This window comes from Pseudomonas sp. (genome assembly GCF_051660785.1).
In the GTDB taxonomy this organism is placed as follows: domain Bacteria; phylum Pseudomonadota; class Gammaproteobacteria; order Pseudomonadales; family Pseudomonadaceae; genus Aquipseudomonas.
The window spans coordinates 1-109,957 of the sequence record NZ_JBOFQE010000008.1 but is presented as its reverse complement, the minus strand read 5'-3'; the positions used below and the strand labels follow the sequence as shown (position 1 = coordinate 109,957).

Annotated in this window: 85 protein-coding genes, 3 tRNA genes, 1 other RNA gene and 2 pseudogenes; 60 read left to right on the top strand and 31 right to left on the bottom strand. The window is 58.4% G+C overall.

Annotation, left to right across the window (positions count from 1 at the left end; all coding sequences use genetic code 11):
• The 4 genes from ACRC4F_RS02875 to ACRC4F_RS02860 form a co-directional block, all read left to right on the top strand.
• Positions 1 to 527: GntT/GntP/DsdX family permease (locus tag ACRC4F_RS02875; protein WP_438657993.1), on the top strand; the 527-nt coding region annotated here is incomplete at its 5' end.
• Positions 528 to 542: 15 nt separating this feature from the next.
• The gene (locus ACRC4F_RS02870) at positions 543 to 1,403 is read left to right on the top strand and encodes a MurR/RpiR family transcriptional regulator (protein WP_219096629.1); all 861 of its coding nucleotides are present in this window, start codon (positions 543 to 545) and stop codon (positions 1,401 to 1,403) included.
• Position 1,404: 1 nt separating this feature from the next.
• Complete coding sequence (locus ACRC4F_RS02865) at positions 1,405 to 2,862, top strand: N-acyl-D-amino-acid deacylase family protein (protein ID WP_438657992.1); 1,458 nt, start codon at positions 1,405 to 1,407, stop codon at positions 2,860 to 2,862.
• 120 nt (positions 2,863 to 2,982) lie between these two features.
• Positions 2,983 to 3,351: a glyoxalase superfamily protein gene (locus tag ACRC4F_RS02860; protein WP_438657991.1), complete on the top strand. Its 369-nt coding sequence runs from the start codon at positions 2,983 to 2,985 to the stop codon at positions 3,349 to 3,351.
• A 14-nt stretch (positions 3,352 to 3,365) separates the two neighbouring features.
• Here the strand turns inward: ACRC4F_RS02860 and ACRC4F_RS02855 are convergent, their stop codons facing one another.
• The 6 genes and pseudogenes from ACRC4F_RS02855 to ACRC4F_RS02830 form a co-directional block, all read right to left on the bottom strand.
• On the bottom strand, positions 3,366 to 6,158 hold the full coding sequence (locus tag ACRC4F_RS02855; protein ID WP_438657990.1) for an RHS repeat-associated core domain-containing protein: 2,793 nt from the start codon (positions 6,156 to 6,158) through the stop codon (positions 3,366 to 3,368).
• Complete coding sequence (locus ACRC4F_RS02850; RefSeq protein ID WP_438657989.1) at positions 6,155 to 10,672, bottom strand: SpvB/TcaC N-terminal domain-containing protein; 4,518 nt, start codon at positions 10,670 to 10,672, stop codon at positions 6,155 to 6,157. The genes ACRC4F_RS02855 and ACRC4F_RS02850 overlap by 4 nt, the downstream gene beginning before the upstream one ends.
• Entirely contained in the window at positions 10,669 to 14,496 is a 3,828-nt protein-coding gene (locus ACRC4F_RS02845) for a neuraminidase-like domain-containing protein (protein WP_438657988.1), read from the bottom strand. Before ACRC4F_RS02845 ends, ACRC4F_RS02850 begins: the two co-directional genes overlap by 4 nt.
• A gap of 26 nt (positions 14,497 to 14,522) precedes the next feature.
• Positions 14,523 to 17,876, bottom strand: a complete 3,354-nt coding sequence (locus ACRC4F_RS02840) for a Tc toxin subunit A (protein ID WP_438657987.1) — start codon at positions 17,874 to 17,876, stop codon at positions 14,523 to 14,525.
• A gap of 189 nt (positions 17,877 to 18,065) precedes the next feature.
• Positions 18,066 to 18,779: a methyl-accepting chemotaxis protein gene (locus tag ACRC4F_RS02835; RefSeq protein WP_438657996.1), complete on the bottom strand. Its 714-nt coding sequence runs from the start codon at positions 18,777 to 18,779 to the stop codon at positions 18,066 to 18,068.
• Positions 18,780 to 18,923: 144 nt separating this feature from the next.
• Positions 18,924 to 19,850: pseudogene (locus ACRC4F_RS02830) on the bottom strand (methyl-accepting chemotaxis protein); the annotation flags it as partial.
• 396 nt (positions 19,851 to 20,246) lie between these two features.
• On the opposite strand from ACRC4F_RS02830, the gene ACRC4F_RS02825 reads away from it, so the two are divergent.
• Entirely contained in the window at positions 20,247 to 20,918 is a 672-nt protein-coding gene (locus ACRC4F_RS02825; RefSeq protein WP_438657986.1) for a histidine phosphatase family protein, read from the top strand.
• Between the two features lie 47 nt (positions 20,919 to 20,965).
• Positions 20,966 to 21,796, top strand: a complete 831-nt coding sequence (locus ACRC4F_RS02820; RefSeq protein WP_438657985.1) for a phosphatase PAP2 family protein — start codon at positions 20,966 to 20,968, stop codon at positions 21,794 to 21,796.
• Here ACRC4F_RS02820 and ACRC4F_RS02815 read toward each other — a convergent pair.
• The 3 genes from ACRC4F_RS02815 to ACRC4F_RS02805 form a co-directional block, all read right to left on the bottom strand.
• Positions 21,747 to 23,186 (bottom strand): ArnT family glycosyltransferase, encoded by a 1,440-nt coding sequence (locus tag ACRC4F_RS02815; protein WP_438657984.1) that lies wholly within the window; start codon positions 23,184 to 23,186, stop codon positions 21,747 to 21,749. The two genes, ACRC4F_RS02820 and ACRC4F_RS02815, sit on opposite strands and share 50 nt — an antisense overlap.
• Before the next feature lie 84 nt (positions 23,187 to 23,270).
• Entirely contained in the window at positions 23,271 to 23,858 is a 588-nt protein-coding gene (gene rimJ / locus ACRC4F_RS02810; protein ID WP_438657983.1) for a ribosomal protein S5-alanine N-acetyltransferase, read from the bottom strand.
• Between the two features lie 210 nt (positions 23,859 to 24,068).
• Entirely contained in the window at positions 24,069 to 25,475 is a 1,407-nt protein-coding gene (locus ACRC4F_RS02805; RefSeq protein ID WP_438657982.1) for a DUF2252 domain-containing protein, read from the bottom strand.
• A 131-nt stretch (positions 25,476 to 25,606) separates the two neighbouring features.
• Between ACRC4F_RS02805 and ACRC4F_RS02800 the strand changes: the two genes are divergently transcribed.
• The 5 genes from ACRC4F_RS02800 (at position 25,607) to ACRC4F_RS02780 (ending at position 29,607) form a co-directional block, all read left to right on the top strand.
• Complete coding sequence (locus tag ACRC4F_RS02800; RefSeq protein ID WP_438657981.1) at positions 25,607 to 26,536, top strand: YeeE/YedE thiosulfate transporter family protein; 930 nt, start codon at positions 25,607 to 25,609, stop codon at positions 26,534 to 26,536.
• 58 nt (positions 26,537 to 26,594) lie between these two features.
• The gene (locus tag ACRC4F_RS02795; RefSeq protein WP_438657980.1) at positions 26,595 to 26,846 is read left to right on the top strand and encodes a helix-turn-helix transcriptional regulator; all 252 of its coding nucleotides are present in this window, start codon (positions 26,595 to 26,597) and stop codon (positions 26,844 to 26,846) included.
• Positions 26,843 to 28,042, top strand: coding sequence for a type II toxin-antitoxin system HipA family toxin (locus tag ACRC4F_RS02790; RefSeq protein ID WP_438657979.1), 1,200 nt, complete (start codon positions 26,843 to 26,845; stop codon positions 28,040 to 28,042). Before ACRC4F_RS02795 ends, ACRC4F_RS02790 begins: the two co-directional genes overlap by 4 nt.
• Before the next feature lie 100 nt (positions 28,043 to 28,142).
• Positions 28,143 to 28,718, top strand: coding sequence for a type IV toxin-antitoxin system AbiEi family antitoxin (gene abiEi / locus ACRC4F_RS02785; RefSeq protein WP_438657978.1), 576 nt, complete (start codon positions 28,143 to 28,145; stop codon positions 28,716 to 28,718).
• A complete protein-coding gene (locus tag ACRC4F_RS02780; protein WP_438657977.1) occupies positions 28,705 to 29,607 on the top strand; it encodes a nucleotidyl transferase AbiEii/AbiGii toxin family protein in 903 nt (300 codons plus the stop codon). Before abiEi ends, ACRC4F_RS02780 begins: the two co-directional genes overlap by 14 nt.
• Positions 29,608 to 29,657: 50 nt before the next feature.
• Here ACRC4F_RS02780 and ACRC4F_RS02775 read toward each other — a convergent pair whose 3' ends face one another.
• From ACRC4F_RS02775 to ACRC4F_RS02760, 4 genes are all read right to left on the bottom strand, one after another.
• Positions 29,658 to 29,912 carry a hypothetical protein gene (locus tag ACRC4F_RS02775; RefSeq protein ID WP_438657976.1) on the bottom strand — a complete coding sequence of 85 codons (255 nt, stop codon included), beginning with the start codon at positions 29,910 to 29,912 and terminating at the stop codon, positions 29,658 to 29,660.
• A 35-nt stretch (positions 29,913 to 29,947) separates the two neighbouring features.
• Positions 29,948 to 30,331 carry a DUF6124 family protein gene (locus tag ACRC4F_RS02770; RefSeq protein WP_438657975.1) on the bottom strand — a complete coding sequence of 128 codons (384 nt, stop codon included), beginning with the start codon at positions 30,329 to 30,331 and terminating at the stop codon, positions 29,948 to 29,950.
• A gap of 349 nt (positions 30,332 to 30,680) precedes the next feature.
• The gene (locus ACRC4F_RS02765; RefSeq protein ID WP_438657974.1) at positions 30,681 to 31,604 is read right to left on the bottom strand and encodes a hypothetical protein; all 924 of its coding nucleotides are present in this window, start codon (positions 31,602 to 31,604) and stop codon (positions 30,681 to 30,683) included.
• A 33-nt stretch (positions 31,605 to 31,637) separates the two neighbouring features.
• On the bottom strand, positions 31,638 to 32,099 hold the full coding sequence (locus ACRC4F_RS02760) for an isochorismatase family protein (protein ID WP_438657973.1): 462 nt from the start codon (positions 32,097 to 32,099) through the stop codon (positions 31,638 to 31,640).
• A gap of 247 nt (positions 32,100 to 32,346) precedes the next feature.
• Between ACRC4F_RS02760 and ACRC4F_RS02755 the strand changes: the two genes are divergently transcribed.
• From ACRC4F_RS02755 to ACRC4F_RS02710, 10 genes are all read left to right on the top strand, one after another.
• Positions 32,347 to 33,279, top strand: coding sequence for an NAD-dependent epimerase/dehydratase family protein (locus ACRC4F_RS02755; RefSeq protein ID WP_438657972.1), 933 nt, complete (start codon positions 32,347 to 32,349; stop codon positions 33,277 to 33,279).
• 62 nt (positions 33,280 to 33,341) lie between these two features.
• Entirely contained in the window at positions 33,342 to 36,155 is a 2,814-nt protein-coding gene (locus ACRC4F_RS02750) for an endo alpha-1,4 polygalactosaminidase (protein WP_438657971.1), read from the top strand.
• Complete coding sequence (locus tag ACRC4F_RS02745) at positions 36,133 to 39,726, top strand: tetratricopeptide repeat protein (RefSeq protein ID WP_438657970.1); 3,594 nt, start codon at positions 36,133 to 36,135, stop codon at positions 39,724 to 39,726. The genes ACRC4F_RS02750 and ACRC4F_RS02745 overlap by 23 nt, the downstream gene beginning before the upstream one ends.
• A gap of 28 nt (positions 39,727 to 39,754) precedes the next feature.
• On the top strand, positions 39,755 to 40,273 hold the full coding sequence (locus ACRC4F_RS02740; protein WP_438657969.1) for a penicillin-binding protein activator LpoB: 519 nt from the start codon (positions 39,755 to 39,757) through the stop codon (positions 40,271 to 40,273).
• Positions 40,274 to 40,278: 5 nt separating this feature from the next.
• Entirely contained in the window at positions 40,279 to 41,646 is a 1,368-nt protein-coding gene (locus ACRC4F_RS02735; RefSeq protein ID WP_438657968.1) for a PelD GGDEF domain-containing protein, read from the top strand.
• Positions 41,624 to 42,613 carry a HEAT repeat domain-containing protein gene (locus tag ACRC4F_RS02730; protein ID WP_438657967.1) on the top strand — a complete coding sequence of 330 codons (990 nt, stop codon included), beginning with the start codon at positions 41,624 to 41,626 and terminating at the stop codon, positions 42,611 to 42,613. Before ACRC4F_RS02735 ends, ACRC4F_RS02730 begins: the two co-directional genes overlap by 23 nt.
• Positions 42,610 to 44,124: a GT4 family glycosyltransferase PelF gene (gene pelF, locus ACRC4F_RS02725; protein ID WP_438657966.1), complete on the top strand. Its 1,515-nt coding sequence runs from the start codon at positions 42,610 to 42,612 to the stop codon at positions 44,122 to 44,124. The genes ACRC4F_RS02730 and pelF overlap by 4 nt, the downstream gene beginning before the upstream one ends.
• The gene (gene pelG / locus ACRC4F_RS02720) at positions 44,125 to 45,495 is read left to right on the top strand and encodes an exopolysaccharide Pel transporter PelG (protein WP_438657965.1); all 1,371 of its coding nucleotides are present in this window, start codon (positions 44,125 to 44,127) and stop codon (positions 45,493 to 45,495) included. It abuts the gene before it with no gap.
• A gap of 192 nt (positions 45,496 to 45,687) precedes the next feature.
• Positions 45,688 to 46,632, top strand: coding sequence for an enoyl-CoA hydratase/isomerase family protein (locus tag ACRC4F_RS02715; protein WP_438657964.1), 945 nt, complete (start codon positions 45,688 to 45,690; stop codon positions 46,630 to 46,632).
• A gap of 37 nt (positions 46,633 to 46,669) precedes the next feature.
• Positions 46,670 to 47,092: an organic hydroperoxide resistance protein gene (locus ACRC4F_RS02710; protein ID WP_438657963.1), complete on the top strand. Its 423-nt coding sequence runs from the start codon at positions 46,670 to 46,672 to the stop codon at positions 47,090 to 47,092.
• Positions 47,093 to 47,197: 105 nt separating this feature from the next.
• Here ACRC4F_RS02710 and ACRC4F_RS02705 read toward each other — a convergent pair whose 3' ends face one another.
• From ACRC4F_RS02705 to ACRC4F_RS02665, 9 genes are all read right to left on the bottom strand, one after another.
• Entirely contained in the window at positions 47,198 to 47,575 is a 378-nt protein-coding gene (locus ACRC4F_RS02705; RefSeq protein WP_438657962.1) for a DUF6124 family protein, read from the bottom strand.
• A 704-nt stretch (positions 47,576 to 48,279) separates the two neighbouring features.
• Positions 48,280 to 48,673: a transfer-messenger RNA gene (gene ssrA / locus ACRC4F_RS02700) on the bottom strand.
• 95 nt (positions 48,674 to 48,768) lie between these two features.
• On the bottom strand, positions 48,769 to 49,047 hold the full coding sequence (locus ACRC4F_RS02695; RefSeq protein ID WP_438657961.1) for a hypothetical protein: 279 nt from the start codon (positions 49,045 to 49,047) through the stop codon (positions 48,769 to 48,771).
• A 429-nt stretch (positions 49,048 to 49,476) separates the two neighbouring features.
• A complete protein-coding gene (locus tag ACRC4F_RS02690; RefSeq protein ID WP_438657960.1) occupies positions 49,477 to 49,755 on the bottom strand; it encodes a hypothetical protein in 279 nt (92 codons plus the stop codon).
• Positions 49,756 to 49,873: 118 nt separating this feature from the next.
• Entirely contained in the window at positions 49,874 to 52,693 is a 2,820-nt protein-coding gene (locus tag ACRC4F_RS02685) for an FAD-binding and (Fe-S)-binding domain-containing protein (RefSeq protein WP_438657959.1), read from the bottom strand.
• Positions 52,690 to 53,361 (bottom strand): LutC/YkgG family protein, encoded by a 672-nt coding sequence (locus ACRC4F_RS02680; protein ID WP_438657958.1) that lies wholly within the window; start codon positions 53,359 to 53,361, stop codon positions 52,690 to 52,692. Before ACRC4F_RS02680 ends, ACRC4F_RS02685 begins: the two co-directional genes overlap by 4 nt.
• Positions 53,361 to 54,815 carry a LutB/LldF family L-lactate oxidation iron-sulfur protein gene (locus tag ACRC4F_RS02675; protein ID WP_438657957.1) on the bottom strand — a complete coding sequence of 485 codons (1,455 nt, stop codon included), beginning with the start codon at positions 54,813 to 54,815 and terminating at the stop codon, positions 53,361 to 53,363. Before ACRC4F_RS02675 ends, ACRC4F_RS02680 begins: the two co-directional genes overlap by 1 nt.
• Positions 54,812 to 55,636, bottom strand: a complete 825-nt coding sequence (locus ACRC4F_RS02670; protein WP_438657956.1) for a (Fe-S)-binding protein — start codon at positions 55,634 to 55,636, stop codon at positions 54,812 to 54,814. Before ACRC4F_RS02670 ends, ACRC4F_RS02675 begins: the two co-directional genes overlap by 4 nt.
• 151 nt (positions 55,637 to 55,787) lie before the next feature.
• Positions 55,788 to 57,482: a lactate permease LctP family transporter gene (locus ACRC4F_RS02665; RefSeq protein WP_438657955.1), complete on the bottom strand. Its 1,695-nt coding sequence runs from the start codon at positions 57,480 to 57,482 to the stop codon at positions 55,788 to 55,790.
• Positions 57,483 to 57,744: 262 nt separating this feature from the next.
• On the opposite strand from ACRC4F_RS02665, the gene ACRC4F_RS02660 reads away from it, so the two are divergent.
• Entirely contained in the window at positions 57,745 to 58,512 is a 768-nt protein-coding gene (locus ACRC4F_RS02660; RefSeq protein WP_438657954.1) for a GntR family transcriptional regulator, read from the top strand.
• Positions 58,513 to 58,677: 165 nt separating this feature from the next.
• Here the strand turns inward: ACRC4F_RS02660 and smpB are convergent, their stop codons facing one another.
• Positions 58,678 to 59,160 carry an SsrA-binding protein SmpB gene (smpB, locus tag ACRC4F_RS02655; RefSeq protein WP_109627898.1) on the bottom strand — a complete coding sequence of 161 codons (483 nt, stop codon included), beginning with the start codon at positions 59,158 to 59,160 and terminating at the stop codon, positions 58,678 to 58,680.
• 118 nt (positions 59,161 to 59,278) lie between these two features.
• Here smpB and ACRC4F_RS02650 point away from each other — a divergent pair, with 118 nt between their 5' ends.
• The 3 genes from ACRC4F_RS02650 to ACRC4F_RS02640 are packed head-to-tail and all read left to right on the top strand — an operon-like array spanning position 59,279 to position 61,431.
• A complete protein-coding gene (locus ACRC4F_RS02650; RefSeq protein ID WP_438657953.1) occupies positions 59,279 to 60,682 on the top strand; it encodes a sodium-dependent transporter in 1,404 nt (467 codons plus the stop codon).
• Between the two features lie 7 nt (positions 60,683 to 60,689).
• Positions 60,690 to 61,124: a type II toxin-antitoxin system RatA family toxin gene (locus tag ACRC4F_RS02645; RefSeq protein ID WP_438657952.1), complete on the top strand. Its 435-nt coding sequence runs from the start codon at positions 60,690 to 60,692 to the stop codon at positions 61,122 to 61,124.
• Entirely contained in the window at positions 61,117 to 61,431 is a 315-nt protein-coding gene (locus ACRC4F_RS02640) for an RnfH family protein (RefSeq protein WP_438657951.1), read from the top strand. Before ACRC4F_RS02645 ends, ACRC4F_RS02640 begins: the two co-directional genes overlap by 8 nt.
• Before the next feature lie 61 nt (positions 61,432 to 61,492).
• Here the strand turns inward: ACRC4F_RS02640 and ACRC4F_RS02635 are convergent, their stop codons facing one another.
• Positions 61,493 to 62,020, bottom strand: coding sequence for an outer membrane protein assembly factor BamE (locus ACRC4F_RS02635; protein ID WP_438657950.1), 528 nt, complete (start codon positions 62,018 to 62,020; stop codon positions 61,493 to 61,495).
• 97 nt (positions 62,021 to 62,117) lie between these two features.
• Here ACRC4F_RS02635 and fur point away from each other — a divergent pair, with 97 nt between their 5' ends.
• Positions 62,118 to 62,522: a ferric iron uptake transcriptional regulator gene (fur, locus tag ACRC4F_RS02630; protein WP_003197684.1), complete on the top strand. Its 405-nt coding sequence runs from the start codon at positions 62,118 to 62,120 to the stop codon at positions 62,520 to 62,522.
• A 75-nt stretch (positions 62,523 to 62,597) separates the two neighbouring features.
• Here fur and recN read toward each other — a convergent pair whose 3' ends face one another.
• Positions 62,598 to 64,271 carry a DNA repair protein RecN gene (recN, locus tag ACRC4F_RS02625; RefSeq protein ID WP_438657949.1) on the bottom strand — a complete coding sequence of 558 codons (1,674 nt, stop codon included), beginning with the start codon at positions 64,269 to 64,271 and terminating at the stop codon, positions 62,598 to 62,600.
• 239 nt (positions 64,272 to 64,510) lie between these two features.
• Here recN and grpE point away from each other — a divergent pair, with 239 nt between their 5' ends.
• From grpE to ACRC4F_RS02585, 8 genes are all read left to right on the top strand, one after another.
• The gene (grpE, locus tag ACRC4F_RS02620; protein ID WP_438657948.1) at positions 64,511 to 65,077 is read left to right on the top strand and encodes a nucleotide exchange factor GrpE; all 567 of its coding nucleotides are present in this window, start codon (positions 64,511 to 64,513) and stop codon (positions 65,075 to 65,077) included.
• Between the two features lie 102 nt (positions 65,078 to 65,179).
• Positions 65,180 to 67,096, top strand: coding sequence for a molecular chaperone DnaK (dnaK, locus tag ACRC4F_RS02615; RefSeq protein WP_438657947.1), 1,917 nt, complete (start codon positions 65,180 to 65,182; stop codon positions 67,094 to 67,096).
• 297 nt (positions 67,097 to 67,393) lie between these two features.
• On the top strand, positions 67,394 to 68,518 hold the full coding sequence (gene dnaJ / locus ACRC4F_RS02610) for a molecular chaperone DnaJ (protein ID WP_438657946.1): 1,125 nt from the start codon (positions 67,394 to 67,396) through the stop codon (positions 68,516 to 68,518).
• A gap of 10 nt (positions 68,519 to 68,528) precedes the next feature.
• Positions 68,529 to 69,332 carry a 4-hydroxy-tetrahydrodipicolinate reductase gene (gene dapB / locus ACRC4F_RS02605; RefSeq protein ID WP_438657945.1) on the top strand — a complete coding sequence of 268 codons (804 nt, stop codon included), beginning with the start codon at positions 68,529 to 68,531 and terminating at the stop codon, positions 69,330 to 69,332.
• 258 nt (positions 69,333 to 69,590) lie between these two features.
• Positions 69,591 to 70,727, top strand: a complete 1,137-nt coding sequence (gene carA / locus ACRC4F_RS02600; RefSeq protein ID WP_438657944.1) for a glutamine-hydrolyzing carbamoyl-phosphate synthase small subunit — start codon at positions 69,591 to 69,593, stop codon at positions 70,725 to 70,727.
• A gap of 121 nt (positions 70,728 to 70,848) precedes the next feature.
• On the top strand, positions 70,849 to 74,070 hold the full coding sequence (gene carB, locus ACRC4F_RS02595) for a carbamoyl-phosphate synthase large subunit (protein ID WP_438657943.1): 3,222 nt from the start codon (positions 70,849 to 70,851) through the stop codon (positions 74,068 to 74,070).
• Positions 74,067 to 74,543: a transcription elongation factor GreA gene (gene greA, locus ACRC4F_RS02590; RefSeq protein WP_008029775.1), complete on the top strand. Its 477-nt coding sequence runs from the start codon at positions 74,067 to 74,069 to the stop codon at positions 74,541 to 74,543. The genes carB and greA overlap by 4 nt, the downstream gene beginning before the upstream one ends.
• Positions 74,544 to 74,571: 28 nt before the next feature.
• A complete protein-coding gene (locus ACRC4F_RS02585; protein WP_438657995.1) occupies positions 74,572 to 74,976 on the top strand; it encodes an MFS transporter in 405 nt (134 codons plus the stop codon).
• 9 nt (positions 74,977 to 74,985) lie between these two features.
• Here the strand turns inward: ACRC4F_RS02585 and ACRC4F_RS02580 are convergent, their stop codons facing one another.
• On the bottom strand, positions 74,986 to 75,294 hold the full coding sequence (locus tag ACRC4F_RS02580) for a YhbY family RNA-binding protein (protein ID WP_007942889.1): 309 nt from the start codon (positions 75,292 to 75,294) through the stop codon (positions 74,986 to 74,988).
• Positions 75,295 to 75,399: 105 nt separating this feature from the next.
• On the opposite strand from ACRC4F_RS02580, the gene rlmE reads away from it, so the two are divergent.
• The 15 genes from rlmE (at position 75,400) to pnp (ending at position 90,699) form a co-directional block, all read left to right on the top strand.
• Entirely contained in the window at positions 75,400 to 76,029 is a 630-nt protein-coding gene (gene rlmE / locus ACRC4F_RS02575) for a 23S rRNA (uridine(2552)-2'-O)-methyltransferase RlmE (protein WP_438657942.1), read from the top strand.
• Between the two features lie 202 nt (positions 76,030 to 76,231).
• The gene (ftsH, locus tag ACRC4F_RS02570; protein ID WP_438657941.1) at positions 76,232 to 78,142 is read left to right on the top strand and encodes an ATP-dependent zinc metalloprotease FtsH; all 1,911 of its coding nucleotides are present in this window, start codon (positions 76,232 to 76,234) and stop codon (positions 78,140 to 78,142) included.
• Between the two features lie 8 nt (positions 78,143 to 78,150).
• The gene (gene folP / locus ACRC4F_RS02565) at positions 78,151 to 79,002 is read left to right on the top strand and encodes a dihydropteroate synthase (RefSeq protein ID WP_438657940.1); all 852 of its coding nucleotides are present in this window, start codon (positions 78,151 to 78,153) and stop codon (positions 79,000 to 79,002) included.
• Positions 79,003 to 79,018: 16 nt separating this feature from the next.
• On the top strand, positions 79,019 to 80,356 hold the full coding sequence (gene glmM / locus ACRC4F_RS02560; protein ID WP_438657939.1) for a phosphoglucosamine mutase: 1,338 nt from the start codon (positions 79,019 to 79,021) through the stop codon (positions 80,354 to 80,356).
• 66 nt (positions 80,357 to 80,422) lie between these two features.
• A complete protein-coding gene (gene tpiA, locus ACRC4F_RS02555) occupies positions 80,423 to 81,178 on the top strand; it encodes a triose-phosphate isomerase (protein WP_438657938.1) in 756 nt (251 codons plus the stop codon).
• Positions 81,179 to 81,182: 4 nt separating this feature from the next.
• Entirely contained in the window at positions 81,183 to 81,566 is a 384-nt protein-coding gene (gene secG, locus ACRC4F_RS02550; RefSeq protein ID WP_017336473.1) for a preprotein translocase subunit SecG, read from the top strand.
• Between the two features lie 22 nt (positions 81,567 to 81,588).
• Positions 81,589 to 81,674 (top strand) — tRNA-Leu (locus ACRC4F_RS02545).
• A gap of 96 nt (positions 81,675 to 81,770) precedes the next feature.
• A tRNA-Met gene (locus ACRC4F_RS02540) sits at positions 81,771 to 81,847 on the top strand.
• A gap of 138 nt (positions 81,848 to 81,985) precedes the next feature.
• Positions 81,986 to 82,444, top strand: coding sequence for a ribosome maturation factor RimP (gene rimP / locus ACRC4F_RS02535; RefSeq protein WP_010463487.1), 459 nt, complete (start codon positions 81,986 to 81,988; stop codon positions 82,442 to 82,444).
• A 47-nt stretch (positions 82,445 to 82,491) separates the two neighbouring features.
• Positions 82,492 to 83,973, top strand: coding sequence for a transcription termination factor NusA (gene nusA / locus ACRC4F_RS02530; RefSeq protein WP_008024459.1), 1,482 nt, complete (start codon positions 82,492 to 82,494; stop codon positions 83,971 to 83,973).
• Between the two features lie 27 nt (positions 83,974 to 84,000).
• Entirely contained in the window at positions 84,001 to 86,529 is a 2,529-nt protein-coding gene (gene infB, locus ACRC4F_RS02525) for a translation initiation factor IF-2 (RefSeq protein WP_438657937.1), read from the top strand.
• Positions 86,530 to 86,688: 159 nt separating this feature from the next.
• Entirely contained in the window at positions 86,689 to 87,090 is a 402-nt protein-coding gene (gene rbfA / locus ACRC4F_RS02520) for a 30S ribosome-binding factor RbfA (protein WP_007942872.1), read from the top strand.
• A gap of 3 nt (positions 87,091 to 87,093) precedes the next feature.
• Complete coding sequence (truB, locus tag ACRC4F_RS02515) at positions 87,094 to 88,011, top strand: tRNA pseudouridine(55) synthase TruB (protein ID WP_438657936.1); 918 nt, start codon at positions 87,094 to 87,096, stop codon at positions 88,009 to 88,011.
• 117 nt (positions 88,012 to 88,128) lie between these two features.
• Positions 88,129 to 88,398 (top strand): 30S ribosomal protein S15, encoded by a 270-nt coding sequence (gene rpsO, locus ACRC4F_RS02510; protein ID WP_003176135.1) that lies wholly within the window; start codon positions 88,129 to 88,131, stop codon positions 88,396 to 88,398.
• 195 nt (positions 88,399 to 88,593) lie between these two features.
• Positions 88,594 to 90,699, top strand: a complete 2,106-nt coding sequence (gene pnp, locus ACRC4F_RS02505) for a polyribonucleotide nucleotidyltransferase (RefSeq protein WP_438657935.1) — start codon at positions 88,594 to 88,596, stop codon at positions 90,697 to 90,699.
• Between the two features lie 128 nt (positions 90,700 to 90,827).
• Here pnp and ACRC4F_RS02500 read toward each other — a convergent pair whose 3' ends face one another.
• The gene (locus ACRC4F_RS02500; RefSeq protein ID WP_438657934.1) at positions 90,828 to 91,922 is read right to left on the bottom strand and encodes an acyltransferase family protein; all 1,095 of its coding nucleotides are present in this window, start codon (positions 91,920 to 91,922) and stop codon (positions 90,828 to 90,830) included.
• A gap of 263 nt (positions 91,923 to 92,185) precedes the next feature.
• Here ACRC4F_RS02500 and ACRC4F_RS02495 point away from each other — a divergent pair.
• Positions 92,186 to 92,261: transfer RNA gene (locus ACRC4F_RS02495), tRNA-Thr, on the top strand.
• 95 nt (positions 92,262 to 92,356) lie between these two features.
• Complete coding sequence (locus ACRC4F_RS02490; RefSeq protein ID WP_438657933.1) at positions 92,357 to 93,559, top strand: acyltransferase family protein; 1,203 nt, start codon at positions 92,357 to 92,359, stop codon at positions 93,557 to 93,559.
• Between the two features lie 66 nt (positions 93,560 to 93,625).
• On the opposite strand, the gene ACRC4F_RS02485 is transcribed toward ACRC4F_RS02490, so the two are convergent.
• Entirely contained in the window at positions 93,626 to 94,534 is a 909-nt protein-coding gene (locus tag ACRC4F_RS02485; RefSeq protein ID WP_438657932.1) for a hypothetical protein, read from the bottom strand.
• Between the two features lie 315 nt (positions 94,535 to 94,849).
• On the opposite strand from ACRC4F_RS02485, the gene ACRC4F_RS02480 reads away from it, so the two are divergent.
• Positions 94,850 to 95,155: a DUF6388 family protein gene (locus tag ACRC4F_RS02480; protein WP_438657931.1), complete on the top strand. Its 306-nt coding sequence runs from the start codon at positions 94,850 to 94,852 to the stop codon at positions 95,153 to 95,155.
• A 40-nt stretch (positions 95,156 to 95,195) separates the two neighbouring features.
• Here the strand turns inward: ACRC4F_RS02480 and nadC are convergent, their stop codons facing one another.
• Positions 95,196 to 96,044, bottom strand: a complete 849-nt coding sequence (gene nadC / locus ACRC4F_RS02475) for a carboxylating nicotinate-nucleotide diphosphorylase (RefSeq protein ID WP_438657930.1) — start codon at positions 96,042 to 96,044, stop codon at positions 95,196 to 95,198.
• Positions 96,045 to 96,329: 285 nt separating this feature from the next.
• Between nadC and ACRC4F_RS02470 the strand changes: the two genes are divergently transcribed.
• The 5 genes and pseudogenes from ACRC4F_RS02470 (at position 96,330) to ACRC4F_RS02450 (ending at position 102,213) form a co-directional block, all read left to right on the top strand.
• Positions 96,330 to 98,525 carry a DUF1631 domain-containing protein gene (locus ACRC4F_RS02470; protein WP_438657929.1) on the top strand — a complete coding sequence of 732 codons (2,196 nt, stop codon included), beginning with the start codon at positions 96,330 to 96,332 and terminating at the stop codon, positions 98,523 to 98,525.
• A 64-nt stretch (positions 98,526 to 98,589) separates the two neighbouring features.
• Positions 98,590 to 99,165: a 1,6-anhydro-N-acetylmuramyl-L-alanine amidase AmpD gene (gene ampD / locus ACRC4F_RS02465; RefSeq protein WP_438657928.1), complete on the top strand. Its 576-nt coding sequence runs from the start codon at positions 98,590 to 98,592 to the stop codon at positions 99,163 to 99,165.
• Entirely contained in the window at positions 99,162 to 99,998 is an 837-nt protein-coding gene (gene ampE, locus ACRC4F_RS02460) for a regulatory signaling modulator protein AmpE (protein ID WP_438657927.1), read from the top strand. Before ampD ends, ampE begins: the two co-directional genes overlap by 4 nt.
• Positions 99,999 to 100,215: 217 nt before the next feature.
• A pseudogene (locus ACRC4F_RS02455) lies at positions 100,216 to 101,307 on the top strand (methyl-accepting chemotaxis protein); the annotation flags it as partial.
• Positions 101,284 to 102,213, top strand: coding sequence for a methyl-accepting chemotaxis protein (locus tag ACRC4F_RS02450; RefSeq protein WP_438657994.1), 930 nt, complete (start codon positions 101,284 to 101,286; stop codon positions 102,211 to 102,213). The pseudogene ACRC4F_RS02455 and the gene ACRC4F_RS02450, both read left to right, overlap by 24 nt.
• A gap of 29 nt (positions 102,214 to 102,242) precedes the next feature.
• Here ACRC4F_RS02450 and ACRC4F_RS02445 read toward each other — a convergent pair whose 3' ends face one another.
• Positions 102,243 to 103,019: a TatD family hydrolase gene (locus ACRC4F_RS02445; RefSeq protein ID WP_438657926.1), complete on the bottom strand. Its 777-nt coding sequence runs from the start codon at positions 103,017 to 103,019 to the stop codon at positions 102,243 to 102,245.
• A gap of 3 nt (positions 103,020 to 103,022) precedes the next feature.
• Entirely contained in the window at positions 103,023 to 104,018 is a 996-nt protein-coding gene (cra, locus tag ACRC4F_RS02440; protein WP_438657925.1) for a catabolite repressor/activator, read from the bottom strand.
• A gap of 291 nt (positions 104,019 to 104,309) precedes the next feature.
• On the opposite strand from cra, the gene ptsP reads away from it, so the two are divergent.
• Genes ptsP through ACRC4F_RS02425 form a run of 3 tightly spaced genes read left to right on the top strand, consistent with a single transcriptional unit; the run spans position 104,310 to position 109,863 of the window.
• Entirely contained in the window at positions 104,310 to 107,171 is a 2,862-nt protein-coding gene (gene ptsP / locus ACRC4F_RS02435) for a phosphoenolpyruvate--protein phosphotransferase (RefSeq protein WP_438657924.1), read from the top strand.
• Positions 107,171 to 108,112 (top strand): 1-phosphofructokinase, encoded by a 942-nt coding sequence (pfkB, locus tag ACRC4F_RS02430; RefSeq protein ID WP_438657923.1) that lies wholly within the window; start codon positions 107,171 to 107,173, stop codon positions 108,110 to 108,112. Before ptsP ends, pfkB begins: the two co-directional genes overlap by 1 nt.
• Before the next feature lie 11 nt (positions 108,113 to 108,123).
• Positions 108,124 to 109,863, top strand: coding sequence for a PTS fructose-like transporter subunit IIB (locus ACRC4F_RS02425; protein ID WP_438657922.1), 1,740 nt, complete (start codon positions 108,124 to 108,126; stop codon positions 109,861 to 109,863).
• The last annotated feature ends 94 nt before the right edge of the window (positions 109,864 to 109,957 follow it).

The window sequence follows — 109,957 nt, the reverse complement described above, 5'->3', positions numbered from 1 at the left end:
CGCTGCTGCTGGCGACGTTGCTGAGCTTCTGGACCCTCGGCATCGCTCAGGGCTTCAGCCGCGAATCGATTCTGAAATTCACCAACGAATGCCTGGCGCCGACTGCCAGCATCACCTTGCTGGTCGGCGCCGGCGGTGGCTTGAACCGGATTCTGGTGGACGCCGGCGTGACCACCCAGATCGTCAGCCTGGCCGATGAATTTCACCTGTCACCGCTGATCATGGGCTGGCTGTTTGCGGCGTTGATGCGCATCGCCACCGGCTCCGCCACCGTGGCCATGACCACGGCCTCGGGGATCGTGGCGCCGGTGGCCATCGGTCTGGGTTATCCGCATCCGGAATTGCTGGTACTGGCGACCGGTGCCGGGTCGGTTATCTTTTCCCACGTCAACGACGGCGGCTTCTGGTTGATCAAGGAATACTTCAACATGACCGTTGCCCAGACCTTCAAGACCTGGACCGTGCTCGAGACCATTATTTCGGTGGTGGCTTTTGCGCTGACCGTGGGTCTTTCTTACCTGATTTAACCGGAGCCGCCTGCCATGGACATCCTCTATCAGATCCGCGCCCGCCAGGATTCTTTCAGCGCCGGTGAAGGACGCATCGCGCGGCTGATGCTCGACGACGTCGGCTTTGCCTCCGCCGCCAGTCTCGATGAGTTGGCGCAGCGAGCGGAAGTCAGCACCGCCACGCTGTCGCGGTTCGCCCGCACCGTCGGCTGTCGCGACTTGCGCGATCTGCGCCTGCAACTGGCCCAGGCCAGCGGCGTCGGCAGCCGTTTCCTCGACCCGGCAGGGACACCTGACCAATCCGCGTTTTACGGACAAATCGTCGGCGATATCGAGTCGACCTTGCGCCAGCACTTGTCGGCGTTCGACGAGTCACGTTTCGCCGATGCGGTAAAACTGCTGGGCAAGGCGCGGATGATTCATGCATTCGGCATGGGCGGTTGCTCGACCTTGTGCAGCGATGAACTGCAAGTGCGGCTGGTGCGATTCGGCTACCCGATTGCGGCGTGCCACGACCCGGTGATGATGCGCGTCACCGCTGCCAGCCTCGATGCCGAGCGCGCTGTGATTGCCTGCTCGCTGACCGGCATCACCCCCGAACTCATCGAAGCCGTCGAACTGGCCCGCAACTACGGCGCACGGATTATCGCCATCACCCGCGCCGATTCGCCGCTGGCGCAATTGGCCGATGTGCTGCTGCCGCTGCAAGGCGTCGAGACCTCGTTCATCTACAAACCCACGGCGGCGCGCTACGGCATGCTGCTGGCCATCGACGTGCTTGCCACCGAGCTGGCGCTGGCCAATCCTGAAAACAATCAAGAACGTCTGCGGCGGATCAAGCTCGCCCTCGACGATTACCGCGGTGGCGACGATCACTTGCCGCTGGGAGACTGACATGAAGTACGACACGCTGATCCGTAACGCCCTGATCATCGACGGCAGCAACAGCCCGGGTTACTCCGCCGACGTGGCGATTCTGAACGGCCGCATCGAACGCATCGGTGACTTGCACGATGCCACCGGCAACGAAGAAATCGACGCCGCCGGCCGCGTGCTGGCGCCTGGTTTTATCGATGTGCACACCCACGACGATACGGTGGTGATTCGCCAGCCGCAGATGTTGCCCAAACTCAGCCAGGGCGTGACCACGGTGATTGTCGGCAACTGCGGGATCAGCGCGTCTCCGGTGAGTTTGCGCGGCGATCCGCCGGACCCGATGAACCTGCTCGGCACCTCGGCAGCCTTTGTTTATCCGACGTTCCGCGATTACCGTGCAGCGGTCGAAGCGGCGAACACCACGCTGAACGTCGCTGCACTGGTCGGCCACACCGCGTTGCGCAGCAACCACCTCGACGACCTGTTCCGCACCGCCAGGCCGGACGAAATCAGCGCGATGCGCGAGCAACTGCGCGAAAGCCTTGAAGCCGGCGCGTTGGGGTTATCCACCGGTCTCGCCTACGCCAGCGCGTTCTCGGCGTCCACCGATGAGGTGATGCAACTGACCGAAGAACTGACGGCGTTCGGCGCGGTGTACACCACCCATTTGCGCAGCGAATTCGAACCGGTGCTGGAGGCCATGGACGAGGCGTTCCAGATCGGCCGCCATGCGAAATCCCCGGTGATCATTTCCCACCTCAAATGCGCCGGCGCAGGTAACTGGGGGCGCAGTCCGCAACTGCTGGCCTCGCTTGAGGAGGCTGCGAAAACTCATCCGGTGGGCTGCGATTGTTATCCCTACGCGGCGAGTTCTTCGACACTGGACCTCAAGCAAGTCACCGACGCCCATCGCATCACCATCACCTGGTCCACGCCTCATCCGGAGTTGGGCGGTCGCGACCTGATGGACATCGCCGCTGAATGGAACGTGCCCCTGCTCGAAGCGGCTCGCCGCTTGCAACCGGCCGGCGCGGTGTACTACGGAATGGACGAGGCTGATGTACGAAGAATCCTCGCCCATCCGTTGTCGATGGTGGGGTCTGACGGATTGCCGGAAGATCCGTTCCCGCATCCGCGCCTGTGGGGCGCCTTCCCACGAGTGCTCGGGCATTTCAGTCGCGATGTGGGGTTATTTCCGCTGCACACCGCCGTACACAAAATGACCGGGCTGTCGGCGGCGCGCTTTGGCTTGAATCAACGGGGTGAAATCCGTGAAGGGCATTGGGCGGATCTGGTGTTGTTCGATCCGCTGACCATTCGCGACGTGGCGGACTTCAGTGATCCGCAACGGGCGGCGGAGGGGATTGAGGGGGTGTGGGTCAACGGTGTATTGAGTTACAGCGAAGGTCAGGCGAACGGCGAACGGGCAGGGCGGTTTCTGGCGCGGGAAGGGGATTTGCGTGACGGCTTTCAGTAAAGATTCCGAGGAGTCCGTCACAGTAGTGGCACATTGCAATTAAAGAAAGCTTTCACCAAGCCGAAGCGCTGACATGCAGCCCAACTACAATGGGTGTCTTTTCAGTCAGGGAGCAACCCAATGAGCTTTGGCAAAACCACCCCGATCCTGCGGATTTTCGACGAGACCAAGGCATTGGAGTTCTACGTCGACTTCCTGGGATTCACGGTCGACTGGCAGCATCGTTTTGAAGCCAATTTCCCGCTGTACCTGCAAGTCTCCCGGGGCGAATGCGTGCTGCACCTGTCCGAGCACCATGGCGACAGCACACCGGGTTCGGCCTTGCGGATCGAAACTGACGAGCTCGAGGCGTTCCAGCAGCAACTGCTGGCGAAGGACTATGCGTTTTCGCACCCGCAGATCCAGGCCATGCCCTGGGGAAGCCAGGACATGACCATCAGTGATCCGTTTGGTAACCGGTTGGTGTTTACCAATGCGATCTGCATGTAAAAAACAACAGCGCCTTACGGGTTGGCGGCGCGCTGGTAATGGGTTCTGGATGAGCGCATCGACTGCATATGCGCGGCGTAGTCAGTGCGTTCCAGTCGGCCGGTGGGGATGTTGATGTCCCTCGGGATCAAGGCATTGCAGTTCATGCAGGTGGGGAAATCGGTTGCCTGCTCAGTGTTCGAAACTCCTTTGAGCCGTTGAGTCATCACGAAGATGTCTTCAAGCCGGACGCTTGCACCCAACGGGCTGTTGAGCAACGCGTTTCTGCTCCGCACTTCCGCATGACGCCCGGGGGTGCCGGACTGGATGGGGAATAAATGCCCGGAGTGACCTAGATGGTCGCGGATGTCCCTGGCCAGCGCCGGATGCAGGGCTACGTCACTGCGATTAGCGTAATCGCGTTCAACTTGAGCCATGTAGATTTCCGGTTGGGTGACTTCAAAGATTCCCAAGTCTCCCGGCCCGCTTGTTGAGGGAAAGGGATTGCGGTAGAGGGCGATCCCGGGATAGGGCCTGTCCCCCAGCTGTTCAGGTAGGTTGAAATGCTCCCAGGACGAAAAGCTGCCGTCTACCGAAGTGACCGCTGCGTGTGCGGTGTATTCATTCAGTTTATTTTTCGTGTAGGTCCTGAATGATGGCTGAGTGGCCTCGACCCCGGCGATTTCCTTGGGTGTCAGAGGGTTTGTCCGATTGGGGAATTGAGCTTTCAGCGCGGCCAGCCTCTCGTCCTTTGCTGCTGCCAATAACCTGGGGGCATCGGTCATCGAAACGGTTTTTTCGGAAAAACGGTCGTAGTAGTCCAGCACGATGGGAACGTTGACCAGATCATCGCGCCCCAGCCCCCGCGAATCAGCAAATCGCACCGGGTTATTCCCGACCATGCAATACAGGTTCAACCCGTCGGCCGCGCCCGCCGGGTCCGGATTGATCCATCGTTGCAACCATGGCGCGTAATAGCGCTGGCCGTAGTAATACAGCCCGCTGGCATCACGCTCCTTGCCCGAGTAACGAAGGGTTCTGTATTTCGCCTCCAACACGTTACGTGCCGCTCTCCACGCCGTGCCGCCAAAGGGGTAATAACCTTCCTCGCTAAGGAGATTGCCTTCGGCATCCAGCTCCAGGATGTTGGACCCCAGGTGATCATCAAAACTGAAGCGCAATGCGTCATTGCGGATGGCGGACGGTGTTCCCAGGCTCCAGTGCAGGCATCGAACGCTGCAGTTCCCCGCCTGAACAGTGATGACCTCAAGTTTTTCCGCTGTGCTTTCCCGGATTTCCAGGCCAGGCAAGTAAAGTACGTCGTGGCAGTGGGTGAGTACGTGAGCCTTTTGGGTTTGTCGTTTGCGAACACGCTGGCCGTTGCCATCGTAGAGGTAGCTTTCCGTATCGGCTTGCTGCTCTGTACGCTCTACCAGGGTCACGCTTTGTAATCGGTTACGCGCGTTCCACAGCAGCGGCTGTGCGGTTTGCAAGGCTTGCAGATTACCGTTGGCATCGAAGCCGGTTGCGAAGTCGGGTTGTGGATCACCTGATTTCCAAGACAACCCACGATTGCTGTCGGGGGCGATGCGCATCTCGCGTGTGTAATTCTTGCCCACACGCTGATGTCGAAGCTTGATCAGGTTGGCGCGTTCATCGTAAGTGTAGAACTGTGTGAAATTGAGCAACCGGCTTCGGTCACTCGGGGTTGTGGCCCAGTCGGGAAGCGATGCGTGGATGTCTGCTCCGTCCTCTTCTCGCCCCGTCGCCTTGACCAGCTGGTACAGACTGTCATAGACATACGCGCTAACCGGTTTAACCAGTTGATTGGCATTGTGCTGCTCGGGTTTGCTGTGGTCTTCGACACTCAACACGTTGCCGACCGCGTCGTAGGCGTAATGCAGTTTCTGAAGAATGTGGGTGGTTGAGCGCGAAATGCGCCGTTGAATCATGCGGCCGTTTTCAGGCGTGTAATCCGCCGCGCTGGTGATCTTGTTTCCCAGCACTTGCGATTCAATTTGACCCTGGGCGTTATGGAGGACTTCGTCGAGAATGAGCCTCTGTAGAGTCGAGCCATGGAGTTGCAGGGTGACTTTCTCCAGCTGACCGGCGACATCGAACCAGAAGCGTTGCGTGTGCCCTTTGGCGTCTATTTGCTCGAGGACTTCGCCGGTCGGAGCGTAGCGCCAGACAGTGGTATGGCCGGTGCCGCTTTCGAGCAGCTCCTTGCGCCCGTCGAGATCTTCCGGCCAGTGGGCGGCTTGCTGATCTTTCAACAGATGGCGTGTCTGGTTAAGCAGCTTTCCCGTCAGGGCATACCCGGAAAAAAGCACGCTGCCCGCCGGATCATCGTGGCGGATCATCCGCCCACACCGGTTGGTTTTCGCATCGTCGGTCGAGCTGGCGGCATACGTGAAACGCTCGATGACCTGACGGGATTGCTCCGCGGATTCTTCGTGGATCGCTATTGGCCGCAATTGGTTGTCATAGTCGGTTTGCCAATGGCTACCGCGCGGGTCCCACATGTCCAGCACCTGGCCGGCTTCTCCAAAGAACGTCAGGCGCCAGCCGGCATCGATGCTGTCGACCAGAAGCGTGGCCCCTGACAGGCTGCTGACTTGCCTTGAGTCTGTGGTGGACAAGCCGACTGGGGCTGCGAGCGAGTAGTGCTCAACGGTCTGACCGCTGATGTCCTGCTGGAAACGCGTGATACGGGCTTCTGGCGTCTTGATCGCTTCATTGCACAAATAGCGGACTTCGCGCAGCGCAAGGCCACGGCCATCAATGACGTTCAGGGTCGGGGTGTGGCGATGAAGATTGACGCTCATTGCGCACCTCCGTGAGCCTGCGGGCCGGGTTGGGTGTCGTTCTCGTCTTCGACGATGGAATACCAGGGGTGCCAGGTGTGATGACGTTCGTCACCTTTGGCATTGATGACGCGAATGAGTCGACCCATGGGATCATGGAAATACTGATCGCAAAGGCCAGATTTGCGCAGGGATTCATCGTTGACGTAGCGGTGTCGGTCACTGAAATACGGCCGCCAGGTTCGCGTCACCAGGCCCTTGTTGTTGTATTCGATACGCTTGCTGACTCGCCAACGGAGGTCGACTGAGTGTTCCTGCGGTTTGTCGTCTACCCAATTCAATGTGCCGTCTTCGTTGACCGCTAACGCGGGTCCTGGCCCGACTTTCTGTTTGCTTTGCAACGACCGGCCAAAGCCATCCCGACACTCGACTCCGATGCGGATTTTTATGCTATCGACATCGTTGAGGTATCGATCTGCCTGCAATGTGGCGCAGTGGACCGGTTCGCGCTGCACGCTTTCGATCTGCGTCTGGAGTGCTTGTTCATAAGGTGTTTTATTGATGCCGTTACGAGCCAGACGCGCACGGGTGCTGGCGCGGATGTGCCCCCCTGGCAGCAGATCGCCCTTGGCAATTGCCACTTTGCACCAAGCCTGGTCCTGCTGTGTTGCGAGCGCAATGCGCCCCATCCAGCTGAACGCGTCGTAGAAGTAAGCGCTCGCGACTTGCTGTAATGCCTGGTCGGGGTTTTCGATAGCGAGGTCAGGTCGGCCGTGATAACGGCGGATATAAGTGGAGAGCGGCGCGAACCCGATCGTGCCATCGGCACTGCTTTTGTAATGGCTGATGGCGTGAAGCTGTCCGAATGCATCGTACGAAGCTTCCTGAACCACGTTGTTGGAGTCGGTGATGCGAGTGGATTGAAGTATTCGGTAATCAATATTGGAAGCTGTTGTCGTGCAGTTGTCCGGCAGTTTGATGCCGGTGGTCAGGCAGTCATAACGGTCATGGGTGAAGGTGGTTGATCCATGTTGCAGGCTCTGTTTAAAGCTCAGCGGTTTGAAAAAACCGTCCAGTTTTTTGTACGTGACGAAGCGGCGTCGTACCGACCACAGTTTGTCCTGCTTATCCCACTCGCTGTCGCTCGGCAAGGCGATGGGCATTTTCCTGTAGCCGGCGAGGTCCAGGCGTCGGGGCAAATCAAAAGATGGCGCCCGTGGCTTGAGTACGTCGTAAACACTCAACGCCAACTCATTGAGTTCGGCTGTTTCCGTGTGATCGAGCAACGCCTCTACACTGGCCTGGCCATCCGTCAAAGGACCACTGGCATCCGGATTCCTATAACGTTGTAACGACAGGCCGCTCAGGACCTGTCGGGTTTTCCATGCCGCCGAAGCACTCAGAATCAGCAGTGCCTCATGGTTGATGGCAGAAGGTGCAAGGCCTTCAGCCAGCGGCAATTTCGGCAGTTTCAGAGCATTTTTGCGTTGCAGATAGGGCAGGCCCAGCCGCCTGTGCTGCGCTGTGTCGATGTGAATGAATTGGGCTTTATGTTCGGTCAGGTAGTAGAACTGCTGGTCTTCGTCATGGGCGTCGACCCACCATTTTTTCTCCCAGACATCGGTGAAGGGGCAGGTATCGACCGCTGTCGTACGCCGGGCATAACTGATCTCCAGATAGTGGGTCAGGTAACCGTAGGCGTCCCAGCCCAGATTGACGGTGTGGGTACAGCGCGGATCTTCGGCGAAGCGCTCGTATTGATAGTGAATCGACTCCACGAGCACCGGGTGCAGGATCGAATACGGGCTGTGCCTGCCCTTACCCTTGAGTTCGTTGACCTTGTAACGATGTTGTTGCACCGAATATGGAAGCTTTGCCCTGTCGCCCTGATCCTGGCCGTAAACTTCTACCCGCAAGATACGTCCGTTCAGCGCCCGGGCGATTTCGCGCTGGCGGGCTTTCGACCCGCTATTGGCCGGAGCGTGCCGGTCGCTGCGCCGCCTCCGGCTTTCTTCAACGTCGTGGATGGTTTCTTTGAGCGGTACGGCTTTTTTGTCACTGTTATCTCGATCCTGGATCAAGGGATCGACTTCGTTGCCAACATGAAACCAGGTCTTGGTCAGTGTCGGTGCGGTCTGCGGATCGCTCATTTTATCGCCACCGTTGTCGGTTTGCACGAGCTGGCCGAAACCACGGAATTCGCGTTCGGTGCTGTCGTAGAAACCGCGCCGATACTTGAATGTCTGGGTCAGACGATTACCGGTGATTTCGTCGAATCGAATCTGCTTTTTGACCAGGAATAGCGGAAACGGCAAGCGTGGAACCGCCGGTTTGTTATGTTTGAGCGCTTGTTTTTTTTCGTCCAGCCACTCTTGTGCCGAGCTGCGGTAGCTGATGTTGCCGCTCGCGCCCATGTTGTTGTTGGTCGATTGCAGCAAATAGGGTTTGGTGCTGACGAAATCGCATCGCCAATGCCGTGGTGTTGCCCCGGGGGCGCTCAAAACCAGGCTGGAACAGCCGAGTCCTTGCAGGTCGGTGGCGTGGACCTGGCACAGCCGGTCATAGCTGAAACCCGCCGGCCAAGGCACGTCGATTGCCGGGCTCAGGCCATTGCCGCACAGGTTCATGAAAATGCGCGCGCAGTGGGATTCCAGATAAATAAGGTCTGCGCTTCCAGAACCGTCGAGGTCGGCCAGCAAAAGACGTGAGGCATCGAATGCTTCGAATGAAAAATCCAGTGTGGCGATCACCCGACCTTTACCAAAGCGTCCTCGCCCCAGGTTGGGCCAGCATTTCACCTCGTTATGGCGGATGCGGACCAGATGCTGTTGTCCGCTGCCCAGAAGATCGCTGAAGGCCGCCAATTCGCTTGATGAGTTGCCGGGCAGGGGCAGATCGTCCTCATCAGCCCCGCGATCTATTTCGGTTGCGGTGGCGAAGCCCGCGCCTTTCTGGTTGGCATACAGGCGAACACTGCGCGGGCCAAGCATCACCAGATCGTTGAGCCCGGCGCCCATCAGATTGGCCAGTTGCCCCTGAGGATGGAAGAACTCTGTCGGAACAGCGTCAAGCGCGGCAAAGTTCGACCAGGTGCCGTTGGGTTTCAACGTAAAGAAACCACTGAGCCCCGGCTGTGCCAGGACCCAGTTCGGGCGACCGTCCGAACTGAGGTTGCCGAGAAACTGTCGAGTGGGTTTGCGGCTGTCAGCTAACGGGAATTGCGGCAGATCGCCCAGCGCCCTGTATGTGACGCGATCCCCTCCCAGGTCATCTCGCACCGGTTGGCTGTACCGCCAGCTTTTGTCGGTACGGTGCAGCACTCCGGGCAGGCCTTCCCCCAGTAAGTCGAAGAATTGAAAGCGCTGTTGATGATTGAGTTCCGACAGCGCCTGGAACGGTTTGAAGCGCTGAACGTCAGGTTCAAGCGCAAAGTCGGTGTAGGTGAATTCGAGGGGCGGATGGAGCTCATCGGTGCTTTCGCTGTAAGCCTGGTCAAACGCTGCGCTCAGGCAGCTATAGGAATGAGGGCTGGTCTGATACTCGATCACGCTGCGGCGAACCAGCACCGGCTCGGGTCCCATTGATGTCTCATCGGGGAAGTGATGAAACATCAGAATCTGCCGGCATAAGCGTCGGGTTCGCAGCTCAAACCCAAAGGAAAAATCCGAGAAGGGATCGCTACGGGCCGGCGACGTTTTTGTGCTCCGATACGCGGGTTTTTCATCCAGTGCGGTGCTGCGCTCGCCGTAGTCGAAGCACACTTCGAAGTGCCAGCGTACATCCTGGAGTCCCCCGGCTTTGCATAAGTACAACTGAGCGTCAGCTTGAAAATTGCCATAACGAATTCGGTCGAGGTAACGCTGGGCGCGGCTGTCGGCAGGGTCCGGCAGCGAGGGCGGGTCCGCGTTGTACTCATAAACGATGTGCTCGCCATGAGGGTTCATGCTCTCTTCGAGCAACCACTCGCCCACGTGCGATAGTGCATCGGGATCTGCACGACGTGCCGATGGGGTTTTTCCAAACAGATGCTGGCTGCCGTCGGCGTTATGTATCAGCCAGTAGCCCGGTTCGTCCGTAGCGCTGGACCAATGCTCGATCAGGTTGAAGGCGGTTTCGATGCGCGGTCGATAGCGCACGACCGTGTGTTCGACCAGCCGAGTGCCGTCGCTGCAAAGCTTTTGGCTGGACTCGATGACGCCGGTGATCCGGTCCCGCACAGGCATAAGAACCTCGGCGTCGGGGCCGATGAATAAATCGTCACGGGTGTAGGCCGGAACGCCCGGCTGGGTGCGCCGTGAGACAAGCGGCAGCGAAAGTTTCCAACCCATACCGAACACCCCGTTGCCTTGGGCGCTGCTGTAGCGCAAGGCGAGCGTCGGGGCATATCCGCGACCGGGTGAAACGGCTAGCGGAATCTCGCAGGAAGCGGTCCCGCTGGAGCCGATTGCACCCAGGCCATCACCGATGCCTTGAATCGCCCCTCCACCTTTTGGCAAAGCAGGAGGGGAGACAGGGAGGGCGGCGTCTTCGCTCATTGCGCACCTCCGTTCGCCCTGGCCGTGTACTGCACATGCACGATGATATCGGTCAGGGATTCGAGCATGCTTTTCTGAGCGGCATGATTGGGGAATGACAACTGCCATCTCGATACCGCACCGGTGTACTCGAACGGCAGGTAACGTTCATCCTGAAAGCTCAAGGTGAACAGGCCGCTGTCGTCGATACCGGTCGACAGGGCAATTTGCTGATTGGCCCGCAAGCTGGTCATGAGCGTCTTGTCGGCGCCGGGCATCACGACTCCGCTGCTGGTCTGGGTCAGCGTGGCACGGATATCTTCATAAGGGCCGAGGAGGGCCGGCAGGGAGATACTGATGCTCTTGATCCGGCGCAGACAGTGCCCCGGGTAGTCGTTGTCATAAAGGGCTTGCGTCAATTCGAACTCGCATGAGCCGGTATCGATCAGGGTGGATTTGACTCCTTTGGTCGAGAGGTTGTTTGTACCGATGGAATCGTCCCAAGGCTTGTTGATCGAGGGCGCGGACGTATCCGTGACGCCTTTCCTGATTTCCCCCTTCGCATGGAGCTGTCGTAACGACACAGTCTTGCGGATTTCCAGCTCGCGTTCGTTGCCCAGAAGATAGGCACTTTTCATCTTCAGCAAACCCAACTTCATCCCTTCGCCCGGACCGAGCCCACGATAGGTGCTGTTCCAAGCCTGAGGTTGAAAAAACGGCTGCGCAGAGTAGTCGACCATTTCGTAGCGCCAACACCGTTCAGTGAGCTGGCACAGCGACAACGTTGCGTCATACACCTGGTAATAGAAACCGGACAATTGATAGGTGAACCATTGATACATCTGTGAGCTGGTAAAACGCTTGCTGAGGAAGTCATAAGAAGTCCTGGCTTGTCTCAGGGACGTTTGAGTCTGGCGTAACAGCAACAGGGAGGCGGTTTCCCGTTCGACCTCCAGGGCAAGCTGTGCATCGAACTGCTTGATTTCGAGCCGGGCTTGATCGCGGGCCAGGACCCACTCCTGATGGCGACGACGATAGTGTGCTGCACGTTCGAGCACCTCGCCGGTGCCATGAGCGGCGGCGGCCAATCCTTGCGCGCCTGCCATCACGGCAAAGGGCACCCCTTCGATACGATGTCCGCCGTCGGCCAGACCAAAAATGTTGGGGACTACTTTCAGTCCCTGAGCCACCACATGGGCTGCGTGTGCGCTTGCTTCGGCAATGCGTCCTGTCAGGTGCGCTGCAGCCGCGGCAATTTCTTCTGAATTGACCCCGTCATTGACCAGGCCGCTGTAGTAATCCAGCCGTGCTTGCACAATGGCTTTACTGGCTAACAGGGCTTCTTTGTTTTTCTGATCGATCTTTAACGCCTGGGTTTGCAAGTCAACGGCAATGTTCGCCAAATCCCAGATGTGATGTTGTTGAAGTTCCTGATAGTTGGCCTGCTCGCTGCGTTCGATGAATGACAATAACGTTGCGCCGAACTGAATCACTGTCTCTACCGCCAACATGGCGTGGGTATGCAGTGTGCTGAAGCGGTAAGGCGGGATTTCCGACCCCGGTCGCTCGTTTATTCCAGGTTCTGCGGCACGCTGGGGATTGGACGCGGGCCGGTTATCGGGTGTTACGGATGCTGCGAAAAGCGGGATCCTCATGGGCCTGCCGACAATGTCCAGATTGTGTCTGAGGTTGTGCAGACGGCTCTCCAGCTTTTCCCAGCGTGCGATCAGCACCGGGTTGAACGGCAAACGCAAATGGGGCGTATCGATCGTGTGCACCGAAAGCGCCGGAGCAAAGGGACGGATGCACATTTGAGGGGCTTGTTCGGGAGAGTCGGATTGGTGTTTTTTTTCTTTACCCAGTTTATTTTCAAACGCCCGAAGTTCCTCATTTTTCTCGGTACTGAAGTCTTTCAGTTTGACGGTGGTCCACAGGTCGGTTTGTTTGAGATCCGGGCGAGGCCCCATCAAATCCTGTGCGCGGATGTACCACAGCTTCGCTTCAGTCAGTCCGTCGGGAGTTAATGTGCGATAGGCCGCATCGCCACGATTGAGCAAGATATCGATGTAAAGCATGTACAAGGCTTTGCGAAAGTGCACCGGGTGACTGAGGGCAATTTGATGCGGGTCTTGTGGGCCCTGGATGGCGTAGGTGGTTTGACCAAGTGCTGGAATATCGGGATCTTGCAACACGACTGCGTTCCAGTACTCGGGATTTTTGTCTTTGACCGCTTTGCGCCCGGGGTTGAACAAGTAATGCAGCCAGCGTTCCGCTTCGCTGTATTGGCCTTCAACGTTGAAGCGATGTGCAATTACCCATGGAAGGTACAAGAACAACTCGACGAAGTAGCGGCCATAGGCTCCGTAGAAGTCCATCTTGTCTGGGGTTCCGGGTTTTTTGAGCACCGGTTCTTTCAGGGTTTGAGCATCCCAGCTCAGTAGCGAGTCCATGCTTGTTTCAGCGCGCTCGATCAAATGCTTGGCGAATGTGATGTTCAAGCGAATGGGGGCGCGTTTCTGTCGGGGTGGGTGGCTGTAATCGCTGAGATGGATGGCCGAGCGTCCGAAGTCAATAAACTCCGTAGTGCCTGAAACAGCGTCGTTCCATGTCTTTATTTCTGGAGCGGTTTCGGAGGCAGAGCTGGAGTACTTGGATTGAAAGGTCCTGTTACTTTGCCACCCTGTTGGCAATTCGGGAATGTTGCTGAGTTCAGCTATCTGTTCGGCTTTTGAGTCCTTGTCAATGTAGGTTGCCAACATGAACAGCGGCGCGATCTGCTCCGTTGATAAGCCGGTCTGGTAAACATATACACAGATGAACAACGAGTCCGGAGAGTGCGACTGATCCTGAATTGCAATGGTTTGTGTCCTTTCCCTGAGGGAGGTTGAGTTTAAGCTGTGTAGCTCGTCATTCAAGCCTTGCCCCTGCAGATAGGTCTGCGGCGCGCTCCAGCTTCCGTCGTATTTTTTGTAGCAAAGATGCAAACGGAACAGCGGGCGGTTTGGGTCTTTGTCGCTCTGTGTTGAATCGCTCGGCTTTGGCTTGTCTTGAAAGATGCATTCAGCCCAAATCACATAGAGGCGATTGTTGAACATGACCGGGCGAATGGTGTGTTCGATGGCGCTTTCGGAAATCGGCAGGTTGATACGCTCCCAGTCCGACCAGGCTTGTGGCTCGGGTGCATCGTATTTATTGGAAGAGCCCGGTATTGACGGGCGGCGCGACATGTCCAGCGACCGCCAGTAATACGTGCCGGCAGTGGGGGATTTGGCAATGAAGTAATAAGTACTATTGGCGAAATCTTCTCCGTCGATGTAGCCATTGATCGTGGTCAGATTGGCGACTTCTTCGAACCTTGAGAGATAGGCCAACACTGCTGTCTGAACGGACTCGGCAGAGACTTGATTCTGGTTGATGTCGTTTTCCAGTTGCTGAAAACTGGCGGTCCTGAGGTTGCGAAGGGTCGGGTCCAGATAAAGCGCCGGAAAATAATGCACGCGTTGATTGGCGGCCCAGGTCGAATAGTGATGCATCACCGTGCGCCAGGTCTCGACCTGATCTTTGGGGAATTGCGTGGTGTGATATCCCGGCTCCATGTTGTTCAGAATGCTGGTGATGTATTGCTGCAGGCTGGCAGTCGCACAGGCAACCAGGCTGGTGGGCACATCCTGGCTGACCAGCACATCGAGCAACCAGTAATGGTAGAGGTCACCGGCGGTTTTCAGATGCTCTGCGATGTTCAGTGACTTCAGTGTCGCGTCTTCCGGCACGATGTCTGAAAGGTAAAACGCGAGTTGAGCGTCACGCAGGCTTTCGGCGAGTTGCTTTTCAATAGAGGCAGACATGTTCATTCCTTGAGCATGTAGTGGAATCAGTGACTGGCAGCGATGACGGCTTCGCCGACTTTTTTCCAGGTATCGGGTTCGCTGTCGTTGTTCAGGGCTGTAGCGCCAAGCAGGGATGCCGCGCTCAGTCCCGTGGCTATGCAAGTTGCATGGCAGCGCATGAGCCAATCCAGGTCCTTCATGGTTTGAGCTTTTTTACTGTCCAGCCGGGCGGTTAACACAGTGACTTCGGTGGCATCCCAGTTCAGCAGTGTGGCCGCAGAGTTGTTGATTGCCGTAATGAGCACTGTTGAGTTGGCAAGCTCCAGATAACCCAGAAGACTTTCCTCGTGTTGATGGGTGATCATGAAATGGTTGAAGCGATCAAACAGGTACATGCTGTGCAGACTCAATTTCAGCTTGGAGTCTGAACTTCCCAGCCAGTCTGGATGCTTCAGAAACAGGTGCAGTGCCCTGTTGCTCAGGTTCAACTGAACGGTAGCTTCGGCATGACGCAAGACCGGATGGAGTGCGTCGGGAAGTTGGGTCAAGCGTTCATCATGCAGTGCTGCGGTCAGGATTTGGTAAACCGATGCTCCTGCCCATGACACCACGCCTTTGGCGCAATTCATGGGTAGTTGGCAGATGTTCTGCAGAAACTTTTCTACCGTATGCAGCTGTCGTTCATGGGCCAGCAATAACAAGTCGTAGAGTTTCTTTTTGGTTTGCTGCTGTATCCGGGCGTTTTTATCGGGGTCCTTGTCCAGTACCTGCGCATTGATGAGCTGGTCCAGAGCGGTATTCAGTTTTTGCGGCACATCGTCCTCGATAGCCGCTGCAAAGCTTATCAACAGCCCTTTATCGTCAAGCAGCGTTGCAGCCAACACCGTACGCCATGCGACATTTTCCGGAAGCGAGAGCTTTGCTATCTCTTGAGGCGTTACCGCGGCCGCTTTCGTATCGCGGCTCAGTTGGCCGAGGTGTTGCTGCAAACCCAGGAACCCGTGATCAGCGCTATTCCTTGGCTCCAGAAGGCGTTGCAGTTTGGTGATGCTGAAGACGGACTCATTGAGCCAACTCGTTAGCCAGTCCATTTGCATCAGCACATCAAATATCGATGCGTCGGCTTTGGTGTCTATGGTCACTTTGGTATCGGTGTAAATCATGGTTCTTTCACGATTTTTACGCTCGTACCGTATCGCCGTCGTAAGAGCCGATTTGCCGGCAGTTGCTGCCTCAAACGCACCGTTGATCAGTGTCATGGGCATGCCCGCTAAAGAAATTTCTTTTTTTGAGGCCGCGGTACCGATTTGGCTGATCGTGATGCTGGGTATCGCTTCGGAGTCGCCTGGAAACTGTACTAAAAGCTCATTGACGGTATCGGAATTGGCAAACCATGACGTAGTAGTTGTCAGTGTTGAGCCCGGGAGCAGCAGGGCGGGCCTTTCCGGGCCTGACGGGGTGGCCAGTTGATAATATGCAACCACCTCGAATTTTTCCTGTCCGCGCTCGGCAGTGATGCGCAGGGTACAAATGCCTGTGTTTCCATTTGTCAGGCATCTGGTAATGCTCTCCCCTCCCAGCCATTTCGCCAGCGTTGCGCATTCCGCGATCGAAATGCCGAATAGTCGGGCAATCCGCGCTTGCCGGTAGATTGAAGACAAGGTGCGCAAATCACATTTGAGCGAGCCAAGGAATTGCTCGGTGTTTTTGACGATATGCAATAAAGAATCCTCCGTCAGGGCAACACCCAGGCTGGCACTCAGGTGCTGGAGGATGGTGTGGGAGGTCGGGTCCGAGTTGTCAGCAGTGAAGGTGCGACCATCGAGTGCAAGCGGTTTATCGAACAACTGGGCCCGGTTGAATACCCGGTCGAATAACGAGGGAGCCTCTCTGTTGGAATAGGGCGTAACCTGGTGAAGCAATGCACCGAACTCTTCAGCGTCGATCGAGTACCGCCGGTTGAAATAGCGATAGATCCCCAAGACGCTGACTGTATGAGCGTCGAGTTGCATGGATGTATTGCGCGGTATCTGGGATTCGAATGCACTGACGATCAGACTGTCCAGATCGGCAAAAGGAATGTCGAGCCAGCGGTGCAGGCGGATCATTCGATTCAGGCGTTCGAGACGTCGGTCAGTCAACTGATCGATCCTCTTGGTACTTCCCTTTTTTGTATTCCCCTTTTTGTTGACGAGCTTCAAAGTGGCGCAGGCAGAGTGAGGGCCGTTGACATAGCGGGCGCCGTACGGCACCGGCGTTTTCGTCAAGTCACTGGTTGATTTTCGTGGCGCATGTTTGCCTAGCGCGAGCAGCATTTCCATTTGCTCGGCATTCAGCCCGGTACGCTCCAGAAAGGTGTTCAGGTTCCTCAGGCTGGAAGGCTTGCTGATGCCATAGTTTTTTTTCCAGTAAAGCGTTCTGGCGTCGAGTTCCATCTGTTCGAGAGACTTTAGATTGCCCGTTTCAGTCAGAAATTTTTCATTCAGTAATTCATCTGTCAGCACTTTCTGCTGTTGAGGGCCCAGGCCAGACATCAATTTCCGGGCGTCGGCAGAAGTAGCGCTCAGCACGTTGCCGTATTGATTATCGATGGTCTGTGTAAGAGGCAGATGAGTGCTGATCAGATAATTCAATTCTCCCAGCGATAGCCTCTTCGCGCTAAACCCCAGCAGGCATTGATGATGAAAAAATTCGTAGGGAAGCGCGAAGGGATAACACTTTTGCGCCAATACTTGATACGCCGATTTGCCCTCGTCAGTGGTGCCCTTTATCGCCTCCTGAATGTTCTCGTCCAGGATTTGATTGACGATCTTGAGCATGGGTTGTGCAGTGAAGGTGCTTTGGTGGTCGATCGATAGCTTTTCAAGATCTGGACGGCGCTGGTGCAGCGGGATTCGATTGGCTTTTTCAGCGGCCGATTCAGACGTACTGCTTTCCAGTTGTTTGGCGAACAGATACAGCGCCCTGAGGTAGGCAACGGGTGAGTCGATAGCGGCGATCGAATCGATTTTGCAGGCGTCGTTCCAGTTCTCCTGAAACAGATTGGTGTAGGTCGGACCCTGTTTGTCCACACCGCGAATACCGGGAGGGTGCCAGTGATGCTGTGGTCCCGGGGATGAGAGTTGCTGCTCCCGATACAAGTGGCTTATCTGCGCGGCGAAACACTTTGCGTTGTCGTAAAGTTTTCCAAGATCGATATCTTTGAAATTTTCCTTGGTGGTTCCATCCTTCTCAGTGATGAGATTGTGAAGCTTGAAGCGTTCGTTGAATTCGGCTTCGGTGAATCGAACAACATCGAAAACCGACGTCAGCTTCAATGTGGTTTTGAAATATGTTTGCAGTTTTTCGTCGGTGCTGCTGGTCTTGATCAGCGACTGAAGTAATGGAAAGTCGTCCATGCCGATAAGCTTCCTGTGAAGTGGAGCCATCGACTTTACTGCGGGAGGTGGATGCGCGCCGTCAGCGCTGCAACATGCGAAGAGGTGGAAACATCATCACCGAGTCGGCGACAGTTCCTGTCGAACTGTAGGACTTCGAGCCATTCCCCGTCGGCGTAAAGGCTGACGGGGGAGGGCTCACGCAGGGGGTTACACCTTGAAGTGACTGACCATCATCTGCAACTGGTTACCCAACCGCGCCAGCTCAACACTGGACGCAGCGGTTTCATCACTTGCGGCGGCGGTCTGTTCCGACACGTCGCGCACGTTGATGATGCTGCGGCTGATTTCTTCAGCCACGGCACTTTGTTGCTCGGCCGCGGCAGCGATCTGCTGGTTCATCGACTGGATGTTGGACACCGTGCGGGTGATGTTTTCCAGCGACACGCCCGCCTTGCGGGTCAGGGCGACGCTGCTGTCGGTCAAGGCGCGGCTGTTGTTCATCACGGTCGACACTTGTTGCGTGCCGTTCTGCAGACCGGCCACAAGGCCTTCGATTTCTTCGGTGGATTTCTGGGTGCGCTGGGCCAGGCCGCGGACTTCGTCGGCGACTACGGCAAAACCACGACCGGCTTCACCGGCACGGGCGGCTTCAATCGCTGCGTTGAGGGCCAGCAGGTTGGTCTGTTCGGCGACGGCCTTGATCACGTCCATGACGCTGCCGATCTTGTCGCTTTCCTGTTGCAGCACACTCATGGCTTCGGTGGAGCGCGCCACTTCGCTGGCCAGACGTTCGATCTGGGCGATGGCTTCGTTAACCACCTTGTCGCCTTCGCGAGCTTCGCCGTCTGCGGCGGCTGCGGCCTGGGAAGCTTCCTCGGCGTTGCGCGCGACTTCCTGCACGGTGGCGGTCATCTCGTGCATGGCGGTGGCCACCTGATCGGTCTCGATCTTCTGGCTGTTGACGCCGGCGCTGGTCTGCTCGGTGACGGCGGACAATTCTTCAGCGGCGCTGGCGATCTGGGTGACGCCGTCGCGGATGCCGCTGATCAAGTCACGCAGGGTCACGCCCATGCGCGCAATGCCTTGCTGCAACACGCCGAGTTCGTCGCGGCGGGTGACCTTGACGTCGTGGGACAGGTCGCCGCTGGCGATGCGTTCGACCACAGCCAGAGTGTCACGCAGCGGACCGGTGATCTGACGGGTGATAATCACGGCCGCAATGATGCCCACCAACAACGCCAGCAACGTGCTGATCAGCTGCAATGTGCGCGCCTGGGCGCTTTCGGCATCACGACGATCGAGCTGGATCTGATACAGCTGATCGCTCAGGGTCACAATGGCGGCGCCCTGATCGGTCATTTCCTTGCGCGCCTGTACGGCATCGGTGTTGGCCGCTTTATAAGCCTGCAAGGCGCTGCGGTAGTTGCCGAGCGCGGTCTCCAGCTGACGCAGGGCGTCTTGCTGAGTGTCGGCAAACTGCGCGTTGAGTGGTTTCAGGCTGGCAATCGCCGTATCCAGTTGGACGACGGCCTTTTGCTCGGTCTCGGTATTGGCGGTGGCGGTGTAGCCGCGTACTTCGTAGCGGGCCAGGATGAACGCTTCCTTGGCGGCGGTGACGGCCTGGAATTGTTCGAAACGCTGATCGCTCAGAGGCATCTGTTGCACGCGGGTGCTGATGGCGTCGATCAGCGTGCTGGCCGTTTCAGCATTGGCGGCCATGGTGTCGCGGGCGCTATTGCCAGTGCGGTAAGCGCTGCGCATTTTGTTCAGCGACGTCTTGTAGGCGTCGATGTAAGTGCCTTGCTCTTTGAGCAACTTGAGGTTTTCCGGGCTCTTGAACTTCGACAACAGCGATTGTTGCTGAGCGGAAAAGGCATCAAGGGTGGTCTGTACGTTCTGAGCGGCGGTTTCATCGCCGTTGGTCAGCATGTATTGCAGGCGCACCACACGCAGTTTGGTCAGGCCAGAGTTGAGCTGGGTGATGTCGCTCATCCAGTTACTGCGGTCAATCAACCCGCCCAGGCTCGTCCAGCCGGTCAGGGCCAGTACGCAGGTCAGTGCCAGGACCAGGCCGAACCCCAGGCCCAGTTTCATGTTCACGCTGATGTTGCCGAACCAGCTATTCATCAAATTCCTCCAGGAACGTTGCGCTTTCGATCGTCGGTTGGCTGGAAGATTGTTGTTTTTAGGTGCCAGCAAGGGTGTGTAGCAGGTCTGTATCGGCAGCAATCGCGAGAGCTGAAAGGATTTTGTCGGACAGATTCTGTAACAAGGTTTTTGTGGGCGGCTTAAGCTTTTTTTCACATGGGTTTCACTGGCTGCCGACGCGCGCCTCTCTACCCTCGTGGCATCGAATGACAATGATGCATGCGGGTGAGGCCGTTTGATGTGGAATTGAGACTGAATCTGTTCGGGATCAAACGCTCGATCAATCTGAGCGTTTTAACCCGTTATCGAAATACCGCGGTGGTGCTGGCCTCGGCGCTGCTGGTGATTCCATTGACCATTTGGCTGTTGCAGCCGGCCGCCGTGCCGGACCTGTCGCATGGCAATGTGGCGGGCGCGCGAGCATTGGCCAAGGGTTGGGCCAAAGGCGAGATCATCGTGCTGGTCCGCCATGTCGAGCGCTGTGATCACTCGAAAGCCGCGTGCCTGAGCGGCAACGATGGCATTACCGACCGTTCGCGCGGTGTCGCGGTGAGTGTCGGTGCGCAGTTCGAGCAATTGGGGCTGGAAAAGGCCGATATCTACAACAGCCCCATGATTCGTACGTCACAGACGGCCAGCTACATGTTCAACAAGGTCGGTGTGGGCGAGGACTGGCTGATCAGTTGCAGGGGCACGATGCTGCGTGATGCCCTGGCGCACAAAGTGGCGGGTCGCAATCTGATTCTGGTGACCCACAGTGAATGCATGGCGCAACTTGAAAAGGACCTCAAGTTGTCGACCTCCACGCTCGGTTACGGCGCTTCTCTATTTATCTCCGCCAAAGCCGCTAAAGCACCGCGCATGCTGGGTTTCATCGAAGCTTCCGACTGGCGCTCGGTGACCTCCGAATGAGTATTCCTTCTGGATCAGGACACACCCTGGCGAAGCGGTTTTATGGGATGAATTTCGGTATCCCGCTGGTCTGCGCGGCCGTGGTTTTCCTGATGTTCGACATGACCAACATCGACATAGCCTTGAGTAATCTTCTGTTTGATCCCGTCGCCCAGATCTTCCCACTCGACAAGGTGCACTTCTTCGAGAAACTCACCCATAAGTGGGCGCGCATCATTCCGAACTGGACCGCTGAAATCGCCTTGATCGGCGCCATGCTGTCGTTTGTCTGGCCGCTGACCAGCACGCAAAAGCATCCGCGTCTCGTGCGCTTTCTGGAGCGCAGCAAAGCGGCGACGGTGCTGCGATTTGCCCATGAGCATCGTCGGGATTTTCTGTTTGTGGTGTTCGCGTTTGCCATCTGCACCGGCGTGATCCATTTCCTCAAGGCGCACACCAGCGTGTACTGCCCGATTGAAACGACCCTCTACGGTGGGAAAATGCCGCGCATTGAATGGTACGAAAACTTCCAGCTATTCAAGGAAGCCGGTGCTGGCCGATGCTGGCCGGGCGGTCATGCTTCCGGTGGTTTCACCATGCTCGCGTTGTACTTCGTGGCTCGTCGCTACCGTTGGCGCTATGCCAAAGCGCTGATGTACGGTTCGTTGCTGCTCGGTTTTGTCTACGGCACGACGCGGGTTCTGCAAGGCTGGCACTACATGTCCCACACCTTCTGGGCCGGGATCTTCGTGTGGCTGACGTGTTTGCTGACGGCACTGGCGTTTTACGGGCGAGCGCGGCTGGAAATACCGGTTCTGCAAAAGGCTGAACTGCCGACCGCTGAACCGCTTACTGGTTTACAAAGTAGTAAGCCTGACGCCCCACCTTCATGGTCTTGAGGACTTTCAGCGGCGCGGCCGGTTCGGTTTCACCGGACATGACCGCCACGTTGGAAGGGGAGGCGGTCAGAAACTCATGCAGTTGCGCCTCGGTGTCCAGGCCCTTGAGCACTCGCTGGGTATAGAACACGCTGGCGCCGCCCACCCGTTCGTTGGCCTGGAACAAGGCGACGTGTTGCCCGTTGGCCTGCATCGTCTGAATCTGTTCGGTCAACGGCAGGAACGACAGTTTGCGATCGGCATGGGGCAGAGCCCATTGAGCGGCGGCCAGGTAGCTGCCGATCACCAACGCGAGGACGCCAATCGCCACGCCGCGTCGATGCCGTGCGATGCGCCCCCACACGTTTGAAACCCCTTCGCTTGCCTTCAGCCGGTGGAACAGAGCGCTCGCATACTCCGCAGCAATCACCGCCGCCGCTGGCGTCATCGACATGAGATACACCGTGCGCTTGCTCGACGCCAACGTCAGCATCACAAACTGCGCCATTATCCACAGCGTGAAAAACAGCAAATAACGATTGGCCATCAAACTTTTACGAAAGTGCCATAACCCCAGGTACACCAGAATATTCCACGGCAGGAACGCTTGGGGCAGCTTGGCCAGGTAGTAGTAGAACGGTTCGTAATGCCCGGCCTCGACAAAAGAACCGCTGAAGCGCCCGACGCTGTTGGTCAGCAGCACTTCACCCAGAGCCTGTGCGCCACCGCGCTGATACAGCACGGCGAGCCAGATCGTCAGCGGGATCAGTCCCGCAAGCGTCAGCAAGCCGGGTCGCAACCAGTCAGAGATGTTCAGGCGCTTGTCCATCAAGGTTTCGGCAAGCAGGTACGCGAAAATCACCACACCCGGCATCGCCAGGCCCAGCACGCCTTTGCTCAGAGTGGCGATGGCAATCCCCGAGGCAAACAGCAACGCGTTGCCGAACGTCGATTGTCGGTGTCCCTGAAAAAACGCCAGCAACGCCATGCTTACGCCAAGCGCGAGCAACGCATCTTCACCGACATCGCGCACGTTGCTCCAGTAACTGGCCATGGTTGCCAGAAAGATGCCCGCCATCCAGGCAGTCGCCCTGGGCCGGTTGAATCGGCGCAGCATCGCGTACAACAGCATCACGCTGAACAACCCGGCGAACGCCGAGGCCAGTCGCACTGCCCACGGCGAGCCACCGAATGCGCGGATGGCGCTGGCATCCAGCCATAAGCTCAAGGGCGGTTTTTCCAGAAACGGTTCGCCGAACAACCTTGGCGTCACCCAGTCGTTGTCCAGGTGCATTTGCATGGCGATTCCGGCCACCCGCGCCTCGGTGGAACCTTGCAGTTGATGATTGCCCAGGGCAAAGAAAAACAGCAGGGCGGCAAGCAGAAACAGTGAAGTGGCAGGACGCGACATAGACTTCTGGCTACCGAGGAGGTGGACCGGGAAGCTCAAGGATACGGCGCGAATACTTAATGAATTGTGAACGGCCTTGAAGTATTACGAGAGCCGTCTGGACCAGCGCTGCTCCGGGGCTTCAAAGCGATCATTGATTAACGCCGTCAACACATGATCCTGCCAGCGTCCGGCGATACTCAGGTAGGCCTTTGCGTAGCCTTCACGTTCAAATCCCAGACGTTCCAGCAACCGCGCGCTGCGTTCATTGCCGGGGATGTAATTAGCCATGATCCGGTGCAGTTTTTGCTCATCGAACATGTAGCCGATGCCCGCTTCCAGTGCTTCCTGCATCAAGCCCTGTCCTTGATGCGATTCGTCGATGTGATAACCGAGATAACACGCCTGAAACGCCCCGCGCGTGATACCGCTGAAGTTGCAGGCGCCGATCATCTGGCCGTTGTCGGGATCCAGCAACGCGAAATGCACCGCCAGCCCCGCCAGGAAAGCGCTGGCTTGCACTTCAAGGCGCGGACGGATGTTTTCAGGGCTGTGGTAATCGGTGGGGCGAATCGGCGACCACCGGGCGAGATGCCTCTGGTTGCGTCGGTAGAAGTCGCTTTCCAGCGCTGCCTGTTCAGGGGCGAGCACCGCCAGGGTCAAGCGTTTACAGGGTAGGGTCAGCAGCGACATTGAGCGCTCCGGATCGCGGGAGTGGAGCGCAAGAATTGCTCAGAAGGGAAGAAAACTCAAACAACGAGCGGTCTTTTCTACAGATAAAAAAAAGCCCGCGGGAGGGCGGGCAAACCGTAGTTTCTTGAATGAGCGAGCGCACTGTACCGATTGGCGAGGGTCGGTGGGGTGAAGAAAAATTCATGTGGATAATGGCCGTCGCGTTAGCGCTCAGGGCAAATGATCTGCCGCAAAGTCCGCCTCCGAGCGAGCCCGTAACCGGCCCTTGCGGCAGGCCTGCTGAAAGCGTTCGAAGTCGCGTTCATTCTGCGCGGCATAGTTTTTCGCATACTTGAACAATGCGTCGGTCATTGCATCGCTCTTGCCGAGGTAGCCGCTGATCTGCGCGGCCTGCCCTGACGATTTGGCATGTGCGCGGGCGAGGGCGCGACCACAGACGCGTCCATAGGCGGCGAAGGTGTCCGCATCGAAGGTCTCGAGTTCGGCCGAGATTTTCATGTCGCGCAACTGGCGCACGTAGAAGTGCCGACCGCCGGGGCCGGTGGTCCAGCCGAGAAACAGGTCACTGGCCGCCTGCATCAACCGTTGACCTTCAACCACCCGCTGACCGTCGTGCCGCACTTTTGATTTTGTCTTCACGTAATCGGCCAGCACTGAACGCCGTGCTTCCTTGAATTGCAGGAACAGCGGGAACTCCTGATCGTCAGTCAGCAGTGCCACCAGGCACCGAGTGCCGACGCTGCCCACGCCCACCACTTTGAAGGCCATGTCCTGAACATGAAACCGCGACATCAACGCTCGACGGTCAGCCTGCAGCGTACCTGGGTAATCGCGCATAAAGGCGTCGTAGATCGGCCGCCAATCCGAGAGCCGCAGCCAGTCATCGTCCTTATCCAGCAGCGTGTTTTTTTTGTGCAGATGGAAAATTTCCGGCAGGTCATCGCGAATAATCGGGCGCCCATGCGCGTCACGCTCGCTGATTTTCGGCAGCAGTTCGGCGTGGCTTCGACCCTTGGCTTTTTCGACGGCGCGTTCGATATGCTCAAGCGTTTTTTTGTTCGCCTGTTTGCGCAGGTCGTCGTAACGGATGGACTCGTACCAGGTTTCCAGAGAGCTTTGTTCGGCGCACTCAAGCATCGTTTCCTGATAGGCGCCGACGGCTTCGCGGCAAACCGTTTCTTCGACTGTTCCCCCATGACGCAGGTCGCGAGCGGCCACCACGATACTTGCCACCAGCCGTTTGACGTCCCACTCCCAAGGGCCGGGATGGACTTCGTCGAAGTCGTGGACGCTGAACAGCAGATTGCGTTCGGGCGTGGCGAAACCACCGAAGTTCATCAAGTGGCAATCGCCGCAGATTGGCGATGTCAGCCCCATGTGAGGCGTGGCGGCCAGATCGTGGGCCTGCAAAAGCGCGTTGCCGCGATAGAAGCTGAAGGGGGAAACGAGCATCCGGCCGTAGCGCAATTCGACCAGGGATTTGATCCGGCCCTCGCTCGACGCTTTGATCAGCGGGAGCGGGTCGCGGGTGGTTTTTCCCGTTGACGCTTGAGCATTGCGCGGGCAGTTCTTGCGAGCATCCTTGCCTTGCTTCAAGCGTTCTTTGAGGGTGGTCATGGCGGCTCGTTCGGTGGGGGCGTATGCGGATTCAGTGTAGAAGGCCTTAGCGGGTTTATCCGAAGTTTGGCAGTGACTGATCTATCCTTCAGGGACCTGTTCAATGTCGCGTTCCGGAAACGAGGATACCTGTGCTTTCCCTGCTGATTTCGCTGCTGCTGGCCTTCCTGATCGGTTGGGTGTCCCAGCGCATGGGCCTGTGCCTGGTCAATGCCACCGGGTTGTTGCTCAAGCGCCGGCCGACGCTGTTTGTGTCGCTCATCTCTTGCGGTCTGTTCGGCCTGTTACTGGCACCGTTTTACAGTTTGTTTGGTGTCAGTCAGCCGTTGTTCATTCCTGACGTCGGCTACGTTTCGCTGATCGGGGGCGGGTTGCTGTTCGGCGTCGCCTCGGTCCTCAACGACGGTTGCAGCGTCGGCACCCTGACCAAACTCGCCAGCGGCAACCTCGGCAAAGCCTTCACGATTGTGGGCTGGGTGCTGGGGATCGTTCTCTGGTATGACCTGAACATGCTGGCCGAACACAAAACCCTGCAAATGCCGACGATCTCCAGCCACCAATACTGGCTGACCATCGGTATCGTGCTGATGGCATTACTCTTCCTGATCCGCGTTCACGGCGACAAACACCTGGTGCTGTCCAGCATGCTCCTGGGCGTCTTGACCAGCGCCCTCTACACCTTCGAACCGCTGTGGACCCCGAGCGTGTTCTTTTACAACCTCTCGCAAATGTTCTGGGCCTCGGGCGACGACTCGCTGACCAACCAGCGCGTCGCGGTGTTCTTCATGCTCATGGTGGGGATGCTCAGCTACACGCTGCATCGACGGACGTTCAGCTATCAGCGGTTTGAATGGCGGACCGCGGGGAAGCATTTACTGGCGGGGGTGCTGATGGGGATTGGTGCGTCGATGATGCTGGGGGGAAATGATTCGCAGATTTTGCTGGTGTTTCCGACGATGACTTGGGTGGGCGCGACGCCGTTGGGGGCGATTGTGCTGGGGATATTGGTGGGGATTGGTTGGAAGCGGATGAGGGGGCGGATTCGTGAAGTCGGAATTTGAATTAGCTTAAATGTGCCGTATACATTACATTTTGGTTCAAATGTTGCGGTAACTACACATGGATTACGCTCTACTGATTTCCCGCCTCGGCAACCAAATACGCGAAAAGCGTATGAATCGTGGTCTGACGCAAGCTCAGCTTGCCGAGCTCGCAGGACTGACACGATACAAAATCATTGCCGTAGAGAAGGGGGCCCTTTCTGTAGGAATGATCGCCTATGCGCGAATTCTGGCGGCGCTGGATTGTGAATTAGCGGTCATTCCGGCGGCTATGCCGACGCTTGAAGAGCTTGGGGGGCTATTCGAATGAAAATGACTTCTCTTAAAGTCAGTACGCCAGAGGGGAGCAGCGGCAGCATCCTCACCAGCGCTGAGGATTTCCTGTTTCGCTATGACGAAGATGCATTGCCCCGCATGGCAATCAGTTTGTCGATGCCTGTACGCCCCGACGAGTTTCGCCGCCGAGACCTGCACCCGATTTTCCAGATGAACCTGCCGGAAGGTTATGTCCTGGAACAACTACGTAATCGCCTGGCTAAAACCGTTAACGTCGATCCGATGCTGTTGTTGGCACTGTCTGGTAGCAGTTCGCCAATCGGTCGGGTTCAGGTGCATTCCGAAGCGGTCGATTCTTTGCTTGCCGGACAGCAGTTTCCAGGGGAAAGGCTCGATGAGATTCTGACGTGGGACGGTACCGAAGATATCTTCTCTGACCTGCTCGATCGTTACATCCTGCGGGCGGGCATTTCGGGTGTTCAACCTAAAGTGCTAGTGCCTGAACAGCAGGAAACGGCCTTGCCGCGAGTCACCTCGAAAACCTCGGACTTGATCATCAAAAGTGGTCGAGAGGAGTTTCCGGGTCTGGCGGTCAACGAGTTCCTTTGCATGTCCATTGCCAAGGAAGCAGGCATTCCCGTTCCAGAGTTTTTCCTGTCTGATAATGCACAGCTGTTTGTCATGCGGCGCTTCGATCGAGATGATCAGCAAAACCCGATCGGTTTCGAAGACATGGCCGCGTTGATGGGGCTTTCGGCCGATCAGAAATACAGCAAAAGTTACGCGGCAATCGCCAAGGCGGTACGGCTTTTCTGCCCCGCTAAACATCAGCGATCTTCCCTTGATCAACTGTTCGATAGTGTCGCCCTGAGTTGCATCGTCGGAAACGGTGACGCTCACCTGAAGAATTTTGGCTTGCTCTACTCTGAGCCTACCCAACGCGATGCGTGCCTGGCACCGGCTTACGACATCGTCAACACCACGGCCTATATCCCGGAGGATGTATTGGCGCTGGATCTGGCGGGCAACAAGTCATTGTTTGCCTCCGGGCAAGGGTTATTGGAGTTTGCACATACGTGTGAGATCGAACGGCCAAAGGAGCGTATTCAGAACTTGCTTACTGCGCTTGAAGTGGTGCTTGAACGTTACCCGCAGCATCGGGAGCGAGCACCTCATGTTGTCAGCGCCATTCAACAAGCGGCAGCGCCGTTTGCGCTGACGTTTGGGTAGCGCGTGTCGTGTTGGCTTTAAAATTTCTTCGCAAAAAACAATGATGGCTTTTTCAATGACTCAACAGTAAGTTACATAAAGTGAAACCTTCTGTAGAGTCATGGGTATGCATCCACACTCAAAATCCACCCAGCCAATGGGACGCCTTCTTCAAAAACTGACCCGTCTGGCCAGCGAAGAACGCTACCTGTTCACTCCCGACGATCTCAGGGGAGTGGTGCCCGATATTTCCGAAGGTGCCTACAAAACCTTGTTGAGTCGCGCAGCCTCGGAGGGTCATCTGACGCGAGTGTGCAGAGGGCTTTACCTGTTTGAGGCGGCCAAACCGTCCAGCGGATTGGTGCTGTTTCATGCGGCTGCAAGGCTACGTGCCAAGGAGTTCAACTACATCAGCCTTGAAACGGCATTGAGCGATAGCGGCGTCATCTCTCAGATCCCCATCAACTGGATCACGCTGATGTCTTCCGGTCGCAGCAGCACCATTTCATGCGGGCGCTGGGGCACCATCGAATTCGTGCACACCCGCCAGAAACCTCAAGATCTGGTTGGCCAGGTTCACTATGACGCGCGTTGCCGCCTCTGGCGGGCAACACCGCAACAAGCATTGCGGGATATGAAGGTCGCGAAACGAAACATGGATTTGATCGATTGGAGCGTCGCCAATGAGTTTGTTTGATGAACTGGTAGATGAGGCACTTAAAAACAAACGGGACTTGGCGCCATTGCGGGTCGTGGTGGAAAAGGAATTGCTGCACCATGACATCATGCTCGCGCTAAGTTCTGCCGGCATGCTCGCCAAACTGACCTTCATCGGCGGAACCTGCTTGCGTGCCTGCTACGGCTCAAACCGCTTGAGCGAGGATCTGGATTTCACCGGTGGCGCTGACTTCAATCGCGAGAGCCTGACTGAGCTCGCCCACGTTCTTGTCTCAACGCTGAAAACCAAATATGGCCTTGAGGTTGAAGTCGGTGAGCCTGTTCGCGAGGAGGGGAATGTCGATACCTGGAAGCTCAAGGTTCAGACCCGACCCGTGCGCAAAGACCTTCCGGCGCAGCGCATTAACATCGATGTGTGTTCCATTCCGAGTTATCAGCCACAACCCATGTTGCTGCTGAATCCATATGGCGTCGACATGGGCACAAGCGGCCTGATTTTGCAGGCAGAAACACGCGAAGAAATCTATGCCGACAAAATAGTGGCTTTCGCTCTGCGTCCTAACCGAATCAAGAACCGAGATCTCTGGGACATGGTCTGGCTGCGTCAGCAAGGTGTAACGCCGCAACTGCATTTGATTGGGAAGAAACTGAACGATCATCACTGCGAGCAGAAAGAGTTCTTGAAGCTGTTCAAGGAGCGTTCGGAACTGCTCGATGCTGATCCGAAAGTGGTGCTCGAGTTTCGCAAGGAGATGAGTCGGTTCCTGCCAGGAGAACTGGTCGCTCAGACCGTTAATGAACCGGCGTTCTGGACGTTTTTGGTTGGGCATATACGTGAGTTGTATGTGACGACGGAGAAAGCGCTGACCGGAGCTGAGAGCGTTCAGGGCTTTGGGTTCAAGATGTAAAGTCCAGCAGTCATAAAAATGGGCGATCTCAGTGAGGTCGCCCATTTTTTCTATGCCGAAACCTGAGCCTGCAATCGTCGGCCGACGACATCCATCAAATCGCAACCATCGCGCAGTGATGTCACCAACACTCGCGCCAATTCACTGTGAACCCCCTCGCTCACAGCAAAGCTCTCCAGCAATTGAGTCGCGGTGCGGATGCGGTAAGCCGCGGTTTCGTGCAGTACGTCCAGCGGCGCTTGGGTGTCGATCAGCAGCGACGCGATGGTGCAGTCGATGCCGGTGACAGGCATGTATCGATCCATGACAAAACCTCCATTCGGTAAAAGAGCGCGACCACTCAGTGGTGGCTGGCGGACGGAACTTCGGACGCGCCATCGGGCGGGTCGAAGTTGTCCAGCGCTCGATTTACCAACAGCTCACCCAGCACCGCCAACTGCTGAATTGCCAGTGCCACGTTGCGGCGCGAGCCTTCGAGTTCGCAGGCGAGGTCGGTGGTCATGACGTTGAGCGAGGCGAGGGTTTCACAGGCGTGAGCGAGCAGGGTTGGCGTGTCGACGTCGGGCAGGATGGTGAAGACGTGGCTGATGGGGTCGGGGTGATTTGGGTTGCGGAGGCGGGCGCTGATGATGCGTTCGGTAGTTTCGGAAAGTTGGCTTAAATCGGGTGCGTCTGCGTCTGAAAATGCCGCAGATTTGGGCGGATTTGGAGTGATCTTTTTCATTATGAAGTTCCTCACACTATTGAGAGAAGCTGCCATCCCCTGCTGTCAAACAGGATTGGGTGGCAGCCGTACGCGGGTTGACAGACCGGAAGTGTGAGAACCCGGTGCATCCGAAGATGCCCCGCGCACAGCCGCCATAAACGAGACTGCATGCGCGTGAGCATGCCGCCTGATCGGGAGGAGTGAAAGGGTACACTTTTCAGCCTGTCAAAGCCGATCGCTGATTTGCAGCGACACCTGAAGGCTATCGACGCGGAACAGCTTCCGCCAGTTCATGAAAGCCGATACGAGTTGCGGGAAGTTTCCTAGGACGAAGACTACGTCCCTACAAACTAAGTGACTGCGTATCTCAATACTCCGTAACCCCATCCTCCCGCAAAACCCACCCAGCCTCCCCAGCCACCAACCGATACCGAACCTGCCGAATCTTCCCCGTCCTTCCCGCCCCATCATCCGCACTCTCATAAACCGGAAACCGCCGAACCAACGAACCCTCCACCACCGCAAACTCATCCTCGCCCTGATACCCCTCCGCCGCTTTCGCATCCTCACTAACAACCGGAAGATAAATCTCGCTCAGCGATTTCTTGCGATTGGCCGCATACGCAACCAACTCCCCCGGCAACCCGCGCCCAGGGGATCTGACAAACACGTAAATCTCCGGCGATCCATCCTGATCGAGGTCCGCGACTTCCGCCCGGACGATGTTGCCGGTCAGCGACCGGGTGATATCCGAATTATCGACCTCAAGCCCCTGAGGCGAGATACGCACGGCAGGGTTGCCGTCGACCCATTTCCCCGTCACATGAAAACGAATGCCCAGCAGTTCAAGCGTCTGGTCAAATGGTTGAGTATTGTCCGAGGTATCAGATGGGCTGAGGTTTAATGAAAGGTTGTAGTTCGCCACTTCATTGCGCCGTGCGGCGTTGCGCATGAGGTACACCTGAACCGTGTATTCGCCATCGACGGGCAACGGCCCCATGAAGTGATTGCCCATGATCGAGCCGTTAAATAGCGCGTAGTCCGCGCCTTTGGCGGTGATGTTGAAGTAGGCAGATGTGTTGGAAGGCTTGAGGTCGACGGTCAGTATCTGGCCCGCCTTCGCGCTCACACGGTATTGCGCAGTAAGCCGGCCCTGGATGGATTGTTTGATCTCGACAGCATTGGTGCCCTTGTCGAAAGGGACTTGTTCGACACGGGGGGCAACGTCGGTGGCGGCCTGTGCAGACAGGAAAACCATGACTGTCAGGGCAGAAGTGATCCAGATGTTCATGTTGATCGCCCTTAGAACAGCGCGCCCGGTTGATTACAGCTCATCTGATCTCACCGTGTGCTTAAAGTGATGCTCCCAAAGCCTCACCCCCAACGCCCCCGACCGATCCAGCGATGACCCCACCGTCAAATCCGTAATCAACGTCGGCTGCAATCCCGCGTCAAACAGTGCAAACCCCGCCGCCAGGCAGCAGGTCTCGGTCTGAAGCCCGCACACCAACACGCGATCCACCTTCAGGCTTTTCAAGTATTCAATGGTCTCAATGGACGGCGCATACCCGTGCTTGATAAAGATGCGATCCGCATCGATCAAGCTTTCATCGTCCGGAGCAGGGTGCCATCCCAATTGTTTCTCAAAAGGTGTTTTCGATTCGTCGTGACGTTCAACAGTAGCAACGCTGGGCAGTTTGCCGACGATTTTCCGGATGCCGTCGAGGAGCCATTGCGGCGGGTCGAAGCTAGGTTGGACGTCGATAATAAGGAGGACTTGAGACATGGCGAAAGTTCCGTTCTAGACGTAGTTTGACGGTCTGGAATGGCAATTGTATGACAGCGTGTAGCCAATAAACGTCGTCAAATAAGTGACGTTTTTGGCAGGAAATTACCGCTCGGCGATAAGTTAGACAAAGTATTGACAGTGTCAATCTGATCTCCCATTATCGGCCGCGTTTTGATGGCCTTGCGCCACAAACTCGGCGGAATTCAACCACTCGTATCCGCTCTACTGTTCAGGGAGAGATTTCATGTTTGTTGAGCGAATACTGGTGACTGGCGGTGCCGGATTTATTGGGTCGCACCTCGTAGAAGCGTTGCTGGGCAAAGGCTACAAGGTTCGTGTGCTGGATAATTTGTCCACCGGCAAGGTCAGCAATCTGCCGATGGATAATGCCAATCTGAACCTGGTCATCGGTGATGTTGCAGACGGCGCTGTAGTGGCACAAGCCATGCGCGATTGTGGTGCTGTCGTTCACCTGGCCGCGGTGGCCTCGGTGCAAGCGTCGGTGGATGATCCGGTCAGTACCCATCAAAGCAACTTCGTCGGCACCCTCAACGTGTGCGAAAGCATGGTGAAGGCCGGGATCAAGCGCGTGGTATTCGCGTCCAGCGCAGCCATTTACGGCAACAACGGCGAAGGCACGGCGATTCACGAAGACACGCCAAAATCCCCGCTCACGCCGTATGCCAGCGACAAACTGGCCAGCGAGCAATACCTCGATTTCTATCGCCGCGAACATGGTCTGGAACCGATGATCTTTCGGTTCTTCAACATCTTCGGCCCGCGTCAGGATCCGTCATCACCGTACTCCGGTGTGATCAGCATCTTTACCAAGCTGGCCATGGCCGAGCAGTCGGTGGCGATTTTCGGTGACGGTTCGCAGACCCGCGACTTCGTCTATGTCCAGGACCTGGTGAGCATCCTCGTTCAGTCCCTGGAAGTCAGCGAACCGAGCCCCGGCGCGGTGAACGTTGGCCTGAGTCGTTCCACCAGCCTCAACGACCTGATCACTGAATTGGGCGCCGTCACCGGCAGCCCGTTGAAGGTGATTCATCACGCGCCACGTCAGGGCGACATTCGCCATTCGCGCGCCAACAACAGTCGCCTGCTGGAGCGTTTCAAGCTCCCGGAACCGACCGCCATCGGCAAGGGGCTGTCGCAGCTTATTCGCAGCCTGTAACCCGGCCGGTTCCACTGTCCGACATCCAAGCAGTATCGGTTCAGTCCATTCAAGAGTGAGTTATGGAAATCGTTTTTCGCAGGACGCGTGTCCGCGCGGCCGCTCAACGGCTGCTCGCCGCTTTAGCGTTGTTCGTGAGCGGGCCCGCCGTCCAGGCCGCAGCATTACCGCAACCCGCCAGCGTGGTTTTCTGGTACGCCGATCAACCGCCCATTTCCGAGTTGGCTCAGTTCGACTGGTCGGTGGTCGAGCCGGGGCATATGACCGCGGGCGACGTAAAAACCCTGCGCAAATTGGGCAGCCAGCCGTTCGCCTATCTGTCGGTGGGCGAGTTCCACGGTGGCAAGGCCGAACTCGACAAGGCATCCCTCACGGGGGCGGTCAGTCCGGTGCGCAATGGCGCGTGGGACAGTCAGGTCATGGACCTCGCGGCACCCGCCTGGCGTGAACATTTGTTCGGCCGAGCCAAGGCGTTACAGGCCGAAGGCTACGCCGGGCTGTTCCTCGACACCCTCGACAGCTTCCAGTTGTTGCCGGAGTCGTCGCGAGAAACACAGCGTGCGGCCCTCGCCGGTTTCCTGCGGGAATTGCACCAGCGTCAGCCGAACCTGAAGCTGTTTTTCAACCGTGGCTTCGAAGTGTTGCCCGACCTCGATGGCGTAGCCGCCGCGGTGGCGATCGAATCGATCCACGCTGGTTGGGACGCTACCGCCAAGCGCTATCGCCCGGTGCCTGAAGCCGACCGCGAATGGCTGGAAACCCAGATCCAACCGTTGCGCGCCAAAGGCATCCCGCTGGTAGCGATCGACTACCTGCCGCCAGAGCGTCGCGACGAAGCGCGCAAACTGGCCAAGCGTCTGCGCGATGAAGGTCTCATTCCCTACATCGGCACGCCTGAACTGGACTCGATGGGCATCAGCAGCATCGAAATCCAGCCGCGCCGAATCGCGCTGCTTTACGATCCGCGCGAAGGTGATCTGGTGCGCAACGCCGGGCACACCTTGCTCGGCGGTTTGCTCGAATACCTCGGTTACCGGGTGGATTACCTGCCCGCCGATAGCTCATTGCCGGAACACCGTTTTAGCGGTTTGTACGCCGGCATCATCACCTGGATGACCAGCGGCCCGCCGCAGGACGCAGCGGCTTTCAATAGCTGGATCGGCAAGCGTCTGGACGAACAGGTTCCGGTGGTGTTCTTTTCCGGCCTGCCGATTCAGGATCCGCTATTGCTCAAGCGCCTGGGCCTGAATCGCTCGGCGCCGATCGGCACTCAAGCGTTGACCGTCAGCTATCAGGACAAGGCGCTGATCGGCGCTTTCGAAGCTCCGGTGCAGCCCCGATCCCGTGACCTGACCGCGATTTCCCTGCTGCCCAAAGGTCCGAAAGCTGCGTTGCTGCTGACCGCTGCCGACGGCCAGACATTTGCCCCGGTGGCGACGGCCGAGTGGGGCGGTGTAGCCCTCGCGCCGTACATTCTCGAAACGAACAACGAGCGCAGCCGCTGGATTCTCGATCCGTTCGCCTTCCTCCAGGCCAGCCTGCGCTTGCCGGTGCAGCCGCGTCCGGACACCACCACTGAAAACGGCCGCCGCATCGCCACCGTGCACATCGATGGCGATGGTTTCCCGTCGCGCGCCGAAGTGCGCGGCACGCCGTATGCCGGCAAACAGGTGCTCGACGATTTCATTCGGCCCAACCCGTTCCTGACTTCGGTGTCGATCGTCGAAGGCGAGATTTCACCGCGCGGCATGTTCCCGTTTCTGGCCCGCGAGCTGGAACCCATCGCCCGTGAGTTGTTTGCCAACCCGAAAGTCGAAGTCGCCAGCCACACCTTCAGCCATCCGTTTTTCATGCAGCCGGAACTGGCGCAGAAACGCGAGAATTTCAACCCGGAATACGGCTTGAAAATGGCCATTCCGGGCTACGACAAAATCGATTTCCGCCGGGAGATTTTTGGCTCGCGCGATTACATCAATCAACAGCTCACCACCCCGGAAAAACCGGTGAAGCTGATCTTCTGGCCGGGCGATGCGTTGCCCTCGGCAGCCACCCTGAAGCTGGCCTACGACGCGGGCCTGAAAAACGTCAATGGCGCCGAGACCATGCTGACCAAGGCCAACCCGTCGCTGACCGGCCTCAATCCATTACTGCGCCCCACTGAGGGCGGCTTGCAGTACTACGCGCCGATCATCAACGAGAACCTCTACACCAACCTGTGGAAGGGGCCGTATTACGGTTTTCGCGATGTGATCGACACCTTTGAACTGACCGACAGCCCGCGACGTTTGCGTGGTCTGCACCTGTATTACCACTTCTATTCGAGCACCAAGCAGGCCTCGATCAAGGCGATGAACGAGATCTACGGCTACATGAAGGATCAGCAACCGATGTCGCTGTGGATGAGCGACTACCTCGATCGTGTGCACGGTTTGTATCAGGCGAGCCTGGCGCGCACCGCAGAGGGCGACTGGCAGGTTCGCGGGATGGACGCGCTACGCACCCTGCGACTCGACCCGCAAATGGGTTGGCCGGATCTGCTGCGCTCGCAAGGCGTCGCCGGTGTTCGCGACTTGCCCCAAGGCCGGTATGTGGCGTTGAGCAGTGACCAGGCGTTGCTGGTGTTGCGTCCCGACCGGGATCAACGGCTGGCGCTGGAGGAGGCCAATCTGCCCTTGCTGGACTGGAAATATGTGGACGAAAAGCACGTGAGCTTTTCGTTTGCCGGGCAGGTCGACCTGACCTTCTCCGTGCGCTCGGCGAGCAGCTGCCGGGTGGAAGTGGACGGGCAACAATTTGCAGGCAAGGCATCCGCCGGCCTGTGGACTTTTCAATTACCAATGAAGCAGGTGAGTCATGGTCAGCTCTACTGCATCTAACTCCTCAGCCACTAAAAGCCGCCGCTTGCTCAATCCTTGGGCATTGGCGGTGGTGGCGGTCGCCGTGGGCGGGCTGCTGTGGCTGACATTCCAGCGCGAAGAAGTGTTCCAGCCGGACGGCCGCGAGCCGGATGCGGTCTCGGCCAATTACGCCGAACTGCTGCTGGCGGCGCACCCGGATGACGATCACCTGCGCTTGCAGCTGGTCGATCTGCTGATCCGTCTCGGCGACTACCCGAAGGCGCGTCAGCACCTTGAGAACTGGCCGAAACCGGTCGTTGAGTTGCAGGCCTATTACCGGCTGGAACTCGATGCTCTGGAAGCGGCGAAAGCTGACGATCCAGTGGCGCAGAAAGCCTTGATCGAACGCCTGAAAAGCTTCGATCACCGCTTGCTGCCGCTGCCGCAATTGCACAACCTGGCCAAGCTTGCGCTGACATTACAGGCGCCAGCCTTCGCTGCCAGCGTCTACGAAGAAATCGCCGACCGCGACCCGGCTCAGCGCATTACCGCTCTCAAGTCCGCCGCGCAGTGGTATCTGGCCGGTGAGCAACCTGGCCGCGCCGCCGACATCTATCTGCTGCTCAAGCAAGACAGCCAGCAAGCGTCCGAGCGTCGTGAATACGCGCAACTGGCGTTCAACAGTCTGTTGGCCGCCGGTCGCGGTGAGCAGGCTGCGCGTGTGCTGGCCGATGAACTGGATCAGCTCAAGGATCCGCAAACCGATTCGCCGTGGCTGGAGCAGGGCGTCGACGTTGCCGTCGGCAGCAAGCGCTTCGACCTGGCGCAGCGTTTTCTGGATCAGTGGCGCGTGTTGCAGCCCGACAATCCGCAAATCCTGCGCAAGGAATTCAGCATGCGTCTGGCCCTCGGTGACCTGGCTGGTGCGTGGGACAGTGGCGAGCAGCTTGTCGCTGAACACCCGGATGACCTGGCGTTGCTCGAACAAATGGGGCATCTGGGCGAATGGCGTGGCGACAGTCAGGCCGCGCTTGGCTACTGGATTCGTCTGCTGAAACTGCGCGAAGACCCGCAAACCCGGGAACACGCCTGGCGTCTGGCCAGCCAGCAGTACGACTTCGACCGGGCGATCCCTTTGCTTGCCGAAATCATGGAGCAGCGCGCGCTGACCGACGTTGAACTCGATGCGCTGATCTACGGCCACGAATCACGTGGCACGCCGACGCAAGCCGAAGCCTGGTTGCACACCTATTTGCGCAAGTACCCAAACCATCGTCTGGCCTGGACACGCCTGCTGCAAAACCTCGAAAACACCGGGCAGTTCGCCGAAAAGGTCGAGGTCTACAAGCACTACTCGAAACGTTTTGCCCTGACCACGACCGAGCGTATCGACTGGGCCAATACCGACCTGAAGCTGTTTGATAACCAGGCGGCGTGGGACGTGTTGCAGGTCGATAACCGCAAGATCACCGATGAGGGTTATTGGCGTCTGCGCGCTGCTTTGGCGTGGGATCTGGAACTTGATGATGAGCTGCAAGACTCCCTGGAAAAACTCCTCGCGATCAAGGGTTCGCTCAACAGTGGCGACGAGAGTCAGCTGATCACCCGGTATCGCACCAGTGATCCGAAACGCGCCCTGACGATGATGGTCGGCAGCTGGAACCGTGCGCATGATCCGCTGCGCCTGGTCGAAGCCTTGCAGCAAGCCCAGGAATTGCAGGATTGGCCGCAAGTGGTTGCGCTGCTCAAAGACGCCGAGCAATACCCCGAGGCGAACGAGCAAGCGCAAGTGCTGGCGATACGCGGTGCCTTGGCGGTGCAGCAGGGCAACGTCGAGGAGGCGCAGCGCTTGTACCTCTTGGGCTTGTCGCGCTTCCCGGATGACAACCTGTTCCGTGAGCGCTTGATGTGGCTGTACGTCGATCAAGGCAACACCGCCGCGCTCAAACCGTTGCTGACGGAATGGAAACCGCAGGCGCGGCAGGATCGACTCCTGTGGCTGCCGTTCGCCAGTGCCAGTCAGATGCTTGGCCGTGATGCCGAAGCGTTGGCCTGGTACCGCATGTACCTCAAGACCAGTCCGCAGGATTGGCTGGTGCGCGCGGCCTATGCCGATGCACTCGAAAACGCCGGTTATCAGGACGCTGCTCAACGTTTGCGCCTGAAGCTGCTGCGCAGTCCCGAAGGCGAAAACATTCAGCCATCGTCCCAGCGTTACGCGATCTGGTTGCGCTTGATGGCCAGCAGTTATTCGCCGGGCAAAGCGCAGCAGGAAGTGGCGCAGTGGAAAGACGGTTCGCCGGCGATGCTGCAGTTGTGGTTCGAACGGTTGCTGGCGCGTCTCGACGCGACGAATCAGGAATCACAGAAAGACCAATGGCTTGATTGGGCTCGGAGCCAGGGCTTGAAGGTCCAGCGTTATGAAGAAATTCAGCAAGCCTTGCGCAGCCGTAACAAGGCGCAAGTCGAAACGCTGTTGGCCAGTAGCGACCTCAACCCGGCGCAACGGGCGCAGGCGCTGAGTCGTCTCGGCCGCTTCGACGAAGCCCTAGACCTCAGCCAGTCCGCACTGGGTGACGACCAGCCAGCGGCCGTGCGCGAACAACTGCGCCGTCAGGCTGTTGAGCTCCAGGAACTGACGCCGCAGGGCGCGCAATTGTCCTGGCACCAACAGGATTTCGGTGGTCTGGAATTCAACGCCCCGCGTCTGCAAATCGCGCACAACCTTGGCGCTCAGTGGTACGCCAATCTTGAGCTGGAGAAGGGCACCTACAACAGCGATCAACTGATCGAATCGCGCATGGGTGATGAGCGCAACGCCGCGCTGACCCTGCAGCGTTCTGTTGAGGACGGTGGCTACAAACTGTTCGCCGACACCAGCCAGCGCGATGACGACGACCGCAACGGTTTGGGCCTGTCCCGGACCTGGCAGTTGAGCGCCAGCGATCAGATCGAGACCGGTCTGGACTGGCATCGCAAAAGCGAAGACAGCGGCCTGATGCGCGCTTTCGGCCAACACGACAGCGTGTGGGTCGGCGGTCGTCACGGACTCACGGCGCGGGATCAGATCAGCTGGGAAGTGGCACAGAAATCGTTCTCGACTCGTGCGGGCGATTCCCTGGGCAACGGCCAGGCGCTGAAGATGGAATACAACCACACGCTGGAGTTTGCGGGGCCGAACTGGACCGTGCGCAGCGGTGTCGATTACCAGCACAACAACGTCAAGGACCGCACGCTGGACTACCTGTCCAGCGCCAACGGCGGCCCGGTGAAAAGCGTTGATGACTCGGACGACCCCGCGGTCGTAACGGCCGACGATCTGCTGCAAAGCCGTTATGGCCAACTGTATGTCGGCAGCTCATGGCGTCGCGGTTTGCCGGGCGCGCTGGTGCGCACTCGCCCGCAATACACCTGGCTGGTGGACGTGACGGCGGGCTGGCAATGGCTGGATCAAACCTTCAACTACGGCATCAACACCGGGATCGGCGTCGAGGTGCTGGGCGGTGACGAATTGGCCCTCACCGTCGGCTACCAATCCGCGCCACAAGGCGGGGATGGTCAGGCAGGCGGAACACTGGGTGTGAGCTACGGCGTGCGATTCGGACGCTGATCATGAAATGTTTACAGGAGAAAAACTGATGCAAGCAATTCGTAATCTGAGCCTGGCTCTGGCAGTCCTGTTCGTCGCCGGTTGCGCGAGCTTCACCGGCGATACCAGCCCGAATCTTTCGCGTACTGCGAAGTGGGGCACCGTGCCGATGATCAACTATTCGCAAACCCCGCAAGCCGGTGAGCGCGCCGAGCAGATCCTGCTCAGCGTGCTCAGCAGCCATGGTCTGCAACCACGGGTTTACCCGGTCAGCACTCAGGGCGAACAAGCGCTGATGGACGATAACGAACGCCTGGCTGGCGCCCTCGATTGGGCACGTGATCAGAAGCTCGATTACGTGGTCGCCGGCAGCGTTGAAGAGTGGCAGTACAAGAACGGTCTGGACGGCGAACCGGCGGTGGGCATCAGCCTGCGCGTGCTCGAAGCCAGCAGCGGTCGTGTGCTCTGGAGCAAAAGCGGCGCGCGTGCGGGCTGGTCCCGTGAAAGCCTGGCCGGCACCGCGCAATCGGTGCTCGACACACTTGTTGGCGCCCTTCGGTTCGAGTGAATGCAATGAATTCTCCTCACATGGATTACAGCCTCGCGCCGCGTGCCAGCGGTCCGGTGTCCTGGCTGGAAACGCTGTTGGTCACCGGCGGGGCCATCGGCCTCGGCTTGTGGCTGACCCCCGAAGACCCGTTGCAAATGCACGCCGGTTTCCCCTGGCCTGTGCTGGCGCCGTTGTTGCTGGGCGTGCGCTACGGTTTCGTGCGCGGCTTGCTCAGCGCCGGTCTGTTGGTGGCGGCACTGTTTGCGCTGCGCTACATCGGGCATGAAGCCTACGCCCAGCTTGATCCGTCTTTCATCGTCGGCGTGCTGGTCAGCGGCATGCTGGTAGGTGAGGTTCGCGATCTGTGGGAGCGACGCTTGCAGCGGCTGCAGATGGCCAACGATTACCGCCAGTATCGACTCGACGAATTCACCCGCGCGCACCAGATTCTGCGGGTCTCCCACGACCTGCTGGAACAACGTGTGGCGGGCAGCGATCAGAGCCTGCGCAGTTCGTTGCTGGGCTTGCGCGAAAAGCTGCGGGTGATGCCGGACGAAGGCGATGCACTGGCGGCGTTGGCCGACCCGATCGTGGCGATGCTTGGTCAGTACGGTGCGTTACGCGTGGCCGGGTTGTATCGCGTCGATGAGCGTGAAGAAAACGTGTTGCCCGAAGCCTTGGCGACCATCGGCGTCATGGGGCCTTTGGGCACCGAAGACGGTCTGGTCAAGCTGTGCCTGGAGCGTGGTGAGCTGGTCAGCGTGCGTCAGGAACTGATTGATGCCGGCAGCTCGGCGCAGTTCTCGTCGTTGCAGGCCTGCATTCCGCTGATCGATGCCGAGGGGCGTTTGCTGGCAATTCTGGCGGTGCGGCAGATGCCGTTTTTCGCTTTCCAGGACCGTACGCTGAGCCTGCTGGCGTTGCTCGCCGGGCACATCGCCGACCTGCTGCGCCGCGACCCGCAAGTGCTGCAACTAGCCGACGCCGATGCGCAGCAGTTCACGCTGCAACTCAAGCGTTCGCTGGTGGACGTCGAGCAGCACAAGCTGGCGGCTGGCCTTTTCGCATTCGAAATGACCCGTCCCAACGATGAGCTGTCGCGTCTGTTCGAACGCAGCCAGCGTGGCCTCGATCTGCAATTGCCGCTGCGTAACAGCCGCGATCATCAGCTGTTGCTGGTGCTGTTGCCGTTGACCAGTCCGCAAGGCACCGAAGGTTATCTGGCGCGGATGAACCTGATGCTGCACGAACACTTTGGCATTGAAAGCAGCCTCGACAGCCTCGGCGTGCGCGTGTTGCCGTTCAACCTGGAGCCTGGCTGTGAACGCAACGGGCTGCGTAATTTCCTGTTCAACGAGTGTGGCCTGAATGATCAGCAAGTGGCTGTTTAGCGGAGCCTTGTTGTTAGAGGCGGGCAGTTGGGCCAGTTTGTGGCTCGTGGCCCCCGAGTTACAACAAGTGCTGGTGTTCACCCTCAGCCATGGCCTGGCGTGCGTGATGTTGTGCGCGGCCGTGTGGCTGTTGCTGCCGGCGCGCTACCGTTCGCCGCTGCCGTGGAGCCCGCTGTTTATCTTCAGCCTGGCGTTCTTCGTGCCGGTGCTCGGCGCGGTCGGCGTGGTGGCGGCGATCTTCCCGGCGCTGTACCTGCCGCGCAAACGCGACAAGCAAGCGTGGCAAGCGGTGGGCATTCCGAAACTGCCGTTCCGCGCGCAGTTGCAACTGCACTCGCCGATCTTCGCCGATGGCGGTTTGCAGGACGTGTTGCGGCATGCGCCGGACCCGGATCAACGTCTGGCCGCGCTGTTGGCCACGCGCCGCATGCCCGGCAAAGAAGCCGTGCCGATCCTCAAACTGGCCCTCGGTGACCCGAGTGACGATGTCCGGTTGCTAGCGTATTCGATGCTCGACAAGCAGGAAAGCGACATCAACCTGCACATCCAGATCGCACTCGGCGAACTGGCCGACGCCAGTGCCAAAGCGGCGGGTGCGCTGCACGGCAGGCTGGCGCGCTGGTATTGGGAGCTGGCGTATCTGGGCCTGGCGCAAGGCAGCGTGCTCGACCACGTGCTCAATCAAGCCAGCGAACATGCCGAGCTTGGTCTGGCCGCGGGCGAGGGCGGTGAGCTGGTGTTGCTGGCCGGGCGCATCGCACTGGAGCGTGGTGACGTGGAGCGTGCCGAGGTGCTGCTCAGTCAGGCTCAGGAAAACGGCATGGGCGCGGCACAAGTGCTGCCGTTTCGCGCCGAGCTGGCGTTCGAGGCCGGTCGTTACCACGAAATTCCCGGTCTGCTCGCACGCCTCCCCGAGGAAACCCGTCAGCGGCCGCCGTTCGCCGCATTGGTCAGGAGCTGGACATGAGTTTCAAGGAACAGGCACCGGTTGCCGACATCTGTCTACTGCTCGAAGGCACCTGGCCTTACGTGCGCGGCGGCGTTTCCAGCTGGATTCACCAGATGATCCTCGGCCTGCCGGAACTGACCTTTTCGGTGATGTTCATCGGCGGCCAGCGTCAGGCTTATCCGTCCCGACGCTACGAAGTGCCGGCCAACGTGCTGCACATCGAAGAAGTGTTCCTCGAAGATGCGACCCATCCGACCGACAGGCTGATTGAGCCCCGGGAGGCTGACGAGCAGCAGTTGCAGGACTTGTATCGCTTCCTGCATCACCCGGATGCGCCGGACCCTGCACTGGGCGAACGCTTGCTCGACTGCATCGCCCAAGGCCGCATGACCCTCGACGATGTGCTGCGCAGCCGCGCCAGTTGGGAGTCGTTGAGCGAAGGCTATCGTCAGCATTGCGCCGACCCGTCCTTCGTCAATTATTTCTGGACCCTGCGGGCGATGCAGTCGCCGTTGCTGATGCTCGCCGAAGCCGCGCAACGGATGCCGAAAGCGCGGGTATTGCACTCGATTTCCACCGGGTATGCGGGGTTCCTCGGCTGCATCCTCAAGCAGCGCTGGAACTGCACCTACCTGCTCAGCGAGCACGGGATCTACACCAAGGAACGCAAGATCGACCTGGCCCAGGCCAGCTGGATCGCCGAGAGCTCTGGCCAGGCGCTGAACCGCAGCCTCGATGCCGGCTCGGGTTACATCCGCACGTTGTGGGTGCGTTTCTTCGAGCGCATCGGCCAGCTGACGTACAACAGCGCCGACAACATCATCGCGCTCTACGACGGTAACCGTCAGCGCCAGATCAAGGACGGCGCCCTCGCGGCCCGCACCCAAGTCATTCCGAACGGCATCGACCTGCCGGTGTGGACCGCAGCGCTGGAATCCCGCGCCCACGGTATCGCGCCGGTGGTCGGTTTGATTGGCCGTGTGGTGCCGATCAAGGATGTGAAAACCTTTCTGCGGGCGATGCGCGGCGTGATCAGCGCCATGCCGCAAGCTGAAGGCTGGATCGTCGGTCCGGAAGAGGAAGACCCGGAATACGTCAGCGAATGCCGCAGCCTGATGGCCAGTCTGGGCCTGGAAGGCAAGGTGCATTTCCTCGGCTTCCAGCGCATCCAGGACATCCTGCCGAAACTCGGCCTGATGGTGCTGACCTCGATCAGTGAGGCGCAGCCGCTGGTGATCCTCGAAGCCTGGGCCGCCGGTACGCCGGTGGTCAGTAGCGACGTTGGCTCGTGCCGCGAATTGATCGAAGGCGGCAGCGCCGAAGACCGCGACTTGGGGCACGCCGGCAGAGTGGTGGCGATTGCCGATCCACAAGCCACGAGCGCCGCGATCCTTGAACTGTTGCGCAGCCCGCGACGCTGGCAGGCCGCCCAGGCCAGCGGCTTGTTGCGGGTCACTCGTTATTACACCGAAGCCTTGATGCTGCAGCGTTACCGCGACCTGTATCAAGCCGCCATGGAGAACAGCTGAATGGCCGGTATTGGCTTTGAACTGCGAAAAATCCTTTCGCGCGATTCCTACACGGCGACCTTGCACGCCTACGTCTATGCCGGGCTGATTAGCTCCGGACCGTGGGTGTTGTCGATCATCAGCGTGATGTTGGTGGGCATCATCAGCATCGGCTTGCTGCTGCCGAACATGTTGGTCGGGCAGTTCCTGGTGACGGTGACGTACCTGATGGCCACCTCGTTGATCCTGACGGGCGGCTTGCAGTTGTTCTTCACGCGCTTCGTGTCTGACCGCTTGTTCGAACACAAATACGATCAGATCCTGCCCAACCTGTTGGGCGTGTTGTTGCTGGTCACCCTCGGCGCCGGGTTGTTGGGCATTGTGGTGCTGGGCTTGCTGTTCGACGAGCCGCTGATTTACCGCGTGCTGGTGTTGGCGAACTTCGTGGTGCTGTGCAACTTGTGGCTGGTGATCATCTTCCTCTCGGGCATGAAGGCCTATAACCGCATTCTGCTGGTGATGCTGGTGGGGTACACGCTGATGGTCGCGAGTGCCTACTTGCTGAGCTTTTTGCAGATGCCGGGCTTGCTGCTGGCGCTGTTGATCGGGCACAGCACGCTGCTGTTTCTGTTCCTCTACGACATCCTGCGCGAGTACCGCGCCGAGAAACTGATCGCCTTCGATTTCCTCGACCGACGCAATGTTTTCCTCAGCCTGCTGGCCACCGGTTTCTTCTACAACCTGGGGATCTGGATCGACAAGTTCATGTTCTGGTTCAACCCCGGCACCTCCTACGAAATCGTTGGCCCGCTGCGCGCCTCGATCCTCTACGACTTGCCGATCTTCCTCGCGTACCTGGCAATCATCCCCGGCATGGCGGTGTTTCTGGTGCGCATCGAGACCGACTTTGCCGAGTGGTACGACCGCTTGTTCCGGGCGATCCGCGAAGGCGAAACCCTGCAACACATCGGGCAGCTGAAAACCGAGATGACCTTGTCGATCCGCCAGGGTCTGCTGGAAATCTGCAAGGTCCAGGGGCTAACGGCGGTGCTGTTGTTCCTGTTTGCACCGCGCCTTCTGGAGTGGCTGGGCATCTCCAGTTATTACCTGCCGCTGTTCTACATCGACCTGATCGGCGTGAGCATCCAAGTGGTGTTCATGGCCTTGCTCAACGTGTTCTTCTACCTCGACAAGCGCACCGTGGTGCTGGAACTGTGCGTGCTGTTTGCGGTGTTGAACGCGATGCTGACGCTGTTCAGCATGTACCTGGGTCCAAGCTTCTTCGGGTACGGGTTTACGTTGTCGTTGTTGATTTGTGTATTGCTGGGTTTACACCGGTTGTCGACGGCGCTGGAAGATCTGGAGTACGACACGTTCATGTTGTCTCGCTGACGTTACGGTCGGACAAAAAAGGCACTGGCGATGATCGCCAGTGCCTTTTTTTTCGTCCGACTGACGTCACTTGTGAGTCGAATTTACGCTGCTAGGCTTGTTCAGTCGGTCCATTCCGGCATGCCCCAAAACTGCTTCAGACTGTAGAACGTTGTACGCGGGAACCCATGTTTTTCTATTGGAGGTTTTCCCATGAGACTGCAGCTATTCAACGCAGCCATCATTGTCGCCATGGCGACCACCGGCTCTCTCGCCGATGAGGCATCCGCAGCATCCGCATCACAGACCCAACCAACCGACGCGGTAAAACAGGAGATCAAGCTCTCCCGCATCACCCCCGAATATTGGCGCGTCACCTTCCACAACCCTCCGTACAACATCTACGGCCCCGAGACCATGCCGCAGCTGAACGAGGTCGTCACGGCCATCGAGACCGATCCGAAAGTGGTGGTCGTGGTCTTCGACAGCGACGTCCCGGACTTCTTCCTGACTCACTACGACTTTGTCCCGCCGCTGACCGACACCACCAGTCTGCCCAACGGCCCGACCGGTCTGCCGCCGCTGCCTGACATGCTGGTGCGGATAAGCAAGGCGCCGGTGGTCTCGATTGTGTCGATTCGCGGCCGCGCCACCGGCGTCGGCAGCGAACTGGCCCTGGCCAGCGACATGCGTTTCGCCAGCCGCGAAAAAGCCATCCTCTCGCAATGGGAAATCGGCGCCGCCCTGGTGCCCGGCGGCGGCCCGATGGCGCGCCTGCCACGGCTGATGGGCCGTGGGCGCGCGCTGGAAGTGCTGCTCACCGGCAACGACATCAATGGCGAACTCGCCGAACGCTACGGCTACGTCAACCGGGCGCTGCCCGACGCCGAACTCGATCAATTCGTCGACACCATGGCCCGGCGCATCGCCCGCTTCGACAAACAGTCGATCGCCGACATCAAACGCCTGGTCGACGCCGCCAGCCTGCCACCCAACGAAGCCATCGCCGCCGAATGGGACGGCTTCATCGGCTCGGTCAAACGCCCGGCGGCGCAGGCGCGAATCACGCAACTGATGGAGCTTGGCCTGCAGAAAAAAGCCGACGTCGAAAAACGCCTGGCGCACTACACCGGCACCTTGGGCGAGGCCTCTAAATGACCTCGTTGTTGTTCAATTCTTATCAGGAGTTAACGTCATGAGTGCAGCACTGGAAACCGTTCTCTACACCGCAAAAACCCACACCGTCGGCGGTCGCACCGGCACCGGAAAATCCAGCGATGGCGAGCTGGACGTCAAGTTCAGCTCACCCGGCTCGGGCAAACCCGGCACCAATCCGGAGCAGCTGTTTGCACTGGGGTATTCAGCGTGTTTCATCGGCGCGATACAGGTGGCGGCGGGAAAGATGAAAATCAAATTGCCTGAAGACACGTCGGTGGATGCCGAGGTGGATTTGGGCAAGGTCGGTAGCGGGGACTTTCAGTTGGCGGTCAGGTTGAACGTCAACATTCCCGGGTTGGAGGAGGGCGTGAAACGGGAACTGGCTGACGCTGCGCACCAGATCTGCCCTTATTCGCGGATGACGCGGGGGCATGTTTCGGTGGATTTGAAGGTGCTTTAAACCCCAGCTCACGCATCGGACTAATGTGGGAGCGAGCCTGCTCGCGATAGCGGTAGTTTATTCAACATGGATGTCGACTGACACACCGTCATCGCGAGCAGGGGATCAACTGCGTGGCGCAGATTTCGGCACTTCAACGTTATCCAGCATCCGATTCGCTGCCAATTCCGCCAGCATCACAATCTGCTGAATTGCCATCGCCGTGTGTCGGTGTGAGCCTTCCAGATACCCGGCAAAATCACTCGCCATCACACTGGCCTGGGCTAACGATTCACAGGTGTGGGCCAACAGGTCTTCGTCCTTCAAATCCGGCGCAACGAGAAACATCGTGCTCGGCTTGCGGGCCACGGGTGATTTGAGGGCGGAGGGGTTGAGGTAGTGATCGAGCGCGAGGTCGGCGGCGTCGTGGAGTTTTTTTGAATCGATGGCTTCGTAGGGGGAAACGTCGTCCGGGGCGGGCGGGTTTGGGGTTTCTTTGATCATGGTAAAAGCTCCTAAATAATTGGAGCTGCCACTTTCATTTCCAGGCGAGTGGGTGGCAGCTGTGCGAGGGCTGGAAACCGAGGTAGGAGCTAACCCTTGGCAGACCCGAAGGTCTCCCGCACACAGCCGCCATAACATTGAACTGCAGGCTGAAAAAAACGCCGCAGTATGTCATGTGGACTACTGATTAGCTCTATTCCCTCGGGTTTCCAGGCCCGATCGCTGATGTGCAGCGACTGACAAAGCCTATCCACTCACCTTCCTACCCGACAACCGCCGGAACCTGTCGGAAACGTCCCCGAAAATCACGGCGTTTGTAGGATCAGGGCGAGATTTTTTGTTTAAGAACACGCCTTCAATCCCGGCGGTTTCCTACAAGCTCAGGCCTAGTTCGAAGCCCCAACCCCAAACTTCAGCCCACCCCAATTCCAGTCCTTCGACTGCTTCGTATAGCAGCCAGCCTGATTCTTGGGCTCGGCATCACAGGCAATCCGCCCGTTCTTGTTGGTGTCGGTGGTGCGGTCGTTGTAGTGCGCACAACCAGACGTCAGGGAAAAGGTTAACGCGACAATCAGTGCTTGAGTTTCATGGCTGCTTCCTTGCGGGTAGATCGCCAGCATAGGTCTGGGTGTGTTTAACCACAAATCACCAACCCCCAGATGCAACAAAACCCGCACTTGGCGGGTTTTGTCTTGCTTCGTATTTGGTGGAGCCGGGGGGATTTGAACCCCCGTCCGCCAGTACTCCGCTGTCGGTACTACATGCGTAGCCGTTTCTATTAAGTTAACCCTCAGCGACCCGAAGGGCAGGGTGCTTTGGGCGAGTTGTGTAAGTTTTAGCCGCTTCGTCCACAACGTACTGCACGGCGATTCTGTTCTATATGACAATCACTTTGGGTTTACAGACATCCCCTGATGATTGCTGGACCCGAAGGTACCAGGAGGGAAGGGCTAAGGCTGCTTACGCAGCGAGAGCGTATTCCCCGTAGGTTTCGTCATTGGCAACTATAGAAAGTTGCAACAGTGGATTTACGAGTTCTGTTACCAACTCGGCATGCACCTAAAGTTTCGCAACCGGCGTCGAATCCTAAACGGCCCCGAGCCTGTTGCTCTGTGAATCAAGGTGAGCAACAAGCACGCGCAGTGTACGCCAACACTGCTCAGAAGGCCAACCCGAAGGTTGGTCGTCGCAGATTATGGGGTGGGTTGGTTGCTCAGGTTGTTAGCGAGTGCCAGTCCTTGAGTGGCCTCGGTGGCGCATTTTTTGTCGTCCCCGGAGGCTTTGGACGCTTCGGCGCTGGACATCAGTCTTTTGATCTCCATTGCGGCGTTGCCGGAGCTCGCGGGCAGTGAACTCACTTTGTTTTTGAGTTCCTGCAGCTTGCTCGTACACAGGTCGTTGTCCGCAGCAAATACAGGGAAGGCCAACATGGCAGCAGAGATGAACAGACCAGCTATTGTGGTACGTTTCATGGATATCTCCTTGAACTGATGGTCTCGGTGCTGCCGAATGAGCGGGCGGCTCGGCCGAGGTCGCAACATAAGCCACGGATTGATGGGGCCTACTTAAAAGACTGCGACATCGCGCAAGAATTCGTTTTCTGCAAAAAAGGCTATGAGGTAACGGTTTTATAGAAGCAATGGCAGCAAAAATCATGCGGATTGCGGAGCGCGCAAGCCACGCTCCCACAGGTTCTGCGACGTTGCGACTTCCGCGGATCCGGGGGTGGTGCCGCATTTTTTACAGCAAGATGGGCGGTTCACGCTTTACCAAACCCCAGGTACAACAAAACCCGCACTTGGCGGGTTTTGGTTTTCTGTGACTCCTGATGAACAACACGCCTGCGCGGTGTACGCCACCAGACCCACAGTGCCAACCCGAAGGTTGGCATTGTGCCGGGACTATGGTTTACCGCCGTCACTTGTCTTCTGAAGAGACTGAATGGTTTTGGTGGTCTCGGCGATGCAATCTTCAGTCCCTTTCTTGGTGCCCAATGCATGATCGGCTTTAGCTTTCTCGACGGAGTCCGCCACCTGTTCAGTCATATCCGGTGGAATCTGTGCCTTGGCATTTTCAATGGTTTGCAGGTTGGTCGCGCAGAGATCTTTTTCTGCGGCAAACGAGGTGGACGCCATCAGTGAGGCAGTAACGAACAGACCTAACAGTACAGAACGTTTCATGTGTATCTCCTTGAACTGAGGGGCCCGGCACCGCTGGCCGTCAGGACGGGCTGCCGAGTTTGGGTAAAGCCCGGTATGTCCGGGCTTATTCTGTGGACTACGGCAGCGCATCAGGGTTCTATTTTTCTTGCATGACCCTCGCCTGCGTTACCCGATCCACCAGATAGACTAGTCCGTGGTAATCAATTCCGCCGTGTTGCGTCAGCCCGATCTCACAGGTGCGACTGGTGGAAATCCCTTCGCTGCATTGCTGCACCGCATCCTTCAAAGTCCTCAAAGAATGTGCGTTCAACTCCGGTGTGGTAAAGCCCTTGTCGCCCGCAAAACCACAGCAGTGAATGCCCTCGGGAATAACCACGTTCTTGCTGCACTTACGCGCCAGATCGATCAGTGCCTGACTCTCGCCAAGGTGCTGGGTGCTACAGGTGACGTGCACCGCGATCGGCGCGTCCTGCGGTGTGAAATCCAGACGATCCATCAAATGCGTACGGATGAAACGCACCGGGTCGTACAGGTCCAGTCGAACTTCGCCCAGATCCTGAACCAGCCGTAACGTACAAGGGCTGGTGTCGCAGTAAATCGGATCGAGCCCGCCGCGACTGGCATGCAGCAACGCGCCGATCAGCTCCTGGCGTTTATGTTCGGCCTGTTCGGCGTAACCTTTTGAAGCAAATGGCTGGCCGCAACAGAGGCTGTCCTGATTGTCGGGAAAGACGACTTGGTAACCGGCTTTTTCCAGCAGCCCACGGGTTTTGTCGTACAGCGACATTTGCTCTTTATCACCCGCCGCCGGGCCCATGACCCGCGAGACACAGGCCGCGAGATAGACCACGCGAGGACGCTCGTCCGATACGACCGGGCTGAAGCGAATGGCTTTTTCCGGCTGAGGCATGGCGTTGGTCCATTGCGGGACCTGGCCTTTAGACAATTTCGTCAGCGTTGCCGACAGCTTCGCCAGACGCGGCGCGCCCAGCAGCATCCGCGCGCCATTGGCGACATGCAGGGTGAAGCGCGCACCTTGCAGTGCGGTGGCGAAGTTTCCTTCGAGCCAGTTGGCGGTTTTCGTGTGCGTCGCCTTACGGCTGCGAAGCTTCTTCACCAGCTCGCCGGTATTGATGCCTACAGGGCAACGTTGCGCACATAACCCTGTGGCGGCGCAGGTGTCGATGCCCTGGTATTCGTAAGCGGCTTCAAGCGCCGAGGTGTCGACGCCGGCGCGTTTCTTCGCCTGAATATCCCGCCAGATCACGATGCGCTGGCGCGGGCTCAGGGTCAGGCCTTTCGACGGGCAGACCGGTTCGCAGAAACCGCACTCGATGCACTTATCCACAATCTCGTCGGCGGCCGGCAGCGGTTTCAGGTGCTTGAGGTGGATCTGCGGATCCTCGCTGAGCACCACGTCCGGGTTGAGAATGCCGTTGGGATCGAGCAGCCGTTTGAGCTGCCACATCAACTGGTAAGCATCGCTGCCCCATTCCAGCTCGACGAAGGGCGCCATGTTGCGACCGGTGCCGTGCTCGGCCTTCAGCGAGCCGCCGAATTCCACCGCCACCAACTGCGCCACGTCGTCCATGAACGCCTGGTAGCGTGCGACTTCTTCCGGGTTGTTGAAGCCTTGGGTGAAGACGAAGTGCAGATTGCCTTCCAGCGCGTGTCCGAAAAGGATCGCTTCATCGTAGTGATGTTTGTCGAACAGCTCGATCAAGCGGTTAACACCGATGGCGAGTTGTTCCACCGGGAAGGTCACGTCTTCGATGATCACCGTGGTGCCGGTTTTTCGCACCGCACCGACGGCAGGGAAGGTGTCCTTGCGGATCGCCCAGAGTCGGGCGTTTTCTAGCGGGTCTTCGGTGAAGTCGACTTGTTTCTCCACCGGAAACGAGGTCAATGACGCCATGATCTGCGCCAGTTGTTCCTGTAGCAAAGTGGACGATGCGGCGCGGGATTCGATTAGTAACGCGCAGGCATTGTTCGACAGCTGTTGTACGAAAGCCGGCATGCCGGGTTTGTCCTGCACTGAACGCAAACTGCGACGGTCCAGCAGTTCGACGGCCGACACCGGCTGGCTTTTCAGCACGGTGACGGCATTGCAGCAGGTTTCCACATCCGGGAACACGATAAGCGCCGAGGCTTTGTTCGGGTGGTCGATCACGGTGTCGTAGGTCACCGCGCTGATGAAGCCGAGCGTGCCTTCGGAACCCACCAGCAAGTGGCTCAAGATATCCACAGGCTCGTCGAAATCCACCAGAGCATTGAGTGACAGGCCGGTGGTATTTTTCAGACGGTATTTGTGGCGGATTCTTGCCGCCAGTTCGGCATTGGCGCGGGTCTCGCGGCCCAAGGTCGCCAGACGCTCAAGCAGCGCGGCGTGGCTCTGGCGAAACGCCGCAACACTCGCCGCCTCTTCGGTATCGAGGCGGCTGCCGTCGGCCAGCACCAGACGAATGCCGGCAAGCGTGTGATAGGTGTTCTGCGCCGTGCCGCAGCACATGCCGCTGGCGTTGTTGGCGACGATGCCGCCGATTTTGCAGGCGTTGATCGAGGCCGGGTCCGGGCCGATCTTGCGCCCGAACGGCGCTAGCCACGCGTTGGCCTGCGCACCGATCACGCCCGGTTGCAGGCGGATTTGCGTGCCTTGGCCGCGGATCTCGCGACCGTTCCAGTTATCCCCAAGCACGATCAGCACTGAATCGCTGATGGCCTGGCCGGACAGACTGGTGCCGGCGGCGCGGAAGGTCACCGGGACGTGATCCCGTTGCGCCAGTTTGAGCAGCGCGACCACTTCCTCTTCGGACTCGACACGGATCACCAGTTTCGGAATCAGCCGGTAGAAACTGGCGTCGGTGCCGAAGGCCAAAGTCGACAGCGGATCGTCGAAACGTCGCTCTTGGGGAATCAGTTGCTGCGCATCTCGCAGGAAAGCCGCCGGTAGACTCATCGGTCCTCCAGAATCAAAACCACCAGGTCTTTCGGACCGTGCGCGCCATAAGCCAGGACTTGCTCGATGTCAGCGGTTTTCGACGGGCCGGACACCAGCAAGGCATTGGTCGGCATACCTTGGGCCCAGTTGAATTCCTGCTGGACCTGATAGAAGTTGTCGCGGATTTCGCTGGCCTTGAGCAGAGCGAAATGCACCGGCGGTACCAGGCTCATCAGGCGCGGTTCTTCCCGCGTCGGCCAGAGAATCAGACTACCCGTGGCGGCAATTGCGCCGAGGGTGGTGGTCAGGCTGGCCGGGGTGTCGTTGAACAGCTCGGTTTTCCATTCTTCAACCGGGCGGTCGTAGGACTTCAGTGTCGGTAGATCAGGATTTTTCGCCCAGTGCTGAGTGACGCGTTGCCCATGAGGCGTAGTCGGTGCGATCAACAGGCTCGGCAACTGGCGGTCCCGCAATAATTGAGCAAGCAATGAAGGCCAGCCCTCGCCGGACGTCAGGTGGATTTCCGTGTGCACCGCTTCCATCAGTTTGCGCAGTTGCGGGATGCGTTGCTCGGTGGTGTAGGTGTAAGGCGCTGTCACCAGTTCGACATCGAACTCGTCAGGCACCGGGGTGGTGTCGGTCAGACTTTTCCGTAACTTGGCGAGGATATTTTGCTTGGCGCTCATCAACGATCTCCCTGTTTGGCCAGGTGCTCGCGGGCCATGTCGTGCAGTGAGCGGGCAGCGGGTTTCGGTGCGCTGTGGTTTTGCGTCCACGGGCCAACATTATTCGGTGCCAGGGCGCGCAATCGTGTGGCAAAAAAGCCAAACAGACGATACAGCATCGGCGAACTGTTGAGCCTGGCCCAGACGTTCCAGATAAAACGTTCTTTGCGCGAGTATTTGCTGCCCTGGCCGCGCATGACTTGATGCGGGCTGTCCGGCGCCTTGACGTTTTCCTCCCGTAGCCGACGCAGCAGTGCCGGGATAGGAATTTTTACCGGGCAGACTTCACCGCAAGCGCCGCACAACGACGACGCGCTCGGATGGTCCGGGACGTTCGCCAGGCCGACCATGTGCGGGGTGATGATTTTTCCGATAGGCCCGGGGTAAACCTCCCCATAGGCGTGGCCGCCGATTCGGGTGTAGACCGGGCAATGATTCATACAAGCACCGCAGCGAATGCAGTTCAGGGTCTGGCGCAATTCGCTGTCGGCGAAGGCCTGGCTGCGACCGTTGTCGAGCAATACAAGGTGCACTTCCTGCGGGCCGTCTAGTTCGTGCTCTTTGCGCGGGCCGGAGATCATGTTGACGTAGGTGGTGATTGGCTGGCCAAGAGCCGAGCGCGTCAGCAGCGACAACAGCGGCACTACATCGCGCAGATTTTCCACGACTTTTTCGATGCCGGTAACGGCGATGTGCACCGGCGGCACCGTTGTGGTCATGCGCCCGTTGCCTTCGTTTTCCACCAGCAGCAGGGTGCCGGTTTCGGCCACGGCGAAGTTGACGCCGGAGACGCCGATGTCCGCTTCGAAGAATTTCTGTCGCAAGACTTTGCGACCGATCTGAATGAGTTGGTCAACGTCCTTGGTGTACTCCACGCCAAGTTTGTCGTGGAACAAGGACGCGACCTGACCGGCATTCTTGTGGATCGCCGGCATAATAATGTGTGAAGGCTTCTCGTGGTCGAGCTGGACGATGTACTCGCCCATGTCCGATTCCAGGCATTCAATGCCCCGATCAGCGAGGAAGTGATTCATCTCCATCTCTTCGCTGACCATCGATTTGCCCTTGATCACTTGCCGCCCCTCGTGAGCGCGGATGATCGAGAGGACGATGCCATTGGCTTCGTCCACCGTTTCCGCCCAGTGCACTGTCACACCGTTGCGGGTCAGGTTCTGTTCAAGCTGCTCAAGCAGGTCGGGCAGCTTGGATAACGCACGGGCGCGGACAGCATTGCCCAGCACTCGCAAATGTTCTCTTTCATGGGCATCGCTGAAGGACGCTGCCCGTTTGGTCATCAGAGAATCCATCGCAGTGCGAAAGTTATTTCGCAGCTGCTTGTCACCCAGTGCTTTGTGAGCCCGGGTGCGAAAGTCTTCTTCCACGGTAACCGTAGGAATAATCGCGGAAGCGTTCATAGAACCCCTCCGGTGCGCTGCCAAAGGAAACTGGCCAGGTGTTGGCCGCGCAACGCTTCCTTCTGTTTCTCCAGCGAGCCGTTGATGTTCATCAGGCAACCGCAATCGGCACTGAGTACCTGGTGCGCGCCGGATTCCTTCAACGACCGGGTCTTGTCAGCCACCATCGCGCCGGAAATGTCTGGCATACGGACGCTGAAAGTCCCACCGAAGCCACAGCATTCACTTTCGTGGCTGTGGTCGACTCGCTCCACGTTGCTCAGTTGCGACAACAACTCGCGACCGTGCAGGTGGGTATTCAATTCACGGCGTGCCGAGCACGAGGTGTGCAGCGCCACTTTTACCGGCTCACCGCTGTCCTTAAGCTGCACCTTGCAGACAAACAGCAGGAACTCGGCCAGTTCATAAGTCCGGGCGGCCAGCGCCTGGACTTGCTTCAACGTTTGCGGCTCATCCTTGAACAAGTCGGCGTAGTGTTCACGCAACATCCCGGCACACGATCCCGATGGCACCACCACCGGATAGTCCCCGGCGAACAGCGCCAGTTGCGAACGCGCCACGGTCCTTGCCTGCTCGGTGTAACCCGAGGTGTAGGCCGGTTGTCCGCAGCAGCTTTGCCCTTGCGGGTATTCGACACGGATGCCTTCGCGCTCCAGCAAGTGGATCGCATCCATCCCGGCTTCGGGGTAGAACAAATCCACCACGCAGGTCCCGAACAGGTAGACCCGTGACGGTTTCTCGCTGGGGTATTGCCGAGGCTCGGGCAGTGGCGGGGCGACACGGGTCGCGTTCGGCACGGCGTTGTAAAAAAGCTCGCTCATCAGGCGTGTCTCCGGGTGGGCCCGGTTATCCGTCCGCTGAGGCTGCTGAATATAGAGAGGGAAGCTTTCAGCAGCCTTGCAGACCGGGGTGTGAATAGCTGACGCCGGAATCGTGGTCCGGCGTCGGTTTTTGCGTTTTATCGTGTAGGACTTAGTGCACCAGCATGCCGGTGAGCCAGTAGGCCTGGACGTAAGTGATCAGGCCGACAATCGTTGCAAAGAACAGGCTGTGCTTGAGGGTGAAGCGGAACAGATCCGATTCCTTGCCCACCAGGCCGGTCGCGGCGCAGGCCACGGCGATCGATTGTGGCGAGATCATCTTGCCGGTCACGCCACCGCTGGTGTTTGCCGCTACCAGCAACACATCGCTCACGCCGATCTGGTGCGCGGTGGTCGCTTGCAGCGAACTGAACAGCGCGTTGGACGAGGTATCGGAACCGGTCAGGAACACGCCCAGCCAGCCGAGGAACGGCGAGAAGAACGGGAACGCCGCGCCGGTGCCGGCCAATACCAGCGCCATGGTCGAAGACATGCCCGAGTAGTTGGTAACGAAGGCGAACGCCAACACCATGCCGATCGAAAGGATCGGCCAGCGCAGCTCGTAGAAGGTCTCTTTCAACGTGGTCAGACCAGTTTTGAAGTTGATCTTCAGTACCAGCATCGAGATCAGTGCGGAGAAGAAAATCGCCGTGCCGGTCGCGGAAATCGGGTCGAGCTTGAACACCGCAGGGATGGCGGTCGGCGCAGTCACGATCGGCGCGACCTTGATCACCATCTGGTCCAGGTGCGGGATGGCGAAGTTGAACACCCAGCTGTACATCGAACCGCCGGCGGCGAACATTGCCTTGAACGGTTTCAGGGTCCAGATGGTGACCAGCACGGTGAGAATCAGGAACGGCGACCAGGCTTTGACGATTTCGAACAGACTGTAAGGCGACGCCACGCTGGTGCGCGGCTGGCCGAAACCACCGGCGCTGGCGGTCACCACCGAGGCGGAGACGGCACCGGCGATGTGTTGGCCGGCGGCGCGTTTTGGCTGCCAGACTTTCAGGAACAGCGTCAGGGAAATCAGGCTGGCCAGGGCCGAGGTGATGTCCGGCAACTCAGGGCCGATGAAGTTTGACGTGAAGTATTGGGTGATGGCAAAGCTCAAACCGGCCACCAGCGCAGCAGGCCAGGTCTCACGAACGCCGCGCAGGCCGTCCATCATGAACACCAGCCAGAACGGCACGAACAACGACAGCAGCGGCAGTTGGCGACCGGTCATGGCGCCGATCTTGAACGCGTCGATGCCGGTCACTTGCCCGGCCACGATGATCGGAATCCCCAAGGCGCCGAAGGCTACCGGCGCGGTGTTGGCGATCAGGCACAGGCCCGCGGCGTACAGTGGGTTGAAGCCGAGTCCTACCAGCAAGGCGGCGGTAATTGCTACCGGCGCACCGAAACCGGCGGCACCTTCCAGGAACGCACCGAAGCAGAAACCGATCAGCAGAACCTGCAAGCGCTGGTCGTCGGTGATCGACAACACCGAGCTGCGGATCACTTCGAACTGACCACTCTTGACCGTCAGTTTGTAGAGGAACACGGCGGCGACAATGATCCACGCTATCGGCCACAGACCGTAGGCAAAGCCATAGCCTGCGGCGGCAAAGGCCATATCGACCGGCATCTGGAAAGCAAAGATTGCCACGGCGATGGACAACGCCAGGGTGATGCTGCCGGCCACGTGCCCTTTGAGGCGGAACACCGCCAGCGCCAGGAAGAAAAACACGATGGGGATAACGGCGGCGAGCGCGGAGAAGCCAAGGCTGCCGAGCGGGGTATAGAGCTGTTGCCAGGTTTGCATATGGGGTGGCCCCTAATTGTTGTTGGTCAGGCACTGGTCAGCGTTCTTGGTTAATTGGTAATACCAATTTACAATCGCTGTTGGCTAGGGTAAAAGCGTTGTGTGCGGCGTGTCAATTTGTCGCCCTGAGACTTTTGTCGAATAAACGCTGTGGCGCGTGCTTGATCCGCTTTAACAAATGCCGTCTGGTAGGTGCTGGCACAGCGCCGATAGGCCAGAATAGAGGGCCCGGCGAGCCGTCGGGACTGTGGAGAATTGAGTTATGGGGTTTGATCAGATTCGTCAGCGCCGTTTGTCTGACGATATTGTCGAGCAGCTCGAGGGGATGATCCTCGAAGGCACGTTGAAGTCTGGTGAGCGCTTGCCAGCCGAACGCGCGTTGGCCGAGCAGTTCGGCGTGTCACGCCCTTCGTTGCGCGAAGCGATCCAGAAACTGGCGGCCAAGGGCTTGCTGGTCAGTCGCCAGGGCGGCGGCAATTATGTGGTGGAGTCGCTGGGTTCGACCTTCAGCGATCCGCTGTTGCATCTGCTGGAAAGCAACCCCGAAGCCCAACGCGATCTGCTGGAATTTCGCCATACGCTGGAAGCGTCCTGCGCCTATTACGCGGCACTGCGCGCAACCGATGTCGACCGCGAGCGGCTGACGGCGGCCTTCAATGAATTACAGGATTGCTATACGCGTCATGACGAAGTGAGCCGGGCGGAAGAGGGCGCGGCGGATGCGAAATTTCACCTTGCGATTGCTGAGGCCAGTCATAACGCTGTGCTGTTGCACACCATTCGTGGGTTGTTCGATCTGCTCAAGCGCAACGTGGTGACCAACATTGGCGGCATGTACAAACAGCGCACGGAAACCCGCGACATGCTGATCACGCAGCACCGGGAGTTGTACATGGCGATTATCGAGGGAAGGGCGGAGCAGGCACGGGAAGTGTCCAGCCGACACATCCTGTATGTGCAGGAAGTGCTGGAAGAGGTGCGTCAGGAAGTGCAGCGAATGGCTCGGGCGGAGCGGCGCAAGGGGATGTAGTCAGGTGAGCTGTGGCGAGGGAGCTTGCTCCCGTTGGGGCGCGAAGCGGCCCTCAAACCAGTCAATACATTTCCACAGGAAGATTGTATTGACCGGTTTGCGACTGCTGCGCAGCCGGACGGGAGCAAGCTCCCTCGCCACAAAAGCCGCGATCAGGCAGGAAGATTATTCTTCCTTGCCCTTGTTACGCACCGCACGCTGCAGCTCTCGACCCGCATCGCGCTCGCGTTCGGTATCACGCTTGTCGTATTCCTTCTTGCCCTTGCCCAGAGCGATCTCGCACTTGACCATGTGCTTGCTCCAGTACCAGGACAGGCAGACGCACGCGTAGCCTTTTTGCTGCACGGCGGCGGCCAGCTTTTCCAGCTCGCGGCGGTTGAGCAGCAATTTGCGGGTGCGGGTCGGATCGGCGATGACGTGGGTGCTGGCCGTCATCAGCGGCGTGATATGACTGCCAAGCAGCCAGGCTTCGCCATCCTTGAGCAGCACGTAACTGTCAACCAGTTGCAGCTTGCTTGCCCGCAGACTTTTTACTTCCCAGCCGGCCAGGACCAGACCAGCCTCGAACTTATGCTCGATGAAGTAATCGTGTCGCGCCTTTTTATTCTGCGCGATGGTCCCTGTTGGGTGTTTCTTCTGTTTAGCCATAGGGGCGGCATTATAGGGAGTTGCACGCGAGTCGGCTACGGTATCGCTACGTGCTTGAGCAGGTTGATTGAATCCCGGACAATGCGGCCTCTTTTTTGAACGCTTGGGCGTGATAACGATGTCGACAGACAAGGTTTCTGTCCACGGCAGTTGGGCTAGCCGCTGGGTCTTCATACTCGCCGCGACCGGTTCGGCCGTGGGCCTGGGTAGTATCTGGAAATTCCCGTACATGGTCGGCGTCTACGGCGGCGGCGCTTTCGTGCTGATGTTTCTGGCCTGTATCGCGCTGATCGGTGTGCCGGTCATGCTGGCCGAAACCCTGATCGGCCGCCGCGCGCGGCAGAGCCCGGCCAACGCCTTGAAGGTGCTGGCGGTGGAGGCGGGGCATTCGGGCAAGTGGTCCTGGGGCGCATTCGCCGGGATGATCACGGCGTTGCTGATCCTGTCTTTCTATAGCGTGGTCGGCGGCTGGTCTCTGGATTACATCATCGACATGGGCCGTGGCGACTTCCAGGGGGCAACGCCTGATCAGGTGGGCGCTTACTTTGGCAATGTGATCGCCGATCCGTGGCGCCTGACACTTTGGCACACGATTTTCATGCTGCTTTCGGCGGTGGTGATCGCCAAGGGCGTGGTCGCGGGGTTGGAGCGCAGTCTGCGGATCATGATGCCGCTGCTCTTTGTGATGATACTGGTGCTGCTGGGTTACAGCATGACCACCGGGCATTTCATGGAAGGCGTGCATTTCATGTTCGACTTCCACCCCGAAAAAGTCCTCGATGGCTTGTTGCCGGCCATGGGGCACGCGTTCTTCTCCCTGAGCGTAGGCGTTGGTTCGATCATGATTTACGGCGCTTACATGCCCAAGCATTCGTCGATCTCCGGCACCGTGGTCGGCGTGGCGCTGCTCGACACCTTTGTTTCGCTGGTGGCAGGCCTGGCGTTGTTTCCGATTGTCTTCGCGGCGGGCCTGAACCCGAGCGAAGGCCCGGGGCTGATGTTTGTCAGCCTGCCGTTTGCCTTCGGTAACGTAGCGTTCGGCCAGTTGATGGGCGTAGTGTTCTTCGTGCTGGTCGCGGTGGCTGCCTGGAGTTCGGCGATTTCCCTGCTTGAACCGATGGTGGCTTACCTGGTCGAGCGCACGAAGGTCAGCCGCGCCTGGGTGACCTTTTGGTTGGCATTCATTTGCTGGTTTGTCGGTCTGGGCACGGTGTTTTCCTTCAATATCTGGAAGGAAGCCAAATTTTTCGTGAACGAAGGCGGGATGTTCCATCTCTATCAATGGGGTGCGGCCAGTGGCCTGGACTTCTTTGGCGTGATCGATTTCTTCACGTCGCGGATCATGTTGCCACTTGGTGGTTTGTGTTTCGTGGTGTTTGCGGGCTGGGTGATGGGGCGTGAAGCGGTGCGCGACGAGTTGTCGATTCGCAGCCCTGGGTTGTTCGCCCTGTCCTTGTTCCTGATGCGCTATGTGGCGCCCCTCGGCATTCTCGTAGTGTTTGCCGCACAGCTGTGGAAGTGACGCTGACATGACGACACACATTCAACGTTCGGCGCTGCTGCCATACCCGGCGCAAGCGCTTTATGACCTGGTCAACGACGTGGCGCGTTACCCGGAGTTTCTGCCGTGGTGTTCGACCGCCGAAGTGCTGGAAAGCACGCCCGAACATATGCGCGCGAGCGTCGGTGTGGCCAAGGGTGGTTTGAGCCAGCACTTTGTAACCAGAAACGCTTTAGTCCCCGGCCATTCAATCGAGATGAACCTCGAGGAAGGTCCTTTCACTCAATTGCACGGCATCTGGGTGTTCAAGCCGCTGGGCGAAAAGGCCTGCAAGATCAGCCTGGACCTGTCGTTCGATTATGCCGGGCCGATTGTTCGCGCAACCCTGGGGCCGCTGTTCAATCAGGCGGCGAATACGCTGGTGGACGCGTTTTGCCAGCGTGCCAAACAAATGCATGGTTGAGTCGATGGTTGACGTCGAGGTGGTCTACGCCGCTGTTGATCGTCAAGTGCTTCTCTCTGTGACGGTGCCAGCAGGTACGACCGTGCGTGCGGCATTGCTGAAGTCGGGCGTCGGCGAGATCTTTTCGGAGCTGAATCTGACCGATTGTCCGGTGGGAATCTTCGGCAAAGTGATCGCTGACGCAGACAGTCGACTTGTCCAGGCGGGGGATCGCATTGAGATTTATCGGCCGTTGCTGGCAGATCCGAAAGAGGTTCGCCGGCTCCGTGCTGCCAAGGCCGCTGAAGCCAAAGCCCGGAATCAGTAATTCGCTCAAGCGCAGGACAATAAAAAACCCGGAGATTCCGGGTTTTTTATTGCGTCGCAAATTATTGCGGCGAGGTTTCCAGCGGTTCTGGCGTCGGGACCGGCACGGTTTCTACACCGTCTACGTCCTTCTGGATCTGGTCCAGCAACGAACCTGGCTTGACCGGTTTTTCCGGCTTCGGCTTCTCGACGTTTTCGGCTGGCGCGGTCACGTTAGTGCCACTTTCCTTGCCGAGAATGGCTTCATCCCGACTGACGCCCGGCATGAAATCGCCAGAAAGGCTGACAAGTTGGTCATTTGGGTTGAAGATAACGCTAATGCGTTCCTGTTGGCGTTCACCGCCACCCGGTTGCAGGCTGTACAGATAATCCCAGCGATCGGCATGGAACGTGTCGGTCAGCAGGGGATTGCCCATGATAAACCGTACTTGCTTACGGGTCATTCCCGGGCGTAACTGGTTTATCATGTCCTGCGTGACGACATTGCCCTGCTGGATGTCGATTTTGTAAACCCCGGGGAATGAACAACCGGCGAGTGCGAGCAGTCCCACAAAGGTGAAACTGGTTAGCAAGAGCTTGGTGTTTTGCATCGGTGGGCGACTTCCACTATCTTGGCTGGGACAACGTAAACGCCGATCATACCCGCATTAAGAGAAGCTGCGAAGCAGCATCGCGAGAAAGCTGACCATGGTTGAAAATAGCGAACTACGCAAAGCCGGCCTCAAAGTGACCCTTCCACGGGTCAAAATTCTGCAAATGCTCGATTCCGCCGAGCAACGCCACATGAGTGCCGAGGATGTTTACAAGGCGCTGATGGAGGCTGGTGAGGACGTCGGTCTGGCCACGGTTTACCGTGTACTGACTCAGTTCGAGGCAGCTGGCCTTGTGGTGCGGCACAACTTCGACGGAGGCCATGCGGTCTTCGAGCTGGATGACGGCAAGCATCACGACCATATGGTCAACGTCGAAACCAGCGAAGTGATCGAATTCTTCGACGAAGAAATCGAGCGCCTGCAGAAAGCCATCGTCGACAAGTACGGCTTCGAGATGGTTGATCACAATCTGGTGCTGTACGTACGCAAGAAAAAGTAAGCGTGTCGCGCGAATTTCACATTCGCGAAACGAACGAAGGCGACCCCAGGGTCGCCTTCGTGCTGTCTGCCGTTCTTAAATTTTGGCGGTGACGACCATTTTTTTCGCGTGAGCCAGTGATTCCTTGGTCAGGTCGATGCCGCCGAGCATTCGCGCCACTTCTTCGACGCGATCATTCTTGCTCAGCTTGGATACAGCGGTGTGGGTTGCCTCTTCGCCGCGCACCTTGTGCACAAACAGATGTTGGTGGCCCTGAGCGGCCACTTGCGGCAAGTGCGTTACGGTCAGTACTTGTCCGCGTTCACCGAGTCGACGCAGCAACTGGCCAACGATTTCGGCAGTCGGTCCGCCGATGCCCACGTCCACTTCATCGAATACCAGCGTCGGTACGCGTGAGGTCTGTGCGGTGATTACCTGAATAGCCAGGCTGATCCGAGACAGCTCGCCACCGGAGGCCACTTTAGCCAAGGCTTTTAATGGCTGGCCGGGGTTGGCGCTCACCAGCAGCTCTACCTGCTCAAGCCCATTGGGCAAGAGTTCATCACTGCTGTTAGGGCGCAATTCGATCGTGAAGCGACCGCCGGGCATGCCCAGTCGCTGGATTTCCTGCTCCACGGCGCTGGCCAGGCTGTTCGAGGCTTGATGACGCAAATCGCTAAGCTCCCGAGCCTTCTCTTGATAATGACGGGCATAAGAAGCCAGCTCATCGCTCAGTCGCTCGATGGATTCGTCGTTGGCGTTCAGGGTTTCGATTTCATCCAGCAAGCGCTGCTGCATCTCCGCGACCTCGGTCGGCTGGATGCGGTGCTTGCGCGCCATGGTGTAGATCGCGTCCAGGCGTTCTTCGAGGTACTGGAGGCGCGCTGGATCGGCGTCGAAGTTGTCGAGGAAGCGGTTCAGCTCGCCCACGGCTTCTTCAACCTGTATCTGTGCGCTGGTCAGCAGGCTGCTGGCTTCACCCAGCGCACCGATCGAGTTATTGACGCTCGAAAGACGATTGAGGCTGGCGGTAAGAGCATTCAGGACATTCCCGGAATCACTTTCGCTGCATTGCTCAACCACTTGCCGGCAGATGCCCAGCAGGGTTTCGGCGTTGGTGAGGTTCTTGTGTTCCTGCTCCAGTTGCTCCAGCTCGTTTTCGCCGAGGCCGAGATTTTCCAGCTCTTCGAGTTGATAGCTGAGCAATTGATGACGAGCACGTTGCTCGTCGCCGGAGTTGGAGAGGCGTTCCAGCTCCTGGCGAGTCTGGCGCCAGCGTTGGGCGGCCAGTTGCACCTGGCGGGCAAGGTCGGTGGCACCGGCGTATTCGTCGAGCAGGCGGCGGTGAGTGTCGGTCTTGAGCAGGGATTGGTGTTCGTGCTGGCTGTGGATATCAATCAGCAGTTCACCAAGGGCCTTGAGATCGCCGAGCGGGCAGGGTGTGCCGTTGATATAGCCGCGCGAGCGTCCTTCCGCGGTTATTACCCGCCGCAGGATGCACGGGCCATTGCTCTCCAGGTCGCGCTCCGCCAGCCAGGCGCTGGCTTCCGGGATGTCGATCAGGTCGAAAGTCGCCAGGATATCGGCCTTGTCGGCGCCGGGGCGGACGACGCCACTGTCGGCGCGATCGCCCAGGGTCAGGCCCAGGGCGTCGAGCATGATCGACTTGCCGGCGCCGGTTTCCCCGGTTATCACGCTCATCCCGCGATCGAGTTCAAGATCGAGATGTTCAACGATGGCGTAGTTATGTACGGACAGGTGCACCAGCATAAAGGCCGCTCCCAGGCTTTTGGTCTGGTTATTTATACAGTGTTTTATTTGCGGCTGACAATGCCCTCGCTTGGCTCGATTTGCTCGGTCTGACGAAATGCTTGGTTCCCGAGCAATCGCAATGCAGCGTTTTTTGTAGGGTTAATCGCAACCCGCCCCTTGAAGCTGATTTTTGCGGCCCCATATACCGGGACAGAAGCGCGAGTTGAGCTCGCGGACGTTATTGAAAGGAGAATTCTATGGCTGACGAACAGACAGTGGATACGCAAAATCTAGACGCCGATCAGGCTGCCCAGGATTCGGGTGATGAACTGGCGGCTCGTGTACAAGTGCTCGAAGAGCAATTGGCTGGCGCTCATGATCAGGCTTTGCGTGTAGCGGCTGATCTGCAGAACGTCCGCCGTCGCGCCGAGCAGGATGTAGAAAAAGCTCACAAATTCGCCCTGGAAAAATTTGCTGGCGATTTGTTGCCGATCATCGACAGCCTGGAGCGCGGTCTGGAGTTGTCCAACCCGGATGACGAAAGCATCCGTCCAATGCGCGAAGGTATCGAACTGACCCTGAAAATGTTCCAGGACACCCTGAAGCGTTATCAGCTGGAAACGATCGATCCGCATGGCGAACCGTTCAACGCCGTACAGCATCAGGCAATGGCCATGCAGGAAAGCGCCGACGTTGAGCCGAACAGCGTGCTCAAGGTGTTCCAGAAGGGCTATCAGCTCAACGGTCGCCTGCTGCGCCCGGCCATGGTCGTGGTCAGCAAGGCCCCTGCGCCAGTTTCGCCTTCTATTGACGAGCAGGCTTGAAATTGGCCGCAAGGCCCCCATTTATAAGTCAAGCGTTTAAGTGCTACCGCAGTTAGCCACCACTGCTGCGGCAACCAAATCCAAAGTTTCGGGAGAGTGAACATGGGCAAAATTATCGGTATCGACCTGGGGACTACCAACTCCTGCGTCTCCGTGATGGAAAACGGCAAAGCCAAAGTTATTGAAAACGCTGAAGGCGCGCGTACCACGCCGTCGATCATCGCGTATGCCAACGATGGCGAAATCCTGGTTGGCCAGTCGGCCAAGCGTCAGGCTGTGACCAATCCGCATAACACCCTGTACGCGGTGAAGCGTCTGATCGGTCGTAAGTTCGACGAAGAAGTCGTGCAGAAAGACATCAAGATGGTGCCTTACAAAATCGCCAAGGCTGACAACGGCGACGCGTGGGTAGAAGTGAACGGCCAGAAAATGTCGCCGCCACAAATCTCGGCTGAAATTCTGAAGAAAATGAAGAAGACCGCCGAAGACTACCTCGGCGAGCCAGTGACTGAAGCGGTGATCACCGTTCCGGCCTACTTCAACGACAGCCAGCGTCAAGCCACCAAAGACGCCGGCCGTATTGCTGGCCTGGACGTAAAACGCATCATCAACGAACCAACCGCAGCTGCTCTGGCTTACGGTATGGACAAGGCGAAGGGCGATCACACCGTGATCGTTTACGACTTGGGCGGCGGTACTTTCGACGTTTCCGTGATCGAAATCGCTGAAGTCGATGGCGAGCACCAGTTCGAAGTGTTGGCCACCAACGGTGACACGTTCCTGGGCGGTGAAGACTTTGACATTCGTCTGATCGACTACCTCGTCGACGAATTCAAGAAAGAAAGCGGCATGAACCTCAAAGGTGATCCGCTGGCCATGCAGCGCCTGAAAGAAGCCGCTGAAAAAGCCAAGATCGAGCTGTCCTCGAGCATGTCGACCGACGTGAACCTGCCGTACATCACTGCAGACGCCACCGGTCCCAAGCACTTGAACGTGAAAATCTCCCGCGCCAAGCTCGAAGCGCTGGTAGAAGACCTGGTTCAACGCACCATCGAACCTTGCCGCATCGCTCTGAAAGACTCCGGTATCGACGTTGGCGCCATCAACGACGTGATCCTGGTAGGCGGTCAGACCCGTATGCCACTGGTTCAGAAGCTGGTGACCGAGTTCTTCGGTAAAGAGGCACGTAAAGACGTGAACCCGGACGAAGCCGTTGCCATGGGTGCTGCCATCCAGGGCGCCGTATTGGCAGGTGACGTGAAAGACGTTCTGCTGCTCGACGTCAGCCCGCTGACCCTGGGTATCGAAACCATGGGCGGCGTGATGACCGCGCTGATCGAGAAAAACACCACGATTCCTACCAAGAAATCGCAGGTGTTCTCGACTGCCGACGACAACCAGGGCGCCGTGACCATTCACGTGCTGCAAGGTGAGCGTAAGCAAGCGGCTCAGAACAAGTCCCTGGGCAAGTTCGACCTGGCCGAGATTCCACCAGCACCACGTGGTGTGCCGCAAATTGAAGTGACCTTCGACATCGACGCCAACGGCATCCTGCACGTCGGCGCCAAAGACAAGGCCACCGGCAAGACTCAGTCGATCGTGATCAAGGCCAACTCCGGTCTGTCCGAGGAAGAAATTCAGCAGATGATTCGCGATGCTGAAGCCAACGCCGAGGAAGACAGCAAGTTCGAAGCGCTGGCAGCGGCTCGTAACCAGGGCGATGCACTGGTTCACTCGACGCGCAAAATGGTCGCTGATGCTGGCGATAAAGTGACTGCTGAAGAGAAGACCGCAATCGAAGCTGCTGTTGTTGCTCTGGAAGCCGCTGTCAAAGGCGACGACAAGGCTGCAATCGAAGCCAAGGTTGAAGAGCTGTCGAAAGTCTCCGCTCCAGTGGCGCAGAAGATGTACGCCGAACAGGGTCAACCTGCTGAAGGCGCGGCACCGCAGGATGACAAGGCTGAAAAAGCTGATGACGTTGTCGATGCCGAGTTCGAAGAAGTCAAAGACCACAAGTAAGTTGTTGGTCGCCCGGTTGACTGCCTTCAGGCGGTGACTGGTAGGATGTCGCCGCGCGGGAGCCTGCTCCCGCGTTGGCGTGTCTGGAGTACATGAATTTTTACAGCATGCGACAACGCTCGTGTGCTGATGGTATGGCCGGGAATGCTCCTGCTTTTCGAGCCGAAAGTACCGCATTGAATCAAAGACCAGGATCGTTGAATTGACGTGAGTTGGGTCCGGGCCTGTATTGGGGCTCAACGAGTTTGGCGAGGCTCAGGAGGGGTTTGCCGGACGTCCTTAAGAGTGCAAAGACTTATGGCAAAGCGTGACTATTACGAAATATTGGGTGTTGAGCGTGGCTCAAGCGAAGCAGACCTGAAAAAGGCCTACCGTCGCCTGGCGATGAAGCACCACCCGGACCGTAATCCCGATGACAAAGCGTCGGAAGAGATGTTCAAGGAGGCCAACGAGGCCTACGAAGTGCTGTCCGATTCCAGCAAGCGCGCGGCGTACGACCAGTACGGTCATGCCGGCGTCGACCCGAGCATGGGTGGCGGCGGTGCCGGTTTTGGCGGTCAGAACTTCTCCGACATCTTTGGTGATGTCTTCAGTGACTTCTTCGGTGGTGGTCGCGGCGGTTCCCGTGGCGGCGCTCAGCGCGGCAGCGACTTGCGTTACACCCTGGAGCTGAACCTGGAAGAAGCGGTGCGCGGCACGACCGTGAATATCCGCGTTCCGACACTGGTCAACTGCAAGCCATGCGACGGCTCGGGTGCCAAGAAAGGCTCCTCGCCAGTCACTTGCCCGACGTGCGGCGGTATTGGTCAAGTGCGCATGCAGCAAGGCTTCTTCTCGGTGCAGCAGACCTGCCCGCGCTGCCATGGCCAAGGCAAGATCATTTCCGACCCGTGCAACTCCTGCAACGGCGAAGGCCGTGTCGAAGAGTACAAAACTCTCTCCGTGAAAGTGCCGGCCGGCGTTGATACCGGTGATCGCATTCGTCTGTCCGGCGAAGGCGAGGCGGGTGCCCAGGGAGGTCCGACGGGCGACCTGTACGTGGTGATCAATGTGCGCGAACACGCGATCTTCCAGCGTGACGGCAAACACCTGTTCTGCGAAGTACCGATCAGCTTTGTTGATGCTGCGCTGGGTGGCGAACTGGAGATTCCGACCCTTGATGGTCGGGTCAAACTGAAAATCCCTGAAGGGACTCAGACCGGCAAGCAGTTCCGCGTTCGCGGCAAAGGCGTCGCGCCCGTGCGTGGCGGCGGTGCCGGTGACTTGATGTGCCGTGTGGCGGTCGAAACCCCGGTCAACCTCGGGCGTCGTCAGCGCGAATTGCTGGAAGAATTCCGCAGCTCGCTGGCCGACGACAATAGCCATTCGCCGAAAACTACCGGTTGGTTCGAAGGCGTGAAGCGCTTCTTCGGCGATTTGTAAGGAGAAAGGCATGCGACGTATTGCAGTGATGGGCGCCGCCGGGCGCATGGGCAAAACCCTGATCGAGGCCGTGCAGCAACAGCCGGGCTCGGGTTTGACGGCTGCCATCGATCGTCCGGACAGCTCGCTGGTTGGTGCCGACGCTGGTGAGTTGGCTGCGCTGGGTCGTATTGGTGTGCCGCTGTCGGGTGATCTGGATCGCGTGGTTGATGAGTTCGACGTGCTGATCGACTTCACGCACCCGACGGTGACCCTGAAGAACCTCGCGTTCTGCCGCAAGCATCACAAGGCAATGATCATCGGTACCACCGGTTTCAGCGTTGAAGAGAAGCAGTTGCTGGCGGAAGCGGGCAAGGACATTCCGATTGTCTTTGCGGCTAACTTCAGTGTCGGCGTCAATCTTTGCCTGAAGCTGCTCGACACCGCTGCCCGTGTGTTGGGTGATGATGTCGATATCGAAATCACTGAAGCCCACCATCGGCACAAAGTCGATGCGCCGTCCGGTACTGCCGTGCGTATGGGTGAAGTGATTGCCGATGCGCTGGGGCGTGATTTGAAGAAAGTGGCGGTTTACGGTCGTGAAGGCCAGACCGGTGCCCGTGCTCGCGAAACCATCGGCTTCGCCACTGTGCGTGCCGGTGACATCGTCGGCGATCACACCGTGCTGTTCGCCGCGGATGGTGAGCGTGTCGAGATCACGCACAAAGCATCCAGCCGCATGACCTTTGCCAAGGGGGCCGTGCGTGCAGCGTTGTGGCTGGAAGGGCGCGAGCCCGGCCTTTACGACATGCAAGACGTGCTCGACCTGCGTTAAGAAGTGCCCGAAATCGGGTTCAAACACAGCGTTTGAGCCCGGTTTTACTCCGCCAAGCGACTTCCTGTCGCATTCCCCGGCCTTTAAGGCTCATTGGCGGTAGACCAAAAATGCCTTTTTCTGTAAGCTACAGCTTTAGTGTGTTCACTAAAAGCGCGCAGAATAATTCAGTGAATGAGCGGGGTGACGTGTCCATACGTCACTCCGCTTTTTTACACCTGCGATCGCCCTTTCAGGCTTTATTTACGGGAGGTCTTCTTGACTAAGCCAGCCATACTCGCCCTTGCTGATGGCAGCATTTTTCGCGGCGAAGCAATTGGAGCCGACGGTCAGACCGTTGGAGAGGTGGTGTTCAACACCGCCATGACCGGCTATCAGGAAATCCTTACCGATCCTTCCTACGCCCAACAGATCGTTACCCTGACTTACCCGCACATCGGCAACACCGGCACCACGCCGGAAGACGCCGAGTCCAACCGCGTATGGTCTGCTGGCCTGGTCATCCGTGACTTGCCACTGGTTGCGAGCAACTGGCGTAACACGATGTCTCTGTCCGACTACCTGAAAGCCAACAATGTTGTGGCAATCGCCGGTATCGACACTCGCCGCCTGACGCGCATCCTGCGTGAGAAAGGCGCACAGAACGGCTGCATCATGGCCGGTGACAACATCTCCGAAGAAGCCGCCATCGCCGCAGCTCAGGGTTTCCCTGGCCTCAAAGGCATGGACCTGGCGAAAGTCGTCAGTACCAAAGAGAAGTACGAGTGGCGCTCGACTGTCTGGGACCTGAAAACCGACAGCCACGCGACCATCGAAGCTTCCGAGCTGCCATACCACGTGGTGGCCTACGACTACGGCGTCAAGCTGAACATCCTGCGCATGCTGGTCGAGCGCGGTTGCCGCGTGACCGTGGTGCCGGCTCAAACGCCAGCTGCCGATGTTCTGGCGATGAATCCGGACGGTGTGTTCCTGTCCAACGGACCTGGTGACCCGGAGCCTTGCGACTACGCGATCCAGGCGATCAAAGACGTGCTGGAAACCGAGATTCCGGTATTCGGTATCTGCCTTGGTCACCAGCTGCTGGCCCTGGCCTCCGGCGCCAAGACCCTGAAAATGGGTCACGGCCACCACGGTGCCAACCACCCGGTCCAGGATCTGGACACCGGCGTTGTAATGATCACCAGCCAGAACCACGGTTTTGCGGTAGACGACGCGACCTTGCCAGCCAACGTTCGCGCGATCCACAAATCGCTGTTCGACGGCACCCTGCAAGGCATCGAACGTACCGACAAGAGCGCCTTCAGCTTCCAGGGTCACCCTGAAGCCAGCCCTGGCCCGAACGACGTAGCGCCATTGTTCGATCGCTTCATCAACGAAATGGCCAAGCGACGCTAATCGCTCGCCTTGATGTTGCAAAGCCTGTGGGGCGGTCCCGAAAACCGGCGACCCCCCTCAAGGCTTAACAGATTGAACAAGACGGCTTGCCGACTGACCTGCGGATTTGAGTGACAAACCCATGCCAAAACGTACAGACATTAAAAGCATCCTGATTCTCGGCGCTGGCCCGATCGTGATCGGCCAGGCCTGCGAATTCGACTACTCCGGCGCCCAGGCCTGCAAAGCCCTGCGCGAAGAGGGTTACCGCGTCATCCTGGTGAACTCCAATCCAGCGACCATCATGACCGACCCGGACATGGCCGACGCCACCTATATCGAGCCGATCAAGTGGCAGACCGTTGCCAAGATCATCGAGAAAGAGCGTCCGGACGCGCTGCTGCCGACCATGGGTGGCCAGACCGCTCTGAACTGCGCCCTGGACCTGGAGCGCGAAGGCGTTCTGGAGAAATTTGGCGTAGAGATGATCGGCGCCAACGCTGACACCATTGACAAGGCTGAAGACCGTTCGCGCTTCGACAAGGCGATGAAATCCATCGGCCTGGATTGCCCGCGTTCGGGTATCGCCCACAGCATGGAAGAGGCCAACCTGGTCCTCGAGAAGCTCGGCTTCCCGTGCATCATCCGTCCGTCCTTCACCATGGGCGGCACCGGCGGCGGTATCGCTTACAACCGTGAAGAGTTCGAAGAAATCTGCGCCCGTGGTCTCGACCTGTCTCCGACCAAAGAGCTGCTGATCGACGAATCGCTGATCGGCTGGAAAGAGTACGAGATGGAGGTTGTCCGCGATAAAAAGGACAACTGCATCATCGTCTGCTCCATCGAAAACTTTGACCCGATGGGCGTGCACACCGGTGACTCGATCACTGTGGCTCCTGCACAAACCCTGACGGACAAGGAATACCAGATCATGCGTAACGCCTCGTTGGCGGTATTGCGCGAGATCGGCGTGGAAACCGGCGGCTCCAACGTCCAGTTCGGCATCTGCCCGGACACTGGCCGCATGGTAGTCATCGAGATGAACCCGCGTGTATCCCGCTCCTCGGCACTGGCCTCGAAAGCCACTGGTTTCCCGATTGCGCGTATCGCTGCCAAGCTGGCGATCGGCTACACCCTGGACGAACTGCAGAACGAAATCACCGGCGGCGCCACTCCGGCGTCCTTCGAGCCGTCGATCGACTACGTCGTGACCAAGCTGCCACGTTTCGCTTTCGAGAAATTCCCGAAAGCCGATGCACGCCTGACCACTCAGATGAAGTCGGTGGGTGAAGTCATGGCCATCGGCCGGACTTTCCAGGAATCCCTGCAGAAAGCTTTGCGCGGCCTGGAAGTGGGCGTTTGCGGCCTGGACGAGAAGCTCGACCTGAGCAATCCGGAAAGCATGAGCATCCTCAAGCGCGAACTGACCGTGCCGGGTGCCGAGCGTATCTGGTACGTGGCTGACGCGTTCCGCGCCGGTCTGTCGGTTGAAGACATCTTCGGCATGAACATGATCGACCCGTGGTTCCTGGTGCAGATCGAAGATCTGATCAAGGACGAAGAGAAGGTCAAGACCCTGGGTCTGGCCAGCATCGATCGCGACGTGATGTTCAAACTCAAGCGCAAAGGTTTCTCCGACATGCGTCTGGCCAAGCTGCTGGGTGTGACCGAGAAAGCTCTGCGCCGCCACCGTCACAAGCTCGAGGTTTACCCGGTCTACAAGCGCGTTGACACCTGCGCGGCCGAGTTCGCCACCGACACCGCCTACATGTACTCGACTTACGAGGAGGAGTGCGAAGCCGCACCGTCGGGCCGCGACAAGATCATGATCCTCGGCGGCGGTCCAAACCGTATCGGCCAGGGCATCGAGTTCGACTATTGCTGCGTACACGCGGCACTGGCCCTGCGCGAAGACGGTTACGAGACCATCATGGTCAACTGCAACCCGGAAACCGTCTCTACTGACTACGACACTTCCGATCGCCTGTACTTCGAGCCAGTGACCCTGGAAGACGTACTGGAAATCGTCCGCGTCGAGAAGCCGAAAGGCGTGATCGTCCAGTACGGCGGCCAGACCCCGTTGAAACTGGCTCGTGCCCTGGAAGAAGCCGGCGTGCCGATCATCGGCACCAGCCCTGACGCCATCGACCGTGCCGAAGACCGTGAGCGCTTCCAGCAAATGGTCGAGCGCCTGAACCTGCGTCAGCCGCCTAACGCCACCGTGCGTAGCGAAGATGAAGCGATTCGTGCCGCGGCCAAGATCGGTTACCCGCTGGTGGTTCGTCCGTCCTACGTACTGGGCGGCCGCGCGATGGAAATTGTCTACGAAGAAGAAGAACTCAAGCGCTACCTGCGCGATGCGGTGAAAGTGTCCAACGACAGCCCGGTGCTGCTCGACCACTTCCTCAACTGCGCCATCGAAATGGACGTGGATGCGGTCTGCGACGGTACCGACGTCGTGATCGGCGCGATCATGCAGCACATCGAGCAGGCCGGCGTTCACTCCGGTGACTCCGCGTGCTCCCTGCCGCCGTACTCGCTGCCGGCTCACATCCAGGACGAGATGCGCGAACAGGTCAAGAAAATGGCCCTGGAGCTGGGCGTGGTCGGCCTGATGAACGTTCAGTTGGCGCTGCAAGGCGAAGACATCTACGTCATCGAAGTCAACCCGCGCGCTTCCCGTACCGTACCGTTCGTGTCCAAGTGCATCGGTGTTTCCCTGGCAATGATCGCGGCTCGCGTGATGGCCGGTAAAACCCTGAAGGAAATCGGCTTCACCAAAGAAATCATTCCGAACTTCTACAGCGTGAAAGAGGCGGTGTTCCCATTCGCCAAATTCCCTGGCGTGGACCCGATCCTGGGCCCAGAAATGAAGTCCACCGGTGAAGTGATGGGCGTGGGCGATACCTTCGGCGAAGCGTTCGCCAAGGCTCAGATGGGCGCCAGCGAAGTGCTGCCGACCGGCGGTACTGCGTTCATCAGCGTACGTGACGACGACAAGCCACTGGTTGCGGGCGTGGCCCGTGATCTGATCAACTTGGGCTTCGAAGTGGTTGCCACTGCCGGGACTGCCAAGCTGATTGAAGCCGCAGGCCTGAAAGTGCGTCGTGTGAACAAGGTGACCGAGGGTCGTCCACACGTGGTCGACATGATCAAGAATGACGAAGTCACCCTGATCATCAACACCACCGAAGGTCGTCAGTCGATCGCTGACTCGTACTCCATTCGTCGTAATGCCTTGCAGCACAAGATCTACTGCACCACCACCATTGCTGCTGGCGAAGCCATCTGCGAAGCGCTGAAGTTCGGTCCCGAGAAGACCGTGCGCCGCTTGCAGGATCTACACGCAGGATTGAAGGCATGATCAAGTACCCAATGACCGTCCAGGGCGCGAAAGCCCTGGAAGAAGAACACGCTCACCTGACCAAGGTCGTCCGTCCGAAGCTAAGCCAGGATATTGGCACGGCCCGCGAGTTGGGTGACTTGAAGGAAAACGCCGAATACCACGCTGCCCGCGAGCAGCAGGGGATGGTCGAGGCGCGGATTCGTGATATCGAAGGCCGGATTCAGAATCAGGTCATCATCGACGTCACGTCCATTCCTCACACCGGCAAGGTGATTTTCGGTACCACCGTTGAAATCGCCAACGTCGAGACCGACGAGCGCGTCACTTACCACATCGTGGGTGAGGATGAAGCTGACTTCAAACTCGGCAAGATTTCGGTAGGTTCACCGCTGGCCCGCGCCTTGATTGCCAAGGAAGAGGGTGACGTGGTTGCCGTGAAAACGCCGGGTGGCGTTATCGAGTACGAGATTGTCGAAGTCCGCCACATCTGAAAGAAGGCGCCCGCTCCGTGCGGGCGCCATGCTTTGGCAGCTGACTCAGATGTTGTGGGTGGGCGGCCTGTGGCTGTTACACATCGGTCTGCTGCCGGTGCTGGGCCAGATAGGCCTGGCGCCGCTGCTGATCGACGAAATTGCAGGCGTGCTGAATGCGCTAGTGGTGGTTTTCGCCGCAGCGTGTGTGATTTTTCAGGCTTTGGTGCTGATTCAGGCCGAGGGCCTTGCCAGTCTATGGCGCGATATTCGCGGGCAAATGCTGCTGATGGCGCTGTATGCGTGCGGGATGTTTTTCGCGGTGCGCTTCGGTTGGCCGGATGCCGTGCGCTGGCAGGTGTTCAGCTATCTTGTTCTGGGCTTTTCCGGGCTGGTGCTGGTGTTGCAGCCCGTGCCTGGATGGAGTGGCAGGGTGCGCGAAGCACACCCTTGACCCTTGCCATCACTTGAAGCGATGAACGTTCGACAGCTGCTTGTTGACGCTGAAGTTCTTGCGATAAATCAGTGCCATCTTGCCGATGACCTGAACCAGGTCCGCTTTGCCGACCTTGCACAGTTCTGCAATGCTCGCCAGGCGCGACTCGCGATCGAGGATGTTGAGCTTGATTTTAATCAGCTCGTGATCCGCCAAAGCACGTTCAAGTTCGGCTAACACACCTTCAGTCAAACCGTTGTCAGCCACAATCAAAACCGGTTTCAGATGGTGGCCAATGGATTTGTACTGTTTCTTCTGCTCTTGAGTGAGCGGCATAATCTGACCCCTGCGTCTGATCTTGTAAAAAGCGGCGGCCAGTTTACCCGAGCGAGTCCGGGACCGCCCAGTTAATCACGACCCGTTTTATTTTCGAGGTGGCCCGTGGCCCGTTCCAAGACAAGCCTTAAATGGCTGCAAAGACATGTCAATGATCCCTATGTGAAGCAGGCGCAGAAGGATGGTTATCGCTCGCGTGCGAGTTACAAGCTTCTGGAGGTCCAGGAGAAATACAAGCTGATCCGTCCGGGTATGAGCGTTGTCGACCTGGGGGCGGCGCCCGGCGGCTGGTCGCAGGTCACCAGTCGGCTGATCGGTGGTCAGGGGCGTCTGATCGCCTCGGACATCCTGGAAATGGACAGCATTCCGGATGTGACTTTCATCCAGGGTGACTTCACCCAGGACGAAGTGCTCGCTCAGATCCTTGAAGCCGTGGGTAATTCGCAGGTAGACCTTGTGATTTCCGATATGGCCCCCAATATGAGTGGTACGCCTGAGGTGGACATGCCAAAAGCCATGTTTCTATGTGAACTGGCTCTTGATCTGGCGACTCGAATACTTAAGCCGGGTGGTAATTTCGTGATCAAGGTGTTCCAGGGTGAAGGGTTTGATGCTTACGTGAAGGACGCCCGTCAGAAATTCGACAAGGTCCAGATGATCAAGCCGGACTCTTCTCGTGGCAGTTCCCGCGAGCAATACATGCTGGCATGGGGCTACCGGGGCCGGAGTGAGTAAATCGAGGTTTTTTTGCGGGTCGATAGGTTTTTCGTATTTCGCCCCGTGTGCAATAGCGAATATTGTGTAGAAAGTGTTTCACAAAGGGTTACAGACGGCGCCTGCCAGAGTCGTAGGTAATGTAGTAAGTTAGGCCGGTGAATATCATGCGAAGCGCGCGCCATTAGCGGAGCTTGCTTCAGAGGGTAGTTAATTGAACGATATGGCAAAGAATCTGATCCTGTGGTTGATCATCGCGGCTGTCCTGGTGACAGTGATGAACAACTTCTCCAGCCCTAACGAGCCGCAGACCCTCAACTATTCCGACTTCATCCAGCAGGTCAAGGATGGCAAGGTCGAGCGCGTAGCGGTTGACGGCTACGTGATTACCGGCAAACGCAACGATGGCGACAGCTTCAAGACCATTCGTCCTGCCATCCAGGACAACGGTCTGATCGGCGACCTCGTGGACAACCACGTGGTGGTCGAGGGCAAGCAGCCTGAGCAGCAAAGCATCTGGACTCAACTCCTGGTCGCAAGCTTCCCGATCCTGGTGATCATCGCCGTGTTCATGTTCTTCATGCGGCAGATGCAGGGCGGTGCAGGCGGCAAGGGCGGGCCGATGAGCTTCGGCAAGAGCAAGGCGCGCCTGCTCTCCGAAGATCAGGTGAAAACCACCTTGGGTGACGTTGCCGGTTGCGACGAAGCCAAGGAAGAGGTCGGTGAGCTGGTCGAGTTCCTGCGTGATCCGGGCAAGTTCCAGCGTCTGGGCGGCCGCATTCCACGCGGCGTGCTTATGGTAGGGCCGCCGGGTACCGGTAAAACCTTGTTGGCCAAGGCGATTGCCGGCGAAGCCAAAGTGCCGTTCTTCACCATTTCCGGTTCCGATTTCGTCGAGATGTTCGTCGGTGTCGGTGCCAGCCGTGTTCGCGACATGTTCGAGCAGGCCAAGAAACATGCGCCGTGCATCATCTTCATCGATGAAATCGACGCCGTTGGTCGCCACCGTGGCGCAGGCATGGGTGGCGGTCACGACGAACGCGAGCAGACGCTCAACCAATTGCTGGTTGAGATGGACGGCTTTGAAATGAATGACGGCATCATCGTCATCGCCGCAACCAACCGTCCAGACGTACTGGACCCTGCGTTGCTGCGACCGGGCCGTTTCGATCGTCAGGTCGTGGTGGGTCTGCCGGATATTCGTGGTCGTGAACAGATTCTCAAGGTTCACATGCGCAAAGTGCCAATGGGTGACGACGTCGCTCCGGCAGTGATCGCGCGTGGTACGCCTGGCTTCTCCGGTGCCGACCTGGCTAACCTGGTGAACGAGGCCTCGTTGTTCGCTGCCCGTACCGGCAAGCGCATCGTCGAAATGAAAGAATTCGAGCTGGCCAAAGACAAGATCATGATGGGTGCCGAGCGCAAATCCATGGTCATGTCCGAGAAAGAGAAGCAGAACACCGCTTATCACGAAGCAGGTCACGCCATCGTCGGTCGTGTCGTGCCAGAGCATGATCCGGTCTACAAGGTTTCGATCATCCCGCGCGGTCGTGCGCTGGGTGTGACCATGTTCCTGCCGGAAGAAGATCGCTACAGCCTGTCCAAGCGAGCGCTGATCAGCCAGATCTGCTCGTTGTACGGTGGCCGTATTGCTGAAGAAATGACCCTGGGCTTCGACGGTGTTACCACCGGCGCCTCCAACGACATCATGCGTGCCAGCCAGATTGCGCGGAACATGGTGACCAAGTGGGGGCTTTCGGAAAAACTCGGTCCTTTGATGTATGCCGAAGAAGAGGGCGAAGTGTTCCTCGGTCGCGGCGGCGGTGGGCAGAGCGCAAGTTTCTCCGGTGAGACAGCCAAGCTGATTGACTCCGAAGTGCGCAGCATCATTGATCAGTGTTACGGAACGGCCAAGCAGATCCTCACGGATAACCGTGACAAGCTCGACGCCATGGCCGACGCCCTGATGAAGTACGAAACGATCGATGCTGATCAGATCGACGACATCATGGCGGGTCGCACGCCTCGCGAACCTCGCGACTGGTCGGGCGGCACCGGTACTTCCGGAACGCCTCCGGCAGTTCAGGATCCGCGCCCGGAAACACCGATCGGCGGTCCGGCTGCTGACGTTTAAGGTTTGAAATGACTTCTGTTCAGTCCTCGACCCGGTTGCCTTGCGGCAACCGGGTTCTTGATTTGGCCCAGACGCATGTTATGGGCATTCTTAATGTTACCCCCGATTCTTTTTCTGATGGCGGCCGATACAGCCAGCTCGATGCGGCCCTGCACCACGCCGAGTCGATGGTTTTGGCGGGCGCCACGCTGATCGATGTCGGTGGCGAGTCTACCCGGCCCGGTGCAAGGGCGGTTTCGCCACTTGAAGAGCTGGAGCGCGTAGCGCCTATCGTTGAGCGCATCAATCGCGAACTGGATGTAATTATTTCTGTCGATACCTCCACGCCGGCAGTCATGCGCGAAACCGCAAGGCTGGGGGCAGGACTGATCAATGATGTGCGTTCGCTACGTCGAGACGGGGCTCTGGATGCAGCAGCCGCCACCGGGTTACCGGTGTGCCTGATGCATATGCTCGGTGAGCCCGGCGACATGCAGGACAATCCTCACTATCACGACGTGACCAAAGAGGTCGGTGAGTTTCTTGCCGAGCGCATGGCGCAGTGTGCGTTGGTCGGAATCCCGGCTGAGCGGATTATTCTTGATCCGGGCTTTGGATTCGCGAAAACCTTGCAGCACAATCTAAGCTTGTTCAAGCATATGGAAGATCTGCATGCCTTGGGGCGGCCCCTGTTGGTCGGGGTTTCGCGAAAGAGCATGATTGGCCTGGCCTTGAATCGACCGGTTGGAGAACGCCTGTTCGGCGGACTGGCGCTCGCGGCGCTGTCTTCGGCCAAAGGTGCGCGTATATTGCGCGTCCATGATGTAGCCGAAACAGTGGACGTGGTACGGATGATCGCCGCAGTGGAATCAGCCGAATAAGAATGATGGAGCACTTATGAGCAAAAAATACTTTGGCACCGACGGTATTCGTGGCCGAGTCGGTGAATACCCGATCACTCCAGACTTCATGCTCAAGCTTGGCTGGGCTGCGGGCATGGCGTTCCGCAAGATGGGTGCCTGCAAGGTGTTGGTCGGCAAAGACACCCGGATCTCCGGTTACATGTTCGAGTCGGCGCTCGAGGCCGGGCTGACCTCGGCAGGTGCTGACGTGATGCTGTTGGGCCCGATGCCGACGCCGGCAATCGCTTACCTGACGCGCACCTTCCATGCTGAAGCCGGCATCGTAATCAGTGCTTCGCACAATCCTCACGATGACAACGGCATCAAGTTCTTCTCCGGAAAGGGCACCAAGCTGCCGGATGAAGTCGAGTTGATGATCGAAGAGCTGCTCGACACCCCGATGACCGTGGTTGAGTCGAGCAAGATCGGCAAAGTGTCGCGAATCAACGACGCCTCGGGCCGTTATATCGAATTCTGCAAGAGCAGCGTACCGACCGGTACCAACTTCTCGGGCCTGAAGATCGTGATTGACTGCGCTCACGGCGCGACCTACAAGGTTGCGCCGAGCGTATTCCGCGAGCTGGGTGCTGAAGTCGTTGTGCTTTCCGCTCAGCCTGACGGCTTGAACATCAATGACAATTGCGGTTCGACTCATATGGGCCCGTTGCAGGCTGCCGTATTGGCCGAGCACGCCGATCTGGGTATTGCCTTCGATGGTGACGGTGATCGCGTTTTGATGGTTGATCACACGGGCGCCATCGTTGATGGTGACGAGTTGCTGTACATCATCGCCCGCGATCTGCACGAGCGTAACAAGCTGCAGGGTGGTGTGGTCGGGACATTGATGAGTAACCTGGGGCTGGAATTGGCCCTGGCAGACTTGTCGATTCCTTTTGTGCGGGCCAATGTTGGCGATCGTTATGTGATCGCTGATTTGTTGGAGCGCAACTGGCTGGTAGGTGGCGAGAATTCGGGTCATATCGTCTGCTTCAATCACACCACCACAGGTGATGCGATCATCGCGGCATTGCAGGTGCTGATGGCGCTGAAGACTCGTTCCGAAGGTTTGGCTCAGGCCCGTCAGGCGCTGCGCAAGTGCCCTCAGGTGCTGATCAATGTCCGTTTCGGTGGAGGTGCGAGCCCGCTCGATCACCCGGCGGTCAAGGAAGCCAGCGACCGTGTTACCCAGGCTATGGCCGGTCGCGGACGCGTGCTGTTGCGCAAGTCCGGGACGGAGCCGCTGGTGCGGGTGATGGTCGAAGGCGAGGACGAAACACAGGTTCGTGGTTACGCCGAAGAGCTGGCAAAACTGGTTACTGAAGTTTCTGCCTGAATTCGGCTTGCCAGCCATGATTGTGTTGGGTAACATCTGCGCCCACTTTGACCGACGAGGTACAGCATGCGTCGCCCTATGGTAGCTGGTAACTGGAAGATGCACGGTACCCGCGCCAGCGTCGCTGAGCTGATCAATGGCCTTCGTCATCTGGCCTTGCCGAGCGGTGTTGATGTAGCGGTATTCCCGCCTTGCTTGCATATCAATCAAGTGATTGATGGTTTGGAAGGCAAGTCGATTTTGGTCGGCGCGCAGAATTCTGCGGTGGAATCCATGCAAGGTGCCCTGACCGGTGAAATCGCGCCGAGTCAGCTAGTGGATGCAGGTTGTTCCCTGGTTCTTGTCGGGCACTCCGAACGCCGCCAGATTATGGGCGAGCAGGACGGTATGCTGATTCGCAAGTTCGCAGCGGCACAGGCATGTGGCTTGATTCCGGTGTTGTGCATAGGGGAAACCCTTGAGCAGCGCGAAGCCGGTAAAACTCTTGAGGTTGTCGGGCGTCAGCTAGGCAGTATCATAGAGGAGCTGGGTGTCGGTGCCTTTGCAAATGCAGTAATAGCTTACGAGCCGGTCTGGGCCATAGGCACCGGGCTGACTGCTTCGCCGCAACAAGCGCAGGATGTGCATGCAGCCATTCGCGCGCAGTTGGCGGCAGAGAATTCTGAAGTCGCACAAGGTGTGCGGCTTCTATACGGCGGCAGCGTGAAGGCGGCCAATGCGGTCGAACTGTTCGGCATGCCGGATATCGATGGGGGGCTCATTGGTGGAGCTTCCCTGAATGCAGATGAGTTCGGTGCGATTTGTCGCGCCGCGGGAAACTGAAAAAATGCTGGAAACAGTCGTAGTCGTTTTTCATCTGCTGGGTGCATTGGGCGTAGTTGCTCTGGTATTGCTGCAGCAGGGTAAAGGTGCGGATGCTGGCGCGTCTTTCGGAGCAGGTGCTTCAAATACTGTGTTCGGAAGCCAAGGTTCCTCTACCTTTCTTAGTAAGTTTACTGCTATACTTGCCGCCGGTTTCTTCATAACCAGCTTAGGGTTAGGTTACTTTGCTAAAGAGAAAGCTCACCAGCTGACTCAAGTAGGTTTGCCAAACCCGGCAGTGTTGGAAGTTCCAAAGCAACAACCGGCTTCTGATGATGTACCGGTGCTTCAAGAGCAAAAGTCGGCTACTCCAGCGACTGACGTGCCTCCAGCTCAAGAGCAAAAGTAAGAAGGGTTTCAAACGCAGTATTGCCGAGGTGGTGGAATTGGTAGACACGCAACCTTGAGGTGGTTGTGCCCATAGGGTGTAGGGGTTCGAGTCCCCTTCTCGGTACCAATTATCAGGAGAGCCCGCTGTTGCGGGCTTTCTTGTAGGTGGAAGGTTACATTGACCCTGTCAGGGATCGGTCGTATACTTCCGCCCCAGCTTTGTCGCGGGGTGGAGCAGTCTGGTAGCTCGTCGGGCTCATAACCCGAAGGTCGTCGGTTCAAATCCGGCCCCCGCAACCAGTTTAAGGAGCCCCTTTTAAGGGGCTTTTTGTTAGCTGGACACTTTCTACGCCGCTGTTCGACGGCGTTTCAAGGATGGGCGTTTCGCCCATTTTTTTATTTTGCATAGCATGCACATACATGCACGAGGGGGTTCAGGTGTCGAGCAAGCTAGAAGAGTTGCAGGCCTTGCTGGCCCCGGTGGTCGTGGCCCTGGGCTATGAATGCTGGGGTATTGAGTTTTCGGCTCAAGGTCGCCACTCAATGTTGCGCGTTTATATTGATAAAGAGGGCGGTGTGCTGGTGGACGATTGTGCCATCGTCAGCCGTCAGATCAGCGGTGTCCTGGACGTTGAAGATCCAATCGCCGTTGAATACACCCTTGAAGTTTCCTCGCCTGGCATGGAACGCCCACTGTTCACTATTGAGCAGTTTGCAAAATTTGCCGGTGAACAAGTGAAGATCAAGCTGCGCTCGCCTTTTGAAGGACGACGCAACTTTCAGGGCCTTCTGCGCGGTGTAGAAGAGCAGGATGTCGTGGTGCAGGTAGAAGACCACGAGTTTCTGTTGCCGATCGATATGATCGACAAGGCCAACATTATTCCCAGTTTTGACTGAGACGCGGATCCCGCGGATCCAATGGCTTGCGAAAGGCGAGGCGTACGATGAGCAAAGAAGTACTGCTGGTTGTTGAGTCGGTATCCAATGAAAAGGGCGTACCGGCAAACGTAATTTTTGAAGCGCTTGAGCTGGCTCTGGCCACTGCTACCAAAAAGCGTTTCGAGGACGAAGTCGATCTGCGTGTGGAAATCAATCGCCACACCGGTGCTTACGAGACATTCCGTCGCTGGACGGTCGTCGAAGAAGCAGACCTGGACGATCCGGCCATCGAAACCTGGCCGAGCAAGGTTGCCGAAACGCATCCTGGCGCCCAGGTCGGTGATGTAGTCGAAGAAAAAATTGAATCCATCGAGTTCGGCCGCATCGCTGCACAGACTGCCAAGCAAGTCATTGTGCAGAAAGTTCGCGAAGCCGAGCGCGCTCAAGTTGTTGACGCCTATCGCGAACGCCTGGGGGAAATCATCTCCGGCACCGTGAAGAAAGTCACCCGCGACAACGTGATCGTCGACCTGGGCAACAACGCTGAAGCGTTGCTGGCTCGTGAAGACATCATCTCTCGCGAAACCTTCCGGGTTGGCGTGCGTTTGCGTGCGCTGCTCAAGGAAATCCGCACCGAGAACCGCGGCCCGCAGCTGATCCTGTCGCGTACCGCGCCGGAAATGCTGATCGAGTTGTTCCGCATCGAAGTGCCGGAAATCGCTGAAGGCCTGATCGAAGTAATGGCTGCGTCCCGCGACCCGGGTTCGCGCGCCAAGATCGCGGTCCGCTCGAAAGACAAACGCATCGACCCGCAAGGCGCTTGCATCGGTATGCGCGGTTCGCGCGTCCAGGCAGTGTCGGGTGAGTTGGGCGGTGAGCGTGTGGACATCGTCCTGTGGGACGACAACCCGGCTCAGTTCGTAATCAACGCCATGTCCCCGGCTGAGGTTGCGGCAATTATCGTTGACGAAGATGCCCATGCAATGGACATCGCCGTCGGCGCAGACAATCTGGCTCAGGCCATCGGTCGCGGTGGTCAGAACGTGCGTCTGGCTAGCCAGTTGACTGGCTGGACCCTGAACGTGATGACCGAATCGGACATCCAGGCTAAGCAGCAAGCAGAAACCGGCGACATCCTGCGCAACTTCATCGACGAGCTGGAAGTCGACGAAGACCTGGCACAGGTGCTGGTAGATGAAGGCTTCACCAGCCTGGAAGAGATTGCCTACGTACCGTTGGAAGAAATGCTCAACATCGACGGCTTTGACGAAGAAACCGTCAACGAGCTTCGCGCTCGCGCCAAGGATCGTTTGTTGACCAAAGCCATCGCTACTGAGGAAAAGCTGGCAGACGCCCATCCGGCCGAAGACCTGCTCTCGCTTGAGGGTATGGACAAGGATTTGGCGATGGAACTGGCGGTGCGCGGCGTAATTACCCGCGAAGACCTGGCCGAGCAGTCTATTGACGATCTGCTCGACATCGACGGCATTGACGATGATCGTGCCGGCAAGTTGATCATGGCCGCCCGAGCCCACTGGTTCGAGTAATTAGGCGCGGCCTGAGGAGAGAAGTGCATGACGCAAGTCACGGTGAAACAACTGGCCGATGAGGTCAAAACACCGGTAGAGCGCCTGTTGCAGCAGATGCGTGAGGCAGGTCTGCCGCACACCGCCGCCGATGAAGGTGTGAGCGATAGTGAGAAGCAGTCTTTGCTGACTCACTTGAAGAGCAGCCACAAGGCGAAAGTGGAAGAACCGCGCAAGATTACATTGCAGCGCAAAACCACCAGCACCCTGCGTGTTGCTGGCAGCAAAAGCATCAGCGTTGAAGTACGCAAGAAGAAAGTCTTCGTACAGCGCAGCCCGGAAGAAATCGAAGCCGAGCGCAAACGCGAACTGGAAGAACGTCGCGCAGTAGAAAATGCTGCTCGTCAGAAGGCTGAAGAAGAAGCCAAGCGTCGCGCCGAAGAAGAAGCGCGTCGCCAGCCTGCTGCTGCGCAAAACGCTACTAATGACGCCGTTGCAGCGCCTGCTGCAGTTGCCGAACCAGTACGCGAAAGCGCGCCGGTTGTAGCTGCTGCTCCAGCACCGTCTGCAGACGTTCGCAACAAGCAGAACGAACAGCGCCGTCCGGACAAACCACGTGCCGACGATAACAATCGTCGTGGCAGTGGCGATGGTGAGCGCAAAAACGCTCCACATCGTGCTTCGGTCAAAGAGAAAGCGCCTGCTCCACGTGTTGCGCCACGTACTACCGACGAAGAAAGCGATGGCTTCCGTCGTGGTGGTCGCGGCAAGGCCAAGCTGAAGAAACGCAACGCTCACGGTTTCCAGAACCCAACCGGTCCTGTCGTGCGTGATGTGCAGATCGGCGAGACCATCACTGTTGGCGATCTCGCCCAGCAGATGTCGGTCAAGGCAGCTGAAATCATCAAGTTCATGTTCAAACTGGGTACTCCAGCGACCATCAACCAGGTACTGGATCAGGAAACTGCCCAACTGGTTGCTGAAGAGCTGGGCCACAAAGTGACCCTGGTCAGTGACACCGCCCTGGAAGATTCCCTGGCCGAGTCCCTGAAGTTTGAAGGTGAATCGTTCTCCCGTGCTCCGGTCGTGACCGTCATGGGCCACGTTGACCACGGTAAGACCTCGCTGCTCGACTACATCCGTCGTGCCAAGGTAGCTGCTGGCGAAGCCGGCGGTATCACCCAGCACATCGGTGCGTACCACGTTGAAACTGATCGCGGCATGGTCACTTTCCTCGATACCCCGGGTCACGCTGCGTTTACCGCAATGCGTGCCCGTGGTGCCAAGGCGACTGACATCGTGATCCTGGTCGTTGCAGCGGACGACGGCGTGATGCCGCAGACCGTTGAAGCTGTCCAGCACGCCAAGGCTGCCGGTGTTCCGTTGGTTGTTGCAGTGAACAAAATCGACAAGCCGGGCGCCGATCTCGATCGCATCCGTAGCGAACTGTCGGTTCACGGCGTGACCTCGGAAGAGTGGGGCGGCGACACCCCGTTCGTATCGGTTTCGGCGAAAGTCGGTACCGGCGTGGACGAGTTGCTCGAAGCTGTTCTGCTGCAAGCCGAAGTTCTGGAACTGAAAGCAACTCCGTCGGCTCCTGGCCGTGGCGTTGTGGTTGAATCGCGTCTCGACAAAGGTCGTGGCCCGGTTGCTACCGTTCTGGTTCAAGACGGTACCCTGCGCCAAGGCGACATGGTGCTGGTCGGTTCGAACTATGGCCGTGTACGTGCCATGCTCGACGAGAACGGCAAGCCGATCAAGGAAGCCGGTCCTTCCATCCCTGTCGAGATTCTCGGCCTGGACGGTACCCCGGACGCTGGCGACGAGATGAGCGTGCTGTCAGACGAGAAGAAAGCCCGTGAAGTGGCTCTGTTCCGTCAAGGCAAGTTCCGCGAAGTCAAACTGGCTCGCGCTCACGCCGGTAAGCTGGAAAACATCTTCGAAAACATGGGCCAGGCAGAGAAGAAGACGCTCAACATCGTCCTCAAATCTGACGTCCGTGGTTCCCTCGAAGCGTTGAACGGCGCCTTGAATGGCCTGGGTAACGACGAAGTGCAAGTGCGTGTTGTCGGTGGCGGTGTCGGTGGTATCACCGAATCCGACGCCAACCTGGCACTGGCCTCCAATGCTGTACTGTTCGGCTTCAACGTGCGTGCCGATGCTGGCGCTCGCAAGATCGTCGAGCAGGAAGGTCTGGATATGCGTTACTACAACGTGATCTACGACATCATCGAAGACGTCAAGAAAGCCCTCACCGGTATGCTGGGCAGCGATGTTCGCGAGAACATCCTGGGTACTGCTGAAGTGCGTGACGTGTTCCGTTCGCCGAAGTTTGGCGCGATCGCCGGTTGCATGGTTATCGAAGGTGTTGTTCACCGTAACCGTCCAATCCGTGTACTGCGTGAAGACATCGTTATCTTCGAAGGCGAGCTGGAATCCCTGCGCCGCTTCAAGGATGACGCTTCCGAAGTACGTGCCGGCATGGAATGCGGTATCGGTGTGAAGAGCTACAACGACGTCAAAGTCGGTGACAAGATCGAAGTCTTCGAGAAGGTTCAGGTTGCTCGCAGCCTCTAACTCGCGCACTTCAAGGGCCACGCCAAGCCGCCGCATGCAGATGCGCGGCACAGCGTCAGGACTCTAAACGCAACGCCCGGTCTGGCTTTTGTCAGGCCGGGCGTTTGCCGCTTTCAGACCCCTCGGGTTTCACCGTGGGGCAGTAACAGGTAACAAGACATGGCAAAAGAATACAGCCGTACCCAGCGTATCGGCGATCAGATGCAGCGTGAGCTGGCCCAGCTGATCCGTCGTGAAGTAAAAGACCCGCGCGTCGGCCTGGTCACCATTACCGCTGTTGAAGTCAGCCGTGACGTCGGTCACGCCAAGATCTTCATCACCGTGATGGGCCAGGACAACGCCGAAGACATTGCGCAAAGCATCAAGGTGCTCAACTCCGCCGCCGGTTTCCTGCGTATGCAGCTGGCTCGCGAAATGAAGTTGCGCAGCGTTCCTCAGCTGCACTTCCACTATGACGAAAGCGTCGTGCGTGGCGCGCACCTGTCGGCCCTGATCGAGCGTGCGGTGGCTGAAGACAATCAGCACCCGGTAGCGGCTGAACCCGAAGACGCCAAGGAGTAATCGGTGGCTCAGGTCAAACGTATCCGTCGTAACGTCAGCGGTATCATTCTGCTCGACAAGCCGTTGGGATTTACCTCCAACGCCGCGTTGCAGAAGGTTCGCTGGTTGCTGAACGCCGAGAAGGCCGGTCACACCGGCAGTCTCGATCCGCTGGCCACCGGCGTGTTGCCGTTGTGCTTCGGTGAGGCCACCAAGTTCTCGCAATACCTGCTCGATTCCGACAAGGGTTACGAAACCCTGGCGCAACTGGGCAAGACCACCACCACGGCAGATGCCGAGGGTGAAGTTTTGCAGGAACGCCCGGTGACCGTTGGTCGCGTCGATGTCGAAGCTGTATTGCCGAAATTTCGTGGGCAAATCAGTCAGATACCGCCGATGTACTCGGCGCTCAAGCGTGATGGCCAACCGCTGTACAAGCTGGCGCGTGCAGGCGAAGTAGTGGAGCGTGAACCGCGTTCTGTTACTATTGCGCGCTTGGAATTGCTCGTGTTTGAGGGTGATACTGCGCGGCTTGCGGTGGATTGCAGCAAAGGCACTTATATCCGCACCCTGGTGGAGGATATCGGTGAGCAACTCGGTTGTGGCGCTTACGTGGCTGAATTGCGACGTACCCAGGCCGGGCCTTTCACGCTGGCGCAGACGGTCACGCTTGAAGAGTTGGAAGCGGTACATGCCGAAGGCGGCAACGAAGCGGTAGACCGCTTCCTGATGCCATCGGACAGCGGCCTGCTGGATTGGCCGTTGCTGCACTTCTCGGAAGCGAGCGCGTTCTACTGGCTCAACGGTCAGCCGGTACGTGCCCCGGATGCTCCGAAATTCGGCATGGTGCGAGTACAGGATCACAATGGTCGCTTCATCGGCATCGGTGAAGTGAGCGAAGACGGGCGCATCGCGCCACGTCGACTGATTCGGTCAGAATGACCGAACGAGGGTGGCTGTTAACAGGCACGGTCACTACTCATTTTTAGATACAGGGATTTGTCCCTGGCCTGTTGAAGCTGTTTCTTTGAAACAGTTTCCTGATAAAAGGATTGCCTCATGGCTCTCGACGTTCAAGAAAAAGCTCAAATCGTTGCTGACTACCAGCAAGCTGTTGGTGACACTGGTTCGCCAGAAGTGCAAGTTGCACTGCTGACCCACAACATCAACAAGCTGCAAGGTCACTTCAAGGCCAACGGTAAAGATCACCACTCCCGTCGTGGTCTGATCCGCATGGTTAACCAGCGTCGTAAGCTGCTGGACTACCTGAAAGGCAAGGATCTGGGTCGTTACCAGGCTCTGATCGGTCGCCTGGGTCTGCGTCGCTAATAAGCGATTGCGCTAGAGGTTGGTTGTCTGTCGTACGTCAGTGGGTTTCCCGCTGGCGTATGGCAGGCTCCCAGCCTCAAGTTTTATCTGGATACACGTTTTACCCTGGACAGCGGTTGGGCCGACTCCCGACATTGCCCAAGAATTTCGCAAGAAGACAAGTTCCCCAAGAGCCACAAAAGAAGGTAGGACACCGTGAACCCGGTAATCAAAAAATTCCAGTTCGGTCAGTCGACCGTTACCCTCGAGACTGGCCGTATCGCCCGTCAGGCCTCCGGCGCAGTATTGGTCACCGTTGACGACGACGTCAGCGTATTGGTGACTGTAGTCGGTGCCAAGCAAGCCGATCCAGGCAAGGGCTTCTTCCCTCTGTCCGTTCACTACCAGGAAAAGACTTACGCTGCCGGTAAGATCCCTGGCGGTTTCTTCAAGCGCGAAGGCCGTCCTTCCGAGAAAGAAACCCTGACTTCCCGACTGATCGACCGTCCGATCCGTCCGCTGTTCCCTGAAGGCTTCATGAACGAAGTGCAGGTTGTCTGCACCGTCGTTTCCACCAGCAAGAAGACCGATCCGGACATCGCTGCGATGATCGGTACCTCGGCTGCGCTGGCCATCTCCGGCATTCCTTTCGATGGCCCGATCGGCGCTGCCCGCGTTGCGTTCCACGAAAGCACCGGCTACCTGCTGAACCCGACTTACGAACAACAGAAAGCTTCGAGCCTGGACATGGTCGTTGCCGGTACTTCGGAAGCCGTTCTGATGGTTGAATCGGAAGCCAAAGAGCTGACCGAAGACCAGATGCTGGGCGCTGTATTGTTTGCTCACGACGAGTTCCAGGTTGTGATCAACGCCGTTAAAGAACTGGCTGCCGAAGCTGCCAAACCGACCTGGACCTGGGCTCCTCAGCCAGAAGCCACCGCTCTGCTGGGCGCTATCCGTGCCGAGTTCGGCGACGCGATCTCCCAGGCTTACACCATCACCATCAAGGCCGACCGTTACGCTCGTCTGGGCGAACTGAAAGACCAGATTGTGGCCAAGCTGTCCGGTGAAGAAGGTCAGCCTTCGTCCAGCGAAGTCAAAGCTGCTTTCGGCGAAATCGAATACCGCACCGTTCGCGAAAACATCGTAAACGGCAAGCCACGTATCGACGGCCGCGACACTAAGACCGTACGTCCTTTGAACATCGAAGTCGGTGTTCTGCCAAAGACCCACGGTTCGGCACTGTTCACCCGTGGCGAAACCCAGGCTCTGGTCGTTGCAACACTGGGCACCGCCCGTGATGCACAGCTGCTGGACACCCTGGAAGGCGAGAAAAAAGACCCGTTCATGCTGCACTACAACTTCCCTCCGTTCTCGGTAGGTGAGTGTGGTCGCATGGGTGGCGCTGGTCGTCGCGAAATCGGTCACGGCCGTCTGGCCCGTCGTTCGATTGCAGCCATGCTGCCAGCTGCCGACGTGTTCCCGTACACCATCCGTGTTGTATCGGAAATCACCGAGTCCAACGGTTCGAGCTCCATGGCTTCGGTCTGCGGCGCTTCCCTGGCCCTGATGGATGCCGGCGTTCCGATGAAAGCACCGGTTGCCGGTATCGCCATGGGTCTGGTTAAAGAAGGCGAGAAGTTCGCCATCCTGACCGACATCCTGGGTGACGAAGACCACCTTGGCGACATGGACTTCAAGGTAGCCGGTACCGCCAAAGGTGTTACCGCGCTGCAGATGGACATCAAGATCAAGGGCATCACCGAAGAAATCATGGAGATCGCTCTGGGCCAAGCCCTGGAAGCGCGCCTGAACATCCTCGGTCAGATGAACCAGATCATTGGCCAGTCGCGTACCGAGCTGTCGGAAAACGCTCCGACCATGATCGCGATGAAAATCGACACCGACAAAATCCGTGATGTCATCGGTAAAGGCGGCGCGACCATTCGTGCGATCTGTGAAGAGACCAAGGCTTCGATCGACATCGAAGACGACGGCTCGATCAAGATCTTCGGCGAAACCAAGGAAGCGGCTGAAGCAGCACGTCAGCGCGTTCTGGGCATCACCGCAGAAGCCGAGATCGGCAAAATCTACGTCGGTAAGGTTGAGCGCATCGTCGACTTCGGCGCATTCGTCAACATCCTGCCGGGCAAGGACGGGCTGGTTCACATCTCCATGTTGAGCGACGCTCGCGTTGAGAAAGTGACCGACATCCTGAAAGAAGGTCAGGAAGTGGAAGTACTGGTACTGGACGTGGACAACCGCGGCCGTATCAAGCTGTCCATCAAAGACGTAGCAGCGGCCAAGGCGTCGGGCGTTTAATCACCCCCGCCTGATCGTTTCAACGTTAAAAAAAATGCCCCGCAGTGAAAGCTGCGGGGCATTTTTTTATGGGTTAACCAGTCTTTAAGAGCTTCCCTGCTCTGAAGTCACGGCAATATTTTAGCGGTTTAAACCCCCACTTGGGGCGAGGGCTGCGTGATCTGTAAAACCTTGCGTCCTTTGTAGTAGGCAAGTACTTTTTTACCAAGCTTTATACCCTGTAGCTCTACGAGCTTGTGCATCAAGTAACACGTCGCAATGAGCAAGATAAATATCTGCAAGTTTTTCGGTACTGCTTTTATTCCCCAGCTGTCAACGCAAACGGAGAAGTACAGCCAGATCCAGTTGTGGAACAGGTATACGGAATAAGTTAAATCGGATGCAGTGCGCAGCAGTCTTCCGTCCGGAAGTTTTCGCCCCAGCATCCAGAAACCAACAAATATCCCCAATGCCAAGATCGCAAAGTGACTCTGCGACCAGACCGGGTGGAGTTTTGTCAGCAGAGCGAGGAAAGCCACCATCATCAAGCCGATTGCGCAAAAGCATATCGTTTTGTCAGCGTTACCCGATTCGGCGAGGTAAAGCAGCGATCCCATGAGGAGGAATGGGGCATACAGCGTGAAGTAGCCATGAATCCAGACTTCAGGCCCGGGAATTTGAGGGAGCAGGAAAAGCACCACTGCGGTGCCGAGCAGGACAGCGGGCATCCACTTCTGATGACGAAATGCCCCGACGGCCTTCAGCAGTGCCATAAACGCATAAAACATTATTTCTATTCTCAGCGTCCATTCGACACCCGCAAGGGCATGGGGTGTTTGAAAGAAGTCGCCGATCAATAACAGTCTTGGTATCCAGACGCTTAACGGCGCAAAGGGGGCGTTATTGAGGTGGTTCCACATCAGGGCTTCTAACAACAAGGCCACGATATACAGCGGGTATATTCGGAAGGCTCGCTTTATCAGGAACTCAACGGGCGATTCCATTTGAAGCACATGGGTAATGATGTAGCCAGACGTTAAGAAAAACACCACTACTCCGGCGGCGCCTCCATAACAGAAGGGATAAACAAGTTCTGCCACCAATCGAAGTGTCGCATGGTTTGAAGTGTCAGAAATGAAAGCAAGAAGTTGATCAGACAGTTTGTGTCCGATCAAAACGCTGACAAAAGCGAATACGCGCATGTAATCGAGGAAGACAATGCGCCCCGTGATTTTTGCAGACATTTCTGGCACCCGATGCTGAAGGATAATGGCTCAAGGCCGCAATTCTACAGGCCAATATTCACGGTGTCGTCGGTGTCCCGAGGAAAAAGTGGCGGGTTAACTGAACGTTATCGATGCATACGAGGCTATTGATCGTGGCGCGGGCAGGTTGGAAGCATCTGTTCCTTTTTTCGCGTCTTGAGGCGGTGACTCAACAAATCCTGCCCATGGGCGTTTTTCAGCAGGTTGCCGGTCTACTGCCTCGATGCTAGGTTTAGCTGATAGCCGGTGTAGCTCAGTCGGTAGAGCAGCGCACTCGTAACGCGAAGGTCGCAGGTTCGATTCCTGTCTCCGGCACCATATTGAGTTTTCGTAGGCGCGCACTGATCGTGTAGATGGGTTTTTACGAAGGGCATTGATACCATGCGCCCAACCCATCGTATAAGTAGGCTTCTGTGAGTAAGCAAAGTGGAATGGTGCGCGTCGAGCATTTGGACGGGCTGCGCGGACTGGCTGCGCTGCTTGTTGTCGTCACCCATTACGTCCAGACTTTTGTCCCTGGGGTATTTAACCCTGAACCCACCATCCAGCACGGGTATGAAGTCTTATTTGCGACTACGCCGCTCAATATCATTTTGAATGGCCACTTCTGGGTGGCGGTTTTTTTCGTATTGAGTGGGTACGTGTTGAGTTTGCCGGGTCAGACAAATCCATCTACCCGATGGGCCGTCAGCGCTGCGGCCAAGCGCTTCCCACGATTAATGCTACCGGCCTTTGCCTCAGCTGTATTTGCCTGGGTGGTGGGGGCGCTGACGCAAGGAAAATATCTGGCGGTGGTGTATCCGACGACCTTGTCGCTGATGACAAACCAGTACGCCGACGTTGGTTCTTTCTGGTCAACCGTGTTGCGCGATGGCATCGGCTTCTTCTACATCGGCTATAGCCCCATCAACCCGGTGCTCTGGACGCTGAGTATTGAACTGATAGGTTCTTTGTTCGTCATTGCAATCGTATGGCTTATTCCTGAGTTCAAGCGGAGGTGCCTCGCCTGTCTCGTTGTCGTTGTACTGGTGGCTGGTCATTATTGGTTCCCGGCGTTTGCGCTGGGAATAATTGCCGGTGAAATCATGGCCAGATTTACATTTTTTGGTCCCCTCAAAGCATTGGCAATATTGGTCTCTGTGGTGCTGGCGTTATGGATGGGGTCTTACCCCTATTACGGCATCATGGACGGCGTGTGGGGTTATCTGCCTGTCGTTCCGGGAAACAATTTCGACTTCTATTCAAGCATGGGGGCATTTTTTGCTGTCATGGCCGTTAGTATTTCACTGACAGCCAAGTCGGTACTCAGCAGCAGAGTGTTTCGCTACCTGGGCGACATATCCTTTGCTGTCTATCTGATTCACTTTCCACTGCTGACGTGCATTGCGACCTATTTTGTGCACGTTGCCCTGCAGTACTTTTCCTACTGGAATGCCCTTATGGTCGCATTGGTTCCCAGCATGGCTATCGTTTGGCTATCTGCCGAGGTATTCCGCAAGGCTGTCGATCTCCCTTCCATACGGATGTCGAGATGGGTCGGCAAAAAGGTTTCCAATGCGTATCTGATGATTAATCAGAAGGCCCCTGATGCGCTCGGCCGCCCGCTGGATAGCTAACGAGAATGTGAGAATCGTCGGGGATTGGGGTGACGAAGTACGATGTACTCGCCACCCCGTCCCGGATTACTTCACTTTTCTGCTCAGATCTTCCACGGTGCGTTTGAGCTGATCCAGTTGATTGTCCTGGTCGCTGACTTCCCGCTTGAGGCTGGACAGATCGCTGGAGCTCGAGCTGGAACTCGATCCGGCGCTGCGCTTGAGGTCTTCCACCTGACTGGCAAGCCTTTTCAGGTCGTTGTCCTGTTGGTTGACGGTACGCTTCAGGTCGCTCACTTCGCTGGAACTGGAATTCGAACTGGAGCTCGAACCGCTGCTGCGTTTGAGATCGTCCATCTGACTGGCGAGCTTTTTCAGGTTGTTGTCCTGTTCGCTGACCGTGCGCTTGAGATCGCTGACTTCGCTGGAACTGGAGCTGGAATTCGAGGTGCTATTGCGTTTAAGTTCGTCCACGGCCTTGGCGAGGTTTACCAAACCGGTGTTCTGATCACTGACCGTGCGTTTGAGGTCATTGACTTCGCCGGCGCTGGAGCTGGAACTCGAGCCGCTGTTGCGTTTGAACTCGTCCATGGCTTTGGCGAGGTTTTTCAGCGCCGTTTCCTGGTCACTGACGGTGCGCTTGAGTTTGTCCAATTCGCCGGCATTCGAGCTTGAACTGGAACCCGTGTCCTTTTTGAGCTCTTCGATGAGTCGCGTCTGTGCATTGACGGTTTTCTTCAGCTCTTCCAGATCTGCCGTATCGGTTTTGACCATTTTTTGTAATTTTTCTACGTCTTCGATACTGATACCGGATTTGACCATCACGTCTGTGCCGTAATAGTTGTGGAAAACCAGGATTTTATCGGAAGAGTTTGCGCTGTCGGATTTGTACTCAAGGCCCGCTTCAGCCGAATCGGGCAGTATCAGGCCGCCGAAAAGAAGGGCAGCCATGCCGGTTGCTAATAGAGTAGACGGAAGCTTTGAAAAATTGTGCATCACCGGGTTCCTTGTGAAGTGCCTAGATGGCACATCGCTATGACTTTACCTTTTGAACGTTGTTCCTGGGTAGCAAGGGAAAATTTTCAGAAAGCCCGATCAACGGTTTTTTTGTAGATTTGATGTAAAAGTCCATATAAATCGTCGACCAAACGTCCTATATTCGGACGTTGAACACGCACCACTTTGCAGTTTTCAGATGATCCCCGAATGGTTCTGAAGGCCAGACAAACCGGGCTTCAAACGGTTTTTTGCGTCAGAGAGATCCTTGATGATCCAGATCCATCTTCCATTCCCCAGATCAGCGAGAACGCCATGACCGTTAAAGAATTGAGTCAAGAAGCCAGACACGAAGAAGCGCTTAAAAAGTATCTGCTGGAGTCGCCCCAGCTAGCCGAAGAGATCAAGGACCTGCCAGCCGACGATCAGAAAGACCAGATCCAGTGGGCGTTCGAGGATGAGGCGGAATCCCAGGGCTTGCAGCCGTGGGAGCTGACGCTCAAGTACACCTCGACCCCTGAAGAGTTCGAGGCTGCGCGCCTGGTGCTGCACAAGGAGGCGGCCGAGGTATTGGGCGTCGAGTGGGAAGAGTACTGCGAGATGAACAATCTGGTGGTCTGACAAAAACGCCAGCCTCAATGAGGCTGGCGTTTTTTCATGCTCAGAGGCTCAGACGCATCGACAGGTCGACAGCCTTCACATCCTTGGTCATTGCACCAATCGAGATGTAATCCACGCCGGTTTCGGCGATCGGCAGCAGCGTGCTTTCGTTGATGCCGCCGCTGGCTTCCAGTTTCGCTTTGCCTGCGTTCAGGCGCACCGCTTCACGCATGTCATCCAGGCTCAGCTCGTCGAGCATGATGATGTCTGCGCCCGCCGCCAGGGCTTCTTTCAATTCCGCCAGGTTCTCCACTTCAATCTCGACCGGCTTGCCCGGGGCGATCTTGTGCGCAGCGTTAATGGCTTCAGGAATGCCACCGCAGGCGGCGATGTGGTTTTCCTTGATCAGGAAGGCGTCGTAAAGGCCGATGCGGTGGTTGTGGCAACCGCCGCAGGTCACGGCGTACTTCTGCGCCAGACGCAGCCCCGGCAGGGTTTTACGGGTGTCGAGCAACTTCACCTGAGTCTCGGCGACAAAGTCCGCCAGGTATTGCGCACGAGTGGCCACGCCCGAGAGCATTTGCATGAAGTTCAGCGCACAACGTTCGCCAGTCAGCAACGAGCGGGCCGGGCCTTCGAGGTGGAACAGCGCCTGATTGGGTTTCACCCGTTCGCCGTCGCGCACCTGCCAGTGCACCGCGACCCGTGGATCGAGCTGCCGGAAAACGGCATCGACCCACGCGGTGCCGGCGATGACTGCGGCGTCGCGGGTGATGATGGTGGCTTTGGCCAGGCGTTCGGCCGGGATCAGTTGCGCGGTGATGTCGCCGCTGCCGATGTCTTCGAGCAACGCACGGCGCACGTTGGCTTCGATTTCGGCGGTCAAATCGGCGAGACGTAGATTCGGCATAACGGGCTCCACAAACAAAGTGGCCCGATTATAGGGCCATGGCGCAAGGCAACCCAAGGCATCAGAGGCGTTCCCGTCGCATGCAAACCTGCATTTGGTCGATTCCCTTGAATCATCGGCAGTAAGTCAGCGTCTTCCCTACGCGTCTATTTCAAGGCGAAACGCAGAGTCTGCTGGCACACAGGGACTCTTTTACAAGATAATCCGCCTTGCTTTTGACGTCATGGGTTTGACGTGGTCTTGGGTGCACGATTATTCGCAGAATCACCGCTTCAGGAGGCTTGGATGCACAACGACGGGAATGTAGTGCCTTTGCGCAAGGCGACTACCGATCAGGCGATGCAGTCGCCGCTCGCCCGCTTGCCTGTGATTCTGCTTCAGGTTCGCGACAAGGCCACTCAACAGCTCAGGCATGGTTTGCAGGACCTGTTTGATAACGCCGACGACACGCTGTTCGAAATGGCCGACCGGGCCCGCAATGACGTCGAGCAGAACCTCTTCTTCGAAGCCATGCGCGATTTGCGACTGAAGCGAAAAAGCATCGAGCGCGGTTTCCTCGAACAATTCTTCGAGGCATTCGTCAGCCTCTCGCAGTTTGAAAGCACCCTGGCTGCCACTCAGGCATTGGCGTCCGATGCGGGTGCATTGCCCAATGATGATCTGGAACGCAGTGTTGCGGTGGACGCCATGGTCAGCAAAGTGCTGAACCGCGACGGTTTCGCCCTTGACCAACTGACGGCCCGACTCAGTGCTCTGCTGGGCAGGGCGCTGGACGAACAGCACAACCCGTTGGGGCCGGAGCGGCTCTGTGAGTATTTCTTGCAGGCCTGGCGCAACCTGGGGGTGGAGATCAAGGTCAAGCTGATCATCCTCAAGCTGTTCGACCGCTACGTGCTCAGCAACGCTGATCAGCTGTATGCCGAAGCCAATCAGCTGCTCATCGCTACCGGTGTGTTGCCTGATCTCAAGCCCGCTCCCACGCGGCGTGCCACCGATCATGCGGCCGCCAGCGCCCATGCCGAACCTGTCGAAGTCGGCATCCACACACCGATCGACGAAGGCGTGCAGGAAGTCTTCGCCGCTTTGCAGGAACTGTTACTGCACGTGCGCGGCAGCGTCGCACCCACCCTCGAGGCGAGTGCCCAGACTCAGCCCATTTCCACCCGCGACCTGATGCGCCTGCTCTCGCACTTACAGCAATACGTGCCCGCGCTGGCAACCCAGGACGACTTCGACCTGCGTAACCAGCTCGAACAATTGCTGACCCGGGTCAGCGTCAAAAGCGGCAAGTCGCGTGTCGTCGGCGTGGCTGACGAAGACGTGATCAACCTGATCGCGATGCTGTTCGAATGCATCCTCGATGACCGCAACCTGCCGGATTCTCTCAAGGCGCTGATTGGCCGATTGCAGATCCCGATGCTCAAGGTCGCGGTGCTCGACAAGAGCTTCTTCAGTCGCGCCAGCCACCCGGCCCGGCGTCTGCTCAACGAGATCGCCGCTGCCGCCATGGGGTGGGGCGAGTGCGATAACCACCAGCGTGACAGCCTCTATCTGCGCATCGAGCAAGTGGTGCAGCGGCTGTTGAATGACTTTGTTGACGATCCGGCGATCTTCTCCGAGTTGCTCGCGGATTTTCTCGCCTTCACCGGTGATGAGCGCCGTCGCAGTGAACTGCTGGAGCAGCGCACCCGTGACGCCGAAGAAGGCCGCGCCAGGACTGAGCTGGCTCGCCAGCGTGTCGAGCAGGCGCTGAATCAGGCGCTGTTGGGAAAAATGCTGCCCCAAGGTGTGGTGGTTTTTGTTCAGGACGCCTGGAGCAAAGTGCTGCTGTTGACCTGCCTCAAGCATGGTGATGCGTCGGCGCAATGGCATGCCGATGTGCAGGTCATGGAGCAATTGATCTGGAGCGTGCAGCGCCATGACGAGCCCGATGCAAGCCTGCGTTTGTTGGCGCTGGTGCCAGGCTTGCTGAAGTCCTTGCGCGACGGGCTGAGCAGCTCGGCCTTCGATCCATTCGCGACCAGTGAGTTTTTCAGTGAGCTGGAAACCTTGCACCTGCAACTGTTCGAGCGCCCGGGCCAGGCCGTTGAACAACCCGTCGAGCCGCCGGTAATGGTCGAAGTGCTGCAGGAAATCGTGCTGCGAACCGCCGACGAGGGCCCGGCGGATGAGGTGTCGGTGCGGTTGCCGGTGGACGATGCCGGTTTGCTTCAGGTCGATCAATTGCGCATCGGCAGTTGGGTCGAGTTCCAGGAAGACGATGAAAACACCCTGCGTTGCAAACTGGCGGCGATCATCGAGGCCACCGGGAAATACATCTTCGTCGACCGCACCGGAATGAAAGTGCTGGAGCGCAGCCGCACCGGTCTGGCCCTGGAGTTTCGCCGTGGCGCGGTGCGGGCGCTGGACGATACCTTGCTGTTCGACCGGGCCCTGGAGTCAGTGCTTGGCAATCTGCGGCGTCTCAATCGCGGCAAGTGATCGCGCCCCGAGGGTCTATCGCGGCATACTGGGCGCCAACACAGTCGTCGTTGAAGGAACCTGTATGCAGTTGGACCCCGCGAGCGGTTGGTGTCAGGGCGTGCATGTCTGCCCGTCGCCCAACTTCAATGCGCGCCCCTCGGGCGAAATTTCCCTGCTGGTGATCCACAACATCAGCCTGCCGCCAGCACAGTTCGCCACCGGCAAGGTGCAGGAATTTTTCCAGAATCGTCTGGATGTCACGGAGCATCCCTACTTTGAGGGGATTGCTGGTCTGCGGGTGTCTGCGCACTTTCTGATCGAACGTGACGGCACCGTCACTCAGTTTGTCTCTTGTCTGGAGCGCGCCTGGCACGCCGGCGTCTCGAGTTTCGAGGGGCGGGAAACCTGTAACGATTTTTCCGTGGGTATCGAGCTTGAAGGCACGGATGATCTGCCGTTCACCGACGCCCAGTATCACGCGTTGACCACGCTGACCCTACAGCTGCAAAACACCTTTACGGCGATCACCGCGCAACGGATCTGCGGGCACAGCGACATCGCACCGGGACGCAAGACGGATCCGGGACCTGCGTTCGACTGGGCACGCTATCGCGCCGCCCTGGCAAAAGCCGCTTTGGAACAAGAGGAACAACAATGAGTTTTCTGGTGTTGCTGTTGGCTGTCTGGATCGAGAAGTTCTCGGCCCTGCGCCATCGGGTCCAGCGTGATGGCGGTTGGGTGCGTGAGCTGAACAAGCTTGAAGTCAGCCCGCGCCTGATCGATCGGCCATGGCTGATATTAGTGGTGCTGGTGTTGCTGCCGGTGGCGCTGCTGGGTTTGTTGCTGGTGGTGCTGGAACCGGTGGCCTACGGGTTGCTGGCGTTGCCGGTGCACCTGCTGGTGGTGATTTACAGCCTGGGCCGCGGCGATTTGCTGGCCGGCCTCGGGCCGTTTCGCGATGCCTGGCGCCGGGAAGACCTGCAGGCGGCTGCCCATGTGGCGAAGCGCGACCTGGAAATCTGCGCCGATAGCGGCGAGCAACTGCTTGAGCGGGTCGAAGGTCATTTGCTGTGGGAGGCTTACCAGAGCTTTTTCGCAGTGATTTTCTGGTACTTCGTGCTGGGCCCGGTCGCAGCCCTGAGCTACCGACTGCTGGCGTTGGCCGAAGAGCACGGGCAGAACCCGGCCGTGGTCGAACGCGCTGCACAATTGCGTCATGCGTTCGATTGGGTGCCGGTGCGCCTGTTGGCGGCCAGTTTCGCGCTGGTCGGAAACTTTGTGGCGGTGAGCCGGGTGATGTTGCATGAACTGCTGAACTGGAACATCAGCGCCGCTCAGCTGATCGAGAAAGTCGGGCTGGTGGCCGGTGAAATTCCTGCACCGGTCGTCGGACCGGATGGCATCAATAGCCTGGACCGGATCTGGGAGTTGCTGCTGCGTGCGGCGGTGCTCTGGTATGCAGGTTTTGCGTTGTGGACCGTCCTCCCTTAAACGCCTTCCCCACGAGCCGCTGGCGCAGCCTGCGCCAGCGGCTACAGGTACGCGCGTACCTCGTTAACCTTAAGTTACAAAACCCCCTGCCGATTTAAGCTATACAGAGTCAGCGCTAAATAGTGGCTATGTGCCGTCGATCCGCGCCTGCCAATAAAAATAAGAATCAAAAGGGAGACTTCCAGTGAAGAGCTTGCTCTATCCCGCCGTCGCGCTGATGAATCGCCTGAGCTTCGGCATGAAGTTCAGCCTGATCAGTGTGCTGTTCCTCGTGCCGATGCTGGTGACCAACTTCTATTTGGTTCGCGATTCCTATCGTGAATTCCAGGGCACCCAGGTCGAGCTGCAAAGCCTCGACCTGCTCGGCAGCAGCCTGACGCTGCGGCGTGATCTGGAAACCCTGAACAATCTGGTGCAGATCAACGTCACCCTCGGCCAGTCCGGCAAGGCCGGCAACGTCGAGACGAAGATCAGCACGCTGGAGCAAGGTGTTCTGGCCCGCCTGCAAGGGCTGACGGCGATGACCACGGACCCTGAGCAGATCACCGTTTTCGACGCCAAGCGCGATGAAATGATCGCCGGCTTCAAGGCCCAGCAGGCGGAAACCTCCCTGCAAAGTAAAAGTGCGCTGATCGGCAAATTGCTCGGCAATGCGCAGATTTTCAGCCAGATCATCGCCACTCAGGCCGGCCTGAGCCGCGACAGTCAAAGCGATATGCGCCAGCTCAGCGAACTCATTACCAACGTCACGCCACCGGTGACCCAGATCCTGGGCGACGGCCGGGCGATGGGTTCCTATTCGCTGGGGCAGGGTTTTCTGAATTCGTCGTCGAGCACACGATTCGATGAGCTGCTGGCACAAATCGAAAAGCTCCAGGGCGAATACGGTTTGAAGCTGAATGACGCATTGGGCTCCAGCAAGGCCGCGCGTGAAACCCTGGCGAGCCAGGCCGAAAGCAGCAAGGCCTCGCTGAAAAAGGCCAATGAACTGTTCGAAGAACAGGTGGTGATGGCCGACACCCTCGATGCGCCGTGGCAGGCTTTTTACGATCAGGTCACCAGTCTGATGGACCAGACCTACCAACTCAACGAGGCCACCCTGACCTTTCTCGGCACCCAGTTGCAGCAGCGACTGGATCAGAACCGCACCCACATGGTCATGCAGGCTGTGGCGCTGTCGGTGGTGTTTGTGTTGATTTTTTATCTCTACGGCGGCTTCTACGCCTCGACCCGTACCACCCTCAAACGCCTCGGCGCGACGCTGGATAAAGTCGCAGCGGGTGACATGACGGTGACCTTTCGCGCCGAAAGTCGTGATGAGTTGGGCGAGTTGGGCGAGGTGTTCAACGGCACCGTGAAGAAAATCCATGACCTGATCGAGCGCGTAGGCCAGACCGTCAATGAGGTCGAGCGCCAGGCAGGGCAGGTCGAGAGTGTTTCTGCGCAAAGCAACCAGGCGGTGGCGGGGCAGCGCTCGCAGATCGAGCAGGTCGCCACGGCCATGAACCAGATGTCGGCCACCTCACTTGAGGTGGCGCGCAGTGCCGCCGCGGCGGTCAGCAGCGCTCACAGCGTCAACGACGAGACCATCAGCGGTCGCGGCCTGGTGGCGTCCCAGCAGGGCAGCATCGCGCAACTGGCCAGTGAGATCGATCAGTCGGTGCGGGTGATCAATCAATTGGCCAGCGACAGCCAGTCCATCAGCCGCGTGCTGGAAGTCATCAAAAGCATCGCCGAGCAGACCAACTTGCTGGCGCTCAACGCCGCGATCGAAGCCGCACGGGCCGGTGAGCAGGGGCGTGGTTTTGCAGTGGTGGCCGATGAGGTCCGGACCCTGGCCAAGCGCACTCAGCAATCGACCGAAGAAATCGAGCAGATGATCACCAAGCTGCAAAGCGGTGTCGGCGCGGCGGTGAAAGCCATGGGCGTCAGCCACCAAGTGGCTGATGGCACCGTGGGGCAGTCGGAAAAGGTTCAACAAGCGCTGGAAAACATCCTCGGCGCCGTCGGAATGATCGTCGACCAGAACCAGCAGATCGCCGCAGCCGTGGAGCAGCAGACCGCGGTGGCCCACGACATCGACCAGAACATCGTCGAGATCAACCGCGCAGGTGAACGCACCGCCGAAGGTGCGCACCAGACCGAAGATGCCAGCCGCGCGTTGTCGGCCCAGGTGGTGGAACTGAAACACCTGATCAGCGCGTTCCGGGTCTGACAGCCCACAGGTTTTTGTGCAGGGTTGATTTACCAGTTGAACAACTCGCAGGCATTGGCCGTGCTCGCGACAGCCAATTGCTCAGGGCTGATCGCCATGATGCCGGCCAGTACCGAGCAGATCGCCGGCAAATGCGCCGGGCTGTTGCGCTGACCGGGAAACATGGCGGGCGCCATGTCCGGCGAGTCGGTTTCCAGCACCACTGAATCAAGCGGCAGCTCGGCGAGCACGCGGTGCATGCGCAACGCCTGCGGCCAGGTCGCGGCACCGCCCAGGCCCAGTTTGAAACCCAGCTTGATGTACTCGCGCGCCTCTTCCTTGCTGCCGGCGAAGGCATGAATGATGCCTGCGCGCTTCAATCGAAACCGTTTGAGCGTGGCAATCACCGCCGCATGGCTGCGCCGCACATGAATCAGCGCCGGAAGATTGAAGTCCACCGCCAGTTGCAGTTGCGCGTCAAACAACGCCTGCTGGCGTTCACGGTCGAGGGTTTCGATGAAGTAATCCAGACCGATCTCGCCCACGGCACACAATTGCCGATGACCCGCCAGGCGGGTCAGCCAATCACCAAGTGCGGTTAAATCTTCAGGACGATGCTGGTCCAGATACACCGGATGCAACCCGAACGCCGCATGCAGATCGGGATCGCTTAGCACCAGGTCCCAGACCCGCTGCCAATTGCCCTGATAAACCCCCAGCACCACCATCCGCCGCACCCCGAGGGCGCGGCTTTCGGCGAGCAGCGCCGTGCGGTCCTCGTCGAAGTCCGGAAAGTCCAGATGAGTGTGGCTGTCGATCAGCTCCACGGTTCAGTCCTGGCGTATACGCTGCTTGAAGGTCCGCGCGATGGCCTGCACGCCGGGTTGGTAATCGGACTGCTCGATGGCGGCCAGGGCCAATGCCAGAGCCTTGTCGGCAATCAACTGATGCTGCTGGGCCATGGCGTTGACCGGCAGCGGCAGGAAGTCCAGCAATTGCGTGTCGCCGAAGGTGCCGAGGCGCAGTGGACGGGTTTTCAGCGGGTAATCGTGCAACGCGTCGAACACGCCCTGAAGCAGCACGTAGGACGTGGTCACCAGTGCATCCGGCAAATGCCCCAGACGCTGAAGTAATTCTTCCATCAACTGCTTGCCGCACTCGCGGCTGAACGACTCGCCGTGCTCGATCAGCACTTCACCTTTGAACCCGGTCAACGCTTCCTTGAACCCGGCAGCACGTTCCTGGCTGATGCTCAGCTCTGGCCGTGCGCCGATCAGCGCGATTTGCGTGGGCAGCGGATCGAGCAGGCTGCGGGTCAGGTGCAGGCTGGCCTCGCGATCATCGCTGATCACCGAACAGAAATGCTCAGGCTCCATCACCCGGTCGATGGCGATGATCGGCATGCCCTTGGCTTGCAACTGACGATAACTGTCGTCACCGGCCGGCAGGCAGCTGGCGACGATCAACGCATCACAGCGCCGGGCGCGGAACAGTTGCAGCAGTTGCCGTTCGCTGTCCGGCGCATCGTCGGAGCTGGCGATCAGCAATTGATAACCGCGAGCACGGGCGCCTTGTTCCAGCAATTTGGCAATGCGCGCGTAACTGGGGTTTTCCAGGTCCGGCAGAATGAAGCCCAAGGTGCGGGTGTGCCGACTGCGCAGCCCGGCTGCCTGGGGATTGGGAGTAAAGCCATGTTGTTCGACGACCGCACGGACGCGCTCGACGGTGGCACTGCTGATGCGTTGCTGTTCGGCCTTGCCATTAATGACATAACTGGCGGTGGTAACGGACACACCGGCCAACTGTGCGATATCACTGAGTTTCAACTCGGGAGTTCCTTGTTTGTTCGAGCTTGCCCCGACATTTTCGCCAATCCTAACCGATTCCGGTCGATGACCATTGCCTGCACGCTTCCGACAAGTTGGACTTCAAGGATGGGACATAATCGAGTAACGTGCCAATCATTCTAGATTAAACGTTTCAGCAGGCGTATTTTCTACGTTATAAGCGCATTTGGCCGGTTCTGCCGCGAAACCGACAAAAGTGATGACTAAGCGCCTAAGCTGGAATCATTCAAAACAATACCTGGCGCCCACAGACGCCAAAAAGGAGAAAGCATGCTCGAGCTCACCATAGAGCAGATATCCATGGGCCAGTCGGCAGTGGATAAGTCCGAAGCGTTGCAGCTGCTGGCCGGGCACCTGGTCACCGATGGCCTGGTGGCCGAGGGTTATCTCGCCGGTTTGCAGGCGCGTGAAGCCCAGGGCTCGACCTTTCTCGGCCAAGGTATTGCCATCCCCCACGGTACGCCGGAAACCCGCGATCAAGTGTTTTCTACTGGCGTGCGACTGATGCAATTCCCCGAAGGCGTCGACTGGGGTGACGGCCAGATGGTTTACCTGGCGATCGGCATCGCCGCCAAATCCGATGAACACCTGCGATTGCTGCAACTGCTGACCCGCGCTCTCGGTGAAACCGACCTGGGCCAGGCCCTGCGTCGCGCCAGTTCCGCCGAAGCCTTGTTGAAACTGCTGCAAGGCGCGCCGCAGGAACTGGCACTGGATGCACAGATGATCGGCCTCGGTGTTTCCGCCGACGACTTCGAAGAACTGGTGTGGCGCGGTGCGCGTTTGCTGCGCCAGGCGGATTGCGTGAGCAACGGTTTCTCCGCCGTGTTGCAGCAAGTCGAAGCGCTGCCGCTGGGCGATGGCCTGTGGTGGTTGCACAGCGAACAAACGGTCAAGCGTCCGGGCCTGGCCTTCGTCACGCCGGACAAACCCATGCGCTACCTCGGTCAGCCGCTCAGTGGCCTGTTCTGCCTGGCCAGCCTTGGCGAGGCGCATCAGGCTTTGCTCGAACGCCTGTGCGCGCTGTTGATCGAAGGTCGTGGCCACGAATTGGGCCGCGCCACCAACAGTCGGAAAGTCCTCGAAGTGCTGGGCGGTGAGCTGCCGGCGGACTGGCCGAGCGCGCGCATTGCCTTGGCCAACGCCCACGGTTTGCACGCCCGCCCGGCGAAGATCCTCGCGCAGTTGGCGAAAAGTTTTGACGGTGAAATCCGCGTGCGCATCGTCGAGGGCCAGGACAGCGCCGTGTCGGTGAAGAGCTTGAGCAAACTGCTCAGCCTCGGCGCCCGTCGCGGTCAGGTGCTGGAATTCGTCGCCGAACCGAGCATCGCCGCTGATGCTTTGCCAGCCTTGCTCGCCGCCATCGAAGAAGGCCTCGGTGAAGAAGTCGAGCCGTTGCCCGCCGTGAGCCAACAGCGTGAAGTGTTTGCTGATGTCGCCGAAATGCTTCTGGCACCAGCCTCCGGCAGCCTGGTCCAGGCGATTGCCGCTGCACCGGGGATCGCCATCGGTCCGGCGCACATTCAAGTGCTGCAAACCATCGATTACCCGTTGCGTGGCGAATCTGCGGCGATCGAGCGCGAGCGTCTCAAGCAGGCGCTGGTGCACGTGCGTCGCGACATCGAAGGCCTGATCGAGCGCAGCAAATCCAAGGCCATTCGCGAGATTTTCATCACTCACCAGGAAATGCTCGACGACCCGGAACTGACCGACGAAGTCGACACCCGCCTCAAGCAAGGCGAAAGCGCCGAAGCGGCCTGGATGGCGGTGATCGAAGCGGCGGCCAAGCAACAGGAATCGCTGCAGGATGCCTTGCTCGCCGAACGGGCTGCCGACTTGCGCGACATCGGCCGTCGGGTGCTGGCGCAACTCTGTGGTGTAGAAACTCCAAGTGAGCCCGATCAGCCGTACATTCTGGTGATGGACGAAGTCGGCCCGTCCGACGTCGCCCGTCTCGACCCGGCCCGCGTCGCCGGTATCCTCACGGCCCGCGGCGGTGCGACCGCTCACAGCGCGATTGTCGCCCGTGCGCTGGGCATTCCAGCCTTGGTCGGCGCCGGTGCAGCGGTGTTGCTGCTGGCGCCGGGCACGCCGTTGCTGATCGATGGCCAGCGCGGTCGCCTGCACGTCGACGCCGACGCAGCGACCCTGCAGCGCGCCACCGAAGAACGCGACACCCGCGAGCAACGGCTGAAAGCGGCCGCCGAACAACGTCATCAACCGGCACTGACCACTGACGGTCACGCGGTCGAAGTGTTCGCCAACATCGGCGAAAGCGCTGGCGTGACCAGCGCGGTGGAGCAGGGTGCTGAAGGCATCGGTTTGCTGCGCACCGAACTGATTTTCATGGCCCACTCACAGGCGCCGGACGAGGCGACCCAGGAAGTCGAATACCGTCGCGTCCTCGATGGTCTGGCCGGTCGTCCTCTGGTGGTGCGCACCCTCGACGTCGGTGGCGACAAACCGCTGCCGTACTGGCCGATCGCGAAAGAAGAAAACCCGTTCCTCGGCGTGCGTGGCATTCGCCTGACCTTGCAACGTCCGCAGGTCATGGAAGCGCAATTGCGCGCCTTGCTGCGTGCTGCCGACAACCGCCCGCTGCGGATCATGTTCCCCATGGTTGGCAGCGTTGATGAGTGGCGCCAGGCGCGGGACATGACCGAACGTCTGCGTCTTGAAATCCCGGTTGCGGACCTGCAACTGGGGATCATGATCGAAGTGCCATCGGCGGCCTTGCTGGCGCCGGTGCTGGCCAAGGAAGTCGACTTCTTCAGCGTCGGCACCAACGACCTGACCCAATACACCCTGGCCATCGACCGCGGTCATCCAACCTTGTCGGCCCAGGCGGACGGCTTGCACCCGGCGGTGCTGCAACTGATCGATATCACCGTGCGCGCGGCCCATGCCAACGGCAAGTGGGTGGGCGTTTGCGGCGAGCTGGCGGCCGATCCGCTGGCGGTGCCGGTGCTGGTCGGCCTCGGCGTGGACGAACTCAGCGTGTCGGGCCGCAGCATTGCCGAGGTCAAGGCGCGCATCCGCGAACTCAGCCTCAGCCAGACCAAAATTCTCGCCCAGCAGGCCCTGGCCGTGGGCAGCGCCAATGAAGTGCGCGCATTAGTGGAGGCCCTGTAATGGCCAGAATACTGACCCTGACCCTCAACCCGGCGCTGGACCTGACGGTGCAGTTGCCGCGCCTCGAGCCTGGCCAAGTCAATCGCAGCGACGAAATGCACACCCATGCCGCCGGTAAAGGCGTGAACGTGGCGCAGGTGCTGGCCGACCTCGGGCATCAGCTGACGGTCAGCGGTTTCCTCGGGGAGGACAACCTTCAAGCGTTCGAAACCCTGTTCGCCAAACGCGGTTTTGTCGATGCATTCATCCGCGTCCCCGGTGAGACGCGCAGTAACATCAAACTGGCGGAAAACGATGGGCGCATCACCGACATCAACGGTCCGGGGCCGATGGTCGATGAGGCGGCGCAGCAGGCATTGCTGGATCGACTCGATCAGATCGCGCCCGGTCATGACGCAGTCGTGGTGGCCGGTAGCCTGCCGCAAGGGATCAGTCCGCAGTGGTTGCAGGCGTTGATTGAGCGTTTGAAAAACCTCGGTCTGAACGTCGCCCTCGACAGCAGCGGTGAAGCGTTGCGCGCGGCACTCAAGGCCGGACCTTGGCTGATCAAACCGAACACCGAAGAGCTGGCCGACGCGCTGGGTTGCGAGGTGATATCGGTCGCGGCGCAAGCCGAAGCGGCGAGCCGTTTGCACGCTCAAGGCATCGAGCATGTAGTGATCTCCCATGGTGCCGATGGCGTGAACTGGTTCAGTGTCGGCTCGGCGATGCACGCCACGCCGCCCAAGGTCAGCGTTGTCAGCACGGTGGGCGCGGGCGATTCGTTGCTGGCCGGCATGCTCCACGGTCTGCTCAGTGCCGACACGCCTGAACAGACCTTGCGCACCGCCACGGCGATTGCCGCGATGGCGGTCACGCAGATCGGTTTCGGTATTGGCGATGCCGCGCAGTTGGCGCAGCTCGAACAGGGTGTGCGCGTGCGCCCCCTGACAGAACAATAAGAGGGTTTGTCATGAAGTTAGCCATTGTTACGGCCTGCCCGAACGGCATGGTCACCAGTGTGCTGTGCGCCCGCTTGCTCGACGCAGCGGCCCAGCGTCAGGGCTGGAGCACCAGCGTCGAAGTGGTGGATGCCGCGCATCCGGAACGTCAGCTGTCGACGGCCACGATTGAAGCCGCCGAGTGGGTGTTGCTGGTCACCAGTACCCCGGTGGATATGTCGCGGTTTATTGGCAAGCGCGTGTTCCAGAGTACGCCGGCCCAGGCGTTGCAGGATGTCGAAGCGGTGCTGCGCCGCGGTGCTGAAGAAGCTCAGGTGTATGTCGCGCCCGAAGCGGTCGCCGAGCCTGTTGTGGTCAGCCAAAGTGCACCGCGATTGGTCGCGATCACGGCGTGCCCGACCGGTGTCGCTCACACGTTCATGGCCGCCGAAGCCTTGCAGCAGGCGGCCAAGCGTCTGGGCTACGACCTGCAAGTGGAAACCCAGGGCTCGGTCGGTGCGCGCAATCCACTCAGCGCCGCAGCGATTGCCGATGCTGATGTGGTTCTGCTGGCTTGTGATATCGAAGTCGCCACCGAGCGTTTTGCCGGTAAGAAAATCTACCGTTGCGGCACCGGCATTGCGTTGAAGCAAGCCGAAGCGACGCTCAACAAAGCGCTGGCCGAAGGCAAGCAGGAAACCGCTGCGACCGGCGCCCAAGGCCCGGCCAAACAAGAGAAGACTGGCGTCTATAAACACCTGCTGACGGGCGTGTCTTTTATGTTGCCGATGGTGGTGGCGGGCGGACTGATGATCGCCTTGTCGTTCGTGTTCGGCATCACCGCGTTCAAGGAGGAAGGCACACTCGCCGCCGCCCTGATGCAAATCGGCGGCGAGACCGCGTTCAAGTTGATGGTGCCGCTGCTGGCAGGGTACATCGCCTACTCGATCGCCGACCGTCCGGGCCTCGCGCCGGGAATGATCGGTGGTCTGCTGGCGAGCACCCTGGGCGCCGGTTTTATCGGCGGGATCATTGCCGGTTTCATCGCCGGTTACGCGGCGCAGGCGATCAATCGTTACGCGCGCTTGCCGCAAAGTCTTGAAGCGCTGAAACCGATCCTTATCATCCCGTTGCTGGCGAGCCTGTTCACCGGCCTGGTGATGATTTACATCGTCGGCAAACCGGTGGCCGGGATGCTCGAAGGGCTCACGCACTTCCTCGACAGCATGGGCACCACTAACGCGATTCTGCTCGGCGTGCTGCTGGGCGGGATGATGTGCGTCGACCTTGGCGGGCCGATCAACAAGGCCGCGTATGCGTTCTCGGTCGGGCTGCTGGCCTCGCAAAGTTATGCCCCGATGGCCGCGACCATGGCCGCCGGCATGGTGCCGCCGATTGGCTTGGGGATCGCCACGTTTATCGCACGTCGCAAATTTGCCCAGACCGAGCGCGAGGCGGGTAAAGCGGCGCTGGTGTTGGGGCTGTGTTTCATCTCAGAAGGCGCGATTCCGTTTGCCGCCAAAGACCCGCTGCGGGTGATTCCGGCGAGCATTGCCGGGGGCGCGCTGACCGGTGCACTGTCGATGTATTTCGGCTGCAAACTGATGGCGCCGCACGGTGGGTTGTTTGTGCTGGCGATCCCGAATGCGATCAATCATGCGCTGTTGTATCTGTTTGCGATTGTGGCCGGGAGTCTGTTGACGGCGGTGGCGTATGCGCTGCTCAAGCGGCCTGAATCGGTGGAACTGGCACTCGAGCCCGCCAAGGCCTGACACCAACCCCTGTGGGAGCGAGCCTGCTCGCGATAGCGGTGTGTCAGTCAACAATGAGGGTGTCTGACACACCGCAATCGCGAGCAGGCTCGCT

What these genes read in the sequence shown, in the direction of transcription:
- rbfA (WP_007942872.1), top strand. Translation starts at nt 86,689, where the DNA reads ATGGCAAAAGAATACAGCCGTACCCAGCGTATCGGCGATCAGATGCAG.
- nadC (WP_438657930.1), bottom strand. Translation starts at nt 96,044, where the DNA reads ATGCCGAATCTACGTCTCGCCGATTTGACCGCCGAAATCGAAGCCAAC.
- ACRC4F_RS02750 (WP_438657971.1), top strand. Translation starts at nt 33,342, where the DNA reads ATGGAAATCGTTTTTCGCAGGACGCGTGTCCGCGCGGCCGCTCAACGG.
- ACRC4F_RS02855 (WP_438657990.1), bottom strand. Translation starts at nt 6,158, where the DNA reads ATGAGCGTCAATCTTCATCGCCACACCCCGACCCTGAACGTCATTGAT.
- ACRC4F_RS02650 (WP_438657953.1), top strand. Translation starts at nt 59,279, where the DNA reads ATGTCGACAGACAAGGTTTCTGTCCACGGCAGTTGGGCTAGCCGCTGG.
- pfkB (WP_438657923.1), top strand. Translation starts at nt 107,171, where the DNA reads ATGGCCAGAATACTGACCCTGACCCTCAACCCGGCGCTGGACCTGACG.
- ACRC4F_RS02860 (WP_438657991.1), top strand. Translation starts at nt 2,983, where the DNA reads ATGAGCTTTGGCAAAACCACCCCGATCCTGCGGATTTTCGACGAGACC.
- grpE (WP_438657948.1), top strand. Translation starts at nt 64,511, where the DNA reads ATGGCTGACGAACAGACAGTGGATACGCAAAATCTAGACGCCGATCAG.
- ACRC4F_RS02585 (WP_438657995.1), top strand. Translation starts at nt 74,572, where the DNA reads ATGCTTTGGCAGCTGACTCAGATGTTGTGGGTGGGCGGCCTGTGGCTG.
- nusA (WP_008024459.1), top strand. Translation starts at nt 82,492, where the DNA reads ATGAGCAAAGAAGTACTGCTGGTTGTTGAGTCGGTATCCAATGAAAAG.
- ACRC4F_RS02705 (WP_438657962.1), bottom strand. Translation starts at nt 47,575, where the DNA reads ATGATCAAAGAAACCCCAAACCCGCCCGCCCCGGACGACGTTTCCCCC.
- ACRC4F_RS02670 (WP_438657956.1), bottom strand. Translation starts at nt 55,636, where the DNA reads ATGAGCGAGCTTTTTTACAACGCCGTGCCGAACGCGACCCGTGTCGCC.
- ACRC4F_RS02870 (WP_219096629.1), top strand. Translation starts at nt 543, where the DNA reads ATGGACATCCTCTATCAGATCCGCGCCCGCCAGGATTCTTTCAGCGCC.
- ACRC4F_RS02685 (WP_438657959.1), bottom strand. Translation starts at nt 52,693, where the DNA reads ATGAGTCTACCGGCGGCTTTCCTGCGAGATGCGCAGCAACTGATTCCC.
- ACRC4F_RS02690 (WP_438657960.1), bottom strand. Translation starts at nt 49,755, where the DNA reads ATGAAACGTTCTGTACTGTTAGGTCTGTTCGTTACTGCCTCACTGATG.
- ACRC4F_RS02765 (WP_438657974.1), bottom strand. Translation starts at nt 31,604, where the DNA reads ATGAACATCTGGATCACTTCTGCCCTGACAGTCATGGTTTTCCTGTCT.
- ACRC4F_RS02795 (WP_438657980.1), top strand. Translation starts at nt 26,595, where the DNA reads ATGGATTACGCTCTACTGATTTCCCGCCTCGGCAACCAAATACGCGAA.
- ACRC4F_RS02770 (WP_438657975.1), bottom strand. Translation starts at nt 30,331, where the DNA reads ATGAAAAAGATCACTCCAAATCCGCCCAAATCTGCGGCATTTTCAGAC.
- pelG (WP_438657965.1), top strand. Translation starts at nt 44,125, where the DNA reads ATGGCCGGTATTGGCTTTGAACTGCGAAAAATCCTTTCGCGCGATTCC.
- ACRC4F_RS02695 (WP_438657961.1), bottom strand. Translation starts at nt 49,047, where the DNA reads ATGAAACGTACCACAATAGCTGGTCTGTTCATCTCTGCTGCCATGTTG.
- smpB (WP_109627898.1), bottom strand. Translation starts at nt 59,160, where the DNA reads ATGGCTAAACAGAAGAAACACCCAACAGGGACCATCGCGCAGAATAAA.
- ACRC4F_RS02715 (WP_438657964.1), top strand. Translation starts at nt 45,688, where the DNA reads ATGAGACTGCAGCTATTCAACGCAGCCATCATTGTCGCCATGGCGACC.
- ftsH (WP_438657941.1), top strand. Translation starts at nt 76,232, where the DNA reads ATGGCAAAGAATCTGATCCTGTGGTTGATCATCGCGGCTGTCCTGGTG.
- pelF (WP_438657966.1), top strand. Translation starts at nt 42,610, where the DNA reads ATGAGTTTCAAGGAACAGGCACCGGTTGCCGACATCTGTCTACTGCTC.
- ACRC4F_RS02745 (WP_438657970.1), top strand. Translation starts at nt 36,133, where the DNA reads ATGGTCAGCTCTACTGCATCTAACTCCTCAGCCACTAAAAGCCGCCGC.
- ACRC4F_RS02710 (WP_438657963.1), top strand. Translation starts at nt 46,670, where the DNA reads ATGAGTGCAGCACTGGAAACCGTTCTCTACACCGCAAAAACCCACACC.
- ACRC4F_RS02815 (WP_438657984.1), bottom strand. Translation starts at nt 23,186, where the DNA reads ATGTCGCGTCCTGCCACTTCACTGTTTCTGCTTGCCGCCCTGCTGTTT.
- ACRC4F_RS02730 (WP_438657967.1), top strand. Translation starts at nt 41,624, where the DNA reads ATGATCAGCAAGTGGCTGTTTAGCGGAGCCTTGTTGTTAGAGGCGGGC.
- ACRC4F_RS02755 (WP_438657972.1), top strand. Translation starts at nt 32,347, where the DNA reads ATGTTTGTTGAGCGAATACTGGTGACTGGCGGTGCCGGATTTATTGGG.
- ACRC4F_RS02450 (WP_438657994.1), top strand. Translation starts at nt 101,284, where the DNA reads ATGACGGTGACCTTTCGCGCCGAAAGTCGTGATGAGTTGGGCGAGTTG.
- ACRC4F_RS02470 (WP_438657929.1), top strand. Translation starts at nt 96,330, where the DNA reads ATGCACAACGACGGGAATGTAGTGCCTTTGCGCAAGGCGACTACCGAT.
- ACRC4F_RS02485 (WP_438657932.1), bottom strand. Translation starts at nt 94,534, where the DNA reads ATGCACAATTTTTCAAAGCTTCCGTCTACTCTATTAGCAACCGGCATG.
- infB (WP_438657937.1), top strand. Translation starts at nt 84,001, where the DNA reads ATGACGCAAGTCACGGTGAAACAACTGGCCGATGAGGTCAAAACACCG.
- ACRC4F_RS02740 (WP_438657969.1), top strand. Translation starts at nt 39,755, where the DNA reads ATGCAAGCAATTCGTAATCTGAGCCTGGCTCTGGCAGTCCTGTTCGTC.
- ACRC4F_RS02635 (WP_438657950.1), bottom strand. Translation starts at nt 62,020, where the DNA reads ATGCAAAACACCAAGCTCTTGCTAACCAGTTTCACCTTTGTGGGACTG.
- ACRC4F_RS02820 (WP_438657985.1), top strand. Translation starts at nt 20,966, where the DNA reads ATGAATTTCGGTATCCCGCTGGTCTGCGCGGCCGTGGTTTTCCTGATG.
- fur (WP_003197684.1), top strand. Translation starts at nt 62,118, where the DNA reads ATGGTTGAAAATAGCGAACTACGCAAAGCCGGCCTCAAAGTGACCCTT.
- ACRC4F_RS02790 (WP_438657979.1), top strand. Translation starts at nt 26,843, where the DNA reads ATGAAAATGACTTCTCTTAAAGTCAGTACGCCAGAGGGGAGCAGCGGC.
- ampE (WP_438657927.1), top strand. Translation starts at nt 99,162, where the DNA reads ATGAGTTTTCTGGTGTTGCTGTTGGCTGTCTGGATCGAGAAGTTCTCG.
- secG (WP_017336473.1), top strand. Translation starts at nt 81,183, where the DNA reads ATGCTGGAAACAGTCGTAGTCGTTTTTCATCTGCTGGGTGCATTGGGC.
- ptsP (WP_438657924.1), top strand. Translation starts at nt 104,310, where the DNA reads ATGCTCGAGCTCACCATAGAGCAGATATCCATGGGCCAGTCGGCAGTG.
- ACRC4F_RS02840 (WP_438657987.1), bottom strand. Translation starts at nt 17,876, where the DNA reads ATGGACGACTTTCCATTACTTCAGTCGCTGATCAAGACCAGCAGCACC.
- ACRC4F_RS02680 (WP_438657958.1), bottom strand. Translation starts at nt 53,361, where the DNA reads ATGAGCGCCAAGCAAAATATCCTCGCCAAGTTACGGAAAAGTCTGACC.
- ACRC4F_RS02675 (WP_438657957.1), bottom strand. Translation starts at nt 54,815, where the DNA reads ATGAACGCTTCCGCGATTATTCCTACGGTTACCGTGGAAGAAGACTTT.
- ACRC4F_RS02835 (WP_438657996.1), bottom strand. Translation starts at nt 18,779, where the DNA reads ATGCACGAGATGACCGCCACCGTGCAGGAAGTCGCGCGCAACGCCGAG.
- ACRC4F_RS02805 (WP_438657982.1), bottom strand. Translation starts at nt 25,475, where the DNA reads ATGACCACCCTCAAAGAACGCTTGAAGCAAGGCAAGGATGCTCGCAAG.
- ACRC4F_RS02660 (WP_438657954.1), top strand. Translation starts at nt 57,745, where the DNA reads ATGGGGTTTGATCAGATTCGTCAGCGCCGTTTGTCTGACGATATTGTC.
- ampD (WP_438657928.1), top strand. Translation starts at nt 98,590, where the DNA reads ATGCAGTTGGACCCCGCGAGCGGTTGGTGTCAGGGCGTGCATGTCTGC.
- ACRC4F_RS02865 (WP_438657992.1), top strand. Translation starts at nt 1,405, where the DNA reads ATGAAGTACGACACGCTGATCCGTAACGCCCTGATCATCGACGGCAGC.
- folP (WP_438657940.1), top strand. Translation starts at nt 78,151, where the DNA reads ATGACTTCTGTTCAGTCCTCGACCCGGTTGCCTTGCGGCAACCGGGTT.
- greA (WP_008029775.1), top strand. Translation starts at nt 74,067, where the DNA reads ATGATCAAGTACCCAATGACCGTCCAGGGCGCGAAAGCCCTGGAAGAA.
- dapB (WP_438657945.1), top strand. Translation starts at nt 68,529, where the DNA reads ATGCGACGTATTGCAGTGATGGGCGCCGCCGGGCGCATGGGCAAAACC.
- ACRC4F_RS02760 (WP_438657973.1), bottom strand. Translation starts at nt 32,099, where the DNA reads ATGTCTCAAGTCCTCCTTATTATCGACGTCCAACCTAGCTTCGACCCG.
- rimJ (WP_438657983.1), bottom strand. Translation starts at nt 23,858, where the DNA reads ATGTCGCTGCTGACCCTACCCTGTAAACGCTTGACCCTGGCGGTGCTC.
- rpsO (WP_003176135.1), top strand. Translation starts at nt 88,129, where the DNA reads ATGGCTCTCGACGTTCAAGAAAAAGCTCAAATCGTTGCTGACTACCAG.
- ACRC4F_RS02850 (WP_438657989.1), bottom strand. Translation starts at nt 10,672, where the DNA reads ATGAGCGAAGACGCCGCCCTCCCTGTCTCCCCTCCTGCTTTGCCAAAA.
- ACRC4F_RS02500 (WP_438657934.1), bottom strand. Translation starts at nt 91,922, where the DNA reads ATGTCTGCAAAAATCACGGGGCGCATTGTCTTCCTCGATTACATGCGC.
- recN (WP_438657949.1), bottom strand. Translation starts at nt 64,271, where the DNA reads ATGCTGGTGCACCTGTCCGTACATAACTACGCCATCGTTGAACATCTC.
- ACRC4F_RS02665 (WP_438657955.1), bottom strand. Translation starts at nt 57,482, where the DNA reads ATGCAAACCTGGCAACAGCTCTATACCCCGCTCGGCAGCCTTGGCTTC.
- glmM (WP_438657939.1), top strand. Translation starts at nt 79,019, where the DNA reads ATGAGCAAAAAATACTTTGGCACCGACGGTATTCGTGGCCGAGTCGGT.
- ACRC4F_RS02640 (WP_438657951.1), top strand. Translation starts at nt 61,117, where the DNA reads ATGGTTGAGTCGATGGTTGACGTCGAGGTGGTCTACGCCGCTGTTGAT.
- ACRC4F_RS02735 (WP_438657968.1), top strand. Translation starts at nt 40,279, where the DNA reads ATGAATTCTCCTCACATGGATTACAGCCTCGCGCCGCGTGCCAGCGGT.
- dnaJ (WP_438657946.1), top strand. Translation starts at nt 67,394, where the DNA reads ATGGCAAAGCGTGACTATTACGAAATATTGGGTGTTGAGCGTGGCTCA.
- ACRC4F_RS02775 (WP_438657976.1), bottom strand. Translation starts at nt 29,912, where the DNA reads ATGGATCGATACATGCCTGTCACCGGCATCGACTGCACCATCGCGTCG.
- ACRC4F_RS02580 (WP_007942889.1), bottom strand. Translation starts at nt 75,294, where the DNA reads ATGCCGCTCACTCAAGAGCAGAAGAAACAGTACAAATCCATTGGCCAC.
- ACRC4F_RS02845 (WP_438657988.1), bottom strand. Translation starts at nt 14,496, where the DNA reads ATGTCTGCCTCTATTGAAAAGCAACTCGCCGAAAGCCTGCGTGACGCT.
- ACRC4F_RS02480 (WP_438657931.1), top strand. Translation starts at nt 94,850, where the DNA reads ATGACCGTTAAAGAATTGAGTCAAGAAGCCAGACACGAAGAAGCGCTT.
- ACRC4F_RS02425 (WP_438657922.1), top strand. Translation starts at nt 108,124, where the DNA reads ATGAAGTTAGCCATTGTTACGGCCTGCCCGAACGGCATGGTCACCAGT.
- abiEi (WP_438657978.1), top strand. Translation starts at nt 28,143, where the DNA reads ATGGGTATGCATCCACACTCAAAATCCACCCAGCCAATGGGACGCCTT.
- tpiA (WP_438657938.1), top strand. Translation starts at nt 80,423, where the DNA reads ATGCGTCGCCCTATGGTAGCTGGTAACTGGAAGATGCACGGTACCCGC.
- ACRC4F_RS02780 (WP_438657977.1), top strand. Translation starts at nt 28,705, where the DNA reads ATGAGTTTGTTTGATGAACTGGTAGATGAGGCACTTAAAAACAAACGG.
- ACRC4F_RS02645 (WP_438657952.1), top strand. Translation starts at nt 60,690, where the DNA reads ATGACGACACACATTCAACGTTCGGCGCTGCTGCCATACCCGGCGCAA.
- carB (WP_438657943.1), top strand. Translation starts at nt 70,849, where the DNA reads ATGCCAAAACGTACAGACATTAAAAGCATCCTGATTCTCGGCGCTGGC.
- dnaK (WP_438657947.1), top strand. Translation starts at nt 65,180, where the DNA reads ATGGGCAAAATTATCGGTATCGACCTGGGGACTACCAACTCCTGCGTC.